Source organism: Pseudoalteromonas sp. XI10, assembly GCF_001469895.1.
In the GTDB taxonomy this organism is placed as follows: domain Bacteria; phylum Pseudomonadota; class Gammaproteobacteria; order Enterobacterales; family Alteromonadaceae; genus Pseudoalteromonas.
On the sequence record NZ_LOPY01000050.1, the window covers coordinates 1 to 115,343 of the forward strand.

General features: G+C 41.7%; 101 protein-coding genes and 6 tRNA genes (1 of these 107 running past the window's edge). 43 read left to right on the forward strand and 64 right to left on the reverse strand.

Translation table 11 applies throughout. The features are described from left to right. Positions 1-52: 52 nt before the first annotated feature. Together AUR67_RS13495 and AUR67_RS13500 are read right to left on the reverse strand one after the other, a co-directional pair. Positions 53-502: a low molecular weight protein-tyrosine-phosphatase gene (locus AUR67_RS13495; RefSeq protein ID WP_058585677.1), complete on the reverse strand. Its 450-nt coding sequence runs from the start codon at positions 500-502 to the stop codon at positions 53-55. Between the two features lie 9 nt (positions 503-511). Further along, positions 512-1,018 carry a DUF3087 domain-containing protein gene (locus tag AUR67_RS13500; protein WP_058585678.1) on the reverse strand — a complete coding sequence of 169 codons (507 nt, stop codon included), beginning with the start codon at positions 1,016-1,018 and terminating at the stop codon, positions 512-514. Between the two features lie 106 nt (positions 1,019-1,124). On the opposite strand from AUR67_RS13500, the gene AUR67_RS13505 reads away from it, so the two are divergent. The 3 genes from AUR67_RS13505 to AUR67_RS13515 are packed head-to-tail and all read left to right on the forward strand — an operon-like array spanning position 1,125 to position 2,919. After that, on the forward strand, positions 1,125-1,772 hold the full coding sequence (locus AUR67_RS13505; RefSeq protein WP_058585679.1) for an energy transducer TonB: 648 nt from the start codon (positions 1,125-1,127) through the stop codon (positions 1,770-1,772). A 6-nt stretch (positions 1,773-1,778) separates the two neighbouring features. Then, complete coding sequence (locus AUR67_RS13510) at positions 1,779-2,330, forward strand: RNA polymerase sigma factor (protein WP_058585680.1); 552 nt, start codon at positions 1,779-1,781, stop codon at positions 2,328-2,330. Then, on the forward strand, positions 2,320-2,919 hold the full coding sequence (locus tag AUR67_RS13515; protein ID WP_058585681.1) for a hypothetical protein: 600 nt from the start codon (positions 2,320-2,322) through the stop codon (positions 2,917-2,919). The genes AUR67_RS13510 and AUR67_RS13515 overlap by 11 nt, the downstream gene beginning before the upstream one ends. Before the next feature lie 367 nt (positions 2,920-3,286). Here AUR67_RS13515 and AUR67_RS13520 read toward each other — a convergent pair whose 3' ends face one another. Beyond that, entirely contained in the window at positions 3,287-4,033 is a 747-nt protein-coding gene (locus AUR67_RS13520) for a hypothetical protein (protein WP_058585682.1), read from the reverse strand. A 285-nt stretch (positions 4,034-4,318) separates the two neighbouring features. Between AUR67_RS13520 and AUR67_RS13525 the strand changes: the two genes are divergently transcribed. After that, entirely contained in the window at positions 4,319-5,455 is a 1,137-nt protein-coding gene (locus AUR67_RS13525; RefSeq protein ID WP_058585683.1) for a PQQ-dependent sugar dehydrogenase, read from the forward strand. A gap of 241 nt (positions 5,456-5,696) precedes the next feature. Here the strand turns inward: AUR67_RS13525 and AUR67_RS13530 are convergent, their stop codons facing one another. Together AUR67_RS13530 and pbp4b are read right to left on the reverse strand one after the other, a co-directional pair. Continuing rightward, the gene (locus AUR67_RS13530) at positions 5,697-7,073 is read right to left on the reverse strand and encodes a Na+/H+ antiporter NhaC family protein (RefSeq protein WP_058585684.1); all 1,377 of its coding nucleotides are present in this window, start codon (positions 7,071-7,073) and stop codon (positions 5,697-5,699) included. Between the two features lie 94 nt (positions 7,074-7,167). Next, the gene (gene pbp4b / locus AUR67_RS13535; RefSeq protein ID WP_082665641.1) at positions 7,168-9,615 is read right to left on the reverse strand and encodes a penicillin binding protein PBP4B; all 2,448 of its coding nucleotides are present in this window, start codon (positions 9,613-9,615) and stop codon (positions 7,168-7,170) included. Positions 9,616-9,952: 337 nt separating this feature from the next. Between pbp4b and AUR67_RS13540 the strand changes: the two genes are divergently transcribed. Continuing rightward, positions 9,953-10,798: a MurR/RpiR family transcriptional regulator gene (locus tag AUR67_RS13540; protein ID WP_054551264.1), complete on the forward strand. Its 846-nt coding sequence runs from the start codon at positions 9,953-9,955 to the stop codon at positions 10,796-10,798. Positions 10,799-11,175: 377 nt separating this feature from the next. Further along, a complete protein-coding gene (locus AUR67_RS13545; protein WP_058585685.1) occupies positions 11,176-14,196 on the forward strand; it encodes a carboxypeptidase regulatory-like domain-containing protein in 3,021 nt (1,006 codons plus the stop codon). Positions 14,197-14,260: 64 nt separating this feature from the next. On the opposite strand, the gene AUR67_RS13550 is transcribed toward AUR67_RS13545, so the two are convergent. From AUR67_RS13550 to xerD, 22 genes are all read right to left on the reverse strand, one after another. After that, a complete protein-coding gene (locus AUR67_RS13550; RefSeq protein ID WP_058585686.1) occupies positions 14,261-14,689 on the reverse strand; it encodes an energy transducer TonB in 429 nt (142 codons plus the stop codon). A 105-nt stretch (positions 14,690-14,794) separates the two neighbouring features. After that, positions 14,795-15,973 carry an exo-beta-N-acetylmuramidase NamZ domain-containing protein gene (locus tag AUR67_RS13555; protein ID WP_058585687.1) on the reverse strand — a complete coding sequence of 393 codons (1,179 nt, stop codon included), beginning with the start codon at positions 15,971-15,973 and terminating at the stop codon, positions 14,795-14,797. Beyond that, positions 15,973-16,908: an N-acetylmuramic acid 6-phosphate etherase gene (murQ, locus tag AUR67_RS13560; RefSeq protein ID WP_058585688.1), complete on the reverse strand. Its 936-nt coding sequence runs from the start codon at positions 16,906-16,908 to the stop codon at positions 15,973-15,975. The genes AUR67_RS13555 and murQ overlap by 1 nt, the downstream gene beginning before the upstream one ends. Beyond that, positions 16,898-17,809: a BadF/BadG/BcrA/BcrD ATPase family protein gene (locus tag AUR67_RS13565; protein WP_058585689.1), complete on the reverse strand. Its 912-nt coding sequence runs from the start codon at positions 17,807-17,809 to the stop codon at positions 16,898-16,900. Before AUR67_RS13565 ends, murQ begins: the two co-directional genes overlap by 11 nt. Then, positions 17,810-19,378 carry a sodium:solute symporter gene (locus AUR67_RS13570; RefSeq protein ID WP_058585690.1) on the reverse strand — a complete coding sequence of 523 codons (1,569 nt, stop codon included), beginning with the start codon at positions 19,376-19,378 and terminating at the stop codon, positions 17,810-17,812. Between the two features lie 80 nt (positions 19,379-19,458). Further along, positions 19,459-20,208 carry a L,D-transpeptidase family protein gene (locus AUR67_RS13575; protein ID WP_082665642.1) on the reverse strand — a complete coding sequence of 250 codons (750 nt, stop codon included), beginning with the start codon at positions 20,206-20,208 and terminating at the stop codon, positions 19,459-19,461. After that, on the reverse strand, positions 20,205-21,317 hold the full coding sequence (locus tag AUR67_RS13580; RefSeq protein ID WP_058585692.1) for a mandelate racemase/muconate lactonizing enzyme family protein: 1,113 nt from the start codon (positions 21,315-21,317) through the stop codon (positions 20,205-20,207). The genes AUR67_RS13575 and AUR67_RS13580 overlap by 4 nt, the downstream gene beginning before the upstream one ends. 8 nt (positions 21,318-21,325) lie before the next feature. Beyond that, positions 21,326-22,702: an SH3 domain-containing protein gene (locus tag AUR67_RS13585; RefSeq protein WP_058585693.1), complete on the reverse strand. Its 1,377-nt coding sequence runs from the start codon at positions 22,700-22,702 to the stop codon at positions 21,326-21,328. Between the two features lie 28 nt (positions 22,703-22,730). Next, positions 22,731-24,029 (reverse strand): hypothetical protein, encoded by a 1,299-nt coding sequence (locus tag AUR67_RS21390; protein WP_058585694.1) that lies wholly within the window; start codon positions 24,027-24,029, stop codon positions 22,731-22,733. 160 nt (positions 24,030-24,189) lie between these two features. Beyond that, positions 24,190-25,062, reverse strand: coding sequence for a hypothetical protein (locus AUR67_RS13595; protein WP_058585695.1), 873 nt, complete (start codon positions 25,060-25,062; stop codon positions 24,190-24,192). Continuing rightward, positions 25,046-26,482: an alpha/beta fold hydrolase gene (locus AUR67_RS13600; protein ID WP_058585696.1), complete on the reverse strand. Its 1,437-nt coding sequence runs from the start codon at positions 26,480-26,482 to the stop codon at positions 25,046-25,048. The genes AUR67_RS13595 and AUR67_RS13600 overlap by 17 nt, the downstream gene beginning before the upstream one ends. 309 nt (positions 26,483-26,791) lie before the next feature. Then, positions 26,792-26,868, reverse strand: a tRNA-Arg gene (locus AUR67_RS13605). Between the two features lie 98 nt (positions 26,869-26,966). Next, a tRNA-Arg gene (locus tag AUR67_RS13610) sits at positions 26,967-27,043 on the reverse strand. Positions 27,044-27,185: 142 nt separating this feature from the next. Then, a tRNA-Arg gene (locus AUR67_RS13615) sits at positions 27,186-27,262 on the reverse strand. An 81-nt stretch (positions 27,263-27,343) separates the two neighbouring features. Beyond that, a tRNA-Arg gene (locus tag AUR67_RS13620) sits at positions 27,344-27,420 on the reverse strand. A gap of 38 nt (positions 27,421-27,458) precedes the next feature. Further along, positions 27,459-27,551, reverse strand: a tRNA-Ser gene (locus AUR67_RS13625). Positions 27,552-27,663: 112 nt separating this feature from the next. Next, the gene (locus tag AUR67_RS13630; protein ID WP_058585697.1) at positions 27,664-27,861 is read right to left on the reverse strand and encodes a hypothetical protein; all 198 of its coding nucleotides are present in this window, start codon (positions 27,859-27,861) and stop codon (positions 27,664-27,666) included. A gap of 252 nt (positions 27,862-28,113) precedes the next feature. Then, a complete protein-coding gene (gene lysS / locus AUR67_RS13635; RefSeq protein WP_058585698.1) occupies positions 28,114-29,649 on the reverse strand; it encodes a lysine--tRNA ligase in 1,536 nt (511 codons plus the stop codon). Positions 29,650-29,675: 26 nt separating this feature from the next. Then, a protein-coding gene (gene prfB / locus AUR67_RS13640) for a peptide chain release factor 2 (RefSeq protein WP_105181232.1) occupies positions 29,676-30,774 on the reverse strand; the annotation gives its coding sequence in 2 pieces (ribosomal slippage) (positions 29,676-30,698 and positions 30,700-30,774; 1,098 coding nt in all). Between the two features lie 143 nt (positions 30,775-30,917). Then, positions 30,918-32,639, reverse strand: a complete 1,722-nt coding sequence (gene recJ, locus AUR67_RS13645) for a single-stranded-DNA-specific exonuclease RecJ (RefSeq protein ID WP_058585699.1) — start codon at positions 32,637-32,639, stop codon at positions 30,918-30,920. Positions 32,640-32,716: 77 nt separating this feature from the next. Continuing rightward, positions 32,717-33,451, reverse strand: coding sequence for a bifunctional protein-disulfide isomerase/oxidoreductase DsbC (gene dsbC, locus AUR67_RS13650; RefSeq protein ID WP_058585700.1), 735 nt, complete (start codon positions 33,449-33,451; stop codon positions 32,717-32,719). A gap of 59 nt (positions 33,452-33,510) precedes the next feature. Then, entirely contained in the window at positions 33,511-34,398 is an 888-nt protein-coding gene (gene xerD, locus AUR67_RS13655) for a site-specific tyrosine recombinase XerD (protein WP_414858340.1), read from the reverse strand. Positions 34,399-34,526: 128 nt separating this feature from the next. Here xerD and fldB point away from each other — a divergent pair, with 128 nt between their 5' ends. Further along, positions 34,527-35,048 (forward strand): flavodoxin FldB, encoded by a 522-nt coding sequence (gene fldB / locus AUR67_RS13660; RefSeq protein WP_054551247.1) that lies wholly within the window; start codon positions 34,527-34,529, stop codon positions 35,046-35,048. Between the two features lie 43 nt (positions 35,049-35,091). On the opposite strand, the gene AUR67_RS13665 is transcribed toward fldB, so the two are convergent. After that, positions 35,092-35,520, reverse strand: a complete 429-nt coding sequence (locus tag AUR67_RS13665; RefSeq protein ID WP_058585702.1) for a DUF2147 domain-containing protein — start codon at positions 35,518-35,520, stop codon at positions 35,092-35,094. A 104-nt stretch (positions 35,521-35,624) separates the two neighbouring features. On the opposite strand from AUR67_RS13665, the gene AUR67_RS13670 reads away from it, so the two are divergent. Then, positions 35,625-36,059, forward strand: a complete 435-nt coding sequence (locus tag AUR67_RS13670) for a hypothetical protein (protein WP_058585703.1) — start codon at positions 35,625-35,627, stop codon at positions 36,057-36,059. A 57-nt stretch (positions 36,060-36,116) separates the two neighbouring features. Continuing rightward, complete coding sequence (locus AUR67_RS13675; protein WP_058585704.1) at positions 36,117-36,800, forward strand: hypothetical protein; 684 nt, start codon at positions 36,117-36,119, stop codon at positions 36,798-36,800. 3 nt (positions 36,801-36,803) lie between these two features. On the opposite strand, the gene AUR67_RS13680 is transcribed toward AUR67_RS13675, so the two are convergent. After that, the gene (locus tag AUR67_RS13680) at positions 36,804-37,502 is read right to left on the reverse strand and encodes a tRNA1(Val) (adenine(37)-N6)-methyltransferase (protein WP_058585705.1); all 699 of its coding nucleotides are present in this window, start codon (positions 37,500-37,502) and stop codon (positions 36,804-36,806) included. A gap of 76 nt (positions 37,503-37,578) precedes the next feature. Here AUR67_RS13680 and srmB point away from each other — a divergent pair, with 76 nt between their 5' ends. Beyond that, the gene (srmB, locus tag AUR67_RS13685; RefSeq protein ID WP_055198154.1) at positions 37,579-38,811 is read left to right on the forward strand and encodes an ATP-dependent RNA helicase SrmB; all 1,233 of its coding nucleotides are present in this window, start codon (positions 37,579-37,581) and stop codon (positions 38,809-38,811) included. A 221-nt stretch (positions 38,812-39,032) separates the two neighbouring features. Continuing rightward, entirely contained in the window at positions 39,033-39,371 is a 339-nt protein-coding gene (locus AUR67_RS13690) for a BON domain-containing protein (RefSeq protein WP_058585706.1), read from the forward strand. Between the two features lie 27 nt (positions 39,372-39,398). Here the strand turns inward: AUR67_RS13690 and AUR67_RS13695 are convergent, their stop codons facing one another. Both AUR67_RS13695 and radA read right to left on the reverse strand, forming a co-directional pair. After that, positions 39,399-40,331: a hypothetical protein gene (locus tag AUR67_RS13695; protein WP_058585707.1), complete on the reverse strand. Its 933-nt coding sequence runs from the start codon at positions 40,329-40,331 to the stop codon at positions 39,399-39,401. A gap of 49 nt (positions 40,332-40,380) precedes the next feature. Then, a complete protein-coding gene (gene radA, locus AUR67_RS13700; RefSeq protein ID WP_058585708.1) occupies positions 40,381-41,766 on the reverse strand; it encodes a DNA repair protein RadA in 1,386 nt (461 codons plus the stop codon). A 353-nt stretch (positions 41,767-42,119) separates the two neighbouring features. Between radA and AUR67_RS13705 the strand changes: the two genes are divergently transcribed. Then, positions 42,120-44,600, forward strand: coding sequence for a PilZ domain-containing protein (locus tag AUR67_RS13705; RefSeq protein ID WP_058585709.1), 2,481 nt, complete (start codon positions 42,120-42,122; stop codon positions 44,598-44,600). On the opposite strand, the gene serB is transcribed toward AUR67_RS13705, so the two are convergent. Beyond that, on the reverse strand, positions 44,583-45,602 hold the full coding sequence (gene serB / locus AUR67_RS13710) for a phosphoserine phosphatase SerB (RefSeq protein WP_058585710.1): 1,020 nt from the start codon (positions 45,600-45,602) through the stop codon (positions 44,583-44,585). The genes AUR67_RS13705 and serB overlap by 18 nt on opposite strands. Before the next feature lie 125 nt (positions 45,603-45,727). On the opposite strand from serB, the gene AUR67_RS13715 reads away from it, so the two are divergent. Beyond that, positions 45,728-46,348: an AhpA/YtjB family protein gene (locus AUR67_RS13715; RefSeq protein WP_058585711.1), complete on the forward strand. Its 621-nt coding sequence runs from the start codon at positions 45,728-45,730 to the stop codon at positions 46,346-46,348. Here AUR67_RS13715 and AUR67_RS13720 read toward each other — a convergent pair. The 4 genes from AUR67_RS13720 to prfC all read right to left on the reverse strand — a co-directional run bounded on the left by AUR67_RS13720 (position 46,315) and on the right by prfC (position 51,527). Then, positions 46,315-47,088: a TatD family hydrolase gene (locus tag AUR67_RS13720; protein ID WP_058585712.1), complete on the reverse strand. Its 774-nt coding sequence runs from the start codon at positions 47,086-47,088 to the stop codon at positions 46,315-46,317. The genes AUR67_RS13715 and AUR67_RS13720 overlap by 34 nt on opposite strands. Further along, positions 47,089-47,727 (reverse strand): pyridoxamine 5'-phosphate oxidase, encoded by a 639-nt coding sequence (pdxH, locus tag AUR67_RS13725; protein WP_055020972.1) that lies wholly within the window; start codon positions 47,725-47,727, stop codon positions 47,089-47,091. 412 nt (positions 47,728-48,139) lie between these two features. Next, positions 48,140-49,882: an arginine--tRNA ligase gene (gene argS, locus AUR67_RS13730; RefSeq protein ID WP_058585713.1), complete on the reverse strand. Its 1,743-nt coding sequence runs from the start codon at positions 49,880-49,882 to the stop codon at positions 48,140-48,142. A 61-nt stretch (positions 49,883-49,943) separates the two neighbouring features. After that, positions 49,944-51,527, reverse strand: coding sequence for a peptide chain release factor 3 (gene prfC, locus AUR67_RS13735; protein WP_058585714.1), 1,584 nt, complete (start codon positions 51,525-51,527; stop codon positions 49,944-49,946). Between the two features lie 251 nt (positions 51,528-51,778). Between prfC and AUR67_RS13740 the strand changes: the two genes are divergently transcribed. Further along, complete coding sequence (locus AUR67_RS13740; RefSeq protein WP_055020975.1) at positions 51,779-54,433, forward strand: hybrid sensor histidine kinase/response regulator; 2,655 nt, start codon at positions 51,779-51,781, stop codon at positions 54,431-54,433. Here the strand turns inward: AUR67_RS13740 and rimI are convergent. From rimI to guaB, 5 genes are all read right to left on the reverse strand, one after another. Next, entirely contained in the window at positions 54,430-54,876 is a 447-nt protein-coding gene (gene rimI, locus AUR67_RS13745; RefSeq protein ID WP_054551230.1) for a ribosomal protein S18-alanine N-acetyltransferase, read from the reverse strand. The genes AUR67_RS13740 and rimI overlap by 4 nt on opposite strands. Beyond that, positions 54,863-55,165 (reverse strand): hypothetical protein, encoded by a 303-nt coding sequence (locus AUR67_RS13750; RefSeq protein WP_054551229.1) that lies wholly within the window; start codon positions 55,163-55,165, stop codon positions 54,863-54,865. Before AUR67_RS13750 ends, rimI begins: the two co-directional genes overlap by 14 nt. Positions 55,166-55,233: 68 nt before the next feature. Beyond that, positions 55,234-55,310 (reverse strand) — tRNA-Trp (locus AUR67_RS13755). Between the two features lie 146 nt (positions 55,311-55,456). Next, positions 55,457-57,034, reverse strand: coding sequence for a glutamine-hydrolyzing GMP synthase (gene guaA, locus AUR67_RS13760; RefSeq protein ID WP_058585715.1), 1,578 nt, complete (start codon positions 57,032-57,034; stop codon positions 55,457-55,459). Between the two features lie 100 nt (positions 57,035-57,134). Beyond that, positions 57,135-58,604, reverse strand: coding sequence for an IMP dehydrogenase (gene guaB / locus AUR67_RS13765; RefSeq protein WP_054551225.1), 1,470 nt, complete (start codon positions 58,602-58,604; stop codon positions 57,135-57,137). A 134-nt stretch (positions 58,605-58,738) separates the two neighbouring features. Between guaB and xseA the strand changes: the two genes are divergently transcribed. Then, positions 58,739-60,073, forward strand: a complete 1,335-nt coding sequence (gene xseA / locus AUR67_RS13770) for an exodeoxyribonuclease VII large subunit (protein WP_058585716.1) — start codon at positions 58,739-58,741, stop codon at positions 60,071-60,073. A gap of 2 nt (positions 60,074-60,075) precedes the next feature. Here the strand turns inward: xseA and AUR67_RS13775 are convergent, their stop codons facing one another. Continuing rightward, complete coding sequence (locus AUR67_RS13775) at positions 60,076-60,723, reverse strand: hypothetical protein (RefSeq protein ID WP_235591843.1); 648 nt, start codon at positions 60,721-60,723, stop codon at positions 60,076-60,078. 26 nt (positions 60,724-60,749) lie between these two features. Further along, complete coding sequence (gene cysE / locus AUR67_RS13780; RefSeq protein ID WP_058585718.1) at positions 60,750-61,574, reverse strand: serine O-acetyltransferase; 825 nt, start codon at positions 61,572-61,574, stop codon at positions 60,750-60,752. Between the two features lie 341 nt (positions 61,575-61,915). On the opposite strand from cysE, the gene AUR67_RS13785 reads away from it, so the two are divergent. From AUR67_RS13785 to AUR67_RS13795, 3 genes are all read left to right on the forward strand, one after another. Beyond that, positions 61,916-62,317, forward strand: a complete 402-nt coding sequence (locus AUR67_RS13785; RefSeq protein ID WP_201024594.1) for a hypothetical protein — start codon at positions 61,916-61,918, stop codon at positions 62,315-62,317. 3 nt (positions 62,318-62,320) lie between these two features. Continuing rightward, positions 62,321-62,638, forward strand: a complete 318-nt coding sequence (locus AUR67_RS13790; RefSeq protein ID WP_058585720.1) for a helix-turn-helix transcriptional regulator — start codon at positions 62,321-62,323, stop codon at positions 62,636-62,638. Between the two features lie 639 nt (positions 62,639-63,277). After that, positions 63,278-63,910: a GGDEF domain-containing protein gene (locus AUR67_RS13795; RefSeq protein WP_235591844.1), complete on the forward strand. Its 633-nt coding sequence runs from the start codon at positions 63,278-63,280 to the stop codon at positions 63,908-63,910. Positions 63,911-63,945: 35 nt separating this feature from the next. Here AUR67_RS13795 and AUR67_RS13800 read toward each other — a convergent pair whose 3' ends face one another. Continuing rightward, positions 63,946-66,831, reverse strand: a complete 2,886-nt coding sequence (locus AUR67_RS13800; RefSeq protein WP_058585721.1) for a M16 family metallopeptidase — start codon at positions 66,829-66,831, stop codon at positions 63,946-63,948. A 247-nt stretch (positions 66,832-67,078) separates the two neighbouring features. Here AUR67_RS13800 and AUR67_RS13805 point away from each other — a divergent pair, with 247 nt between their 5' ends. Then, positions 67,079-68,035: a methylenetetrahydrofolate reductase gene (locus AUR67_RS13805; RefSeq protein ID WP_055020983.1), complete on the forward strand. Its 957-nt coding sequence runs from the start codon at positions 67,079-67,081 to the stop codon at positions 68,033-68,035. Here the strand turns inward: AUR67_RS13805 and AUR67_RS13810 are convergent. From AUR67_RS13810 to AUR67_RS13820, 3 genes are all read right to left on the reverse strand, one after another. Then, the gene (locus AUR67_RS13810) at positions 68,032-69,000 is read right to left on the reverse strand and encodes a sensor domain-containing diguanylate cyclase (RefSeq protein WP_058585722.1); all 969 of its coding nucleotides are present in this window, start codon (positions 68,998-69,000) and stop codon (positions 68,032-68,034) included. The two genes, AUR67_RS13805 and AUR67_RS13810, sit on opposite strands and share 4 nt — an antisense overlap. Before the next feature lie 48 nt (positions 69,001-69,048). After that, positions 69,049-70,284, reverse strand: a complete 1,236-nt coding sequence (locus AUR67_RS13815; RefSeq protein ID WP_058585723.1) for a DEAD/DEAH box helicase — start codon at positions 70,282-70,284, stop codon at positions 69,049-69,051. Between the two features lie 95 nt (positions 70,285-70,379). Beyond that, complete coding sequence (locus AUR67_RS13820; RefSeq protein ID WP_058585724.1) at positions 70,380-71,081, reverse strand: DUF3581 domain-containing protein; 702 nt, start codon at positions 71,079-71,081, stop codon at positions 70,380-70,382. 538 nt (positions 71,082-71,619) lie between these two features. Between AUR67_RS13820 and AUR67_RS13825 the strand changes: the two genes are divergently transcribed. The 3 genes from AUR67_RS13825 to AUR67_RS13835 are packed head-to-tail and all read left to right on the forward strand — an operon-like array spanning position 71,620 to position 73,897. Next, on the forward strand, positions 71,620-72,021 hold the full coding sequence (locus AUR67_RS13825) for a DUF3019 domain-containing protein (protein WP_152996533.1): 402 nt from the start codon (positions 71,620-71,622) through the stop codon (positions 72,019-72,021). Continuing rightward, positions 72,021-72,710: a response regulator transcription factor gene (locus AUR67_RS13830; RefSeq protein ID WP_058585726.1), complete on the forward strand. Its 690-nt coding sequence runs from the start codon at positions 72,021-72,023 to the stop codon at positions 72,708-72,710. Before AUR67_RS13825 ends, AUR67_RS13830 begins: the two co-directional genes overlap by 1 nt. Continuing rightward, the gene (locus AUR67_RS13835) at positions 72,707-73,897 is read left to right on the forward strand and encodes an ATP-binding protein (protein ID WP_058585727.1); all 1,191 of its coding nucleotides are present in this window, start codon (positions 72,707-72,709) and stop codon (positions 73,895-73,897) included. The genes AUR67_RS13830 and AUR67_RS13835 overlap by 4 nt, the downstream gene beginning before the upstream one ends. Here AUR67_RS13835 and AUR67_RS13840 read toward each other — a convergent pair. The 7 genes from AUR67_RS13840 to proB form a co-directional block, all read right to left on the reverse strand. Further along, positions 73,881-74,723 (reverse strand): MipA/OmpV family protein, encoded by an 843-nt coding sequence (locus AUR67_RS13840; protein WP_058585728.1) that lies wholly within the window; start codon positions 74,721-74,723, stop codon positions 73,881-73,883. The two genes, AUR67_RS13835 and AUR67_RS13840, sit on opposite strands and share 17 nt — an antisense overlap. A gap of 320 nt (positions 74,724-75,043) precedes the next feature. After that, positions 75,044-80,365 carry a S8 family serine peptidase gene (locus tag AUR67_RS21490; protein ID WP_058585729.1) on the reverse strand — a complete coding sequence of 1,774 codons (5,322 nt, stop codon included), beginning with the start codon at positions 80,363-80,365 and terminating at the stop codon, positions 75,044-75,046. A gap of 431 nt (positions 80,366-80,796) precedes the next feature. After that, entirely contained in the window at positions 80,797-82,323 is a 1,527-nt protein-coding gene (locus AUR67_RS13850; RefSeq protein WP_058585730.1) for an arylsulfatase, read from the reverse strand. A gap of 223 nt (positions 82,324-82,546) precedes the next feature. Next, on the reverse strand, positions 82,547-84,031 hold the full coding sequence (gltX, locus tag AUR67_RS13855; RefSeq protein ID WP_054551203.1) for a glutamate--tRNA ligase: 1,485 nt from the start codon (positions 84,029-84,031) through the stop codon (positions 82,547-82,549). A gap of 80 nt (positions 84,032-84,111) precedes the next feature. Continuing rightward, entirely contained in the window at positions 84,112-84,471 is a 360-nt protein-coding gene (locus AUR67_RS13860; RefSeq protein ID WP_054560852.1) for a glutathione S-transferase N-terminal domain-containing protein, read from the reverse strand. A 66-nt stretch (positions 84,472-84,537) separates the two neighbouring features. Continuing rightward, positions 84,538-85,509 (reverse strand): GGDEF domain-containing protein, encoded by a 972-nt coding sequence (locus AUR67_RS13865; RefSeq protein WP_058585731.1) that lies wholly within the window; start codon positions 85,507-85,509, stop codon positions 84,538-84,540. A 64-nt stretch (positions 85,510-85,573) separates the two neighbouring features. Then, positions 85,574-86,677 (reverse strand): glutamate 5-kinase, encoded by a 1,104-nt coding sequence (gene proB / locus AUR67_RS13870; RefSeq protein ID WP_058585732.1) that lies wholly within the window; start codon positions 86,675-86,677, stop codon positions 85,574-85,576. 122 nt (positions 86,678-86,799) lie between these two features. Between proB and AUR67_RS13875 the strand changes: the two genes are divergently transcribed. Then, positions 86,800-87,747 carry a DMT family transporter gene (locus tag AUR67_RS13875; protein ID WP_058585733.1) on the forward strand — a complete coding sequence of 316 codons (948 nt, stop codon included), beginning with the start codon at positions 86,800-86,802 and terminating at the stop codon, positions 87,745-87,747. Here the strand turns inward: AUR67_RS13875 and AUR67_RS13880 are convergent. The 3 genes from AUR67_RS13880 to pdsO are packed head-to-tail and all read right to left on the reverse strand — an operon-like array spanning position 87,654 to position 90,978. Continuing rightward, complete coding sequence (locus AUR67_RS13880) at positions 87,654-88,241, reverse strand: class GN sortase (RefSeq protein WP_082665643.1); 588 nt, start codon at positions 88,239-88,241, stop codon at positions 87,654-87,656. The two genes, AUR67_RS13875 and AUR67_RS13880, sit on opposite strands and share 94 nt — an antisense overlap. Further along, positions 88,229-90,214 carry a marine proteobacterial sortase target protein gene (locus AUR67_RS13885; protein WP_058585734.1) on the reverse strand — a complete coding sequence of 662 codons (1,986 nt, stop codon included), beginning with the start codon at positions 90,212-90,214 and terminating at the stop codon, positions 88,229-88,231. The genes AUR67_RS13880 and AUR67_RS13885 overlap by 13 nt, the downstream gene beginning before the upstream one ends. Positions 90,215-90,240: 26 nt before the next feature. After that, positions 90,241-90,978, reverse strand: a complete 738-nt coding sequence (gene pdsO, locus AUR67_RS13890) for a sortase-associated OmpA-like protein PdsO (RefSeq protein ID WP_054560857.1) — start codon at positions 90,976-90,978, stop codon at positions 90,241-90,243. A 219-nt stretch (positions 90,979-91,197) separates the two neighbouring features. Here pdsO and pdsR point away from each other — a divergent pair, with 219 nt between their 5' ends. The 4 genes from pdsR (at position 91,198) to AUR67_RS13905 (ending at position 94,557) form a co-directional block, all read left to right on the forward strand. Next, the gene (gene pdsR, locus AUR67_RS13895) at positions 91,198-91,887 is read left to right on the forward strand and encodes a proteobacterial dedicated sortase system response regulator (RefSeq protein ID WP_058585735.1); all 690 of its coding nucleotides are present in this window, start codon (positions 91,198-91,200) and stop codon (positions 91,885-91,887) included. Further along, entirely contained in the window at positions 91,887-94,013 is a 2,127-nt protein-coding gene (pdsS, locus tag AUR67_RS13900) for a proteobacterial dedicated sortase system histidine kinase (RefSeq protein WP_058585736.1), read from the forward strand. Before pdsR ends, pdsS begins: the two co-directional genes overlap by 1 nt. Positions 94,014-94,126: 113 nt before the next feature. After that, a complete protein-coding gene (locus AUR67_RS21205; RefSeq protein ID WP_161936943.1) occupies positions 94,127-94,297 on the forward strand; it encodes a hypothetical protein in 171 nt (56 codons plus the stop codon). Between the two features lie 50 nt (positions 94,298-94,347). Continuing rightward, complete coding sequence (locus AUR67_RS13905; RefSeq protein WP_054551195.1) at positions 94,348-94,557, forward strand: hypothetical protein; 210 nt, start codon at positions 94,348-94,350, stop codon at positions 94,555-94,557. Between the two features lie 164 nt (positions 94,558-94,721). On the opposite strand, the gene AUR67_RS13910 is transcribed toward AUR67_RS13905, so the two are convergent. Genes AUR67_RS13910 through AUR67_RS13925 form a run of 4 tightly spaced genes read right to left on the reverse strand, consistent with a single transcriptional unit; the run spans position 94,722 to position 98,563 of the window. After that, positions 94,722-95,222: a DUF1543 domain-containing protein gene (locus tag AUR67_RS13910; protein WP_058585737.1), complete on the reverse strand. Its 501-nt coding sequence runs from the start codon at positions 95,220-95,222 to the stop codon at positions 94,722-94,724. Positions 95,223-95,230: 8 nt separating this feature from the next. Then, positions 95,231-96,574, reverse strand: coding sequence for a sigma 54-interacting transcriptional regulator (locus tag AUR67_RS13915; RefSeq protein WP_058585738.1), 1,344 nt, complete (start codon positions 96,572-96,574; stop codon positions 95,231-95,233). Positions 96,575-96,576: 2 nt separating this feature from the next. Further along, positions 96,577-97,104 carry a hypothetical protein gene (locus AUR67_RS13920; protein ID WP_058585739.1) on the reverse strand — a complete coding sequence of 176 codons (528 nt, stop codon included), beginning with the start codon at positions 97,102-97,104 and terminating at the stop codon, positions 96,577-96,579. Between the two features lies 1 nt (position 97,105). Further along, on the reverse strand, positions 97,106-98,563 hold the full coding sequence (locus AUR67_RS13925; RefSeq protein WP_058585740.1) for a sensor histidine kinase: 1,458 nt from the start codon (positions 98,561-98,563) through the stop codon (positions 97,106-97,108). A gap of 312 nt (positions 98,564-98,875) precedes the next feature. Here AUR67_RS13925 and AUR67_RS13930 point away from each other — a divergent pair, with 312 nt between their 5' ends. The 5 genes from AUR67_RS13930 (at position 98,876) to AUR67_RS13950 (ending at position 101,649) form a co-directional block, all read left to right on the forward strand. Next, positions 98,876-99,103: a cag pathogenicity island protein Cag25 gene (locus tag AUR67_RS13930; RefSeq protein ID WP_058585741.1), complete on the forward strand. Its 228-nt coding sequence runs from the start codon at positions 98,876-98,878 to the stop codon at positions 99,101-99,103. A gap of 9 nt (positions 99,104-99,112) precedes the next feature. Continuing rightward, positions 99,113-99,340, forward strand: a complete 228-nt coding sequence (locus tag AUR67_RS13935; RefSeq protein WP_058585742.1) for a hypothetical protein — start codon at positions 99,113-99,115, stop codon at positions 99,338-99,340. 103 nt (positions 99,341-99,443) lie between these two features. After that, positions 99,444-99,677, forward strand: coding sequence for an EF-hand domain-containing protein (locus AUR67_RS13940; RefSeq protein ID WP_058585743.1), 234 nt, complete (start codon positions 99,444-99,446; stop codon positions 99,675-99,677). 4 nt (positions 99,678-99,681) lie between these two features. Then, on the forward strand, positions 99,682-99,915 hold the full coding sequence (locus tag AUR67_RS13945; protein ID WP_054560867.1) for an EF-hand domain-containing protein: 234 nt from the start codon (positions 99,682-99,684) through the stop codon (positions 99,913-99,915). Positions 99,916-100,008: 93 nt separating this feature from the next. Further along, positions 100,009-101,649: an amidohydrolase gene (locus AUR67_RS13950; protein WP_058585744.1), complete on the forward strand. Its 1,641-nt coding sequence runs from the start codon at positions 100,009-100,011 to the stop codon at positions 101,647-101,649. Positions 101,650-101,651: 2 nt separating this feature from the next. Here the strand turns inward: AUR67_RS13950 and AUR67_RS13955 are convergent, their stop codons facing one another. Continuing rightward, positions 101,652-101,882, reverse strand: coding sequence for a YgjV family protein (locus AUR67_RS13955; protein WP_054560869.1), 231 nt, complete (start codon positions 101,880-101,882; stop codon positions 101,652-101,654). 269 nt (positions 101,883-102,151) lie between these two features. On the opposite strand from AUR67_RS13955, the gene AUR67_RS13960 reads away from it, so the two are divergent. Together AUR67_RS13960 and AUR67_RS13965 are read left to right on the forward strand one after the other, a co-directional pair. Further along, positions 102,152-102,808 (forward strand): Crp/Fnr family transcriptional regulator, encoded by a 657-nt coding sequence (locus tag AUR67_RS13960; protein WP_054560870.1) that lies wholly within the window; start codon positions 102,152-102,154, stop codon positions 102,806-102,808. A 361-nt stretch (positions 102,809-103,169) separates the two neighbouring features. Beyond that, complete coding sequence (locus AUR67_RS13965; protein WP_058585745.1) at positions 103,170-105,098, forward strand: hypothetical protein; 1,929 nt, start codon at positions 103,170-103,172, stop codon at positions 105,096-105,098. 214 nt (positions 105,099-105,312) lie between these two features. On the opposite strand, the gene AUR67_RS13970 is transcribed toward AUR67_RS13965, so the two are convergent. Then, the gene (locus AUR67_RS13970) at positions 105,313-105,879 is read right to left on the reverse strand and encodes a phosphoribosyltransferase (protein ID WP_054560872.1); all 567 of its coding nucleotides are present in this window, start codon (positions 105,877-105,879) and stop codon (positions 105,313-105,315) included. 209 nt (positions 105,880-106,088) lie between these two features. Beyond that, complete coding sequence (gene pepB / locus AUR67_RS13975) at positions 106,089-107,384, reverse strand: aminopeptidase PepB (RefSeq protein WP_054560873.1); 1,296 nt, start codon at positions 107,382-107,384, stop codon at positions 106,089-106,091. 149 nt (positions 107,385-107,533) lie between these two features. Between pepB and sfsA the strand changes: the two genes are divergently transcribed. The 9 genes from sfsA to AUR67_RS14020 all read left to right on the forward strand — a co-directional run. Next, positions 107,534-108,253 carry a DNA/RNA nuclease SfsA gene (gene sfsA, locus AUR67_RS13980; protein WP_058585781.1) on the forward strand — a complete coding sequence of 240 codons (720 nt, stop codon included), beginning with the start codon at positions 107,534-107,536 and terminating at the stop codon, positions 108,251-108,253. A gap of 252 nt (positions 108,254-108,505) precedes the next feature. Beyond that, positions 108,506-108,949 (forward strand): RNA polymerase-binding protein DksA, encoded by a 444-nt coding sequence (dksA, locus tag AUR67_RS13985; protein WP_058585746.1) that lies wholly within the window; start codon positions 108,506-108,508, stop codon positions 108,947-108,949. Between the two features lie 20 nt (positions 108,950-108,969). After that, positions 108,970-109,914 (forward strand): tRNA glutamyl-Q(34) synthetase GluQRS, encoded by a 945-nt coding sequence (gene gluQRS / locus AUR67_RS13990; RefSeq protein WP_058585747.1) that lies wholly within the window; start codon positions 108,970-108,972, stop codon positions 109,912-109,914. A 292-nt stretch (positions 109,915-110,206) separates the two neighbouring features. Beyond that, positions 110,207-111,493 carry a polynucleotide adenylyltransferase PcnB gene (gene pcnB / locus AUR67_RS13995; RefSeq protein WP_235591845.1) on the forward strand — a complete coding sequence of 429 codons (1,287 nt, stop codon included), beginning with the start codon at positions 110,207-110,209 and terminating at the stop codon, positions 111,491-111,493. A gap of 2 nt (positions 111,494-111,495) precedes the next feature. After that, a complete protein-coding gene (folK, locus tag AUR67_RS14000) occupies positions 111,496-111,984 on the forward strand; it encodes a 2-amino-4-hydroxy-6-hydroxymethyldihydropteridine diphosphokinase (RefSeq protein ID WP_058585748.1) in 489 nt (162 codons plus the stop codon). 29 nt (positions 111,985-112,013) lie between these two features. Further along, a complete protein-coding gene (gene panB / locus AUR67_RS14005; RefSeq protein ID WP_058585749.1) occupies positions 112,014-112,808 on the forward strand; it encodes a 3-methyl-2-oxobutanoate hydroxymethyltransferase in 795 nt (264 codons plus the stop codon). Then, entirely contained in the window at positions 112,809-113,660 is an 852-nt protein-coding gene (gene panC / locus AUR67_RS14010; RefSeq protein ID WP_058585750.1) for a pantoate--beta-alanine ligase, read from the forward strand. It begins immediately after the preceding gene. Between the two features lie 57 nt (positions 113,661-113,717). Further along, positions 113,718-113,957, forward strand: coding sequence for a hypothetical protein (locus tag AUR67_RS14015; RefSeq protein WP_058585751.1), 240 nt, complete (start codon positions 113,718-113,720; stop codon positions 113,955-113,957). A gap of 346 nt (positions 113,958-114,303) precedes the next feature. Further along, positions 114,304-115,343, forward strand: the 5' portion of a protein-coding gene (locus AUR67_RS14020; protein WP_058585752.1) for a glucan biosynthesis protein. 679 nt of this gene lie beyond the right edge of the window; only the first 1,040 of its 1,719 coding nucleotides appear in the window; the start codon lies at positions 114,304-114,306; its stop codon lies beyond the right edge, outside the window.

Here is a 115,343-nt window from a genome sequence, read left to right on the forward strand (position 1 = left end):
ATAGCGACAGGTTTAATCCCTCAAAATGATTAAGTATTATTGCGGGTTGGTATTAAAACTTTTTAAGCAGGTTATCGGCTGCGTCCTCAATTAAATCGAGTACTTTTTCGAAACCTTGATCGCCACCATAGTAGGGATCAGGGATCTCGCTTTCCCCTGCGTCACCATGACTTAAAAATAGCGACAACTTATATTGTAAGTGCTCTGGGCACTGGGCTTGTAAATCAGCAAGATTTTGCTTGTCGGCTGCGAGAATTAAGTCAAACTCATGAAAATCAGCTTGAGTCACAGGTCGTGAATAGATGCCATTAAAACTATAACCGCGCTTTTCAGCTGCTGCTTTTGAACGTGAATCTGGTGGATTACCTTGGTGGTAACCAATGGTGCCAGCAGAATCAACTTTGACATTGACACCAAGCGCCTTGGCACGACTACGAAGTACCGCTTCAGCGGTAGGTGAGCGGCAAATATTGCCTAAGCAAACAATCAAAACCTTTTTCATTATTCGTCCTTAAAATTGCTTTAAGATTGACTCATCATAACGTTCTGCATCAAGCGAGAGATTGTATTTATCTGCAACACTATCAAGCTCTGCCTGCTTAATTGCCAACTCATCCATGGTAATAGTGTTGTCATCAAGCTGCCATAACAATCGTGACCCCGCATAGCTGTAATGAATTGCTAATAAAGCATCTGCATTACCCTCACGCCCTGCTGCTTTTAACTTTGGCATTTTACGGGTGATTTTATTCAGCGCTTTTTTAAGCTCCCACACATAGACTATTTCAGTCATGTAATCATGATTGCGGTATTTATTAAGCACAAAGCCCACCAGCAAACTACACACAACAACACCTAATAGGTTCCAATGAAAATGGCTACCGCTTGGGTCAGGGAATAACGCAATTAATGTTTGTGAAATGGCTAAACTGCCAACGGCTAAAGCAATTACACAAGCAATAATTACTTGGTTTAAATGTTTACGGTAACGGGCTTTATCTATTTGAATAAGTTTCATAACAACCTAAAAAACTTGTGAAAAATAAAAAGTGAAAAAAATTTCACCCCTTTTTTATTTGCCAGCCGTTTTAGCTATGAAAGCAATTATCCAAAGAGGAACGGCTATGCATACTTTACCACTAAACTCAGCAAGCTTGAATAACAGCAATGCTGCTTTAAAGACAACCGCAGCAATTATTGGCGGCGGTGTCATGACCTTTGCAGCATTTGCATTTATGCAGTACTTAATTTCTGCTGAGCAAAGAGCCGATGTTAAAACAGGCCCAGATATCACGGTTGAAATTTATGAAGTACCCAAAGACTCAAAAGTGCAAGTAAAGCAAACACTGCCGCCACCGCCAGTTGCTAAAATGCCACCAAAAGTACCACCGCGCCCAACCATTGATTCGACCGATACAGTTGTAGTAGCGGATTTAACACCACCTATGACTTTCGATAACATTGGCGACACGCTTAGCAAAAGCATTAACCAACCAACGGGAGATGCAACACCAATTGTGCGTATAAACCCTAAGTACCCTCCGGTAGCAGCTCGTGATGGCATTGAAGGTTGGGTACAAATTAGCTTTAGCATTTCTCCGACTGGCGAAGTGATTGACCCTGTTATTATTGATGCCGAGCCCAAACGGGTATTTAACCGTGAAGCAATTCGCGCCATTAAACGTTGGAAATATCGCCCTAAAGTAGTTGAAGGTGTGGCACAATTACAAACAAACCAAAGCGTTCAACTTGATTTTAAAATAGATGGATAACTGCCTATGATAATGAGCATCAAGACATGGTTATTTGACAAGCCAAGCACAGATTGTTTGGCGCAGTATGCCAAAACGGGCGACAACCGTTACCTTAACCAACTCGTTGCTCAATACGGGAACGATCTTTATCACTATCTAGTTACACAAAGTGATAAAGATCTTGCCCTTGATATATGCCAACAAACCTGGTTAAAAGTCATTGATAAACGCGACTTTTACAATGATCAAAACAACCCAAAAGCGTGGCTTTTTCGGTTAGCACGTAATTTATTAATTGATGAGTTTCGTAAGCAGCAAAAGTTCGTTGAATTAGAAGACAACCAACTATTTACTGAATCTCAGGATGCAAGTTATCACTACGACTACGAAGCCTTTGATAAAGCACTCATGGGACTTAGCTTTGTACAACGTGAAGCGCTGACCTTACAACAAGAAGGCTTTAGTCTCGAAGATATTGTTGCTATCACACAAAGTAACCAAGAGACTATTAAAACTCGGCTGCGATATGCCCGTCAAAACCTGAAACAACAACTAGGAGGCCATCATGAAGCGTAACGACGAGCAACTCGATGCTGATTTAAAAGCACATTTTCAAAAACGTAAGGCAGAGCACAGCTTAAGCAGCGACGAGCTTTCACACATGCAAAAGCCACAGTCGGCAACGCCAAGACCACAGCGCTTTTTAGGCCTGCAAATGACCGGAGTATTTGCTGCTTTAGCGATTCTTGGTTTTGTCATGCTGCAATACAACAACCGTGAATTAACCCATGTTTATGCTGTGGATTTAGCGGATTATCAATGGCTTGAGGTACATGAACTCGACGCCAAAGGCAGCTATGTGAGCAGCCTTAAACAACAAAAACAAAACCTAGATGCGAACTACCAACAAGCATTAGCCAACCACCAAGCCCGCACCAGCTTCACAGGCCGTCTAGTCAGTGTTGATAACGACTGGTATATCGCCGACTGCGAGCAAAATGTCATAGTACAAATTAAACAATCACTCCTTGAAGAACTACAAAAACACGGCACCCTAGATACTCATATTCACCAAGGAGACTTACTCGCCCTAGACCAAAACAAACAAGGCCAAATCATCGCACTCAAACAACTGACCCATGAAGCGGAAAAGTGTACGAGTTAGCGAGCTCGTAGGTTGGGTAGAGCGTAGCGAAACCCAACACAATCAGAGCTGTCAGATTTAAAAAGTTAGCGAGCTACAAGGGGAAAGAGTAAAGGAGTTCGTAGGTTGGGTAGAGCGTAGCGAAACCCAACACACTCAGAGCTATCAGATTTAAAAAAGTTAGCGAGCTACAAGGGGAAAGAGTAAAGGAGTTCGTAGGTTGGCTAGAGCGTAGCGAAACCCAACACACTCAGAGCTGTCAGGTTTAAAAAAGTTAGCGAGCTACAAGAGTAAAGTCGCAAGTTTTTAAGTAGCAGCGGGTTTTCCCCGCGTAGTTAGTCTTCAGATGTCAGATCATTCTTCTGACATTTGATACCTAATATCAATTTCACTCCCCTACTTTCGGTAGCACGCTTTTACTAATCACTTCAAATGTATCTAGGTCTATCAGCATAGAGTAAACTTCATCGTTGTTGATAAATACAACGAATAAACTGCCCTCAGCGTTGAGGTTAGACTCTACAATTCGGTTGTAACCTGAAATAACTTCGCTGTAGTTTGAGCCATCAATCTTGCTTAGCGCGAAGGTGCGCTTATCTTTGCCATCGAGCAGTTTGTCGTTGTTGGTATCGTTTTTGATAACTTCATACGAAACTGCCTTAGGAGCATAGATTTTTTGCTCCTTGTAAGGACGAGTATCAAACTCTTTGTAATGGCTTAAAGCACCAAACTCTATGATCAATTGATCCGTTGTTTTAAATAGCCACTTGGCGTGATTGGTTTTGTCATTAAGAAACAAGATGTTCTTTGAGCGCGTAGGTCTGTATTTATAACCACCGCTAAAATTATTGTAAACTGTTACGTCAGCTTTAACCTCGATATCCAGTTTTTCTGATTCCAACGGGATAAAGTAAAAATCACTCCCCTCGACCTTACGGGGGTAACCCAGTTTCCACTTTTCTTGCTGCTTTTCATCTTCAGCTAAGTTTAGTGTTTGTTGCTGTTCATGGTTATCGGACTTTAGTAAGTTAGCAACAAAGTTATACCCTATTGCTGCTGTTCCAATGATTAAGCCCATAAGTAAAATTAGGCCGTTAACATTCCACACCCATTTAAAAAACTTTTCTGACTTCATACGACTTGTTAAATCCTTTTAAGAATAAGAACTTGCTAAGCTAGCAGATTTAAAACAAGTTAGCGAGTTACAAGGGGAAAGAGTAAAGGAGTACCCTGGGCGTGAAATTTATTTCGCGCGATGGTTCAACGAGCCATCAGCTTTCAAACTGACTGCTGACGGCTAATACTCCGCTCTTTACCTCGCTTTTCCTACCAATAATCGCACATTGCTCTAATGTTAATAACAATTTAATGCTGAACCAGCTAGGCTAGTAACATCGTGTTTAAATATTATGGAGTTACCATGAAAAGGTCTTTGTTTAACAGTTTAATCATTGCCTCAATTAGCTTGTCGAGCTTGCAAGCTTGTGCTCAGCCGGAGCAAAAGATTCCTCTGGATGCCAGCGCTAATAACTACAAACTAGAATTAGTAAGCGAAGGTATTCAAATTCCTTGGGGTATGGCTTGGCTTAACGAGCGTGACTTACTCGTTACCGACAGACGTGGCGAGCTTAGGTTAATTCGTGATGGCAAACTCGTTGAGCAAGCAGTTAAAGGCACACCTAAAGTACATGATGAAGGTCAAGGGGGCTTATTAGATATAGAACTTGATCCGAACTTTGCCGACAATGGTTGGATTTACTTTTCGTACTCGGGCTATGAAGGCGATGGTGAGGGTTACAATACCTCAATTATGCGTGCCCGCTTTAAAGATATGGCTCTTGTCGATCAGCAATTATTGTTTGATGGCGAGCCGAATATTGAAACAACAAAACACTATGGTTCGCGTATAGAGTTCGACAAACAAGGTTACTTGTACTTCTCTATTGGCGACCGTGGCAAAAGAGACGTTCACCCTCAAAGCCTAGACTATGATGCGGGCAAAATTCACCGTATCAATAGCGATGGCTCTATCCCTAAATCAAACCCGTTTTATAACCATAAAACAACTCACAAAAGTATTTATTCGTATGGACACCGAAACCCACAAGGTATGGCAATGCACCCTGAGACGGGAGTTATTTGGAGCCATGAACATGGCCCTCGTGGCGGCGATGAAATCAACATAGTTAAAGCAGGTGCAAACTATGGTTGGCCTGAGATCACTTATGGGATCAACTACATTGGTACAAAAATTACCGACGAAACCAGTCGCGAGGGAATGGAACAACCTGATTGGTATTGGGTGCCTTCAATTGCCCCTTCTGGAATGGAATTTATCACCAGCGATAAATACCCACAGTGGCAAGGCCAAATTGCCGTAGGTTCGATGAAGTTTGGCCACCTTGTTTTGGTGAAACTTGATGGTGACAAAGTAACAGGCCACAGCAAGGTATTTGAAGGTGTAGGTCGCGTTCGTAGCCTAGCCACCCACCCTAATGGTGATTTATATCTTGGTGTTGATGGTGTCGGTGTTTATAAAGTTGTACCTAAATCGTAGGTTGGGTAGAGCGGAGCGAAACCCAACGAGTTAGCGAGTTACAAGGGGAAAGAGTAAAGGAATACCGTAGGCGTGAAATTTATTTCGCGCGATGGTTCAACGAGCTATCAGCTTTCAAACTGACGGCTGACGGCTGACGGCTATCAGACTTGAATATGCGAGTTATCGAAATTCAAGCAATAAAAAACCACAGACTTCTCTGTGGTTTTTTTACTTATAACTAAAGGCTTAAAGCTATTACTTATAAAACAATAATACTCGTCACTAGGTAAGCAATGAAAGTTAATGCGCCACCGAATAAGGCGTATGGCATTTGGGTTTTTACGTGAGTTAATAAATCACACCCTGATGCAATGGCCGATACCGCGCTGGTATCTGAGATTGGCGAGCAGTGATCGCCAAACACACCACCACCTAAAATAGCGGCAATAACCAATGAAGGTGGTAAACCTAAAGCTTGAATGAGCGGTACACCAATTGGAATAAGTATTGCGAATGTGCCCCATGAGGTACCTGTGGTAAATGAAATAACCGCACCTGTAATAAATAGCACTGGCACAACTAAATAAATAGGTAAGAAATCACCTACTAGGCCTGCTACAAACACACCGGTACCAAGGTCTTTCAAGCTTGCGCCTAACGTGAGTGATAGCAATACAATAGATACTAATGGCAGTAACTCGCCCATTCCTTTAAAGCCAATATCTACCAGCTTATGGTGTGTAAATTCACGCGAGCTAATCATTAAAAAGTAAGCTACAACACAGGCTAAAATAGTTGCATACAGCACTGATTTAGAACCACTACCGCTGGCAATATCGCCATCGCCAGTCCAGAACATAAAGCCAACCATACTACCAATTAGCGTAATAAGAGGCACAAGCATGTAACGTGCTTTTGAACCTTTCACTTCTTCTGTAAGTTCGGTTTCTTGTTGCTCTATATTTTCTTCAGCTTGCTTTAATGGGCCATGTACCTTGTCAAAGGTAATGGTGTAAAACACAATAAGTAAGGTAATAATGGCGTAAAAGTTATAACCAATACTGCCCCACAACACCGATACCGCAGACTCTTCCATTTCATAGTTGCCAAGAAGGCCGAGCACATAGGCGCCCCATCCATTTAGCAAGATTAAAATACACACAGGTGCGCTGGTACTATCGATAATGTAGGCAAGGCGTGCTCGGCTCATTTTAAATTTATCGAATAAACCACGCGATAAAATTCCCGAGGTTAATACGCTTAAGTTCGATTCAATGAATACCGCAATACCTGAGAACATGGTTAAGTAGCCGACTTGGCGCTTACTTTTAGCCACCCCTTTGTTCATCAGCAAATTAACGGTAGCGGCTACACCGCCAGATTCACGAATATAGGCAAGTAAAGCACCTATTAAGATACTAAAAATAAGTATGCGGCTATTACCAGGGGAGCTGGCAACCTCAATGACTCGCTCGATAGTGTTGATAAAGGTGAAAAACAAGGTATTACCTTCACCATTCAGAGCAAGTAAAAACTCAGACGACGCAACCGCGACCAATAACGCCATGATCACTTCTTTGCGCCAAAACACAATTAAGATAGCAATCAAGGGTGGTAAAATTGAATACCAAGACATAAAAACCCTTTTAAATTAAGAACAACATTTTATTTTTATTATGCGAAAACTCGCTAAGCTTAATGGCTTTGCCACCAAACTCAACTTAATTCGACTAGTGATTTAATATACTCTCATAAATCAGTGAGATAATAGAGCCATACTTACCTGTTTCGAAACGCTTGCCGACAAACTGGTAATTTTCTTGCGAACCTTCAATCGGTGAATGACGGGCATTGGTTAATAGCACAATAGCAAGGTCATACTCTGGGTCAATAACGGTCACAGTCCCTGTCCAGCCGGTATGACCAAAAGCCCGCGGGCTAGCATAAGGGCCAAAATGCCATTTACGCGCTTGATGCCCTGCTCTACGCCATCCTAAACCATAAGTCTCATCACTTGCTTGCGAGTTTGTGAATTGCTCAAGTACTTGTGGCGTAAAAATTTGCTTATTGTCGTAGCCGCCACCATTGAGTAGTACCTGCATAAGCACAGACAAATCACCGGCGGTACTAAAAAGCCCTGCATGCCCCGCTACACCACCTAAAGCATAAAACGCTTTTTCATCATGTACTTCACCTTGCAGTACATCGGTTCGAATATTTTCAAACTCAATGCGACCACCTCTGGTGTTGCCGTTAATCTCAGTGGCGGCAATTTGCGAAGCTAAAAAACCCTTTTGCAATGGATTATAAACCGTATGTGTTAAACCAAGTGGCTGATAAATTTGGCTTTCTACATAGGTATCGAGCGCCATACCACTGATGCGTTCAACTAGTACACCAAGCAACATATAATCGATATCAGAATATAGGTGTTTTACGTTACGACCAGCCACAAAAGGCACGCCTGTTAACAGTAGGTTTTTAGTACGCAGGCTGTTTTGAGAAAAAAAGCGCTCACCAAATTTATTGTCTTTACGATGAAAATCAACCACCGCAGGATAACCCGCACTATGGGTGAGTAAATCTTTTACTAAACGCTGTTCACGGCCGCTGCCTCTAAATTCTGGTAGGTAATAAAATAGTGGCTTTTCTACGTCGAGCCTCCCTTCGCTGGCAAGCTTCATCAGCGCAAAGTTAGTGGCAAACATTTTTGAGTTTGAAGCTATATCAAACAAGGTATCGTTTTGCATAGCTTGTGGGCTTGCAAGCTCACTGCCATCAGCATGGTACTTTTTAGCCGCGCCATAATGGCTTAGTTTAATCAACTTGCCATCTTTAACAACAGCAAGTACCGCCCCCGGAAAGCCCTCTTTAATCTCTTGATTAATTAACTCATCAACGGCACTAAAACGCTTTTGAGTGCTGTTTTTATCAAGCGTTGGATAAGGAAAACGTAAGGTTAAGCTTGCTCCATCAGGCAATACATTTTCTACTTTATACGTGTTAATTCCATCATGGGTGCGTTTAGCCAAACTGTATTGATATATTTTTTCGGCTGTTAATGGTGAGGCAATATTAATTTTTTCACCATTTATGAAAATATCAGCACTGGTTGCATCTTGGTTTTCAATGATGATCTCACCGCGACCTTTATAGGCTGTAAATGTGCCTCGGTCGTTAACAAGCGCGCGACTGCTTGGATCAAGAGCCGGAATACGCGCTATAACTTGTGCATTGGCCAGTGTTTTTGGCGCAGGCTCAACCGCTTGCTGTTGCTGCTGATACTCTTTAAATAATCGCTCTAACTTTTTAGGAAAGTATTTATCTAATAATGCAAATAGCACTGCGGCACTTCTGGCATCACTATTACCGCTTACATGCCAAGGTAAAAAGTGCATTTGAAAAGCACTTAGGGCATCGAGCGTTTGCGAATCAAGCTGACCCGTTGCAATCACCTCATAGCCGTAACTGCGTAGTGCTTTTTGCATTAATTCAACAGAAGGTTTTGATGCACTAAATAACTGCCAATATTTATCAACGGTGTCGCTTTCATACCATGCACCAATACCTGCTTTATACAGTTGATACCAAGGAAAACGCGGGCCTGGGTCGTTCTTACGGCTTGGAGCAATATCAGAATGGCCAATAACTTGAGTTGGGCCGATATCTGGGTTACGAGCAAGAATATCTTTGCTTAGCTTGATTAGTAGCTCTATTTGCTTAGCGTCGTAGTCAGGAAAAATACATAACTTACTGGCGTCATTTTCCATCGCAAGGTTTGCTTGCTCAGGAATATGACAGGTTGGTACATTCACTATTTCAATACCAATTGAATGATCATTTAAATCTTCTCGGCCTTGCCAAAAACTGCGTCCGGCGTGCCATGCTCTATCTTTCTCATCAACCAGCTGAATAATTTCTAAATCGTCTTTTGGATAACTAGGATCGCCTGATTCTGGTAATAAATAATGTGAACTTAAGCCCCCTTCATCCACGAGCGCACGCATTGATTTTTCGTAATCAATGGCGGTGTAATGCATCACTAAGAACTTAACACGATGACTGTAATTAGCTGATTGTGTATAGGTATATGGATTACTGGCACAGCTTACTAATAATGCCGCACTACTTAGATAACACAGCTGTTTAAGTAATGTTTTCAAAGGGGTAAAACTCATAACAGATTCATACCTGATGATTTAAGCGTTGACGATTCTCAGCAATACAGTAGCAACACCCACTTAACATGTAAAATATTTTATTTCATAATTAAAGAATAAAAAGCATACATTATCGCTAAGTTACTAAAAATAAGGCTTTCTCGATAATTAGAGTTGTATCTATTATGGAATAAAACTATATTATTCCATCTAAATTAAGAAAAATATTCCAAACTTAGGTTTGCTAAAACAAAAATAAGTCGTCGTGTTAAGCAAACAATGCGCCCAAGCCCTGTGTTTATAATAGAACCATCGCTTTGCGTTTTAACTAAGTTAAGCAAACAAAGTGAGCCCTATGTCTACTTTTGTAAAAATTAAAGCCCTACGTCAATCTTTATCAAGCAGCGAAGCTAAGCTTGCTGACTTTACGTTAAATTCAGCGAATGCGATTCGTAATTTATCATCGGTTGAACTAGCAAAAGTGGTTGGTGTAAGCCAATCAAGTGTGGTGAAGTTTTCGCAAAAATTAGGTTATAAAGGCTTTCCTGCTTTTAAACTTGCAGTAATTGATGCACTTAACGATGAAACGAGCGAACCTAAGCTACATGGCAAGATCACTCTGAATGACTCGCTAGAGCAAATCGCCGAAAAACTATTAAGCAGTAAATTGGCAGTGTTAACCGAAACCAAAAACCTCAACGAAGCACCAGCAGTCGAAAAAGCGGTAGAGCTATTAAAATCTGCAAAGCGCATTTTAATTTGTGGTTTAGGTGGCTCAGCACTGGTCGCAAAAGATTTTTCTTATAAATTACAAAAACTCGGTATGCCAGCTATTGCAGAGCCAGATGGCCATGCACAACTTGCGTATGTTGCGACGTTTTCAAAAGGTGATTTGGTTATCGCGATAAGTGAGTCAGGTATGACTCGCGAAATTGCCGAAGTTGTTAAACAAGCTAAGAAAAACTCAAGCTCGGTGATCTCAGTGACTAAATTTGGTAGTAGCCTTGTTGCTGACTCAGCTGATGTAAAACTTTATTCGGTTGCTGAAGGCGAGTCTGTACGTTTATCGTCAATCTTAGCGCGTACGGCACAAGATTTTGTCATTGATATTTTGTTTATTGCTCTAACACAGTCAAGCCGCCAAGGTCGTAAGTTACTAGAACATTCTAATGAAGTTGTTGGCGAATTTAAGAATAACTAATTTCTTCAATAAGGTTATATAAATACTTTAAAGCAGCTCAGGCTGCTTTTTTTATGCCTAATTTAGGATGCAGTTTAACAATCCCCTTCCTCCTCTAAACTACCAAACAATTGCGATAAGCGACTGACTTTAAAATCATAATTTCTTACAAAATTGTACTAAGAATAAATTAGCACCCCGTTAAAGCAAGTCATTACTGATCTTTACCTAAAATCGGTTATATATTTTATTCCTAAAAACCAACCTTTAAATGAAAAAATATTCTTGACCAACTTAAATAACACCTGTTTAATATATGGGCAACATAATTTTAAAGTTCATAAGTCTCAATTGGGTAAGTAGTCCAGCAAAGCATATAAATATAAGGACGGGAAACAATGAAACAACATGCATCCACACTCGCAATGAGCTATATAGCAAAAGCGACTAGCAATGCACTTCGCGCAAAGAAAACAGCCTTTACAGGTGTTGTTATGGCCGCGGCACTCGCCAGCGCGCCAGCCTTTGCAAATCTAACCGGGGGGATCAAAGGTAAGGTATCATCACCAGAAGCACAGCAGTCACTGGCGGGGATCACAGTAACAGCAAAAAGTAATGTGATGCCAAAACCACGTACCGTTGTTACGCGAGAAGACGGCAGCTACGACTTACCACAATTAAAACCAGGTACTTATGAACTGACTTTCACCGATAAAAACGGTGTAACTCAAACCATGACTGTGGATGTTTTACTTGAACAAACTTCAAGCCTAAACGTCACTATGGGTGGTGCTAACGAAAACGTTGAAGTCATCACGGTTACCGGCAGTAAATTATTCCGCCAAGGTAAGTCTGCACTGACTAACTCACTTGGTGAAGAAGCAATCAATAGCGTACCAGTTGGTCAAGATTACCGTGACCTATTAAAACTTGTACCAGGTGTTGAGCTTTCAGAGAACTTAACGCTAGGCCCATCAGCCGGTGGTTCAGGTGTTGATAACTCGTATGGTTTTGATGGTGTTGATGTATCTCTACCTATGTTTGGTAACTTAGCATCAGAGCCATCAACCCATGACGTTGCTTACGTAACTATGGACCGTGGTGGTGCAAAAGCCGTTGGTTTTAATCGCTCAGGCGGTTTCTCAATCAATACCGTATCAAAATCTGGTACTGACGAATTCCACGGTAATGTTGAATACAAAGTTCAACCTAAGAGTTTAGTGGCAACACCAACAGGTCAAGAAAGCTATGAGCTAGATAAAAGCTGGTTAACAGCAAGTTTAGGCGGCCCGCTTATTGAAGATACCTTGTATTTTTATACTTCTTATTATCGCCCAGAAGAAGAGCGTACCAATAAAGATACTGCCTATGGTGCTGTAAAAGACTATAAGAGTGTTCGTGATGAGTACTTTGGTAAATTAACTTGGGCGCCTACTGACGATATTTTAATTAATATTTCACAACGTACTTCAGAGAAAACAGTTGAAGGCCGTTCTGTTGGTGCTTACGAGGCTGATAGTGTTTCTGTAGGTGATACAGCTGATCAAGATATCTTTACTTTAGATGGTTCGTGGCTCTTAGGTGATGCAACAACTCTTTCATTTCAATACAGTAAGTTAGAGCTAGAAACCGCAGGTAGGCCAGATACTGAATTATCAGTAATGCCTTCATTAACGAGCCAGCTTGACTTAAGTAACCTAACTGAAATGGGTTATTTCAGTGTACCTAGCTTATTAGATGCTGATGATAACTACACAGCAGAGCAGATTGCGGCATATAATGCAGGAGCAGCACCACTAATTGCACAATACGGTTATACCGAAGATGGTGAAATGCGAGGCGGCGGTGGTGTTGGCGCTTACTCTCGATACGATAATATCGACTTTTACCGTGATAGCTTTGAATTAAACCTAGAACATGAATTTAGCTGGGGCGATACTTACCACACGTTACATGTCGGCGGTGAGTGGAAAGAAGGTAAAGAAGTACTGTCTCGCCTTTCAAACGGTTGGGGAACTATCTCTTACATTGGCGGCCTCGATGAAAGCTTAGAAGAAGGCAGCTCTGCCCCGGTTATTTACCGTGCTCGCGTACAACAAATGAGCTTAGTAGCAGGTGGAGAGGCTGTTTCTGCTATTAATTCAGAAATGGAAACACTGAACTTTGAAATCAACGACACCATTGAAGTAGGTGATTGGACTTACAATGTGGGTGTACTTGTAAGCCGCGATACTTGGTATGGTCAAGGTCTTAAATCGGCTTCTGGCACGTTATCTGGTTATGAATTAGCACCAGGCGAAAAATACAAAATGTACCAAACAGATTGGTCAGATATGATCCAGCCTCGTTTAGGTGTGAATTGGAACTACGCTGATCAAGACGCCATATTCGCTAACTTCTCAATGTATAACCCAGAAGCAAGTTCATTAGCACGCGCAGCCTCTTGGGACCGTAATACTCGTGCCGAAATCGAAGTTGAATTTGATGAAGCTGGCAACGTAATTTACGCTGAACCGCGTCAAGGTTCATCAGGTAAAGTATTTGCTGATAACTTAAAGCCTCGCCAAATCAAAGAGTTTACACTTGGTACCACTAAATATGTGGGTTCTGATTTAGTGTTACGCGCTCACGTTCGTCACCGTAAGGCATCGCATTTCTGGGAAGATATGCCAAACAATGCGCGTTTAACTGACTACTCAGGCGTTGATGCTGATGGCGTACCACAACATATTGCAGATAAAGGTTTATATGTAGATAACCTAGATGAAATCCGTGATGAAATTGGTGGTTCTTCTTATGTTATTGCCGAAGTAGATGGCGGCGAAACCAAATACTGGGAAGCTAGCATCGAAGCTGAATACCTAGGTGAAAACAGCTATATCAATGCTTCTTATGTTTGGAGTCATTACTACGGTAACTTCGACCAAGATAACACCACAGCAACAACAGATGCTAATACCTTCATTGGTTCTTCAAACTATGGTGATGGCCGTGGTCGTTACCCTTGGGATTACAAATACGGTACATTATCAGGTGATAAGCCACATAAAGTAAAAGTCTATGGTTACTACACTGTGCCATGGGATGCGAACATCGGTGCATACTTTGTATTCCAGTCTGGTAAACCTTGGGAAGCATGGGATGGTTCAATCTACGGTTACTCAAGTGGTACCACACGTTACAGTGAGCCTGCAGGTAGTCGCCGTAGCCCAAGCCACTGGCAACTTGACTTAAACTACACCCAAGACTTTAAATTCTCAGGTGATATGGAACTACAATTCCGTGCTGATATCTTCAACGTATTTGACCGTCAAACAGGTTACAACAATAACCCTTATGTATCGTCAGAAAACTTTGGTGAATATCGTAACTACTACAGCCCACGTCGCGTGCAGCTGTCGTTTAACTTTAAGTTCTAAGTTAATCAATCCTGTTGGGGGCCGCTGTTGCGGCCCTTTTTTATGCCTTAAAAACAGTAAAAGCTTAAATTGTACAAAATGCTTTTGCGGCATCCATATTACTCGCTTCTTTCATAACGTAGTCGAGTTGCACAGTTCGAATAATCGCTCTCGATTCGCTGTTACTTTCCCTTGCCTGCCACTGCCAAGTTTTAAGCGACTCTCGCGACACATCGACAAATAGTCCTTCTGGGAAGCTCTCTACAAAACGGATATCGGTGGTATTACCTTGTTTATCAATAGTAATAATAAAGCGCGCACAGCCCGTCTGCTTAGATATTAAAGCTGCTTTAGGGTAACGGGGCTTTGTTGCATGTTTAAGTGTCCACAGCTGAGCTGCTGCGTTTTTATCATCACGAAGATCGAGCACATCGGTTGAGTTACTTGTTGTAGTGTTTGGGAGTTGTGAGCAGCCAGCGAGTAAAGCGAGTGCGGCAATTAAATGAACTTTCATGCTATATCCTTGTAAATCAAGTCCCTGAATATACCACAATTAATTTTTAGAAATATTAAAAAACGAGGCAAGTGCCTCGTTGTTATTTATCTAGTTAGCTAATTATTATTGATAAAGCAAATACGGGGTTCGCTTTCGTTTATAGGCGCTTAAGTCGGCTTGCCAGCTTTGCTTTATTTGCTGCTCAGTTTGGCCTGCTTCAATGGCTAAACGCAATTTATCAGTACCTGCAAGTTTATCCATAAAATCAGCGCGTTCAAAAAACGTTTGCTCATTCGCACTTAGCTTTTGATAAACCGAAATAAACAAGCTTAAATCTAGGCCATGAATATCAGCATCTCGTAAGTCTTGACCAAATACTTCAACCCCTTTGAATTTAGGGTGCATTGAAGCGCCTTTAATCGCCCTTGGCGTAAAGCTAAATTCGCCGAGTTTAACTGGCGAGTAACCAACAACTTGAAATGGAAAATCAGTACCCCGGCCAATAGTCACAGGCGTTGCTTCAAAGAAACACAATGATGGATAAAGCGCAATTGATTGGGCATTTGGTAAGTTAGGACTTGGCTTTATTGGTAGCTCATAAGCCATAGTGCGGTCATAATTCGTAACAGGCACTACACTCAGCTCAAGCTTATCAGCACCATTTATCCAACCTTCACCTTTGATCATCTGAGCAAGCTCAGCCACTGTCATACCGTGTAAAACAGGTATTTCGTGCATACCAACAAATGAGCGAAATTGTGGGTCAAGGATAGGCCCATCAACATAAGCAATATTAGGGTTTGGTCTATCGAGTACCACAACCTCTTTACCATTTTCAGCGGCGGCTTCCATCACGTAGTGCATTGAGCTGATATAAGTGTAAAAACGCACACCAACATCTTGAATATCAAAAATAATAACGTCTAAATCAGCAAGCATCTCAGGGCTTGGCTTTTTATTACTGCCATAAATCGACACAACATCGATACCTGTTTTAGCATCTACTGTGCTTTTAACGTGAGCACCAGCGTCATGGTCGCCGCGAAAGCCATGCTCTGGGGCAAATATTTTGCTAACCATAACGCCTTTATCAAGTAATGCATCAACCAAATGTTGACCATTCACCACTGATGTCTGATTAACGACCAAGCCAACACGTTTCCCTGTTAATGCAGGTACATAAGCTTGAAAATTGGCTGCGCCCACCTGTAAAGGCTGTGCATTTTTAGGCGCTTGTGCAGGTGTTTCTTGGCAACCTAAAAGTGCTAGACAACTAACAAATAAAACAGCTAAAAAACGCATTATTCTTCAACCGCCTTACGTAAAAAGCCACCCGCTTTTGACAATAACTGTTTTGCTTCAGGAGCTGGTTTTCCGGTTAACACAATTAAAATAGCCAGTTTTGCGCTTTGCTCTGCTTGCTTTAATGCATCCACGGCTTGCTGTTGTGTACAGTCTGTTGCTTGCATCACGATACGAATAGCACGAGCGTGCAGCTTTTCATTACTAGCATTTACATCAACCATCAAGTTTTTATACACCTTACCTGTGCGGATCATGCTAGCTGTACTTAGCATATTCAACACCAGCTTCTGTGCAGTGCCCGATTTCATACGTGTAGAGCCAGTCACAGCTTCAGCACCCACCACGGGGCAAATGCCGATTTGTGGTAAACGCATCACCGCTGAATCAGGGTTACAAGTGACACCTACAGTGACACAACCTAACGATTTAGCGTATTCGATTGCCGAGCAAACATACGGTGTACGGCCACTGGCAGCAATGCCAACCACGACATCTTTACTGGTTAAATTGGCATTTCTTAAGTCTTCAATAGCAAACGTGATGCTATCTTCAGCGCCTTCTACGGCTTTTTTAACCGCGGTGTCACCACCAGCAATAATACCGAGCACTTGCTGATCGCTTACGCTGTAAGTAGGTGCACATTCAACCGCATCCAAAATCCCTAAACGACCACTGGTGCCAGCACCAATGTAAATTAACCTGCCACCTTGTTGAAATGCTTCTACCACATGATCGACAGCTTCACTAATTTGTGGGATCACAAGTTTCACGGCACCCGCTACTTTGTGATCTTCATTATTGATTTTAGTGAGGATCTCAGTGGAGCTGAGCAGATCGATATCCAAAGTGTCAGGGTTTTGTCCTTCGGAGACAATACCGTTTAACTCTTCGAGTAACTCACGTTGTTGCTTAAAGACGTGCTCAGGGCTCATTGGGTTGTCCTTTTTCAATAATGTCATGGTAATGCTTTGCCGCTAAAATGGCGGCACCAGTTAATGAATCTCCCTTACAAGGAGATAATTCGTTTTGTAAGGCAAGTGGCAATAACGGTTGACTGACTTTCGCCAAACCACCAATTAAAATCACCGGTAACGGCGAGTTACCTCGGCTTTTATTTATTAACCGAACCACCGATTGGGTGTGTTCCGTTAATACCGCTTTTGCCGCCTCACAGTCGTTTTGTAAGCTAAACACCAACGGGCTAAATGCTGCATAATCCGCGGGTTTTGCTTGTTTAAGCCAACTACTAATTGTTTGACGAGTGCATCCTAGCTGCTCACTCAAGCGAATCGTTAATCGGCTTTTTGGTAAATCATAAATATCTATATCGTTTAATAATTGCTGCACAGCCATCAGGCCGATGCGGGCACCACCGCCAAAATCATCGATGGTAAAGCCCCAGCCACTCACCAGCTTGGTTTGCTTTTGGGCGTTTAATCGTGCCCCGACAGCACCGGTGCCAAGAGCAATAACCACACATGGTTCACCAAGATTAGCACCATATAATGACGTAATTGCATCGCTGGTAATTTGCAAACTGGCAAATTCTATTTCGTAAATCAGCTTGAGCATCACTGTTAATTGCTCGGCTAGGCTCTTCGATGAGCCACCAGCAACCCCCATAACTGTGACAATTTCACTAGGCTCTGCGCCACTTTGCTGGCATACATCGCGGGTCACTTTAACAATGTTTTCTAACGCTAAATCAAGATCATTCGAAATTGATGCTGAACCCGCTTGGGCACGAAAAGTCGCGCCACTCGCCTGCTCTTTTAGCTCAGCCAATACTTTAGTGCCACCACCATCGATGGCTAAAATATAGCGTAAGGCCATTTATGCACTCTTCTCGTCTGCCGCTTTACCAAGGCAACACACCAATGTTGCGAGCAATGTACCTATGCATAGCTGCCAAGTAAATCCTAAGTAAAAGCGCATTGATTCGGGTAGTAACCAGTCAATCATGTACGGCTGCATTAATAAGGTCACCACAAAGCCCGCTATTAGTGCTGCTAACACTGAACCTTCACTGCCTCGTTTGGTGAACAAGGTAGTAAAATACACACCTAACAAACCGCTGTACGAAAATACCATTACACTTAGCGCAAATTTTAATAATGGCATATCACTGTATTGCTGCCAGAAATAACAAAGAATAGCCATCAGCGCTAAGGCAAGGCTCACTAGTGCCATACCCACACGACCCGCTTTTACAAAGTGATGATCGCTTACTTGCTTGTTATGTTTTTCTAAATACGGGCGATAGATATCTTGTACGATGACTGAAGACATCGAACTAAGCCCAGAGTTCAAAGTAGAAATAGCAGCTGCAATAATACCCACGCTGACTAAACCTTTAACCCCGGCTGGTACTTCGTTTAATACGTAGTACATAAAGATAGTGATTTTTTCGCCGTTAAATTCTTGTACGACCGTTTGTCCAGCTTCGTTATTCATTAATGCAGGTTGCTGATAAACAATATAAAGCAGCAAACCAATAAAGATAAAAATAGCCATAACCGGGATCACCATCACTACCGATAGTAATAACGCTTTACTGCCTTCTTTTGGACTTTTACAGGTTAATAAGCGCTGCGTCATATCTTGGTCTAAACCAAATGCGGCGATGTTTAACAACACAAACCCCGTTAACACAGAGGCCATGTTAAAGACCCCTGACGGGCCAAAATCTAAATCAAATTTAAACAGCGCAAGTTTTGAGTCTGCACCAGGACTTGGCTCACTCAAAGTTGCAATTATGGTAGAAAAATCAGCTGGAATAACACTCAGCAAGCACCAGATAACCGCAATAGCTGCACTGACATAAACGATACTTTGCAGTACATCAGAATAAATAACGCTGCGAATGCCACCCAAAAAGGTATAAAGCAGACCCGCAAGCGCCAGCACTAAAGTCGCGATAACCACACTATCTGCATCGATATTGCCATATAGAATCATCGCCACAGCAATCGCTGCCATATACAAACGGGCGCCACTGGCAAACACACGGCCAAATAAATACATCAAGCCACTACGGCGCTTAGCTTTTGGTCCGATACGTTTTTCAAGCAGTTCGTAAACGGTATACACTTTTTGCTGGTAGAACTTTGGAATTAAAAACGCCGATACAATAAATGCCGCAATAAACGCGCCGATATTGGTCGCAATATATGAAAAATCACCTTGATAGCCTTGATCAGGCCCACCAATAAACGTTGCCGCAGATTGCGAAGTCGCTAAAACAGAAATAGCCACCATCCAAGTTGGCATGCTATTTCCGCCTAGAAAAAAATCTTGGCTTGAGTTAGCGCGTTTGCGATTAAACCACCAGCCACTTAGCAATAAAATTGCACCGTAACTTGCGAATACTAGCCAATCGAGAAAAGCGTAATTTGCACTCATTTATTATCCTAACCCAAACCTTGGTGGAATATATTATTCCACCATTATGACAAAATTAAAATACTTTTATTTTATTATTTTTATTTAGCTAAGTTAGGTAATTGCCACTGACTTTGCTTTTGTTGATATTGCGCTTTGGTTAAGCTGACTAATAACGGTTTTTTACGCTCATCTAACCAAGCAAGTAGAGCATCCATATCGCTTTCTGTCATCGCTGTACAACCTGCTGTTGGCTTACTTGGTGCCCGCCATAAATGCATAAAGATACAACTACCCGCACCATTGATATTGTTTGGATTATGCTTAACTACAATGCCTTTTTTATAAAGGTTATCTTGGCTGTAAATATCACGACGCATCCATTCTGAAGAGTCTTTTACGGCGTCTTCACCTACTTGTGCTTTATCAACCAACTGGTTGTAAAACGGTGAGCCTTTCACATCAATACAATAATCATTTGCTGTCATTGCTTGATAACTGAGGTTCGTTTGTAATGAATCTAAATAGCCAAAAGCAGTACCAAGCTCAAAGATACCTGCTGGCGCTTTACCATCACCTTCTTGTTTTTGCTGACCCGGCTGTGCAGGATGCAGCCCCACTCCCCACGCAAGGCCTGTACGCCCAAGTACCACCGCATGCTGCTGACCTTGTTGTTGCCAGCTACCAGCAGTTTTTTCAAAGCGATACAGGGTGGCATCAATGGCATCACTGTCATTAGCGACCACCACCACAAGTTGTTGATGACTGTTATCAATTACAGGCTTAGGTAACTCTTTGCTGGCACAAGCCGATAAACTCATAACTGCAATAAGACTGACTAATTTTTTCATGCTGGCCATACTCCGTTTGTGATTAGTTCAAGCCCCGTTATTGATTCAATGCCAAGACCTGGGGCATCCGATAAGCGTATTTGTGGGCCGCTAAATTCAACGCCCCCTTGCACTGGGTCATACTGACCAAGGGCTGGGCCATCTAAATCGATTTTACTGATTTGCTGCGCTTTGGCAGAGGCTAAATGTGCAGCACCAGCAACGGCAATACTGCCCTCTAGCATACAACCTATCATACACTCTGCTTGGTATTGGGCTGTGATATTAGCAATCTCAATTGCTCGGCTTAAACCGCCCGTTTTCATTAATTTAATATTGATAATATCAACTGCGCCAAGTTCTAAAAGTTGTATTACTTGCTCCGGTGAAAAGGCGCTTTCATCGGCCATAATCGGGGTGTTCACTCGCTCAGTAATATATTTGAGACCTTGAATATCGCTGCTTTTTACCGGTTGCTCAACCAACTCTAATACCACGCCTGCTTGCTCAAGTTGCTGCAGTGCAAACACAGTTTGTTTGGCACTCCAGCCTTGGTTTACATCTAAACGCAGCTGCGCCTTAGCGGCAAAGCCTGCATGGATTGCTTTTACTCGCTCAATATCTTGATTAAGGTTATTGCCGATTTTTATTTTTAATACATCAAAACCTTGCTCAACCGCTCGCTGACAATCACTGAGCATTTTATCTATGTTATCGACACTAATGGTGATATCGGTTTTCAGCGCTGACTTACCACCACCAAGTAGCTTATACAAAGGCGCTTGATAGAGCTTGCCCCACAAGTCGTAAACCGCTAACTCTAAAGCCGCTTTTGCACTACTGTTACCAACCACCGTAGATTGAATAATGTGGTTAAGCTGATTGATGTTTTCGATTTCTTGCCCCACTAATTTAGGGGCAATAAACTGCTGAATGACTGCTATCATTCCTTGATGAGTATCGCCTGTAATAACCGGAGTTGAGGCCGCAGAGCCATAGCCAATTTGGCCACATTCGGTATCGATTAAAACCACTAAATCCTCAATAAAACTGACTTCTCTTAGTGCTGTTTTAAATGGGGTAACTAATGGCACTTTGAGCTTTGCAAAGCGAACAGCTTTAATTTTCATATTGGCCTCTAGCGAATACGCTTAATGTTATAAATACGATCTAAGTAGCTGGTTTCTTGAGATAATCTAAGTGGCAATAATGGTGTGACCGACACCCCATTCAAGGCACTACTATAAAAACTACCATCGCCTTTGTTATAACCTAAGCCTTTAACGTCATGAATAACATAAGGCTCACCGTGATGCTCCCCTAGGTACATCATTACATGACCCGGAATATAAATTAGATCGCCAATCGCCATGTTTTTAACCTTTGGCAACTTAGCATCCGCCGCTGTATTTTTATCAAAGCGATTATTTTGCCCGTATTCACTACTGCCTTGCTGCCCTGAATTACGCGGCATTAGTAGGCCAAAGCTCTTATAAATTTCACCAACAAACCCTGTGCAGTCACGGCCATTATAATCATGACCCCAACCATAACGCTCACCTAAAAACTTAAAGCCTTGTTTAATCAGATTCTGTTCGTTGTAGTCTAGGTAGCCTAAATTTACATCGGCAGTTTTACTAATCATCGCTGGTTTAATAACAAGTTGGCCTTGCTCATCGCGGGTTGGTAGCTGTACAACATGGCTAGCATAGCTGTTTTGACCATTTAGCAAATACGGTACTTGCTCACTATCAACTAATGGTAAGCGTACTCCCATATCGAGCTGTACTTCTGAGAGGGTTTCATCGTTTGGTACATAGGCAGTATTGACTTTTGCACCGGTTACCACCAAGAAGTCATCTTGTTCGCGATAGGCTTTTATTTTATCTGCATCAGCAAAGGCAAGATCTTCTGCAGGCGTCCACGCTAGGTAGTTGTAAGCACGTACTAACAACCATTTTTTATCTGCGCTTTGATGCAATACAGCAACCGCTTCGCCCGGGAACATTCCGCTTTCTTGAAAGCGATCTAAGTCTTGATCAAGGCCGCTATTTAAAACCCGATCCCAAGTTGGAAAAGTACGTAATGCAGTGCGCTTAACGACTACAGCAAAACGTACCTCATTGTTATCTGCGACCTTGTTAAGGTTTAAGTTTTCCTGATATTTGGCAAAGTCTTTCGCGGTGAGTTGGCGGCCATCGGTAAAAAAGCGCGGGCTTTTTGGAATTGAACTTGCTGAATGAATGGCGCTTGTTAGCTCGTCTTTAGTGAGCGATTTTTGAAATGACAGAGGATCAACAATATATTTATTATCTTTTACTAGTTTTTTGTTGAAGGCCGCAATTTGCGCCTCTGTCATGATCACTTTTGCCGATGCACCTTGTGCTAGCCAGTAGCTGGGCGAAAGCTGTGACTGCGTGACCCCGATAACATCTGATTGCCAACCCTCAGCATGCATAGGTGCACTAAAAGCAACACCTAAAGTAATTGATAAAGCGATAATTGAACGACGCATAGCTATACCTTAATTCTTATTGAACGCGTTAATCTAATAATTTTGTAAAAGCATGCTGCAATTTTTGCTGCATTTGCTTACCGACTATTGGCAAATTGGCTTCGTCGGCCCCCGAAGTTGACTGCTGCACACTAAAAGTAAACTCACGGCCACCTTGGTAATTGCCTAAACACACGTGTGCCAACATTACGGTTTCTGTGGTGGAGCGCGTTTCACTTGGCCCCCAACCAATTTTTTGCCAAACACGCCATTGCCCATTCGTTGCGCTATCGAGCACTTCTTTTGCTGAGCGACTATTATTTGGCGCAATAACATTTGCCAATGCATTTGTAACGATATGACTGATACCCACCATCATGCCGCCTACAGGAGCATGCTCATCTGTATGACCTGTGCCGTTAAGTAGCACATCAACATCACTTGCTTGTAAATAAGGCATTTGCGTACTTGGTTCACGCTGATGACTAACCATACGTTTTAACCATTCCGCTTGAGCAAGTGTGGTCATTGCTTTGTTGCCCGTTAAACCACAACTCTCACAACGATACCCTAAATAGCCAGGATCATCACTGCTTGCTTTGTATCGAGCTATCTTTGCATCAAGCTCATTATTGGCAGGGTTATGCCAGTATTCGTCTGATGGCATAAACTGCTCTGAGCCATATGCGCCGTTAAATAACAAACGCTCATCCTGTAGTTTTAGCCAGCCATCATTAAAAAACCCACGTAAGTATTCGCGACCTGCCACATTGACAAAATAACTGGCTATCGCATTTGAATTACCATCGGCTTTGCCAAATGCTTCATAACTATTAATACTGCTGATCAAATCAGCCAGTGCAGTATCACCGGCAAAAGAAGCTGCGCCAAGCTCAGGGTGGGTTTGCCTTACTTTTGAGAGCGCACCGCTAAACGCTTGAATTTTTGATGAACTCCAAGGTTCATACAACTCATTGTGGCTGCCGTCACTTAAATACCGGTAAGCTAATTGCCCTGCTTGAACTTGATAATCAATTAGGAGTAGCTTGCCCGGTTGCTCTGGGGCTAAAAAATACTGCCAGTCGGCCGCAACTCTGTTTTGCCAACCTGCTTGCTGGTAATTAACCTCAGCCGCTGATTTATAACCTTGCAGGTTGCTTTCACTTTCGAGTGATAAACAGCCGCTATTAGCTAAGTCTTTTGGCAAAATAGCTGGCGCTAACATCACCTGCTCAAAGTATTGTTGGTCGGTTAATGGAGCTTTTTCTGTGTTCGCTTTACAGCCAGCCAAAAGCATCAAGCCGCAACTTATAGCCAGCCGTTTTTGATATGCACCTTTCGCATACATAAAATAAAATTCCCACTTGTTATAATTTTTGGAATATTTTATTAAATCTAACACAAATTGACGATGAAGCAAATTAACTCGGTTTTAATGCGTAAAGGATTTGAAACAGTGAGGATTTAGGTGAAGTTGAGTGTGAAACTACACTCAACTTATAAAGAGATTACAGAACTTGCTCAGTGTATTTTTGTAAGTCAGTGATCAAATCACGATATAGCGTTGAGCTTTTATCCTTAATGCGTTCGAGAAAGAAATCGTCAGCAATATGGGTGATTTTTTGACGCTTCTTTTTATCGCTTAATTTGCTTTGCACAACATCCATCAGTTCGGCTATTTTCTCACGTTCATAGCCGTTTAAAGAGGGATCTGAGCTGATATCTTTTAGCATGATTAATGAGTCTATTGTTGAGCCATTTAGGGTTACCGTTAACGCTTTTGCTAAGCTTGGTAACCAGGGTTTTTCAATCTGCTCACCAATCACATAAAACATGTTTTGTGCTGTCGCTAGGTCACCATCACGTACTGCAACACTGCCAATAATGAGATAAGAAATAAGCTGCTCTTTTGGATAGCTCTGGCTCACTGTCGCAAACAGAGGATCGGTGCGAATGAAGTTAGCTTTTTGTTTAGCCATTTTGCGCCAACCTTTGTTATAAAAAGCCAAAGACTGAGCACTGTATGCTAAATATTTACCCCGCATATCAGTCGCTTTAGCAAGCGCTAAGTCGCTTTCTGCAATTGCAAAATCTTTACTTACACCAAGGCTCAAAATGTAGCTCATCATGGCATGAGTCAGTGTTGGCTCAATTGCACCTATTTGCTCTAACTGTTCTTTTTGCAGTTTGTTATAACCATAAGCAATGGTATCGACACTGGTATTCGACACTCCCCTGTACGTTTCATAACTAAAACTATCTTGTAGATCAGCATATTGTTGTTGCTCCGTCTTTGTTGATTTGCAACCTCCTAGTAAAGCGACACAGAACAACGAGCACGCTGCTAATTTAACAAAAGGGATGCTATTTAAAGCGGTCATCAATAATTCCTTTTTCTACTTCTATGGCATCATGTGCCAAACCTTGGTATATCGGGCTATGGATTCTACTTAACGAGAATATAATATTACTGTCATCGACAACGCTTATTGCATGCTCTGATGCATTGATTTGTACACCTGCACCATCAAACCGGCTTTCATTTAGTTTTACACCTTGTTGTGCCGTAATAGTGACATTGGTTAGTTCAACCACAGAGCGCTTAATATTTAAAGCGAGTTTAGCCCCTGATAAGCTTACATCTTCTAATCTCACTAAAGAATCTTTAATACGGATAGATTCAGCAACCACATTTTTAAGTAACACATTATTACAGTCTTCAATGATCATATGACGGTAATGGCCTGAAAACTCGCGACTGTGCTGATCTTCACAATGAAATGTCTCGATTTGTTTATCAGAAACTTCTGCACTGGCTGCTTTTTTAACTTCCCCAGTTAATGCACGATTTAATAAAGCTAAAAACTGGCTGGGCTGTTGCTTCATTGGCACATGGCCCACATCAGGCAAAGTAGCTAAATCACTATTGATTAGCTGCCTGTTCAATACTTTTGCAGTTCGTAATGGAGCTACTGCATCTTCTTCACCCCAAATAATATGTGTTTCTATTTTCAGATTGCTGACAATCTCGCTAAAGTCTTCTTCAACTAAACTCAGCGCTGCATTGATATTTGGTGTTTCACCCATTACTAGCTTCCACGCACCATCACTACGCTGCAATAACTCTGTCAGGTATGAATCAATCGCCCCTTCTTCAATGAGTCCGGTTGTAAAATCATTGAGCTGAGCTAACTTAGTTGAGAGAAATTTAGGTAGCTTAGTATTAGGCTTAGGTACGTTGGAGATAGGCTTTATAAATGCCACTTTATGTAAGATACCCGCTGCGTCGACTAGCACCAATTTATTGAGTTTCTCGGGGTATTTGCCAGCAAAATACAGGCTGACCGCCCCCCCCATAGAGTGACCCACAACCGTGGTTGGTTCAGCAATATAGTGATCGACCACTTCCGCCAGTACAGCAGCATAATTGCGAGGGGAGTAACGCCCTTCGGGGCTTTCTGAGTGAGCAAAACCAGGTAAATCAATCGCAATAACATGATAATGTTTAGTGAGTTCAGGAATAACCCCAAACCAATCCTGCATAGCTAATACGCCTAAACCATGTACGAGTAACAAAGGCGGCGCCTTTTTATCACCGGCCTCTAAGATCAAAATTGATGAATCAAATACGGACTCTTGGTAAGTGCTAAACAACCAATCTGCTTTAATTGAAGATTCAAATTTGAGTGCTTGGATTTGTTGTTGGTTTAATCGTGTTGATTGCGATGCAACTGACTCGCTTTGCGCAGCAAACGAACCAAGCAAAATGCAATAAAAAAAGAATAAGTGAAATAGACGCAAGGGATATTGGTTTAATTATTATTGTATTAGCAAGATTGTACCCTTTGTCGGTTAAATGTAAATAATGCATGAGCATGAACCTAATATTGAGAAATGGTTATTCTGGGATAGATAGCAAGATGTGGTAGATGGAGGTCATCATTTATGGCAACAGCATCGTGATACGCGCGAAACAAGTTTCACGCCTACGGGGTGCGTTTTTTGCATTTTGAGTTGGGGTTTAATTTGGGGTTTGGAAGCGTGATGTTCGCGAATTGCAGGCACAAAAAAACCGACTTCCGTCGGTTTATGTCACTTTCAAAGAAAAAGTGGCGGACGCGGGAGGATTCGAACCTCCGACCGCCTGGTTCGTAGCCAGGTACTCTATCCAGCTGAGCTACGCGTCCGCAGTGTGATTATGCATGTTTAAGTCTTGCATTGACTGTATCTTAAAGACACAAAAAAACCGACAGCTTGTCGGCTTATGCCACTTTCTAATAGAAAGTGGCGGACGCGGGAGGATTCGAACCTCCGACCGCCTGGTTCGTAGCCAGGTACTCTATCCAGCTGAGCTACGCGTCCGCAAGTTGCATTTTATAATCTTGCAATGATTTTATCTTTATACTCGATGTGAGTTTCAAATATGGCGTATGCGGGACGTCTCTTGAAAGAGTGAACCTCCGACCAAATTTGTATCTTTATACTCGATGTGAGCTTTCAAATATGGCGGACGCGGGAGGATTCGAACCTCCGACCGCCTGGTTCGTAGCCAGGTACTCTATCCAGCTGAGCTACGCGTCCACACGCACATTTGAACATTACTAATTTATTCTCTTAGCAAGAGACTCAAGTTTATACTCGATGCAGAGTTAAAGTAAAAAGTGGCGGACGCGGGAGGATTCGAACCTCCGACCGCCTGGTTCGTAGCCAGGTACTCTATCCAGCTGAGCTACGCGTCCACACATATTACTTTCAAGACATGCCATTTTAGGAAAAATGGTGGAGAAGGAGGGATTCGAACCCTCGATAGAGCTACAAACCCTATACTCCCTTAGCAGGGGAGCGCCTTCGGCCACTCGGCCACCTCTCCGTCTTGTGGGGCGTATAATAAAGATTTCAGGAAATATGTCAAACACTTTTCAAGGAAAATCGCATAGATGGTTATAGATTGTCCATAACGAGCCAAAAGAGCTTGTTTTTGTTTATCCTTTCGCCGTTTTTTCTTTATCAGTCAACGGCTCAAGACCCGTCAATGGGATCAGTTCATCAGTTAACTCTGCGAGGTATTGATCTTGATAACCCAATTGTTGAAATTCGGCTATGCAAGCACGATAAAAATCTTCACGTTGATGCTCGCTTTTGTTCGTATCTGTAGGCAACGGCGAAGGCTTTTTAGTCATTATTATTAAGTCCATTTATACATTGAACGAGAATTGCGCAATGATGTCATATCTTGGCTAAAAATAATACTATTGGCCTTTGTATTTGTAGAAAAATTTTACAACTTAGTAACTTTGTTGGAAGACTAATTCAGCATTTCTTTTTAGATCAGCTAATTACAATTGAGTATTAAAATTGAGAGCAATAAAAATCAGAAATTTCTGATAACAAAAACGCCGCTAAAAAGCGGCGTTTTCAAGACTTTTAGCTGATTAATCAGCTTGAGGACGCATGTGTGGGAATAGGATCACATCTTTAATTGTTGGTGAGTCAGTAAATAACATCACTAGACGATCGATACCAATACCCTCACCCGCTGTTGGTGGTAAGCCGTATTCTAATGCACGGATATAGTCATCATCGTAGTGCATCGCTTCATCATCACCAGCGTCTTTCTCTTCAACTTGACGAGTAAAGCGCTCTGCTTGGTCTTGTGCATCGTTAAGCTCAGAGAAGCCATTTGCTAATTCACGGCCGCCAACGAAGAATTCGAAGCGGTCAGTTACAAACGGGTTTTCATCGTTACGACGTGCAAGTGGTGACACTTCCCACGGGTATGCGGTAATGAAAGTTGGTTGAATTAACTTATGCTCAGCTGTCTCTTCGAAGATTTCACATAAGAATTTACCCGGGCCCCATACACAGTTTTCTGGGATCTTAACGTGTACTTGCTTCGCGTACGCTTTAAGTTCTTCAAAATGGTTTTCAGGGTCATTAAATACCGCAGCATCAAAGTCTGGATTGTACTTAAGGATAGCCTCGCTCATTGTTAAACGAGTAAAAGGTTGTCCAAAGTCGTACTCTACTGAATCAACCACTTCACCGTTTTCATCTTTCGTTGTGTTTACAACAATTGGTGAACCAAGTACGTCTGTCGCAACAGTACGTAACATGTCTTCAGTGATGTTCATCAGGTCAATGTAATCAGCGTATGCTTGGTAGAATTCGATCATTGTGAATTCTGGGTTATGACGTGTTGATAAACCTTCGTTACGGAAGTTACGGTTGATTTCGAATACACGCTCAAAGCCACCCACAACTAAACGTTTTAAGTAAAGCTCAGGTGCAATACGTAAGTACATGTCGATATCAAGTGCATTGTGGTGTGTTACGAATGGACGTGCAGACGCACCACCCGGGATCACTTGTAACATCGGCGTTTCAACTTCCATGAAATCACGATCAGCTAAGAAACGACGGATACCTTCAACAACCTTAGAGCGAATACGGAAGGTTTCACGCGTCGCATCATTAGTAATTAAATCAACATAACGTTGACGGTATTTAGTTTCTTGGTCAGATAAACCATGGAATTTTTCTGGTAACGGGCGTAATGACTTTGTCAGTAACTCGTACTCTGTCATTTCTACGTAAAGGTCACCTTTACCTGACTTATTAAGTGCACCTTTAACACCGATGATGTCACCGATATCAAGTTGACCATATTTTGCTTTTAATTCTTTTTGTACGTCTTTTGATGCGTACGCTTGAATTTGGCCTTTCATGTCTTGTAACGCAAGGAAAGGACCACGTTTTGCAAGAATACGACCTGCAACTGATACAACGTGTTGCTCAGCAACTAATTCTTCTTTCGATTTATCACCAAACTCAGCTTGCAAATCAGCCGTGTAATGTTCACGACGGAATTGGTTTGGATGACCGTTGGCTGGGCAATTTTCGCGGATTGCGTCTAATTTGCCACGACGCTCAGCGATTAACTTATTTTCGTCTTGGATTTGATCAGTCATTTTTTAGCTCTTTTTTAGCTTGGTGGTTATAGGCCAGATTTAAGGCTGGCTTCAATAAATTTATCTAAGTCGCCGTCAAGAACCGCTTGTGTATTACGGTTTTCAACGCCTGTACGTAAGTCTTTAATGCGCGAGTCATCAAGTACGTATGAACGAATTTGACTACCCCAGCCAATATCAGATTTTGCATCTTCTTGGCTTTGTTTCTCAGCATTTTGCTTTTGAATTTCAAGTTCAAACAATTTCGCTTTTAACTGCTTCATTGCTTGGTCTTTATTCTTGTGCTGTGAACGCTCATTTTGGCACTGTACAACAGTGTTAGTTGGTATGTGAGTAATACGAACCGCTGACTCTGTTGTATTTACGTGCTGACCACCAGCGCCTGATGCGCGGTAAACGTCAATACGTAAATCTGCCGGATTAATATCAATTTCGATATTATCGTCGATTTCTGGGTAAACGAATGCCGATGCAAACGAGGTATGACGACGACCACTTGAGTCGAACGGGCTCTTACGCACTAAACGGTGAACACCTGTTTCTGTACGTAACCAACCGTATGCATATTCGCCAACAAAGCGCACTGTTGCGCCTTTAATACCAGCCACATCACCATCAGTTGCTTCAACCAGTTCAACTTTAAAGCCTTTTGCTTCACCCCAGCGTAAATACATACGCAGTAGCATGTTGCACCAGTCTTGGGCTTCAGTACCGCCAGAACCTGATTGTAAATCAAGATAAGCATCGTTTTGGTCATGGTCGCCTGAGAACATACGACGAAACTCTAGCTTTTCAAGCTGTGCGTTTAAATCGCCTAATTCAGCTTCGGCTTCAGCGAAGGTTTCTTCATCTTCGGCTTCAACAGCAAGCTCGACTAAACCTTCAACGTCTTCGGTACCTGACACTAGATTATCAATGGTCTCAACGATAGCTTCTAGTGCCGACTTTTCACGGCCAAGTGCTTGAGCTCGCTCAGGCTCATTCCACACTGCTGAATCTTCAAGTTCTGCGTTAACTTCTTCTAACCGCTCTTTCTTAAGAGGGTAGTCAAAGGTACCCCCGAAGCAGTTCAGTACGTTCGCGAATTTCCTTGATTTGGTTAATCACAGGATTCACTTCAAACATGTACATTACTCCAAAATGGCTGATTTACCGCGCACCGATATCGACAATAAATACGGTAAATTATCTACAAATATTAAAAACGCCCGATTTTAACAAAAAACCGAGCGTTTTATTAGCCTTTTATGCCGATTATAACGATATTTTTATGTCGCTTTTTGTAGCTCTCGAATAATCAACTGTAACGAGAATTTACCACGGAATTCATTTATATCGAGTTGATAAGCAGCTTTCACAAAACGCACTTCGGTATCTGGCCATGCACGCACATCAACACCAAATGCAATACCGTCAACTAGACGCCCAGACTGATGTTTTAAAACCAGTTTTAAGTGTTTTTCACCGACAATGCGCTGCTGTATTACCTCAAACATATGCTCAAACACTGGCTCTGGAAATTGCTGTCCCCAGGGGCCTGCATTTTTTAGTAAGTTGGCAAACTCCATCGAAAAGCACTCATTAGGTAATTCACCGTCGGTAAGTAAAATACTTTGCTTATGCTCTTCAGTGAGTGTGTCTGTTACCATTTGCTCAAACACGGTTTTAAATTCAGTAAAACATTGCTCATTGATACTCAGCCCGGCCGCCATTGCATGGCCACCAAATTTACTGATTAAATGCGGATAGAGTGTATTTACTCGCTCGAGTAAATCACGCATATGCAGCCCTTCAATAGAGCGGCAAGAGCCTTTTATTTCGCCATTATCGCCCGCTGCAAAAATAATCGTCGGGCGGTGATACTTTTCTTTTAAGCGACCAGCCAAAATACCAATCACCCCTTGGTGCCAATCAGCTTGGTATAAACAAATGGCATCAGGCACTGACTCAGTTTTAAATGCTAAACGGTCAAGCACCGCTTGTGCTTCAGTTTGCATGCCCTGCTCTATTTCACGGCGCTCGTGATTGAGGCTGTCTAGCTCACCGGCAATTCGGCGTGCTTGATTTATATCGCTTGATAACAAACAGGCTATACCTAAACTCATATCATCAAGACGCCCTGCTGCATTTAAGCGTGGTGCCAATGAAAAGCCAAAGTCACTGGCACTTAAACGGGCAGCATTGCGATTTGCCACTTCGATTAGGGCACTGATACCTGGGCGTGTTTTACCACTGCGAATACGTGCTAAACCTTGATGAACTAAGGTTCGGTTGTTGGCATCAAGAGCGACCACATCGGCAACGGTACCAAGGGCTACAATATCAAGTAACTCAGCCAAATTTGGCATTGGATTATGCTGAAAATACCCTTGTTCACGTAAGTGGCTACGTAAAGCAATGAGCAGATAAAAAGCTACTCCAACGCCCGCTATTGATTTCGATGGAAACTGACAATCATGGCGATTTGGGTTCACGATGGCATCAGCATCTGGCAAGGTTTCACCTTGTAAATGGTGATCAGTTACCAACACCTTAATACCTGCTTGCTTTACAATGGCAATGCCATCGATACATGAAATACCGTTATCAACAGTGATCACAAGCTCGGGTTGCATAGCCACTATTTGCTCAGCAAGCGCAGGACTTAAGCCATAACCTAGGCTGAACCTGTCAGGTACCAAGTAATCAAGGTTCTTTAGGCCAAACATAGCAAGGCCTTGCATTAAGGTTGCTGTGCTGGTTGCACCATCGGCATCAAAGTCACCGACGATTAACACGCGACTTTGAGCCGCGAGCGCTTGTTGCAATAGCACCACAGCTTTGTCGATATCTTTAAACAACTTAAAGTCATGTAATGTCGCAGCGCTATTATCGAGTTCAGTGGCACTTTGCACCTGTCGAGTCGCATATATTTGCTTAATTACAGGGTGTAAATGATGTGGTAGATGCGAATCATCAACATGAGGACGAGCTTGAATTATTTTTTCCATGTCGGAAATGGTACTTCTTTGCTTAAGACAAATAAAAAAGGCCTACGACAAATAGGCCTTTTCGTTTAAAAAATCAGTTATGAAGATGTTTTTGGTAAGGCATCAAGCGCTTGGCTGATCTGCGCAGCTGATTGATAACCTGGGATCATAGTGCCATCTTCTAAAATAATTGCTGGAGTACCCGACATACCAAAGCTTTGACCTAGTTGGTAATGCTCAGCAATTGGCGCGCTACAACCTGGCACATCTGCAACTTCTGCACCCGCTTTTGCTTCTGTTAACGCTTCAGCAGGGTCTTTAGCACACCATACATTCATTAGATCTTGGTAACCTTTACCATGTAAACCACCACGTGGGAAAGCAAGGTATTTAACCGTGATACCCGCATCTAAGAAATCATCAAGTTCACGGTGTAGTTTACGGCAGTAACCACAGGTAATATCGGTAAATACTGTGATTGAATGCTTTTCGTTTTTCGCTTTGTAAACGATCATTGAGTCTTCGTACTCAGCAATGCCTTCTTTACGTACATCGCTCAGTGCATGCTCTGTTAGATTAACTCGGTTATTAAGGTCAATCAGTGTTCCTTGCATTAGAAATTGACCGTCAGGGCTTGCGTACAGCACGCCTTTATCAGTAATTAGTTCTTTAAGGCCTGCCACTGGGCTTGGGTTGATTTGCTTAACGGTTACGCCTAATTCAGCAAACTTAGCAATAATAGGGGCATCAGCAGCGTCTGTTGTTGATACGCCATTGGCAAACACATTTAAGCTTGTGCCTAGTAGTGCTGTGGCTAAAACTAACTTTTTCATAAATATCCTATATCCTGATCATTTTTTATATAGACCGGTACATCTCTAAAAATCTTGCACTAAGCACGTGGATGATGTTGCTCGTGTACCGACTTCAATCTTTCATTCGCTACATGGGTATAAATTTGTGTTGTTGATAAGTCACTGTGACCTAACATCATTTGCACGACTCTAAGGTCCGCCCCATGATTAAGCAAATGCGTTGCAAACGCGTGTCTGAGCGTATGCGGTGATAACGGCGATTCAACTGATGCCAAAATAGCATAGTGTTTGATGCGATGCCAAAAAGTTTGTCGTGTCATGCCAATCCCGCGCTTAGATGGGAACACAAAGTCAGTGGCATGTTTAATCATTTGCGAACGACCCACTTTCAAAAACTGCTCAAGCCAGTACATTGCTTCTTCGCCTAGGGGAACTAAACGCTCTTTATTACCCTTACCTTTTACAAAGACCACCGCTTGGCGCAAATTAATTTGCTCCATTCTGAGTCCCACCAGCTCAGTAACACGAAGCCCTGTGGCATATAACAGCTCAAGCATTGCTTTATCGCGAAGCCCCATAGGATCTTCTATGTCTGGGGCTGCAAGCAGAGCTTCGACTTCGGCTTCTGACAGCGTTTTTGGTAATGACTGCCCAGCTTTTGGCTGAGCAATATTGGCCATCGGCGAATCGGCAATGGCTTTTTCGCGTACAAAATACTGATAAAAACGCTTAAGTGCACTGATGCTTCGCGCGGTGCTGCGCGACTTCAGCCCTAAATCAACACGATATGCTAGATACGCTTCAATATCATCAGAGCAAACGGCTAGTAGGTCTTTATCTTTTAAAAATTGGCAAAACTTTTCAAGGTCACTGCGATAAGCAGCGAGTGTATTTTCGCTGACTCCTTGCTCAAGATACAGCGTATCTAAAAATAACTCTAAATGTTCGGCGTTATTTGCTGTTATTACACCTTTTTGGGCTTGTGAATTATTATCAGCCACGCGTACTCTCATCCTTATCAAGGTATCAATTGATTATACCTTACGGTAAACTTACGCCTATCATATCAGGCAAATACACAGTGATAAATACGATGCAGATTGGTTTATTTTATGGTTCTACAACCTGCTACACAGAAATAGCGGCAGAGAAAATTCGCGATATTATTGGTCACGACATAGTGAGCCTTCACAATATCAAAGATGAGCCATTAAAAAATGCAGAGCAATTTGATTTCGTGATCTTCGGCATTTCAACTTGGGATTTTGGTGAGTTGCAAGAAGATTGGGAATCAATCTGGGACGACATTAAAGATGTTAACCTAAACGGCAAAACCGTGGCTCTATTTGGTATGGGCGATCAACAAGGTTATGGTCAGTGGTTCCAAGACGCGCTTGGCATGTTACACGATGAAATTTGTGATCAAAGCATTACCTTGTTAGGCAAATGGCCTAACGATGCAAGTTATGAATTTGAGGCTTCAAAAGCACTCACTGAAGATGGCAAACAATTTGTTGGCTTAGCCCTTGATGAAGACAGTCAATACGAGCTTAGCGATGAGCGTATCGCAAGCTGGGTTGAACAAGTCATGACTGAGTACAGCGAAAGCTTGTAAGTCATGAATAAAAAAGCCAAGCATCGCTTGGCTTTTTTAATGGTTATTCAACACGTTGCCAATATTGATTACGATAGAAAAATGCAATATATCCGCGTACTTCAAGCACCTTACCTTGTTCTTGTGGGGTCAGTTTAAGGGTATAGGTTTTACCATTGTTTGGGTCTAGAATTTCACCCTCTTGCCAGCTACCATCGCCAGCACCTGTAGCGCCTTCTATAATTTTTAACCCTAAAATAGGCTGATTTTTCTTATCACCTTTACACTCTTCGCAGATTGCGTCTTGCTTGGCTGGGTTAAGGATTTTTTCAACACTACCAACCAACACACCATCTTGCTCACTAATACGTACTAAAGATTTCGCTTCATTCGTTTCTTCGTCAATAGTTTTCCAAAGACCCACAGGCGTCAATGCAGCAAAACTCAACTGAGAAAATAATAAGGCAGATAAAACAATTGATAAACGGAACATAAAAAACTCGTATAAAACTTAAGACTTTGGCACTATATCAGGGCTTAACCAAACACACCATTTTGCTAAGCTCCGAAATCGACACAACATTGCGAGGGAACACAATGAGTCAATTCACATTAATTACCGGTGACATTGTCAGTTACGACAGTAATCAGGTAGCTACAATTAACGCCACGGGCGAAATAAAAATAAATCGCTTTGCTGAGCCATTATTTATTCCTGATAGCGCTAAAGCCGCCATTGAGCTGGGTCGGCTCGATGATAACTTGTTTAATTTAAAAAAGTTATTACGTTCAGGCTATGCCGATCCCTGCCCTACAACCCGCGTGCTAATTGAAACCACACATCCTTTACCTGACATCAACGGCCTGCTGATAAAACGCCGCTTTAGCATTATTGATTTTTGCAGCGCCGAAATAGAAAAGTCGCACAGTAAAGCCGTGTTAGACGCTCTATTAGAGCTTGAATATGTGCAACAAATTCAGCTTGATGAAGTCATGCAATTACAGCCACCGGTACAATTTAACAATCAATAAAGGTACAATAACTTATAAGTATGCTAATCAGCTCCTTCATTTGTAAAAGGAATAACAATGAAAAGTGCGCTACCTTTAATGATTGCCGCAAGTATTTTGCTAACTGGTTGTGATGAATTAGAAGTTGAAGAAACTCATAACTTTGGCGATGAAATGTATGAGAACAATTACACACTCGTAAATACCACTGATTTAGAAGTGGACTATTACATGGCAAACACTGACCTGTTTGGTGATGCTCAAGAATTTAAAGACTCTCAATACTATGTTGATACGCTTGCATCGCAATCACTTCCCGTTGATGTAACACATGCTCACAATGAACGTAGCCGTATTTCATTTTATGTAGTCGATCACAGCGACATAACTAACTCAGCCACACAGATGTATCAGGTAGAGCAAAATCAACCTTATCATTTTGTGGCTTGGCAAAATGAAGAAAAGCTTCGTTTAACTCTAGTAAAAAAAGCTAATGATGATAAAGATGACTTTTTTGCTATACGTATTCTCGCAACTGAAAACCTTCGCTTAAAAATCGAAAATCAAATCGTCAATTTATATCAAAATCAATTAAGTTACTGGTACCACATTGATGACTGCGCTGATGATTTAAAAGTATCAAAGCTCAATGATGAAGATAAGCGAGTTTATGAACCTGTCTCAATCTGCAACGCATCATATGGGCAGTCATACACTTTACTTTTAAGTGAAGATGGCCTTGAAGCGAGCATTGCTGAATAACGATTACATCTTTAGGTAAAATGCCTTACAGAGCTCTTTGTAATCTTGACTGTAGCTGCCATCAGCTGCATGTATGGTTAACGATGATGTATCACATTCGCCGTTGTTTTGGCTGAGTAGCATCAAGCTGCGACTTGGTTGTTTTTTCTCGGTTGTACGTACCAAGCAATGGCGATTTAAGTACCAGCCTGCCTGCTCAGCTACCGCAATGAATTGTTTTGCCTCTACGCAAGGCAAAATCACATTCAAAAGCGTTTTGCCGTGGCTAAGCCTAGTACACGCTTCTATCAATTCGCTGAAGCTAAGGCCGTCAGTATGGCGGGCAGTATTTCGAGCATCATTTTCACCTTTTAGGCTCGCATTAAAATACGGTGGATTGGTGATGATCGCATCAAAAGACTCTGCTGCGCTAAATGACTGCACAGCACCTTCGAAAAGGTTTATATTAGGCCATGGGCTAGCCGCAAAGTTTTCTCGAGCATCATTACAGGCACACGCGTCAATTTCTATGGCACTTACTTTTGCTTCAGGCGCTCTTTGTTTTGCCATTAGCGCCAACAGCCCTGTGCCAGTGCCAATATCTAAAATACGCTTAGCACCACTCACATCAGCCCAAGCACCTAACAAAATACCGTCGGTCGACACTTTCATCGCCGTGCGTGTTTGCGTTACCGTAAATTGTTTAAACACAAAGCCTGACATTTTTTCACCTTTTCATTCACCACAGCCGCGTTAACGCGTATAATTAGGCTCAATTGTCCTCTATTTATGTCACTCTATGCAATTTTCTGAATTTGATATCGATAACAAGCTGTTAAATGCCATTAATAAAATGGGTTTTGATACGCCAACCAGTATTCAACAACAAGCGATCCCTGAAGCTCTTCAAGGCCGTGATATTTTGGCATCTGCCCCTACTGGTACGGGTAAAACAGCCGCGTTTTTGATCCCTGCAATTCAATACTTGCTTGATTTCCCGCGTCGCGATCCTGGCTTTGCGCGCGTATTGATAATGACACCAACCCGTGAGCTTGCTTATCAAATTCATGAGCAATGTGAATTACTCGCAGCACAAACTCATCTTAAAATTGGGGTTGTAACAGGTGGTATAAACTACGGGACACACAGAGAAATTTTCGAAAGCAATAACGACATTCTGATAGCCACACCTGGGCGTTTAATGGAGTACCTTGAAACAGAGAACTTCCATGCTGAAAACGTTGAAATGCTTATTCTTGATGAAGCTGACCGCATGCTAGATATGGGATTTCGTAAAGAAATGCTACGTATTTGTGATGAAGCACGTAACCGCCGTCAATGTTTCTTATTCTCAGCGACCCTTGAAGGTGACAGCGTTGAGTTATTTGCAGAACGTATCTTAAACGACCCTGCACTGCTTGAAGCCGAATCTTCACGCAAAGAAAAAGGCAAAATCCATCAATGGGTTCACCTTGCGGACGACTACGATCACAAGCTAAAAATGTTGGTTGAAACATTAAATGGTGATGACATTCATAAAGCTATTGTGTTTGTAAAAACTCGTGAGCGCCTAGAAACATTAGTTGGTGAGCTAAACAACGAAGGCCTTCGTGTAGCTTGGTTACGCGGTGAAATGCCTCAAGACAAGCGCATGAAAGCGATGGAGAACTTTCACTCTGGTCGCAACAATATCTTAGTTGCAACGGATGTTGCTGCTCGTGGTATTGATGTTGCTGATATCAGCCATGTTATCAACTTTGATATGCCACGTACCGCAGACGTATACGTACACCGTATTGGACGTACTGGTCGTGCAGGTAAAAAAGGCATTGCGATTTCATTTATTGAAGCTCATGACGTGGCAATTGTTGGTAAGGTGGAGCGCTACATTGAGCAAAAGCTTAAACGCCGAGTAATTAAAGGGCTTGAGCCACAGCACAAAGAAGCGAAGATCCCATCTAAAAAGAAAAAAGATCCAGTAAAAATGAAGGCAAAGAAAAAAGCCAAAGCTAAAACGAAGAAGAAAAAGTAGTTTTAACTTTAACATCATAACTGTGAAAATGCCGAGCTTGTCTCGGCATTTTTGTGCCATACCCTTTTTACTTATTAACTGTGTAATTAGTTCACACTTTATTGCCCACACATCAAACCTATAAAAATAACCCAATCAAATTCAACAACTTAAATATTGGAATAATAATTGTAACAGGTTCAGCAATAGTTCACAGCAGACTAGATTAACGAGGGAATTGTATGAGCCGCTTCAAATTAACCGTAATACTTACATCATTAAGCTGTATTTTTTTACTTGCATGCGCAACGAACGTAAGCGCTAATACTAGTGTGCTAACAACAAGCACATCTGCGCAACCGCGCTTACAGCAAATGGCTTTGCAGAAGTTAACTCGTAACCCTAATTTTCACATTGAAAACCTGCAAGTGATTGTTGAGGGTGAAACTGTTGAACTAAAAGGCATTGCAGAAACAGGCTTTCAACGTGCTTTAGCACAGAAGTTTTTAGAGCATAGCCAAGGTGTGATGCAGATAAAAAACAACCTTAAAGTGAGTAAGTTAAATCACTCGTCACTTTAAGGCTAGGTTTACAAAAGAGGCTTGAGATTATTCGCCAGTTGCTTGTAGATTGATAAATTTTGCAAGCTCTTCTGGTTGACCCATCAGCATTTGAATTTGCTGATTAATCTCCATCATAGTCTTACCTTCTGGTAATTTAGCTGATACAGAGAAAGACGATAAACCATTCACAAAGTTGCTAATCGCTGTAGCAAGCTCTTCGCTCACTGGTACTTGCTGTAATTGCATCGCAACGACTTGCTTAAATTGATCATGAGTCATACCTTGTGCAGTTAAGAAGCTATCAACAACCGCTTTAAGCTCACCTTCATCAGCAATCGACATATTAATGCTACGTGGCTCTAACTGAGTGAGGGCTGCCATCATCTTCGATTGCTGTTGTAACTGCTGCTCTAAAGTAAGCTGACCATCAGCTGCTTCATTTTGCATCTGGCTCACAGCGAGTGATGCTTCCATCAGCGCTGTAGTTTTAGCTAAACCAAGATTAAAGTTAACGTCAGCCACCTCATTTGCAGTGACTTTAAGAGCAAAGTCGCTGTCGCCTGAAGCTTTATTATAATCAAGCGATGAGTCAACGTTATAGCTTGTTGATGCTAGCTTGTTATTAGAGTTTTCTGGCAGCTGCGCTAAAAATTCATCGCTAAAACGAAAGTTTTTCATAACAAAACCAGTGTGTGGCGGCACTGCATCTACTTCGTAACCCGACACATCAATACTATCGATTGTTGCAACAGGCTCATTGCTTAAACTATTTGAAACCGTGATCTCAGATAACTGCATGCTGCTATCAAAAATACTGGCTGAGATATCACTGTATTTAATTTCTACACCGCTTTGGATTGATAACGCACTGATTTGCTTATCAACCACCTTTTTCACTTCCTGTGTAGCTGCGTAATTTGCGTAAGCTACGCCACCGACAGCCGCAGCAACAACCGCTGCAATAATTAACTTCTTCATTTTATTTCCTTTAATTGGTGTAAATTTTTATCAGTGTATCAAATTGTATTTAGTTTATTAACGACAATAGCTCATGCACGGTTTTTATTGGGGTGATCTTAGCACCAAGGCCTTCCATTGATTTATGGTAATTACGATATGGAATAAAGATCTCAGTAAAACCGTGTTGCGCAGCTTCTTTAACTCGAGGTACGCCGCTGTCGATTGGTCTTACGTCACCATTTAAACTTAGCTCACCCATAATACAGGTGGTACGCGGTACAACAAATTCGTTCAAGCTGCTTAAAAGTGCTGCTACCAATGCTAAATCGATACAAGTCTCTGACTCATCGATTTTTAAACCACCAACAATGTTAAAAAAGGTATCGTGGAAGATTTTTGTTTTTGTGTGCTTACGTAAAATACCTGTTAGCATCTTGATACGATTCATATTCAAGCCAACACATACCCGCTGCGGGAATTCGGCTTCGGTTTCTGTGGTTAAACATTGTATTTCGAGTAGTAAGTTACGGTTACCTTTACGGATACAAGTGATAGCAGAGCCTGGAGACTCGGTACTAGAACCAGATAAAAAGATTTCGCTTGGGTTATCAACGCTCAACATTCCGCGCTCGCACATTCTGAAAATACCCACAGTGTCGATATCGCCAAAACGGTTTTTATTAGCACGCAGTGTTCTGACTTGGCCATCGTTAGTATCGATATGTAACAAGGCATCAACTATGTGCACGAGTGTTTGCGGCCCAGCAATTTCGTTATTTTTGTTTACATGAGCAATGATGAACATAGTGACATCATTTTGCTTACAATATTGTGTTAAAGCTTGCGCTGCACTTTTTACCTGTGAGGGTGAGCCAGGGCTACCATTTGCCGTTTCTGTTACCACGGCCTGAATTGAGTCAATAACCGCGAACTTAATTTTGTTTTTATCAAGCTCTTCAATGATGGCTTCAACACTGGTTTCAGACAGCAAGTAAAGCTCGTCTTCGTTGTAATCTAAACGTAAGCGATTCACACGGTTTTTAAACTGCGATAAAGATTCTTCAGCTGTGCAGTATAAAGAAGGCATTAGCTTTGACATACGTGCGACTAAATCTGACAGCAAGGTGGTTTTACCAGCACCAGGGTCGCCAGAAATAATATTAACAGAGCCTGTGGTTACGCCACCACTTAGTACTCTGTCTAGCTCACCTATTTCCGTGAGGCGTTTTTCGGCCTCTGTGGTCGCAACTTCATTGATTTTCTTTGAGCCACCGCTAGCGATACCGGCATAACCTGCCACTGCCGCACGGCTTGCCGCTTGCTTTGATTGCCCCGCTGAAGGCTTAAATTCTGCCAGCGTATTCCACGCTCCACACTTACACTGACCTTGCCAGCGTTGATAGTTCATGCCGCACTCAGTGCAGACAAATTCGATTTTTGCTGATTTTGCCATTCGGCCTTACCTATTTTGGTCGCTGTTTTGTGACTATTTCTGTATTTTCAAGCATATAATAGCTAAAGTAAAACATATGACTCAGGTAATTAATCTAGAGTCACTTTTGTAGTCACAAAAGATAATATGCTGTAACTTGCCCCATGAAAAACGCTTAATCATGCTAAGTGCTTAATTAAGAAATGGTTAAGGGCACAGTTTTTGCTTACAAATAAAACTTTACAGTGCTTGCCATTTAATTGGCGAATACATATAACAATAACTAATAAAATAAAAAACTAGTTACACTGCTTTGGCTTTCAATAGCCCGCTAGTATACCTACTTTTTTAGATAGACGGTGATGGTTTTATAAATGGCTGAAGACATACTGCTTAAATATGAAAGCCTAGTTGAAGAACTAAAGGCACATTTAGGCACTCCCCAGTTCGACAAACTGTTTAAATCAAAGACAGCTAGCTTAACTAAGCCAGAGCAGTTTCTGATCAAAATGGAAATGTCGCGCTTATCTCAGCCTGTAGCACGCTTTATTGATTTACGTGGCCAGGTAACCGGCCAAGTCAAACCCTACGAATATGATGGTAAGCAACACTTTATGGACGATACCGCCATTGAAGTGTTTGAAGATGCTATAAAGCGCCACGGTGGTTACACCCTTGCCGTTTACGAAGCGGTAATGAATACCGAAAACAATCACCGCGTAATGCAAAAAAAAGCCGCTGAACAAGCTTTAACTGACGATAGTAGCACGACAGAGCAGTCTGCTAAGGTCATTAAGTTTGCATCTTATGAAAGTCGCCGCGAAGAGCGGATGAACTACTCAATTAAAATTACCGTTGAACTAGATAAAGACAATAAGGTTGCCGCTTCTACCTCTGATATCTCTTTAAGTGGCGCAAAAATCAAGTTAGCACCACGGTATAAAGTTAAAAAAGGCCAATTAATTGGTCTGCGCTTAGTTGGCCTAGAGCAAGATTTTGAACTGGGCTTAAAAAACGGAATTCAATACGAAGTGGTTGCGGTAGAAAAAGTATCTCGTGAATACAACCATGTACGCTTAAAACGCACCTTTATTGAAAATAATGATAAGTTTGATGAGTTCTTAGAGAGCTTTATTCACGGTAATAAACGTCGCTATAAAGTGAACTTAGACAATACTTTAGATGCGGTTGTATCAAAAGGCTACGAGCAATACTACATTCCACGTGTTACCTCATTTTATACATTTTTAAGCTTACAAGGCGACAAGCTTTATCCTAGCCTTGCGTTAACCACAGAAAATAACATTTTTATTCAGCGCTATTTTTGTGATGAGCGAAAGTTGTCATGCTTATATAGCATTATCAATCAGCAACGTTTAGGTCACTTGCTCAGTTCACCTGATGCGGTAAAAGAAGAGTACCTGTATACCTTCACTCATACCGTTGCAGGCAAAATTTATTACTACTCAGCTACGCGAACTGAGCTTGATAGCCAACCACAACTGAGAGATTTATTCCTCGGCTTTGGTAGTCAAAAAGACAGTTGGCAGTGCTTTAAGCTTCAGTTGATGCCAAGCCACCCGGAAGATTCGTATATTCCGCTGTCGCTACCAAGCAGTGCTGGTAAAAACATCGAAAAACTAAATAAGCCACCGACACCACGGGTGCAGGGGTTGATTAAAGATGTTAAATATCTACTGATTTTGACCTCAGTGGGTACTAAGTTTGAACAACAAACATACCAACAGCTTGATTATAATAAAGATGCGGTAAACCAGCTTAAACAGTTTGGTCACAGTAAGCATAAAACGCCTCCTCATTTAGAGCCTGTGGCGCTTGAGTATGTGAACCTTCGTGCTCATAAACGCTATTTATACAAAACAGCTATCAGCATTGAACATCATGAGCAAACAATTACAGGCCATACTCGTGATTTGTCTGTGATGGGCTTGCAAATTGAATGCGACCAACCGGTTGAGTTCAAAAAAGGCGATATCATCAAACTAAACTTGCCTGATTTGCAAAAAATTACCAAAAAGCACGATTTAACAAATCTGGCTTATGAAGTAATGGCTATAAGTAAATCACTGACAACGGTAAATTTAAAAGTGCATAAAGTTGGTGACTTACCGCATATGGCGATTAAGTTTTTCACCGTATTAATCGATAACAACAAAGACAAATTACGTGTTTGTGAAGAAACCCCTAAAATTCCGGGGCTATCAACTGCACTCAGAAATATGGTGACCAAAAGCGTATGCCAATTCCCGTTTTATTTACATAAAGAAGCTGCCCACTTTAAAGCTGGCGCTATTGGCCAAGGCTTATATCCAAGCCCTCTTCATGTACTACTACAAAATTTTGCGTTATTGAACGAAACAACCAGCATCGACGGATTCTTATCAACGGATCAAATTACAGAAGTGATCACCCCGTTGATCAAAGACCGTAGTCGCCAAGATCCACCTCTGCCATTTACCCTATTTGTTCGCTTTGATCCGCGCCAAGCCGAAATAAGCGATGCAATTACCAGCCGCTGTATTAGTGAAGATGATTACAAACCACAAACTTTGTTTGTGAAAAAAGCGCTGAAAAACGATTTAGTCTTTGTATTTCGTTTATATGTATCACGAACTGGTCGCCCTGATATTGATTACTTAGCGAATGAGCTCAAATACATTAGTCAGTATGCATTACATAAAGCAAAAGACTTAGAAGAAGCACTATGGGCGGTAGCTGGTGTAGGTGATTTAATTGATATAACCGAAGAAGCGCTTACCCATTTTGATATTGACCAAAGGCTGATCAATGAAATGAGTAAACGCAAAGCGACCTGGCTAAAGCGAGTAATCTAACGGTAAAGAGAGTAAGTAAGCAACTTGCAGTAATGAGCCTTCATTAATTGCTGTTTGTGCTTGCTCAACTACTTTAGGTTTACCATGCACAGCAACACCAAGCCCTGCCGCAGCCATCATTTTCAAATCGTTCGCACCATCACCCATAGCAACAGTTTGGCGGTTGTTTAAGGTAAGCTTTTGTTCGATTCGTTTAAGTACACGGGCTTTTTCTTCAGCATCAACAATCGTGCCTATAACCTTGCCTGTTAAGCGGTTATCTTTAAATTCAAGGGTATTGGCATGCACTTCATCTAAATCAAGCAGTGACTGTACTTGCTCAGCAAATGGCACAAAACCACCTGATGCAATCGCTAAATGCCAGTTATGCGCTTTTAGGTATTGGCATAATTCACTCACGCCCGGCATTAGCGGTAAACGCGCTTTTAAGCCATCAATTAAGTCTACATCGATACCTTCTAGTTTAGCGACACGCTGCTTTAAGCTTTGTGCAAAGTCCAGTTGACCGGCCATTGCTTGCGCGGTTACAGCGGCAACTTCGTCATAAACATCGGCAAGACGCGCAATTTCGTCGATACACTCAATAGTAATGGCTGTTGAGTCCATATCCATCAGCAATAAGCCTGGCTCATTCACCGTGGGTGGATTAGTTAATTGCACCAACTGAATACCCAATTGCTTAGCAAACTCAACTAATACTAGTGGGCTAAGTACTGTTGTTGTATCGCTATGAAAGCTCCACGCTACTGGCATGTCTGCGATTGGCTGATAACAACAAAGCGATAAATTGCTAAACCCTTGCGCCGCTAAAAAATCACTAATCGCAAGTAATTGCTCAGCATTAAGCTCATTACCAAAGGCAACACTGAACACGCCTTGATTTGCTTTTGGCGTAAAGTCTGTTGTAATAAGGTGTTTGTTTTCAATTTTATACCAGCAATTTAGGCTGATTTGTTCTGCTAAATTTGCTGAAGGTGTAGCAGCTAAGCTAAGCTGTGACATAGTGGCTCCACATTAGACTTATGTCTGTCCTTGGTTGTGCATTTGGCACTCGCACTCAAGGGGCTGTTAAAGTTATCATGTTGTACCATCAAATTTAAAAGCTGTCAGTAACGTATACGGTGACTATGAAAAATAACCAACTTAAAATTCCCTTTTCAGCCACTTATCGCCAACGTGTTGTGCGCTTGAGCTTGGCTGCAGCCTGTTTTGTGCTGTTAAGTTGGGTTGCCATGAATAGTAGCTTTCAAAGCCACCAATTACTTTATGATAGTGCTGACAGCACCGCGATAAGCTTAACCAAGTTTATGGCACTAAATGCAAAAACCCCACTGCAAGAAAAAAACAAACCAGAGTTAAATGCTTTGTGTAATCATATTGCTGAAGATGAGTATGTGTTAGCGGCAACGATTTACGATCAACAAGGTATTCAAATTGCGGCCAGCGATAATTGGCAAAGCCACCACACTTTTGGTTTATTACCCGATTCAACGCCGGGTATCAGCAAGCTTAAAACTCCATTTGTAGAGCCGGTAATAAGTGATGGTGAAAGGCCTATTGGCTTTGTGTCGATTACCTATTTAACGCAGGCTTCTATTGCGACCAGTCACAGTAGTTTTCATGATTTAGGTCGCCAAGTGTTATTAATGTTAGTGATCACCTGTATTTTTACTTGGCAGTTAGGCCGCGGGTTAAAACACTGGCAAATCAACCGTTACATCAAAAAAAGCGCAGAACAAGAATCATAAAGTTCAGCAGCCAATTGCTGCTTGGCATCGCCTGTCGCGCCTTTAAGCTCACATAAATGAACAAATACATCACGCACCTTAAGTGGTGTATTAATCTGCCCTTGAAAACCAGCTAGCGGCATTGATGGCGAGTCGGTTTCAAGCACTAAATACTGCGGTTCAATTGTGCTTATAACTTTACGAGTTTTAGCAGCGCGCGGGTAACTTATCACGCCACCAACACCAAGCTTAAACCCTTGTTTAATATAACTATGAGCTTGTTGCTCTGAACCTGAAAAGGCATGAATAACACCTCCATACTTTGGCTTGCAGCGCTTAAATGAGCGAGCAATTAAGTCATGGCTTTGTCTGTGATGCACAATCAGTGGTAAAGCGAGTTGGTTGGCAAGCTCTATCTGCCCTTCAAAAAGCTGCGTTTGTTTATCGAGGTTGTCGATACTGCGATCAAGGCCGCACTCACCGATGGCAATAAACTGCCCTGAATTGGCTTTCGCTAACTGCTCTAGTTCAGCGAGATGATGAGTTTGGTGATCAGATAAAAAATAAGGATGTAAGCCTAAAGCCACTGAAATACTTGGCTCTGATTTAGCAAAAGAGAGTAGTTTTGTAGATTGTGCCAAGCTCACACCCGGCACAATAAAGTGCTCGATCCCTACTTGCTTGCATGCCTTGATGAGCTCTGTGCGAGTCTCATCAAATTCGCTAAAATCAAGGTGGCAGTGGGAATCGATAAAACGCATTTACGGATTTAAACGACCAAACTGCCAACTACCGTCGGCTTGGCGTTGATACATAAAGCGGTCGTGTAAGCGGTGTGCTCCGCCTTGCCAAAATTCGATTTTAGTAGGCTCAACACAATAGCCTCCCCAAAAATCAGGTAGTGGAATTTCACCCTCAGAAAACTTTTGCTTCATTTTCGCAAATGTTTCCATTAGTACCTTACGCGATGACACAGGACGACTTTGCTGAGATGCCCATGCAGCTAACTGGCTTTCTTTAGGGCGCGATAAAAAGTACTTAGCCACAGCCGTTGTTGGTAATGGTTTAGCTTCACCATAGACAATGACTTGTCGCTCCATGTGGTGCCACGGAAAGTGGAGAGAAATTTTGTTATTACCTTTAAGCTCCTGCGCTTTGCGCGAGCCGGTATTGGTAAAAAACACAAAGCCATTTTCATCAAGATGCTTTAACAGCACAATACGCTGCGAAGGCTGGCCATGTTCATCAACCGTTGCGACGACCATCGCCGTAGGATCAGGCAAATTAGTGGCAACAGCTTGCTCAAGCCATTTTTCAAACTGCTTGATTGGAGACGCATCAAGCATGTCTTCAGATAAACCGTCCTGTAAATATTCACGGCGAATATCTTCAAGTTTCATAAAATTCCCTCTATCGCTACTATCAGCTATCAGCTATCAGCTATCAGCTATCAGCTATCAGCTATCAGCTATCAGCTATCAGCTATCAGCTATCAGCTATCAGCTATCAGCTAAAGATTAATCAAGGTTATTGAGCTGTCAATTTTGTTGGGTTTCGCTACGCTCTACCCAACCTACGAAGCTAGGTTCTACAAGCTACTCCCCTAGCGCCTAGAGTCTAGGGCCTTCGATTTATGTTGGGTTTCGCTGCGCTCTACCCAACCTACGAAGCTATGAGTTCTTAAACTTTCTGCAAGTGTAGGAGTGCTAGCAAGGCAATGAGTTTATTTATGCCAAGGAGCATACGTGTTTTGTATGTGACTTAGGCTAAATAAACTCATTAACGCAGCTAAAGCGAACTACACGAAGCAGATTACATTTGTTCCATGACTTCGATACCTAAAAGATCCAATCCTGATTTCAACGTCTTCGCAACCAAATTACACAGTACTAAACGGCTATCACGAACACTTGGCTCTACGCCTTCTTTTAGAACTGGGCATGCTTCGTAGAACGTCATGTATAGGCTTGCTAGTTCGTATAGGTATCCACATAGTACGTGCGGTGTCGCTTCGCTGATCATTAGATCGAGTACTTCTTCTAACTGAAGAAGTTTAAGTGCCAGCGCTTTTTCTTGTGGCTCGTTGATTGCAACGTCGGCTGTTAATGACGCTGCATCGATACCTGATTTACGGAAAATACTGCGAACACGTGTGTATGCATATTGTAAGTAAGGCGCTGTCGCACCTTCGAAGCTCAGCATAGTGTCCCAGTTGAAGATATAGTCGCTAGTACGATGCTTAGAAAGATCCGCATATTTTACTGCGCCAATACCTACTTTACGGGCAATTTCGCTACGCTCTTCATCGCTTAAGTCTGACTCACGCTCAGCAAGTTTAGCGGCTGCACGAGTGATTGACTCTTCCAATAAATCAGCAAGCTTAACGGTACCGCCAGTACGTGTTTTGAATGGCTTACCGTCTTCACCCATCATGGTGCCGAATGGGCAGAACTCATAACTTGTTTCATCACGTAATAAACCTGCTTTACGTGCTGTTAGCTCAACTTGATTGAAGTGTAAGCTTTGACGTGCATCTACAAAGATTAAGATGCGATCAGCCCCCAATTTATTTGAACGGTAATCACAAGCAGCTAAGTCAGTTGTTGCATATAAGAAACCACCACCTGATTTCTGTACGATAAACACTGAAGGCTCGCCGTCTTTATTAGCAAGTTCATCTAAGAACACCACCTGTGCGCCATCAGACTCAACAGCAATATCTTTGTCTTTTAATAGTGCGATGATGTTTGCAAGTTCACTGTTGTAAGCACTTTCTGCCATGATGTCATCTTGCGTAAGTGTTACGTTTAGACGCTTATAAACTTCTTCAGAATGCTTTACAGAAGTGGCAATGAATAACTTCCAAAGTTTTTCACAGTGTGCATCGCCGCCTTGTAATTTAACAACGTAATCACGGGCTTTGTCGGCAAACCCTTCTTCATCATCGAAGCGTTTTTTCGCATCGCGATAGAAGGTTTCAAGATCGGCCAGCGCTACAGACTCTAAGTCTACGCCTTGGTTGATTTGATCTTCTAAGTGCGCGATTAACATACCGAACTGAGTACCCCAGTCACCCATATGATTTTGACGAACAACTTCATCACCACGGAACTCAAGAGCACGAACAACTGCATCACCAATGATGGTTGAACGTAAATGGCCTACGTGCATTTCTTTAGCAAGGTTAGGTGATGAGTAATCAACAACCACTTTTTGCGCTGTTGCATGAGGCGCAACTGCTAGCTTTTCGTCTTCGTTTGCTGCTTTTAAGCTAGCTGATAAAAACTCAGGCTTTAGGTGAATATTGATAAAACCAGGGCCCGCGATTTCAGTTTTTTCTGCGATATCAGCAAGGTCTAGGTTATCGATAATTTTTTGTGCAAGTTCACGCGGGTTTGATTTTAATTTTTTAGCCGCGCCCATTGCGCCATTGATTTGGTAATCACCAAACTGTGGGCGTGTGCTTTGTGTCACCGCTGGGTTAGTGTCTTCAGGTAACCCTGCTGCAACCATAGCAGCAATTGCTTTGTCGATTAAAAGAGTACGAATATTCATTGTAATTTTTACCTTTATGGCCCGCTGTACGGGCACTTAAATTTGAAGCAGACTTAGCGTATTAGTTTTCGCGTGTATGGTTAAACTTGATATCTGGATAGCGTTCCATCGACAAGTTTAGGTTTACACGGCTTGGGGCGATATAAGTAAGGTTATCGCCACCATCAAGCGCTAAGTTGCTTTCGCACTTACGCTTAAACTCTTCAAGCTTTTTGGTATCGTCTGAGCTTACCCAACGTGCAGTGTTAACACTCACACCTTCGTAAATCGCATCAACGTTGTATTCTGCTTTTAAGCGGGCAACAACTACGTCAAACTGTAGTACACCGACCGCACCAACGATAAGGTCGTTATTGATAAGCGGTCTAAATACTTGCACAGCACCTTCTTCAGATAACTGAACTAAGCCTTTTAACAATTGCTTTTGTTTTAATGGATCTTTTAAGCGAATACGACGGAATAATTCTGGCGCGAAGTTAGGAATACCACCAAACTTCATTTTTTCACCTTGCGTGAAGGTATCACCAATTTGAATTGTACCGTGGTTGTGTAAACCAATGATGTCACCTGCGTAAGCATCTTGCGCTCGTTCACGGTCACCGGCCATAAAGGTTACCGCATCAGAAATACTGACTTGCTTACCAATACGTACATGGTTCATTTTCATACCTTGGCTATATTTGCCAGATACAATACGCATAAAGGCGATACGGTCACGGTGTTTAGGGTCCATGTTCGCTTGGATTTTAAATACGAAACCAGAGAAGTTATCTTCAGTTGCTGCAACTTGGCGGTCTTCTGTTTCACGAGGTAATGGCGCAGGAGCCCACTCAGTTAAGCCATCAAGAACATGGTCAACACCAAAGTTACCAAGTGCTGTACCAAAGTAGACTGGTGATAATTCGCCAGCTAAGAACAGATCTAAATCAAACTCGTGCGATGCACCAATAACAAGCTCTAGCTCTTCACGAAGTTGCTCAGCAAGCTCACCGCCAATAGCATCATCAAGTTCTGGATTATCTAAACCTTTAATAACGCGAACTTCTTGAATTGTGTGGCCTTGACCTGTGCTATACAAAATCGTTTCTTCACGGTGAATGTGGTAAACACCTTTAAACTCTTTACCACAACCAATCGGCCAAGTTACCGGCGCACAGGCAATGTTTAGCTCAGTTTCAACTTCGTCTAATAACTCCATTGGATCACGAATATCACGGTCACACTTATTCATGAAAGTTACGATAGGTGTGGTACGTAAGCGTGTTACTTCCATTAATTTACGAGTACGATCCTCAACACCTTTCGCTGCGTCGATTACCATTAGGCATGAGTCAACTGCAGTCAGTGTACGATAAGTATCTTCAGAGAAGTCTTCGTGCCCTGGAGTATCAAGTAAGTTAACTAGACGCTCGTTGTAAGGAAATTGCATGACAGACGTAGTTACCGAGATACCACGTTCTTTTTCCATTTCCATCCAGTCTGATTTTGCGTGCTGGTTTGAGCCACGACCCTTTACGGTACCCGCTTTTTGAATCGCTTGTCCGAACAACAGAACTTTTTCTGTAATAGTGGTTTTACCCGCATCCGGGTGCGAGATGATCGCAAAGGTGCGTCGTTTATTAATTTCGGTAGTTAAATTAGACATGTAAGCTGCTTTTAGTCATAACAAAGCGCACTTAACTGCCTTATAAATTATAAAGCTCGGTGCGCACTGTAAAAATAAAATAGAATTGCCAAGTATTATACCTTGTTTGTCTTAGCCAAAAAAGCAGCGATTGTAAGTAATTATTCACCTTTCGTTGAGGATTTTCGTTGTTCACTTTTTTGCTAAGCTTGTGTAATCAAGTTGTAACGCATACTATTGATAAATTGCACGGAGGGATATCAATTTAGGTCATGAAAACCAGTAAGCTCAGTATTCGATTATTATGGTATATCACACCATTAGTGATCTTACCTTTGTTGTTTTTAGGTGGCTTTACGTTAACCAATGTGACCAATTCAACAAAAAAACAAGCTGAGCTAATTGTCAGTCGCTTTGTTGAGCAACAACAGCAAAAAATCTTCAATTACATTGACTCATTTCACTCGATTACCCGCTTGCTTTCGACCTCCCCTGTACTGGCAGACTTTTTAGCCCGCGAACCCGAATCAAAAAATCAATACATTGAACGCCTTGGCGAATTAATGAATGTATTTGCAAGTTATTCAGAAGCTTACCCTGACATTGTAAGTATTAACTATGTTGCCCCAGACGGTAAAAGCGATGCATTTTATTCAAGCCAATTAACCCCTGCGCCGAAAAGTTACCCGTTTTTTGATCAAGTACTGCAATCAAATTTGCGCCAACAGCAATTTATGATCTCCAAAGAAGATGGCTCGACTAGCCTGTACTTTGTGCACCCAATTTATAATATCGATTACTACTTAAAACAGCCGCAGCAACTTGGGTTTATTGTTGTCCATGTTGAACCATCGATACTAAACGCCAGTATTTTAGAAGCGCCTTTTAATAACACCCTAAATTTGTTTTTGACTACTAAAGGGCAAATTTTATTTAGCTCAGACTATGACCTACGTGGCAGTTACCTAAGTGAATACGAGCTTGAACAAATAAAGAGTTTGGCCGATTACGGCAAACTAGCCAGTATTGAGCTGTCTAGTATCGATAAAGAAGAGCGCATCATCTACGCGGTACAAATGACCGACGGTGATTATTTTATCTCTACCACTCCCAAAGATTTGCTATATCAGTCTGGTAAAGCCATCAGTTTAATTACTGCATTAATTGTTATTATTTCGGTGATTTCACTGCCTATTTTGATCTACATTGTGGTACGCAACTTACTACTTACCCCAGTCGAATTATTAGGGGCTGCAAGTCATCGAGTTGGGGATGGTGATTTATCGGTGTATTTGCCCGCCCACACAAATGATGAAGTAGGTGTGCTTTTTAATGACTTTAATCACATGGTGAACCAAATTCGTCATTACCAAGACGAGCTTGAAGAATATAAACATCACCTAGAAGAAAAAGTAGAGAGCCGTACTAAAGCCCTCGAAGCAATGAATAGCAAGCTAGAAGTGGCAATCGCGCAAGCTGAGCAAGCAAACCAACTGAAAAGCCGCTTTTTAGCGAATATGAGCCATGAAATTCGTACGCCACTTACCGCAATTATGGGCTTTACAGAGCAACTTCTGCACAACAAAGATGCGGTGAATGATGAGCAGCATTTAAGCACCATTTTACGTAACTCTAAACACTTGCTTGAGCTCATCAATAACATTCTTGATTTATCAAAAATTGAAGCTGAAAAACTCGCCGTTGAGCGCGGGCCATGTAATGTAGTGCAGCTTATTCATGATATTGATTCGATTATTCGCCCACTGGCTAATGAGAAGCAGCTGGCGTTTAATATCAACTACAAGCTACCAATACCCAAAACTATTAATAGCGATACCACACGTTTAAAACAAATCTTGATCAATATAGCCAGCAATGCGGTTAAATTCACTGAGAAAGGCAGTATCTCGATTGATATTAGCTACAACAGCGAAAAACAGCATTTACAATTTGCGATTCAAGATACCGGTATCGGTATGTCTGAGCGCGAAGTCGAGCGGGTATTTAAACCGTTCGAACAAGCCGATGCGACGACAACTCGCCGCTTTGGTGGTACGGGTCTTGGTTTGTGTATTTCAAAGAACTTAGCCCAACTGCTAGGCGGTGATGTACAACTGATTAGTGAACCTGGAAACGGCAGTTGTTTTACCGTACAAGTTGCTGCTCACTTAAATGCCGAACAGCTTAAGTACGAGGCCTTTATTCATAGCTACGAGCAACTATCACCGAGTAAAGACGTTCAGCTTTCATTCGCAGCAAACAGTTTTGATGCCAATATACTGGTGGCCGAAGATAACCCAGATAACCAGTTGCTGATCAAACTACTGTTACAAACTTGGGGGCTTGAGCCTGATATCGCGAAAAACGGTGCAGAAGCAGTAGAAATGGCATTAGTTAATGATTATCAGCTGATCATCATGGATATGCAGATGCCAGTAATGGGTGGCTTAGAAGCAACGCAAATGCTACGTCACGCAGCCTATGATGGCCCTATCATTGCGCTTACGGCCAATGTAATGAAGACTGATGTTGATACCTATATTGAAGCGGGCTGTGATGAAGCACTCGCCAAACCAATCGACAAAGATGCCCTAGAGCAAGTGCTTGTAAGCTACTTACATATCGAAAAAGACAGTCAAAACAAGTGGGAAAACTTACTAAAAAGTGAGAAGTTCCAACAAATTAACGACAACTATCGCTCAAAATTACCTGATTACTTAAGCCAAGTTGTGCAGTTGTATCGCGCTAAAGAATGGGAAGCGCTACGTTCATTAGCACACAGCTTAAAAGGCAGTGCGGGGTGTTTTAGTTTTGAAGCTATTCATAAGACAGCTGGTCAGCTTGAAAATGCGCTACGCAGTAATCAAACTGAACAGGTGGAGCAATGCTACGATGCGCTTATCAATGCCCTTGAAGAAGCATCTTAAAGGCTAAAGCTCATCCCCATTAAAATAGCGTCTTCGTTGCCTGTCGCGGTTGGATAGTAGTTCTTGCGCACCGACATATGTGAAAAGCCAGCGCTTTCATACAGGCCAATAGCAGGAGCATTCGACTCACGCACTTCTAAGAATAGGTTTTCAGCTTGGTGCTGCTCGCCGTGCTCAATAAATGCATTTAACAACTGCTTAGCAATGCCCTGCCCTTGGTACTTCGGCGCAACACAAATATCCATTAAAGTGTAATCTGGGCCCGCTTGTTCACCAATATAAAAACCTAGCATCTCATCACCTTGAAAAGCGGCCAGGTTAAAATAACGCCCAGCTAAACACGAAAGCATGGTTTTCTCTGTCCACGGGTGACTATGGCAGGCGTTTTCGATAGCCATTAACTGGCTAATATAGGTTGCATCTACAGGTTTAAAGCTTATCAAGTTGTTCACCGATTAAAGACCAAAGTTGTTTTTTCTGCTCGCCATTCAGCTTATCGCTTGGTAAGCCTAAGCAGCCCTCTTGCCAGCTAATACTCGTTGCTTTAACGATTTGGGTAATAACTAACGGCGCAAATGCTTTTTCGAGGTCTTGGTGAAACTGTAACGGAAGCGTCAGTGTTTCTTGTTGAGTGTTTGGTATCTGTTCGCCAGAAGTATCAGGCGCAGTTCGATAGTGTTGATTCAACTCTAAAGATTGTACAGAGAATATCGCAGCGTAACTTGGATTCATAACAACTCAATCATGATTAAGAGCAAGTAATATAGGGAGATTTGCGATTAAAGTAAAGAAGGAAGAAATGGCAGGGGCGGAGAGATTCGAACTCCCAACCGTCGGTTTTGGAGACCGCTGTTCTACCAATTGGAACTACGCCCCTGCAATGACGACGAATTATATAGAGCTTTTTTCAAAGGTAAAGTAAAAAAACACAGTTTTTAGTTTAACTGCTTCTTAAATAAACAAAACGGCGAATTAGCAAGCTAATTCGCCGTTTTTGTACCAATTCAGGTCAGAATAATAAAATTATTCCCACTCGATTGTTGCCGGTGGCTTACCTGAAATATCGTAAACAACACGTGAGATACCATCGATTTCGTTGATGATACGGTTAGAAACCACACCTAAGAACTCATAAGGTAAATGTGACCAACGTGCCGTCATGAAGTCGATTGTTTCTACACAACGTAGCGATACAACCCAGTCGTATTTACGCGCATCACCCATTACACCTACCGATTTAACTGGTAAGAATACAGTGAAGGCTTGACTTACTTTGTGGTAAAGCTCTGCTTTGTGTAGTTCTTCAATGAAGATAGCATCTGCGCGACGTAGTAAATCACAGTACTCTTTCTTGATTTCACCAAGTACACGAACACCTAAACCAGGACCTGGGAATGGGTGACGGTAAAGCATGTCGTATGGTAGACCAAGCTCAAGACCAATTTTACGTACTTCATCTTTGAATAGCTCACGTAACGGCTCAACAAGACCCATTTCCATATCGTCTGGTAAACCACCTACGTTGTGGTGAGACTTGATTACGTGTGCTTTACCTGTTGCTGATGCAGCAGATTCGATTACGTCTGGGTAGATAGTACCTTGACCTAACCATTTAGCGCTTTTCAGCTTTTTAGCTTGCTCGTCAAATACTTTAATGAAGGTATGGCCAATCGCTTTACGCTTATCTTCAGGGTCATGTTTACCAGCAAGATCTGCTAAGAATTGATCTTCAGCATCTACCTTCACAATGTTTAGGCCAAACTTGTTGCCGAACATATCCATAACTTGCTGACCTTCGTTTAAACGAAGAAGACCGTTATCAACGAATACACACGTTAGCTTGTCGCCGATTGCACGGTGAATAAGCATGGCAACAACAGATGAATCAACACCACCTGATAAACCTAAGATAACTTCGTCATCACCTACAGTTTCCTTAATACGCTCAATAGCATCGTCGATGATTTTAGCTGGTGTCCATAGCTTTTCACAGCCACAGATATCAATCGCGAAGCGCTCAAGTAAACGTAAACCTTGGTGAGTATGAGTTACTTCTGGGTGGAACTGTACGCCGTAAAAACGTTTTTCTTCCCAAGACATTGCAGCATGTGGACATGTTGAAGTTTTAGCAGTTGTTTTGAAAGTCTCTGGTACTTCCATCACTTTATCGCCGTGGCTCATCCAAACGTCTAATACGCCTGCACCGCCGTCAGTAATGTGGTCTTCGATAGCATCGAATAACGCACAGTTACCTACTTTTTCAACTTGCGCATAACCAAACTCTTTCTTATCAGAGCTGTGAACGCTACCACCTAGTTGCGTTGCCATTGTTTGCATGCCGTAACAGATACCAAGTACTGGCACGCCTGCGTTAAATACATACTCAGGAGCACGTGGGCTGTTTTCAAGTGTTGTAGACTCAGGGCCACCCGACAAAATAATACCTTGTGGATTAAATTCGCGGATTTGCTCTTCAGTTACATCCCATGCCCATAGCTCACAGTAAACACCAATCTCACGTATACGACGTGCGATTAACTGTGTGTATTGCGAACCAAAATCTAAAATGAGAATTCGTGAATCGTGAATGTCTTTGCTCATGGAGTATCTCGTTAGTCAGGAACTGCTCTCCCAAAGGGAGATGATCAATAAATTAGGGCTAGCAGATGCTAGCCCATGTAATTTCAATACCTTAAGGTAATTAACCTAAGCGGTAGTTTGGCGCTTCTTTAGTGATTTGCACGTCGTGAACGTGTGACTCACCCATACCGGCTGAAGTTACGCGAACAAATTGAGGTTTAGTATTTAACTCTTCAATTGTTGCACAGCCTGTTAAGCCCATTGCACTGCGAAGACCGCCCACCTGTTGGTGAATGATTGTCGCGATAGGACCTTTATAAGCAACACGGCCTTCGATACCTTCAGGAACAAGCTTGTCTGCTTCGTTCGATTTTTGGAAGTAACGGTCTGATGAACCTTCTTTTTGGTCCATAGCACCAAGGCTACCCATACCACGGTATGATTTGTAGTAACGACCTTGATATAGCTCAACTTCACCCGGTGCTTCTTCAGTACCGGCTAACATTGAACCCACCATTACACATGATGCACCAGCAACAAGTGCTTTTACGATGTCACCAGAGAAACGGATACCACCGTCAGCAATAACAGGAATATCACGGCCTTTTAAGCCTTCAACTGCGTCAGAAATAGCAGTAATTTGTGGAACACCACAACCTGTTACGATACGAGTAGTACAGATAGAACCAGGGCCGATACCAACTTTAACAGCATCAACACCCGCATCAGCAAGGGCAATCGCGCCTTCAGCTGTTGCAACGTTACCTGCTACGATTTGTAGATCTGGGTATGCTTGACGTGTTTGTGCAACACGGTCGATAACACCTTGTGAGTGGCCATGTGATGTATCGATAAGTAATACGTCAACACCTGCTTCAACAAGTGCTGCGATACGCTCATCAGTACCCGCGCCAACACCAACAGCTGCACCTACACGTAGACGACCTTGCTCGTCTTTACATGCATGCGGCTTGTCTTGTGCTTTTTGATAATCTTTTACAGTGATCATGCCTTTCAGTTTAAATGCATCATCAACTACGAGAATTTTTTCGATACGGTGCTCGTGCATTAGACCTAAGATTTCATCACGGTCTGCACCTTCTTTAACAGTCACTAACGATTCTTTTTTCGTCATTACTGTAGAAACAGGTTGCTCAAGTTTCGTTTCAAAACGCATATCACGGCTTGTCACAATACCAACAAGGTTATTGTCAGCGTCAGTTACAGGGAAACCTGAAAAACCTTTGTCTTCTGAAAGCGCGATAGCATCAGCAATTGTAAGATCCGCAGTCACAGTAACAGGGAAAGAAACAATGCCCGCTTCGTAAGTTTTAACTTTACGAACGTTTTTAGCTTGCTCTTCAATTGTCATGTTTTTGTGGATGAAACCTAAACCGCCCTCTTGCGCTAAAGCAATCGCCAAGCGTGCTTCTGTTACAGTATCCATAGATGCTGAAACTAGCGGCAAGTTAAGATTGATACCACGCGTTAAGCGAGTTGAAATATTTGCCGTGTGTGGCAAAACAGTAGAATGACCTGGTACTAAAAGTACGTCGTCAAAGGTAAGAGCTTCTTTAGCGATTCTTAGCATAGTGCAACTTCTCACATGTGGATCTGAGTATAAGGAATTGCGGCCAAATTTTATCAGCGTTGTGAGCACGAGTAAATAAAATTATTCATTTATTTGTGTTAAAGTACACAGAGAATTTTTTACTGGGGTTTTTAATGGCTTTTACGCAATCAACACAGCCTGTTTACACGGTCTCGCGCCTAAATAAGGAAATTCGCCATGTTTTAGAACAAGGCTTTTCATCGCTTATCTTAAATGGCGAAATTTCTAACTTTATAGCCCCTGCATCTGGACACTGGTATTTCACTTTAAAAGACGACCGAGCACAGGTAAAAGCGGCAATGTGGCGCGGCAATAATCGCGGCCAAACTTTTCGCCCGAGCAATGGCGCTCAAGTAACTGTGCGTGCCCGCGTATCTTTGTATGAACCTCGTGGTGATTATCAGCTGATTGTTGAGCATATGGCCCCTGCAGGTGAAGGCTTATTAAAGCAAGAATTCGATGCGCTAAAAATGCGCTTAGCTGCCGAAGGCCTATTTAGCTCAGCCCACAAAAAACCATTACCAACCAATATTAATCGCGTTGGGGTGATCACCTCAGCCACAGGTGCGGCTATACGCGATATTCTAACGGTACTTAAACGCCGTGCTCCGCAGCTTGAAGTCGTGATTTACCCAGCTATGGTGCAAGGTGCAGATGCACACAGCCAATTAATAGAAAAAATAAACATCGCCAATCAACGCAATGAAGTAGATGTGCTTATTTTAGGTCGCGGTGGTGGTTCACTCGAAGATTTGTGGTGTTTTAACCATGAGCAATTAGCTCGCGCTATTTTTGAAAGTAGCCTACCTATTGTTAGCGCCGTTGGTCACGAGGTCGATACTACAATTAGTGATTATGTTGCCGATATTCGCGCCGCAACACCTTCTGCAGCCGCGGAGCTAGTTAGTCCAAATACCGAAGAGCTACATAACAAAGTTACGCAGTTAGTTAGGCACTTAAATCATGCCTTTAAACACTCTTTAGCTGTAAAACGCAGTACTGCCACTCAATTTGAGCACCGCTTGCAGCTTTGCCACCCGCGTAATCAACTCAATCAACAAGCGCAAAAACTAGATGAACTTAGTTTGGCCTTACACAGCGCAATGAGTGGCAAAATCCAGCGATATGAGCGAGTACTTGCTAACCTAACACCACGTTTGATGCAACGCTCACCCGAAAAGCAGTTAGCGAAAAGCGAGCATCAGCTCACGCAATTACATGCCCGCCTTACACAAGCGATGCAACAACAGCTTTCAAGTTCTCGAAACCAGCTTTCCTTACAAGCGAGTCGTTTAGATTCTGTGAGTCCGCTCAGTGTGTTAGCACGTGGTTACAGCATTACTAAAAACCAGCACGGTAGTGTAGTGAAATCGGTTAACGATGTAAGCGTAGGTGAGCTTATAACCACCGAGCTTGCAGATGGGCAGCTACAATCAAAAGTTGTATAAAATTACTGCGTGCTTGCGATGATTGTTAGACTATCGTCACTTGAGGTGGTGGAGGTAAATTTAAATTGCTTCCACCAGCTTTGTTCCATCATCTTATCGGTCATGTTACGCCAATAATGACTTGGCAAATCATCAACATCCTCTGGTTGCAATAGCTTAAACTGACACACAGAGCTTTTGCATGTAGAGACACTAAGCTGTGGTTGCACTGGTAAATCGGCCATGATTAAAAAATCACTCATGGCTGTTTCAACTTGATAGGCCCAAGCCTCATCCCGAGATTGCTCTTCTAACAAGGTATAAAGTTCATCCAGGTGTGAGTCGATTTGCTGTGGAGGTATCGCACTTGAACGGTAACTGGCAATTACCGCTTGTTGATTTTCGACTTGTAACTTTAACTCTGCTATTTGTTGCTCAAGCTCGCTTTTGCTATCAGCTACTGAACTATCTGAATTAACTTCAACGACTTGTTTATTAATTACAGGCGCAACAGTTATAGCTTGCGGCTCTGGTGCTTGAGCTATTTGTTCTTCAACAAATTGTTGCTGATAAGTTTGCGGCTGTTGTGGAGTAGATTGAAAAAGTGACATAGCGACAGCGCCACAAATAAATGACGCTGCAACAGCTAATCCGAAGGATAATTTAGACAATTCCATTGCTCTTTTATCGTGTAAAACTACAACATAGCACTGGTGTGGGAGGCATTACTAGCGGAAGTCGTGCCATCATCTAAAAAGTTTTGATTCATGCTTTCAGCTGGACAGGGACAGCTCGGTTTGCCAACCACTTTAGCAGGCACACCAACCACAGTTGTGTGTGCTGGAACCGCACTTAACACAACAGAGTTTGCACCAATACGCGCCCCCTCTCCTACTTCGATATTACCTAGTACTTTGGCGCCTGCACCAATTAATACACCAGCGCGAATTTTCGGATGACGGTCACCTTGCTCGTTACCCGTACCACCTAAGGTTACAGATTGTAGAATAGATACGTTATCTTCAATAACCGCTGTTTCACCAATTACAATCCCAGTTGCATGGTCAAACATAATACCATGACCAACTTTACAAGCAGGATGGATGTCAACGCCAAATACTTCTGAGGTTCTGCTTTGAATGAAGCGAGCAAGCTCTTTTCGGTTTTGTTGCCATAAGCAATTTGCGAGTCGGTGTGCTTGTATTGCATGGAAGCCTTTAAGGTTCAAAATAACAGTTAAGTAACTATCGGCCGCAGGGTCGCGATCTTTAACTGCTTTTATATCATGAGCCACATGCGTCAGCATTAGGTCACATTTAACAAAGGCTTGGTCGAATAATTCACGAATAGTAAATGCTGATACCACCGCATCTGCAAGTTTATTTGCCACAATAAAGCTCAGCGCCGAACCTAAGCATTCATGATTTAACACACACGAATAAACGTGACTTGCTAAAAGCGGTTCGCGGGAAACGACTTCGTTTGCTTCATCTCGAAGCTTTTGCCAAATTTCATGACGCATAATATTGCCTTTCTGGTTGTACCTAACTGCTAAGCCTTAAGTTTAACGGATTTGTAGCAAGATGTACTAACCCGTTGTTTATTTGTTCTGGTTATATCTAATAACCAGAGTAACAATACTTATTTATACTCTTTTTGCTGTACTTTTTTGCCAATCGCATATGACAGTAGCAAATTCTAATACCAGCCGATAAATTTAATTAAAGTGCTTATTTTTCAACAACAAAACAGATATGACATCTTGCCTGTCATATGCCAAAATAGGAACTGGCATATCGCTGACGGCGTAAAAAACAAAAATAATCATTAAATTTACATCATCAACTTAACAAGGAAACGATGATGAAAAACGACGTACTAAACTCACACAAACTAGGTTATAAATTTTACTTTCAAGATGGTGACAACCAAATCGCATGCTTTGGTCATATCATGAGTGGTAAAGAACAAGTATATGTAAACGACGAATTAGTAAGTGAAAAGCGCAGCTTCGGCTTTAAAAGTCATCATGACTTTAACTACCAAGGTAATGCTTATGCAGTCAAATTCGAGATGAAAAATATACTCACAGGCAAGCTTGAATGTTCGTTTTATAAAGCTGACAAATTAGTTAAACAGAGCACACAAACCTCACTTACTGATAATCCAAAACAAGTGGCTTTGGTTACCTTAGGCTGTTTTATTGGTGGCGCAATATCGGGTTATGCAGTCGTTACTTTTATTGAACCATTTCTTGGGAAGTAAGTAATGCAACTGAACCCTAATACAATAAAAGCACTTAGACTTAAATTCGATTGGACGCAGCAGCAATTGGCCGATGCCTGTGATGTAAGCCTACGTACCATTCAACGAGTTGAAAAAGAAGGTGCGGCATCAAAAGAAACCACCATGAGCCTATGCGCAGTTTTTGAAGTGCGCCAAGGTGAACTTATTAAGCTCGATGACGAAGTATCTGAACAAAGCACAACACATGCAGTGAGTAAGCAAAATCTCGCTGCAATCGTAGCGGCTTCTTCGTTTGTAAGTTTTGCCCTTGGTATGGCAACGGTATTTGCTATTTTTTAGGAGTGATAGATGACCAAAGAACAACGCGGCTACGCCACACTTATCGGCTTTGTAATAGCAACCATGCTATTTGCGCTAGCAGTTAAAATTGGCGCAATGCTTTAGCATTTCTAAGCATATAAATAAAATATAACTGTCAGAACTGAGCGTTAAGCTAGGTGCTGGCAGTTTTTTCATATCAGCACCTACAAATACCTGTAGATATCTACTTTCAAATAGCCAAGCTATAAGTAAAAGACAACACCTTATTAATTGTTTTTTATATAAACCACGGTGAAAACCCAGCATTTATTGCTAATCTTAAAAAAGTGACAATGGCTAGGAACTAATGTGGTTGAATCAAAAGAGTTTCTAAAATCAATACTCGATACGATCTCTGAACATATTGTGGTGATTAATGACTCGGGTGATATCAAGTTTGTAAATCGTAGTTGACAGACATTTGGCGATGAGAATAATTGCCAGTGTAACACTCAATGGGAAGATCAAAACTACCTTGCTATTTGCAAGTCAGCTGCTGCCAATGGCGATGAATTTGGTGCAAAAGCCTACACCGGAATAAACCAAGTTATTAAGAAACAACTCTCCGAGTTTTACCTCGAGTACCCTTGCCACAGTGATACCAAAAACCGCTGGTTTATGATGCGCGCAGTGCCTTTAAAACTTGGCACAGCAGGTTATGTTGTGATCAGCCACTTGAATATTACCGAACGTAAAATCGCCGAGCAGCAAGTACGAGAACTTGCTCGTATCGATGGTCTCACACAAATAGCTAACCGACGTCATTTTGACGATTTTTATGAGCAAGAGTGGAGTCGCTGTGCACGTTTAAAGCACCCCTTGTCGTTAGCCATGATCGACCTTGATAACTTTAAGTCTCTTAATGACAACTTTGGTCATCTGGTGGGTGATATTTGCTTAAAAGAAGTGGCAAAACTATTACCAGATTATACTCGCAGACCTGGTGACTTGTGCGCTAGATACGGCGGTGAAGAATTTGTACTGGTACTAGGTAACACCCAAAACCATCAAGCACAAAAACTCGTGACGCGTTTTATGGCAGCGCTAAATACGCTTCAATTACCAGAGCTTGCCGGTCATCCCTTGACGGTTAGTATTGGTTTAGCAACTATTTACCCAAATAGCAGTGATGATGCCATGTTACTCATTGAAATGGCTGATAGTGCGCTTTATCAAGCAAAAGAAGCTGGCCGAAATCAGCTTGTGGTTGCTGATAACATCGAGCCATTAAACATAGAAAAATGCCCCTGATTAGGGGCATTGATTAGAGCCTGTTTATTCAGTTATTACTGAAATACTTTTTCGACATCAAGTACTGAAATGTTTTTCGCTGGTATTGCAAGCTTATAGTCTGCAATCACTTTATCTTCAGCAACAAGTGCTGCTGGTTTTTCAGCGTTATACACCATTGGTGATGTTTGCTCTGAAGCTAGGCGCTTTTGCATGTCTTTGCCATCACCTGTAATAAACACATAGTGAATATTCTCTGTTTGCAGGTTATCGCGAATAACACGGTTAACATCATCAAGGGTTAGCTTTTCAAGCTTGCCGCGCACATAGTCAACAAAGCTCTCAGTGTTATAGAACTCACTATCAAGTGCGTAACCTAACTGGCGATCTTGGCTTGCAACCATTTGTGGCACAAAGTTAATTAAGAAGTTACGAGTCGCTTCAAAATCTTCTTTGCTGATGCCATTTTTAATTAGCTTATCAAGCTCAAATAATGCCGTACGCGTTGCAAAGTGCGCATCGTTATTAGAACGAAGCGGACGTAACCACACTTGGAAAATTTGCTCTGAACGACCTAAGTTAGCATCAGGTTTAGTTTGGAACATACCGCGTGGGAAGTACTCAATGTATGCATAGTCACCATAGTTCATACCACGGGTTTGACGAATACGCTGATACAAGAAGCTGTTTGAGCTGCGGTGTTCGCCAAAGTAAGAACGCACTAACCAAAGCGCTGTCCAGTCATCGCTACTACGAATTGTATCGATTGGGAAACCAAATGACACAGCGGTAGATTGCGCTGATTTTTCAACAATCGTTGCATGATGACCTTTAAGTTCAGGCGCATCAGGGATCGTTAAGCGGCTTTCTTTACCTTGTGGAAGCGATGTTAAATCTTTTAGCATAGTCGATTTAACATCACTCGGAATCGCACCAATTAGACCCACTGTTAACTTAGATTGAGTAAACTGGTTAGCATAAAACGCTTTTACATCGTCAAGTGTCAGTGCTTCAAGGTCTGATAAATCACCATAGTTATAGCTTTCGTATGGATGACCTTTATAAAGCTGATGATAAAGCACTTCTTTACCTAGCTCTTCGTCATTTGACGCTTTCAGACCTGCTTTAATGCTATCAATAAGCTCTTTTTTCAGACGCTTGAAATCATCTTCTCTAAAGCCAGGGTTTAACAACTGGTCGCTAACAAGTGCATACCACTGCGCGGCATTGTCTTTATGTACACGGCCGCGTAGTGAAATCATCTCTTTATCGATTTGATAGCCAAAACTTCCCGCTAGTGGATATAACGCTTTTTGAATATCTTTGTAGCTCATAGTTTCTGAGCCACCTTGTGCTAGCATCGCTGCAGTGAGTGCTGCTAAACCTTTTTTACCATGTGGATCAGCCGCTGCGCCGGTATTAAATAACCAGTTAACATCAACCAGTGGTGAGCTATTGGTTTTATCAAGTACTTTAAAGTGACGCTCTGTTGGGGCTTGCTCAATACTGGCAACCAAAGCATTTAAATCAACTTCTTGCTCAAAACCAGCCACTTTATCAAGCGCCGACATTGTCACCGTAGTACGGCTCGGATCAACAAAGTACTTGTTTGCTACCGCTTTGATATCCTCAGGAGTGATGCTATCAGCAGTGGCATAAAGTTGGTTAATCACTTCAGGGTCACGCTCAAAGTGCATGTAGCGTGCAAGTGTTGAAGCGATTGACTGCGATGAATCAAGACCATTTATAAAGCTATACTTTAAGTTAGATTTTAAATCAGCTAACTTTTGTGCATCTACTAACTCAGTACGCGCTTGTGCATAGGTACGGTTAATCGCATCACGGGCTTTCGCAAGGTCCGCTTCGTTTTCGACTTTTACAAAAACATGCAGTAAACCCGGATCTTTAGTATCTGGGTTATAGGTAAACATTTGGCTGGCAATTTGTTTATCAACAACAAGCTCTTGATAAAGTGCCGAGTTGTTAGAGAAATACAGCTGTGAGATCAAATCAAGAGCGGCACGGTCTTTTTGAGTAGGATCCCATGCAGTGCCTTTGTATGACACAAGCAACCAGTGGCCTGGTAAACCATCATTTTTTTCATGTACATATTTTGCGGCTTGTTGCTTTGGTTCAACAGGAATATCTGCTTGGTAATCACCTTTTTTCCAATTACCCCAATGCTTTTTCACCATTGCCATGGTCTCTTGTGGATCAACATCACCAACAATGACTAAAGATACGTACTCGGGCTTATAAAATTTAGCGAAAAACTCTTTACCATAGGCCATCTGATCAGGCATAGCTTCAATGTCTTCGAAAAAGCCCATGGTGGTGTGCTTATAGGTATGCTTTTCGAATGCTTCGTTACGAACCGCAGAAAGTAACTTACGAATTGGGCTAGCATTATTCTTTAAATACTCACCTTTTACAGTCAGCGCTTCGGTGCGGAACTGCTCTTCGCTGTAAGTCAGGTTTTGGAAAATATCAGCTTCAATTTCGAGTACTTTATCTAAGTGCTCTTTTGAGAAGTTTAAGTGATAGTTAGTGTAATCGTTGGTCGTATACGCGCGATTATCAACACCCGAGTTTTTTAAAATATCTGAATACACATCTTGTGGGAATTTTTCAGAGCCTTTAAACATCATATGCTCAAAGAAGTGTGCAAAACCGGTTTTACCTGCTTCAACCTCATTACGTGAACCAACCGATACTGGAATTTGCAGTGACACAACATCTGGGTAATCTGTTTTAACTACCATCACGCGAAGGCCATTCTCAAGCTCTTCTAATAGGTAATCTTGGCTAAATACACGGTTATCATCTTGGCTTACTTGCTGCTCAATTTCGACTTCTTTAACCACAGTTGACTGTGAGTTACTTGCGCAGCCACTCAGCGCCAGTGTTACAGCAACACTGGTTGCTAATAATCTAAATTTCATAATGTTCCCTTGTTAGTTATTTTTCTCATAATCATTGCTGCTTGATTATGCATCAAAGCGCCAGAAAATATGAGGGTCAGAGCAATAATTTATGTAAACAGGTGTGTCAATTTTGCGAAACGCTCAGCTTTAAACTTGAGTAAAATTCATAGTCATTGAAAAACTTTCAAGAAAAAAATCTATCTAGACGTCTAAATGGCTGCTATATTGTTTGTCATAAACATTAGCACGAGCTGGAATGAGGATTATGGCTTTATCATTACAAGAGAAAATTGAAGACACCAATCAAGGCGTCTACCTAATTGGTACCACACCGCCAAAGTCAGGTACTGATAAAGCACAACTTGAAACCATTGCCCAAAAGCTACTTGGTCGTTTACACGAAATTGAATACGATGGTGTAATCATCTACGACATTCAAGATGAGAGTAGCCGTATTGCAAAGCCGCGTCCTTTTCCGTTTAAAGAAACTGTAGACCCTCGTGAATACAGTCAATTACTTCGTAGCTTGTCGCAACTTGATGTGATCACATATAAGAGCGTAGCTCAGCGTGGTGAAGCAGAATTTACCGAGTGGTTAAACGAAACACGTAACGACTTTGAACTAAAAAACTTAGTGTTGGTGGGTAGTCCATCATCTCATGGCGACATCAAATTAAGCCTACCTGATGCATATAAAACGCTGGCAAAGCAGAACAGTGATGTATTTTTAGGTGGTGTTACTATTGCCGAGCGTCATGCCAGCAAACGCAATGAACATGAGCGTTTAGTTGAAAAAACAGCACAAGGTTGTAAGTTTTTCATCTCACAAGCCGTTTACAATGCCCAAGCAACGATTGATTTGATCACCAGCTATGCGCGTAGCTGTAAAGCACAAGGCACAGCACCAAAACGCATTATTCTGACGTTTACCCCTTGTGGTGGTGAAAAAACCTTAGAATTTATGGAATGGTTAGGTATCTCAGTACCAGAAGCAACTAAGTACCGTATGTTAGATTCGGCAAATACATTGAGTGAATCAGTGCGTATTTGCCGTGAGAACCTCGACTTAATTTTACAAAGCTGCGCACATTTAGATGTACCGCTAGGTTTAAATATTGAGAGCTTAACCAACCGTAAAGAAGAAATTGATGCATCAATTAACCTTTACCGTTTACTTAAAGCAACCATGGAATTAAACCTAGCTGAGAAGCAAATAGCTTAACGTGCTGCCTTAGAGGCTTGCTTTTTCTCATACATGTCTTCATCTGCTCGTTTTAATAGCTCAGCAAAGTTTTCTTTTGGTTGAGCTATTCCCCCTGAACCAATACTTAAGCTCGTAACAGGAATGCCCCGCTTCTCTAAATTCACTTGGAAAGTGGTGTTTAGCTTATCAGCGATGCTGTCTATGCAATCACCGGGCTTAACTTGCAATAACGCAATAAACTCATCGCCCCCTAAGCGGCCGATAATATCGGTTTCTCGTAGGCATTCTTTCATGGTGTCAGCTAAACAAATCAGCGCGAGATCGCCCACTTCATGGCCATACGTATCATTGAGTGGCTTAAAGCTGTTTATATCGATAAATAGACAACTAATATCAAAACCAAGTCGTTTCGATATATTTAATTTATGTTGGCAAAGTAGGTCTATTGCACGGCGGTTATAAATATTGGTCAGTGAATCAAGCATGGCAATTTCACGCATCTGCGTAAAGTTATCTAACAGTGCAAGGTCATCTTCGACCATATCGCGAAGCTGCTCTATTAGTTCTAAAAAGCTCTGTTGATAATGGGTTTGTTTAAAGTCCATAACACAAAAGGTGCCAAACGGATCACCACTTGGCCAACTAATTGGCACCCCAAGATAAGACTCAAAACCATCTTTTACCAGAGGGCTATCATCCCATTGACTGTCTTGGCTGGCGTGATCAACATAAAGCGGTGCCATGTCACGCAGTACTTTTTTGCAGAAGATATTATCGTCGGCGCTTAATTCAGCCCCGGCATCATAGGGATTTTCTTGTTGCTCACTGGAGACGATAATACGATAGACATCATCTGTTTTATGAACGATGAAGCCTGCGGGAGCAGAAAACAACTCGGTCATGAGATCAATTGTTTTCTGCCACTTTTCTAAGGAGAACTGTTTATCAGCGCGGCGGAACGTCCATTTATTCTCTTCTAACATACTAAACTCTCAACTTTAGCCGGAGGATAGTATAAATATATGCCAGATTTAGGAACGTCTCCTACTTTTTTGCCCTAAAATACGTTTTTTATCACGAGAGCGGCGTGCCTTATTAGTATTTTTACGAACTTGCTTTGGCTCTTTGGTTAAATCAGGCTCATACCCTGGTAACCACTGCGGCGTGAGTCTCGTGTCGAGTAAGATATCTATTTCGTCCAATAGCCACTGCTCGTCGATGCTAACCAGCGACATCGCCATCCCTTTCTCACCAGCACGCCCTGTTCGACCAATACGGTGTACGTAGTCCTCAGCCACATAAGGCAACTCATAGTTAATCACATACTTGAGTGAGGCAATATCAAGACCACGCGCAGCAACATCTGTCGCAACCAGTACTCTTGTCGCGCCTGATTTAAAATTTTGCAGTGCTTTATCACGCGCACCTTGGCTTTTATCGCCATGAATAGATTCGGTTTTTAAGCCGTCTTTACACATTTCTTTAGCAAGCACATCGGCGGTTTGTTTAGTACGAGTGAATATAAGTACTTGCTGCCAATTTTTCATGCCAATCATGTGTGATACCAGCTCGCGTTTACGGTCTTCATCAACCGCATAAACTAGCTGCTCAACTTCAACCGCTGCTGAGTTGCGTTTATTCACTTCAACTAATTTAGGATCATTTAATAACTGCTTACTAAGTTTAAAGATGCTGTCGTCAAATGTGGCTGAAAAAAGTAAGGTTTGGCGTTCTTTTGGCACATGGCGCAAGATACGTTTAATTTCATCAATAAAGCCCATATCAAGCATGCGATCAGCTTCATCAAATACCAAGGCATTAATGCTGGAAAGTTTAATACTGCCTTTGATCACATGGTCAAGTAAACGCCCAGGTGTTGCCACTACAACCTGCGCCCCTTTTATGGCTTTAATTTGTGGGCCAATACTAGCACCGCCATAAGCCAGTGCTGCTTTTATCTCCGTGTGTGCAGCATAACGCTCTACACTTGCAAATACTTGCTGAGCGAGCTCTCGGGTCGGCGTTAAAATTAGGACTTTAACAGCATCAGGGAGTACTTCAGCTGATAACAAATTGTGCAGTAGTGGTAAAACAAACGCGGCGGTTTTGCCCGTTCCCGTTTGCGCACTGCCCATTACATCAGCACCCGCTAAAATAAGTGGGATTGTTTGCGCTTGAATTGCTGTGGGGGTGTGATAATTCTCTTCTCGCAAGGCTGTTAGCAATGCAGGGGCAAGATTTAACTCTGAAAAGGTCGCTACTGACATAGTCTGAAGTACATTTGGCTATAAAAGCGCTATTGTACGCGGAACGCCAGCAACAAAAAAGGCGCAATCAGCGCCCTTTGTAGCAAATGTAAAGATTACACTGGTTTAAGCGACTCTTTACGTTGATTATAAAAACTAATTAAGTCATCAACCGTTGCTTGGCAATAGTCACGAATTCCAGACACAAGCATGTGCTTTTCACCCGACCCTACTTTTTCGCCATTTTCTAACAGGTTGAAGCGAAGCGTGATTTTGCCGCGTTTGCCAGTAAACTCAAAATCAGGCTCAGCAAACTCTAACTCAGGTGCGCTGATATCAAGACGGTCAAGGTTAATCAGCATTGATTCATAAATCACCATTGGACGGGCTGGATTGATCATCACTTCCTGCTTCCCCATCAATGGAATAATAACATGCGGGAAGGTCGTGCCTGAGAACTCAACATAGTTTTTGATTAAGCTATTTGTTAACTCAGGACATTGGCTAACAGCCCCTTCGCGTTTCACTTTTAGCATGACTTTTTCGCCATCGGTGATCGCAAACTCATCAGCACCTTCAGGGAAAGTCAGCTTTGAATTTTCATCAACCATGCCTGCAAACGTGAATTCCATTTTTTCACTGATGCCATAGCGGTTTAAAACCAGCGAAAAAAGTAAATCGCCCGGCACACAAAACTTTTTGGCATCTTTATCATGTAACGGATTGAAATCATCAGCCACTAACTTGGCAAAACGACAGCCTTGCTCACGTGAGATAGAAACGTAATCAGCATGTTGCTGATAATAAGGACTTAACATAATTGTTCACTGCTTAAACTACTTATAACCTGACTATACTACCAGATAAAATGAAAATAGAGGTCGAATCTGTTAATTATTAATCACGCGCTCAGCATATGTTTAAATGCATGAGCTAAAATAGTGGTTTTGATAGGCTAAGTTTAAATTGTATCAATTTGTACGAAACAATTAACAAATAACGCAGAATAGTAAAGACTAAGGCCCAACTAAATTTAGTGAAAAACTATTAGCTAAAACTAAATATAAATTCAGTTTCCCTTTTAAAACAACAAGCTAACTTTAGAATATAAAGAAAATACGCCAATAGGTTGAAATTACTGGCTTTGCATAGCACCTATTTGTAGCTATAACGATAAATGAGGTATGATAGACACGCTTTTTTATCGTGTAATCGCCACTCATAGGCTGCATAAATAATAATTATAATAAACGGCAAAAAAATGAGTACTCAAAGTGAGTTGGGCAGGTTACATCAGCTTTCGATGGTTATTGTTACTTTGAAGAAAAGACTTTTAAAAAACAGAGACTTGGTTAAATGATAAACCGATTTAGTTGGCTATTACTGTTTTTTTGTCTTTGTTTTTCGTCGCTTTGTTTAAGCGATGACAGTCCCGAGCAACCTTTTTTTAAAGTCTCACCCACCGTGTGTGTGACAGATGCAAAACAAAAAGCCTGTGAATTTAATATACAGATTCATTTTCGTGTTGCTCCCTTTAAAGAACTTTGTTTAGAAATAACTCAGCGTCCTCAATATACGCAGTGTTACAAACAAGGTGGCTTAATTATCGAGAAATTAACGATTAAGACTGAGCATCCGCTTACAGTGAAGTTAATCAATCCATTGAGCAATCAAGTTGTTAAGCAACAACTACTGTCAATAGCAAGCTATGAAGCTAAAGATTACCGAATAAAACGGCGCTTTGGCTGGAGTTTATAATGCAGCATATTTTTTTAATTGAAGATGATGTGAAATTAGCAAGCTTAATACAAACGTTTTTGTTAAAGCATGGCTATACCATAGATGTATTTAATACTGCCGAAGCGTACCGTAGCAGTGAAATCACCTTCATGCCTTCGCTGATCATCTGTGATGTGATGCTTCCGGATGGCAATGGCTTTGAGCTAATTTCTCAATTGAAAGAAAAGTACAGTTGCCCTGTCATTTTTCTAACGGCATTGGATTCTGTGCAATCACAAATTAAGGGCTTAAACCTAGGTGCTTACGACTACCTTGTAAAACCCATTAAGCCTGAACTGTTACTCGCCAAAGTTAAGACGATTATCGCCCACACCGTTGGTCAAGATAACTTTTCGCACCAAATTGATATCTTGCGTATTGATAACAAAAAACGCGATATCTATTTTCATAACACAGCATTGAACCTCAATGAAAGTGAATTTGAGATCATTGCCTATCTTGCGAAAAACACCCCAGAGCCGGTTTCTCGCGAAGCCTTATTCAAGCATGTTATTGGCCGTGAGTATGACGGACTTGACCGAGCTATTGATTTAAAAATTAGCCGCTTGCGTAAAAAGCTAAAAGAAACCATTAGCGAGCAAAAAGAAACTCTAGATATCAAGTCTGTACGCGGTAAAGGATACAGCTTGGATATTTCAAAAATATGAAGCAGCAATTTTTTAAGCTTTACTTAATTATCACGGTAAGCTTAATTGCCTTAGTTTTAGCTTTTGGCCAGCTTTATAATCAGTTTTTTTCTGAGCACATACCGAGTGTGCAAATAAGTGTTGCTGAACTTGCTCAAATAGCTGAGCAAAAAGAATCTAGGATCAGCTCCTTTAACCAAAACGAGCTTGTTTTACCTGATTCATTACAAGCCAAATTCGATAAAGATGGCATTATCAGCGTCACCGAAAACAATCAGCAGTATATATACCTCAAAGGCAATAACGGCAGCGTCCAAAAAGTTGGCCCCATTTCTTTGATTTCGCAAGCAAAAACTGACTGGTTTGCATTTTTTGCCTTTTACTTTTTACTTGGTGCGATGATCTTATTATTCATTCGCCCAGTATTTCGCGATTTGAGCTTATTACAACGCGCAGCTCATCGCTTTAGTAAAAAACCGCAGCGCATAGAGCTTGATATAAAACCAAATTCATCTATTGCGCCATTAGCTAGCACCTTCACCCATATGTCTGAGCGCATCAATAAGTTTGTTCAGCTACATAATGACTTATCGCGTATTATTTCTCATGAAATTCGCACTCCCCTTACCCGTATGCGATTTGCTTTGTCGATTGCCGATTTAGAATCTCAAGAAAGTAGCCAAATTGAACGTGATATTGATGAGATTGAATTACGCTTGGAGCAATACCTATCGTTCGCTCGCTTAGAGCACCAACAAAGTGTGTTTAATCAGGAGAAAGTTAACTTAGCTAAACTGATCAACACAGAAATTGCTAAATTCGATTTATACAAAGAGCTCGAATTCATTCCAGCCCTTGAAGTAGACACAGCCTATTGCGAAGCAAGCTTTATGGCAATCGCGGTACAAAACTTACTGATCAACGCCACAAAATACGCAAAACACACTATCCATATAAGTAGCACAGAGCAAGCGGGCTATTACAGTATAAGCATTACAGACGATGGGCCTGGCTTACCAATTAATGCGGATGCGTTGATTGAGCCTTTTAAACAAGGTGAAGGAGATAAACTAGCGAGTGGTTATGGATTAGGACTTTATATCGTGCATCGTATTGCCAGCTGGCATGGCGGTAAGATTAGCTTGGCTAACAGTTCGCAAACAGGCGGTGCAGAGATCACCATTCGTTGGCCTAAAAGTGGTAAGTAATTCCCGTAAAACCTGAGAAATAACCGTTTTTATTGATCATATGTGAGTTAGCTAAGTTACTATCAAGCCATGTGTGCTTAAGTTTAAAATCAAGGCTGAAACTGTCGCTAATAGGATATTCGTAACTTACTTTTAAGTAGTAGTTAGTGGCACTTTCTAAGTTGTAGCTTAGTAAACGGGTTTTGCTTTCTGAAGGACTCACCGTATAGTAATAATCGATCAGCTCTTCATTTTTATAATTAATACCCGCCTCAATGCCAGCAGTACCAGAAAACAGTTCAAATACTTGATAGCCGTTGAACATTATTTCATAACCATTATGAACATTGGTTACATCATGGACATACGCTGCACTTAACCACATGCCATCGTAGACGTTTACCGCAGATGACAGCCCCGCCATGTAAGAAAGGTCACGCTCTATAGGCGTTAGGTTAATCGGTGATGCAGTGGGTAATGTCGGTCGCCCTGAACTCGAACGAACGACACCTGTGGCATAGAGTTTATCTACCCCATCCAGCTCAAAGAAAAAGCCATCATCATTAAAGCGCCCAAGTAAATCAACGTAGAAGTTCTCTGTTTCATAGAGGCTGTAGCCAACAGAGAAATCATCGAAATACCAGTTATCACCGTAATAAGCAAAGCTTGGCAGAATTGGCGAAGTGACATCATCAGCATCAAGTACCGGGTTTTCAATGCCCCCGTAACCAACAGTGATACTGGCATGTATTGTCGACTTTTTAATTAATTGTGGTTGTTTAACATCAGCCTGCGCAAACGCAGTTGATGCAGTTAAACAACATACTAAGCCAAACAATTTCTTCATTAACGCAATTCACCTTTATGTCATAAATAACAATTACTATGACAGCTTAATACTACTAAAAAGTCTTTAGTCTTTACTTAATCCGGGACGATCATATCGTTTGCGCGCTTTATTGTATAATTTTTTTGACCAACAAAGCGGCGTAGACTGCTAATTTACGCCCTATTTCCAAACTAACACACTGAAAAAAATATAAAATAGCCTGTACATTTTGCTACATAGGTTTTCAGTTGTTAGTTATTCTTTTTAGTTATTAAAATTTTATAGACCAAAAAAAAGGGCCCGAAGGCCCTTTGTCACATAACATACTTAGGGAGTACTTAGCCTCGTTTTACACGGCGACGAACACCTGCAAAACCAGCTAATAGAACTGTTAACCATGCAAGTGAACCACTTGATGATTTAGCTTTTTCTTCAGGAACAACGGTTGTTTCTTGTGCCGTTACCGTCACAGCTACACCTAGTTCCATCGGTTCAACACCATCACTTACCGTTACAGTAAACTGATGCTCACCAGCCGTTAAACCTGATACTTCAGTGATTGCTGATGTTGGGCTTGCGATTGTACCTGGGCCTTCCCATGAGAAAGTTAGCTCGTCATTATCTAAATCATGTGATGCAGATGCATCTAAAGTAATAACGCTGCCCTCAGTAACTTGTTGAGCACTCGCCTCAACGGCAACTACTGGTGCATCATTAACTGCTTCAACCGTTAACATAAAGGTTGTGCTTGCAGCATCTGATGGGTATTCAATATCAGATACCATTACAGTTACTTCGGTCTCACCAGAGAAGTTCTCATTTGGTGTAATCGTTACTGTATCGCCATCCACTTCATAGGTTACATCGTCAGAAATTACCGAAATTTCATTCTTCGAGTTCTTTTCATCAATGTGATGAACATCAAAGCTAATCGGTGTTTCTTCTGTTGTTACCATGTCATCAAGCGCTACCACAGTGATGTTGCCAGGAATGGCCAGTGTTGCTGTTGAAGTCATGTCATTCAGACCAGAGATTGCTGCTTTAGCTGCAACTTCAAGTGTTTGACCTGCTGCAGACGGCGTAACTTCAGCCCAAGCAGTCACTTCAAACTGTGATGATTCAGGGCCTACATAGTCCATACACACCACGTAACCATCGCTGATAACTTCATCTAGATTGTTATAAGCGATTTGGATACCACGGTAGTTTTCAAGTGGACCATATTGATACTGTGCACCACGGAAACCTTGCAGGCCAATACTACCGGCAGGACGTGTCGACCCATAGTCTAGGTTATCGTATGCATAGTAAATTTCATGCTCACCTTTACCAAAGCGTGTATTTGCATTAAATAACACTTGGAAGTCAAATGAGTTATCACGTTTAGTGTAAGTGTATTTACCTGTTGTGCGGTCATACACTGGATCATCGTAGTCTGATGCGTTATCCCACTCAATAATACCCCAGCCAGTTGTTGTACTTGCTAGTGAAATACCTTCGTTAGACGATAAGCCAACTGACATTACAGAGCGTAATAAGCCATTATCAGTGAACTCCCAACCACGCCATAATGGACCCATGTTCTCATATGGGAATGAGTTATAAGGGAATGGGTTATGTACTGGGTAGAAGTAACGGCTACCATTGGTATTGACTGTACCCATACCACGAATTTGAATAATCGAGTTTTGGATATTAGTATTTTCAGTATTGTTATAAAGGCTAAATGTGTCATATGCGCCATTATAGAAGCTTGCGATTGGTAATGAATAACCACTGCGAGAGTTATAAAGGTTGTTCTCATCGAAACCAGAAAGAATTGGCGTGATACCAAACTCTGATAAATCGACATAACCACCAGGGTTTGAGTTACCAAAATCAGGCGTACGACACATTTCATCAGTGATGTTATCTGTCACGATATAATCAGGTTCAACATCGCGAGTATCCGCTTGTGTGCCCGTTACAATCACTTTACCGTCAGCAATTTCAACGTTGATTTCTGATGCTGTTGAAACCATTACATTTTCAGCTTTAACATCAAGACCCGCAGGGATATCAAGCTCTAGTGAGAACTCACGGTCTACACCTGAGTTATTCGCTAACACTTCAAATGTGTATGGCACCATATCACCCACTTTTGCACCTGTGTATGGCGCATCAAGGTGTGCAACATCATTGCCACGGTTAAGCTTAAATGGAATTGAGCCTAAGTTGCCATGGTTCACAGCCGATGTACCTACATCTAATAGTGAGTAGTACACGCTGTCGGCATCGAGATCCATGTCCCAGTCGACTGTCATTTCAACTGTATTTTGACCATCACTTCCTGGCAGACTTGCAGTCATACCTGATGCAACTTGGTCTGACACAACCGCTGTAGCAAGCTCAAAGGTTTCTTCAACTGCATCAACAGACGATTGATTCGTATTATAAGCTACAACCCAATACTCACCTTCTTCAGGGTTGTTTATATTACAGAAGTTTTTATAAATCTTATGGTTAGATACACATAAAATTTCATCTTGTGGCTGAACAATACCATCACCGTTGTAGTCTTTACCTACGTATAAAATAGGGTTACCTACGTTCAAGGTGCCTTCAAGTTCTGACTCAACACCGACTGTTTCAGCAATAAAACGTTTAGAATTAGCTGGCACAGTAACAAACTTAGTAAATGTTGCTTCATCTAAAATATCTGCCGCATCTACATCATCAGTGCGATTCATAGCCCAAGGGAAAGTACGGTCATCGTCTTTTGGTAAAGTTACCGTAGTGATATCTGCTTTAACTGGCTCATATGCACGAGCTACAGGTGCTTCAACGCTAGGTAATACAATACCTTTAGCAACATAAGTACCTACATTTGAGTGAGCTGTCGTCTCTAATGATGATGGTAAGTTACCACGATCATATTTAAACGCCACAGGCCAATGCGCATCAGGGATATCTGCTTCTTCAGCTTGGAAAACAAGGTTTGTATGAAGTTCAACTTCAGAGTTACTGAACCAATCTTGAGTATCCATGATTGATGCTTTAACAATGATTGTTTGTGTTTCACCTTTTTTCAGTGTGAAAGTTTTCGGGAAGATATCAATGTTCACACCATTTTGTGCTGTTTGTGTGTTTACATCAAATGCCCAGTTTTCAACATCTTCGTGGCTTACAGTCCAAGTACCATCTTCTGTTGCTTTAATTGTACGAACCCACTGACATTCAGGTGCACAAGAGAAATTAACAAGGTTTGGTAAGTTAAGTTTATGTGGCGTACCACCATTGTATGGATCAGCAGCTAAGAAGTTATCAGCTGTTTCATCCATTATAAAGCCAGCTTTTGCAGCTAATCCCACATTAATGCGACCTGCACCCGAACGATAGATTTTCGCATCAGCAACAACATCACTTTCGCTGTTTAAACGGTGATATTTAACAACGTTTTCAGCTGTCATTGATAGCGCAGATTGAATTTCAGCTGCGGTCCACTCTGGGTGAATTTGACGTAGTAACGCCATTGAACCTGCAACATGTGGTGATGCCATCGACGTGCCGCTAATTGCAGCGTAATCTTGGCCATGTGGCGTTACAAATGGATGTTCATCAGAGTAAGCCGCGTAAATATCAACACCAGGAGCAGCGAGCGTAGGAGCAAGCACTTCAACATTAGAATAAGACGGGCCTCGTGATGAGAATGTCGCCAACCAATCCGCATCTTCTGCATCAACACGACGCTCAATCACTGTTGGTTTGATAGTGATCATATGACCAAGTTCTGAGTAACTATCTACCCAATCTTCTAGGCCATCTTCTGGATAAACACCATTCCATTGGTCATAAGTAAAGTGAACACCTGGTAATGAGTAACCTTCAGCCACAGTGCCTTGATCGCGGTCACGGTTAAACATGATGAAACCATCTGCACCACCAGCTTTTACATGATCAACTTTTGCAGTACGCGCATTGGCTGCTGAATCATTTGGATCGTGACGTTGACAGATAACAATAACATTCGTGCTACCATCAGCCGCGCCCGCGATTTCAGTACCATCTTTGTAGAAATTGAAGGTATTTTCTGGGTAATCTGCTGTACAGTAACCGTTGTAATCTTTAAAACCATTTACGTCTTCGTAATCTTTAGCCCAAACAACAACACCGGTAATTTCTTCGCTATTAATTGAACCACCAACAAGGCCAGTTTCTGACCAGCTAGGTACTTCTGAACCCAGAGTTTCGTCAGCAAAGCCAGCAAATTCAACGGCAGTTTCAACAGCCACAGTGCGACCATGTGTTGTTGCTGCAACTTGTGCAAGCCAAGGTGATGAATTATCTAAGTAACCAAAACACTCAGCCGCGCCACATGCTTGACCACTGTTACCTGCTGCCGCGGCAACGTTAATGCCCGCTTCACGCGCTGCTAAGAATGCAAGTTGTACTGGATCGGCCCACACATTAGAATCAGCACCACCAATTGAGAAGTTGATTACATCAACACCATCAGAAATTGCATCTTCAATACCCGCTACAAGTGCTTCGCCAGGACAGCCTGCGTATTCGTCACTTGATGGATAACATACTTGATAAGCAATGATATTTGCGTGCGGTGCAACACCTGATATTTCAGGGAATAAGCCTTCTTTTAAGATATTACCATCGGTGTTTTCACCAAAGCTCGGAAGCATAAACGGTACATCTTTAACCACGTTACCAGCTGCTGTTGAAGCTACGTGTGAGCCGTGACCTTGGTAGTCTTCACCAATTGCAGGCCAGCCTGGGATCATGGCATCAAATGCATCCGTGATCACATCATAAGAACGCACACCGATTAATTTATTATTACATTGGATTTCTTCAGGCTCTTCAACACAGTCACCGACATAAACACCTGGACCAAACGGGTTTTCATGCTCGTAACCATCGCCGCCAACAGCCGCAAATGAAGGGTGATCTGAGTTAATACCGGTATCGATGATACCAACGATTTGGCCTTCACCTTTACCCTTGATACCACTAGGAACGCTTGAGCCATCCCAAATTTGATCAGCACCGATATGCTTAGGGCCTTCATCAGAAAGAAGATCATAATTCTTCGAACGCATTACAGAAACAACTGCACCAAGCTCTGCAACGCGCATCGCTTCCTGCTCTGTCATTTTTACAGAGAAACCATTCAATGCTTTAGTGAATTGACGGCGCATGTCTGTGCGGCCCGTTACTGCTGTCACGCTTTGCATTACAGTACGTTGTTTTGAAAGTAGTTTGTTTTGATAATCAGTTACGGCAGAGACCGCCGCTTGACCTTTCTCAAATACTTTTGAAACGCCTTGCGCTTGAAGTGATTGTGATAATGACGAGGTTAAATCTCGTGCTTCTAGCGCTACTGAATTATCACGTAAACGAATGATATAAATATGCTCGCCATCTATGCCTTCTTCAGCGAATTTATTTGCTTTACTATTTAGCTGAACGTTAAGACCATCGTTTTGTAGCATGTTGCTAGAGTCACCTTGGTTAAACTCTTTGCTAAACGCTTTTACTTCTTCAAATGTGATATTAGGTGCTTTTAATTGGTGTTTAACTTGATTGTTATCTACACCCACTGCATGAGCAGCACTGGCACTATAGAGAGCTGCGGCAACAGCAATCGAAAGTGTTTTCACTTGCATAAGTATCCCCTGGATAGTTAGTTAGAGTAATTATTCAAGCTATGTGAACATCCATTTCACTGCTTGCGACTACAATATAACCACAAGAAGTTTTAAAAATGACGTACATTCGTGTAGCGTTTTGTACACACTGTTAACATTTAAATTACCAGGAAAGCATCAATATTTAGTTTTTCTTTACAATAAATAGAAAAGAGAGGCGGCGCATATTATTTAGGTGAAGTTGAAGGGCTTAGTTGTCTTGGTGAACGCTCAGTACAATCTGGTGGTTATAACCCTACAGAGGTAAATAATATTGCTATTGAGCAGCTAAAACTTGAAGTAGTAAATAGAGGTGGCAATGGTTACTTAGTTGAGAGTTGTAAAGACTTTACCAGTGACTACCAAGACTGTGATTTTGCAACCTTGTGTTCTGGTAAAGCCTATAGTTTTTAGCGGTTTAACGCTTGCTGTGAAATCATTTCAGCAACACTACCCACTTGTACTGACATACTCTCTTGGCTAGGTGGAAAAGCCTTAAAAGTTTTTACAAACTCTGCAATTTGATTACCTGCTGGGCCTAAAATCCAACTACGGTTTTCTGCCCACTCATCATACCCCCTAGCATCAATGAAACGCTCAAATGGATCCATTTTTAGGTTAATAATATAAGGTGTAGTAAGGGCTTGCTGTGTAGACCTAAACCAATGATTTTGTTCCGTAAAGATTAACTTCCAGTCACCGTAACGCATTCCATGAAAGGTCGTTTCGGTGAAATAATAGAACTCTTTACGCTTTGTTTTACCATTGTTTAGTAAGATATCACTTTGATCGAAACCATCTAAATGAACCTTATACTTTTGACCATTAATCTTAGTGCCTTTTAATAAATTAGTTTTTAAATCTTTATCACCAACCCACGACATAATCGTTGGCATCCAATCTTCCATTGTCATGAACTCACCGGTGCTCACACCTTTAGGAACATGGCCCGGCCATTTAACAACCATAGGTACTCTGAAGCCACCTTCCCAGCCACCAACACCTTTTTCACCATGAAATGGCTGATTGCCACCATCAGGCCATGAGTTTGATGCGGCGCCGTTGTCGGTAGAAAACATCACGATTGTGTTATCAGCTACTTTAAGTTCATCAAGTAAGTTAAGTAACTCACCTACATCATCATCCATTTCGGCCATACCATCAGCATATAAACCAAAGCCAGTTTTGCCGTCATAAGCTTTATTAAGGTTAGTTTGGTAATGCATACGAGTTGTGTTATGCCAAACAAAGAAAGGTTTATTTTGTTTTACTGCATCACGAATAAAGCGCTTTGATTCCACAAGTACTTCTTGGTCTAAGTTGCGCTGACGCTCTTTCCCAAATGGGCCAAGATCTTTAATCTCTTGTTTGCCGTTTCCAAGCGCTTTTGAATGAATAACCCCACGCATTTTTATACCAAACTTTTCTTGTGTTTTGGCGTCTTGAGGATAATCTTGTTGTTCTGGATATTCACCGGCATTGAGGTGATATAAAATACCAAAAAACTCATCAAAGCCATGATTTGTAGGTAAGTGTTCATCACGATCACCTAAATGGTTTTTACCAAACTGGCCTGTGACATAACCCTTTGATTTGAGCATAGTTGCTAAGGTGGGATCTTTCTTTTGCAAGCCTTGCTTCGCGCCAGGAAGCCCTACCGTACTGAGGCCAGTTCGCATTGGATACTGACCTGTGATAAATGCAGCGCGGCCAGCAGTACACGAGGCCTGTGCATAATGGTCCATAAATATCATGCCATCATTAGCAATTCTATCTATGTTTGGGGTACTGCCTCCCATCATGCCTCGATGATAGGCACTAATGTTCCACATGCCAACATCATCACCCCAAATAACAAGTACATTGGGTTTATCAGCCGCGAAACTTGGCAAACTAAAGCCTAAAATGGCCAAACAGACCAATACGTATTTAAACATCACTTTCTCCTTGAAAACTAACTAAAGCATTCGCCTCAGCTTCAATAATCCCTCGCTTGCAGTTACCTCATACTGCTTTATTAAGATATATCTACAAGTGATTAATTGTGCATGTTTAATACTATTAGAGCAGTCCCTATTTACAAGTTAAATCTGCATTAACTTTGATTTAAATATAAAAAAACCGAGCATATAAGCTCGGTTTTTAAAACTAACATTACGATTAAGCTTGTGGATAATCGCGATATGCACGCTCAATTTTTTTCGCTTGCTTTTTAGACACACCAAGGTGCGCTAGTGCAACACGTAAACGAGCACGTGATAAGTCAGAACCTAAAATTTCCATCGCATCAAGTACTGAAGTTGAAGATGTCTTACCTGTGATAGCCACAAAGATTGGCTCGAGGAAGTCTTTAATCTTCAATTCATGGAAAGTCGCCACTTCTTTTGCGATAGCAAAAATCGCCGGTTTTTCCCAACTGCGTAAACCTTCTAATTGCCAGATGAAGAACTGTAATGCTTGACGGATTACATCTTCATCAGCTTTACCTGCTGTTAATAGCGCAGGATCATAGCTTGGAATACCACCGACAAAGTGACCTGCAAGGTCAACCATGTCAGAAAGCGTATTAATACGCGTTTTTGCTTCTGGTAATACTTTGGCGAATAGCTCAGTATTAAATTTCCAATCAACAAAACGTTGCATTAGTTCTGCATCAGATAAGTTTTCACGGATCCACATACCGTTTAACCAACTAAGCTTATCGATGTCGAAAATAGGGCCACCAAGCGACACACGTTTCATATCAAAGTGTTCAATCATCTCTGCTAACGTGAACTTTTCACGCTCATCAGGCATTGACCAACCCATGCGGCCTAAATAGTTTAATAGTGCCTCAGGTAGGTAGCCCATCTCTTTATAGTAATTGATTGAAGTTGGGTTTTTACGCTTCGATAACTTTGACTTATCAGGGTTACGAAGTAATGGTAAGTGACCTAGTACAGGCGCTTCCCATCCAAAATCTTCGTATAATTTTAATAGCTTAGGCGCTGAATTGATCCACTCTTCACCACGGAAAATGTGGCTAATTTGCATGTGATGATCATCAACAACGTTGGCAAGGAAGTAAGTTGGGAAACCGTCAGCTTTAAGTAGCACTTGCATGTCTACATTTTCCCATGGGATCTCAATTTCGCCACGTAGGTAGTCGTTAAACTTGAACGTGCCTTCGCTTGGGATCTTCATACGGATTACGTAAGGCTTACCCGCTTCAAGGTTTGCTTTAATTTCATCTTCAGAAAGATTTAAACCACGACCATCGTATTTAGGGCGTAGGCCTTCGGCCATTTGCTCTTCACGCATTTGGTCTAGTTCTTCGCTCGTAGCAAAACAGTAAAAAGCTTTACCCTGTTCAACTAACTGATGCGCAAATTTCTTATATAAATCGCTACGCTCAGATTGACGGTATGGACCAAACTCACCGCCTACATCTGGACCGTGATCCCAGTTTAAGCCTAACCATTGTAAGCTATCCATAATAGCTTGCTCTGATTCTGGCGTACTACGAACTTGGTCTGTATCTTCAATACGTAACACAAACTCACCGCCTTGCTGCTTAGCAAAACAGTAGTTAAATAATGCGATGTATGCAGTACCTAGGTGCGGGTCACCTGTCGGTGACGGAGCAACACGGGTGCGAATTGTCATGGTTATATCTCTCAAAAGACAATTAAAAATTTGCCCAAATGCTAGCACAGCACGGGCTATAATCGAAGTGAAAAGCCGCTTTATGCCGCGACTTTATCTAAATAAGCAATGATATCGTTTGATTCATACAACCAAGTTACTTGGCCGTTTTCTTCAATACGTAAACAAGGCACTTTCACTTTGCCGCCCTGCTCTAATAGCTCTTGGCGAAATTGCTCGTTACCTTTAGCGTCACGGGTTTCAACTGATAGACCTTGGCGTTTTATAGCACGACGTACCTTCACGCAAAATGGACAGGCTTTAAATTGATAAAGCTTAAATTGTGACGTCACTGAATCAAGCGCTGCTTGCTCTGCTGCAGGACGCTTTTTACTGCGTGGTGTGAATACAAAATCAAAAAACAAAATGATGCGGCCTAACAACCAACGAACAAACTTCATCTTACCTTCTCATGTGGCTCTAAAAATAGTGGGCAATTTTAACACAGCTAAGCGCGCTGCAACACCTTAAAACAGCTCTATAGAATCATCTTGAGGTTTGATTTGCTGAATATCTAACTCTGAATAGGCAGTGACACAATTACGACCACTGTTTTTAGAATGGTACAAGGCCTGATCGGCTTTTTGGACTAGGCTGGCTACCATTTCAAACTCGTAAATTGGCATAAAACCACTACTCACAGTTAAGTTACCAACTTGAGGAAAGGGGTATTCTGCCACACAGCCTCGAAAACGATTTAGGGCATTACGTGCATCGAGCTCGTCACTTGCTTGAAATAACACAGTAAACTCTTCGCCGCCGTAGCGAAAAACGTAATCTTCAATTCGAAAATTATTTTTTAATAGCTGCGCTACTAACAAGATCACTTCGTCGCCAATAACGTGCCCATAGTTGTCATTTACGCTTTTAAAATGGTCAATATCGACCATCGCCAAATACCAATGACGTTGCTTTGACTCATGGCTTTCATGATCTACAGCGGCATCGGCTGCAATTTCAATCACCTTTTTATCAAAGGTTTGCCTGTTTAAAAGCTCAGTTAAAGGGTCAAGTTGCGACTTATAAAGTAACGAAAGTTGATTAGCGTAGATATTTAGCATGTAGATGGCGAGCATGCTACAGCGCTCTGAAAGCTCTTTTTCAGACTCAATGACCAGTACACCAACTACATTGCCCATGTAATAAATGGGCACATAAGTAGAAATAAAACCGTAGTTGCGACTGATGCGAATTTTATTGCGACTGACTTTTTCGATGAGCTCATTGACTTCGTGTTCACTGAGCTCTTCGATAACCGAATCTTTATTTAGCAGCCTTGCAGGCAGGCCAGGTTTAAAAAACTTGTTAATGTAAATAGCAAAACGAGAAAACTCATCTAGTTCACTCACGGCATTAATAAGCGCCTGATCGAGCTCAGGCTCTTCTTCTTGTTGGGTAATTTCTACAACCCAGTCATGTCCGCAAGCGTTAGCCGCCATCTAAAAAGCCCCCAAAACTGCTTATTACTTTAGTTTAGTTAACTTTATCAGAATTACTAAAAAACTATAACAAAATCATATCATCTCGGTGAATTACTTCACTGCTTGGTGCAAATGCAAGCAACTGGGTAATTTGTGACGAATGACAGCCTTTAATTTGATCAATTTCTTGATGGTTAAAATTAACCAGGCCTTTTGCTATACATTGCCCTTGGCTCGTCACTACTTCAATCACATCACCACGTTCAAATTGCCCTCGCACAGTTTTTACGCCTTTTGCCAGTAAGCTTGCGCCACGCTCTTTTAGCGCAAGGCTTGCGCCATCATCAATCACTAATTGCCCCGAGCTTTTAGGTCCTGCAAGTAACCATTTTTTGCGGCCATCTTTTGGTGCGGTGAGTTTTAAAAAACGTGTACCAGGGAGCTTGTCGGCCATGCAATTTAAAATCACATTTTTGCCTGCGCCTTTGGCAATAATTACCTCAACACCGGCGCGACGTGCAATATCGGCCGCTTGCAGTTTGGTAGCCATACCACCGGTACCTAGGGTGGTGCCACTGCCACCAGCGAGCTCTCTTAGCTCATCATTAATATGCTCAACTTCGTTGATAAGTGTTGCATTAGCATCAGAGCGAGGATCGCCTGTAAATAAGCCTTCTTGGTCAGTTAACAATAACAGTTTTTCTGCATTCGCTAATATCGCGACTAAAGCAGATAAGTTATCGTTATCACCCACTTTAATTTCGGCAGTTGCCACGGCGTCGTTCTCGTTAATAATTGGCACCACATTGTGCGCAAGTAGTGCATTTAAGGTATCGCGGGCATTTAAGTAACGTTCACGGTCTTCTACATCGGCGCGGGTCAGTAGCATTTGTCCAACATTCACACCATACAAAGCAAACAAGCTCTGCCAAATATGAATAAGCTGGCCTTGACCGATAGCTGCAAGCATTTGTTTTTCAATCAAAGAACGACCACAGGGGGTAATGAGTTGCTCGCGACCTGCAGCAACCGCGCCGCTTGATACTAAAACAACCTGATAACCCTGTTTTTTTAATTCACAACATTGGCGAACAAGTTCAACCATGTGCGCTTTATCTAATTTGTCGGTACCGCCTGTCAGCACGCTTGTGCCCAGCTTTACAACAACGACGTGTGGCCTTTGCATTTGATTTTTATATTCTGTAATTAAAATAGAGAATTTATATATACCAGCTAACGGTTTTTGAACAAGTTAAAAAAATTCATGCTAGGATCGCGCTCTCGTTTTTTTACTCAATAGCGACACCTATGCCAGCCAGTTTATGCTTAATTATCGCGACCTTTTTATGGGGTAGCTCTTACATTGCTTTAAAGCATGCAATCAATGTTTATGATCCTGTGTTAGTGATATTTTTAAGAATGCTAACCACGTTATTGATTAGCTTATGTTTATGGCGCTATATAATCCGCTTTGAGTTTAAAGCAGGTGACTGGAAGTACTTAATTGGTATGTCGCTGGCTGAGCCTTGCTTTTATTATTTATTTGAAGGGCATGCCCTTGAATATACTTCGGCATCGCAAGCAGGGGTAATTGTTTCTTGCTTACCTATTATCGTCGCTATTTTGGCGTTCTTAATATTAAAAGAGTACATCAGTAAAGCCATCGTCGTTGGTTTTACCTTGTGTATTGGTGGCAGTATTTTATTAACGCTATTATCACCAAGCACAGAGCAAGCCCCTAACCCACTGCTTGGTAACTTTTTAGAGTTGATGGCGATGGTTTGCGCCGCGTTTTATACCGTGAGCGTAAAACACTTAGTCGCTCGTTACTCACCGCTGACTTTAATAGCAATCCAAGGGTTTAGCGGTAGCTTATTCTTTGCGCCATTTTTATTTTTCATCGAACTACCCAGCGAAAATCAGCATGATTTAAGTGCCCTTCTGAGCATTTTATATTTAGGCTCATGTGTCACTTTAGGTGGCTATGGCATGTACAATTACGCCATCAGTAAAGTGTCGGTGTTAACCGCTGCTGCTTACTCAAACCTCATTCCAATTTTTGCGTTAATTTTGTCTGCCATTTTACTTGGCGAAGTACTGACACTTTGGCAATGGGTGAGTATTGCGGTGGTATTTGCCGGTGTTATTGTTAGCCAACGTCATCAAGAGCTCAAAGTTGAAGTCGACGACGATAATTTATCAGCCGACACCAATAGCCTAAACTCAGTCCCAGAAGCCAATGAGTCAAAAGGATAACAGGTTAATAAATAAAGGCCTGATTGTGCTAAAAACCCTTGTTCACTTTGATGAATAACATCAATGCTGCGAACTTGATAGTGTTCAATCTGGCCATTTTGCAACTGCACACTGAACTGCTCACCCACTTCGACATGTTTTAGAAATGCAAAGTGGGTGTCGTTATGACCAGCTATTAACACCCCTTTTGAGCTGCCAAGTTCACCGCTTGGCAAAAAATGCCCGGGGGCAAACGCGAGGTTTCGCCCCGATGCACCAGCAAGTACAGTCAACTCTTGCTGCTGACTTGGCCAATTTATGTGTGCAGTAACATAACCATCGGCGTAAAACCAAGGCCTTACTTGCTGATTAGGACTTTGCAAAGCTTGCTGCCAAGCAGAGTCAATCAATGCCTGTGCCAGCCAAGCTTTCGCCTGCATATAGCCACCATTAACAAACAATGCGGTGCCAAGTAAGGCGCTGCAAACTGGCAGCGCTTTTTTTAGCGTCGCCATTGCCATAACCATGAGAATGTAAGCAGCAACAACCCAAGTAGCATAAACACTCGGCTTTGTCCGTCGGTTTGCGGTAGCGTCATACCGTTAGGGAGTTTGTTTCGTACTTGCATTGAACGCTCTGCAATCTCATTACCCGCGTAGTTATCAACTGCAATAAAGGCCGTAAAAGGGCTAAGTAAATGGTGCTGAAGTGCCAATGCTTCTACTTCTGCTCGTACCGTTTGTTTTTCGTTGTAAAGCAGCAGCGATTTAATTTTTTGTCTGGCCCAGAGTCTAGCGATACCTTCGCCATTTGCGGCATTGGCTGTTGCTAAATTAATCGTCATTGGCCCTGTGTTTGTCTGCCCTTTTAAGGTTAAGTGCTGATTACCACCAAGCTTCACTGCAACCAAAACTGGCTCTGAAAAATACAAGTCAGGTAAAGGTGATGGCCAATACTCAAGTGCTGCTTTGTCGCCCTCAAGAGCAAGTTCTGTAACAGCGGGATGCGCCAGCTTATCAAAAAGTAGCTGCATTTTTGGCTGTACTTGGCTGGTGCTACTAATAAACGTGAATGTACCACGGCCAATATCAGCAGCTCTGGTCATAAAAAAGCTATTAGGCGCGCTACCAATACCGACGGTAAAGAGTCGGCTGTCACCTAAATCTGTTTGAATTTGTTTAAATAGCTGCGTTTCGTTACCCACACTGCCATCGGTTAAAAACACCACCTGGCGTACAAAACCATCATGCTGTTTACCATCAAGTACCTGAGTCAGTGCTTTTGCGATTTCGGTGCCGCCATCAGCTTGTAAGCCATAAATAAAACGCTCTGCACGGCGAATGTTAAAGTCATTGGCAATCATTGGCGTGTCACTTAATACCGACACTTCGTTATCAAAGCCTATGATGTTAAAGCTGTCGTTTTCATCCAATAACGAAAGGGCATAAAACAAGGCTTGTTTGGCCTGCTCCATTGATTGGCCATGCATTGAACCAGAGGTATCAACAACAAACACCATTTCGCGAGGAAGTCGAGCTTGCGAGGTAAAGTGATCGCTTGGCGGTACTAACATCAGTAAACCATATTCTTGCCCTGCTACTGTTTCGGTAAAAAATGCAGCCTGTGAGTGGGCTTTATCAAGGGGTTTAAATGTCAGCTCAAAGTCTCTATCCATTGGAACATCACGATTAAGTGATAATTGATAGCGACCAAAGCTTGGGTTATCGATTTGCATGCCCGCTAAATTAGCGCTGATATCACTGAGTTCAAGGCCAATATCCATCGCAATAGCAAGATTTAGGCTCGCATCAGACTCTTGGCTTTGCGCACGATGAAAAACAGGCTTTAGCCACGCTGATGCCATTTGCGCTGTGTTAGCTGTTGCTTCGTTCTGTTGTTCTATTTGCTCATTTTGCTGTAGTTCTGCCGTTAATGGTTCGTAGCGCGGCGTAATAGTGGTTGGAAAACGCAATGAAAACACACCATCTCGAAAACCGATTATCTCTTGGTATTGCAAGGTAATTTCAATCTCTTCCCCTGCTCCAATGTTTGCCACATCAGTAGAGAAAATATTCGCACGTTGCTGACGAACTAAAGCGGCGCGTTTTCCCTGTCTTTGAGCTTGCACAAATTGCTGTTCTGCCTGCTGCTTAAGGGCAATGTTACCGGTGATAATGCGCTCACCAATTTGCATTTGCATAGCATGAACTGCGCTTTCATCTGGTAACGGAAACACATAGCGGGCATTTACTGCAAACGGGTGCGGGTTTTGATAACGTTGTTTAACAACTACATGATTAATAAGCCCAGTGAGCGTCATAGTGACATCGTTTTTCACTAATAAGCCCGACGACACTTGGCTATTTGAATCATCATAAAATCGCAGTTCGGCACTGGCATTGGCCGCAAATGCAGGGTTAACTGCATAACCTAATAAGAGGATAAAAAGGCTCCCAAAAAGGAGCCTTTTGGTACGGTTACTCAACATAATATGTCACTCCATCGACCGATGAATTAGTGGTTACTTTGTGCTGTACGTAAGCTACTTTGTGACACAGGGCGTGTCGTTAAGGTTACGCGGCGGTCAAACACGTTGTCTTCGTAGTTATTTGAATCGGCAACACTTTGCTGCTCACCAAAGGCAGTTGCGGTTAAGCGCGTATGAGGCACACCTTGTTTAATTAAGTAGCTTTGCACTGCATTTACACGCTGCTTTGAAAGCATTAAATTAGCCAATTCATCACCACGCTGATCTGCAAAGCCATTTAAGTCGATAGCCAAATTTGGCTGGGCAATCAATAACTGCGCGACTTTGTCGAGTTGATTAGCAAAGTGTGGGGCAATTTCGCTAGAGCCGGTTTTAAACTGTACCGTCATCGCCAATAAGGTGTTCAATTGGGCTTGTAGTAACTGCTCTTTTTCGTCAGCTAATAATTCAAGCTGCTCACTTAGGGCGGCGTTATCGGCAATCACTTGTTGGTAATCAGCGGTTTGCTCCTTCATGACAACTAATGCGTGAGCTTGTTCATCAATGGTGTTGTCTGCCGCTTCTTTTTCGCCAATTAAGCCACCAGCAAACGCGCCAATAAATGCCCCCACTGGGCCGCCGACTATGCCGCCAACAACTGCGCCAGCACCTAAGCCAATGGCTGTTTCTTTTGGTGTTTCTTGTTTACTTTGACTCGCAGCATCTGCAAAAGGGGCTACAGATACAGCAGATGTAATAACAGCGGCAATAATTAATTTTTTCATGGTTTAATCCTTTTTCTACTTAATTGCTTGGCAACATTGGTTGGTGTTGCGAACTTGGTATGGAGCTATTAAAACAAGTCGAAATGGCAATAAAGGGGATCAAAAAAGGCAAACTGCTGAGCAATTGTGGCAGAAAAATGGCAATCGCGTTTTTGCCAGTACGCAAGGCAAAAAATTAGGTATAGTTCGCTATAGAAAGAATTTAAGTAAGTATTAACAATGAAGAAAATAGCAATCGTTGAAGATGAAACAGCAATCCGCGAAAACTACACAGAAATGCTCAGCGCTCAGGGCTATCAGGTTGTAGGCTTTGCTGACAGAGCCAGTGCTGAACTGGCATTTAGTCAATCTTTACCTGATTTAGCCATTGTTGATATTGGCCTTGGCCATGAAGTGGATGGTGGTTTTTTACTTTGCCAAACATTACGCAATCTTTCTAAAACCTTACCGATTATATTTTTAACCGCCCGCGATAGCGAAATTGATACTGTATGTGGCCTGCGCATGGGGGCTGACGATTACTTAACCAAAGACATCAGTATGGCGCACCTTGCTGCTCGAATTGGCGCACTGTTTAGACGCCTTGATGCCTTTGACCAACCTGCCGATCAAACCGCTCTTTTGCATCGCGGCCCGTTAAAGTTAGATACTCAGCGCATGCAGGTTTTTTGGCAAGAGCAACTGGTTGATTTAACTGTGACAGAATTTTGGATGGTACATTCGCTTGCACAGCGCCCAGGCCATGTAAAAAGCCGCAACGAATTAATGAGTGATGCCAAGATTTATGTTGATGACAGCACTATTACTTCACACGTAAAACGTATTCGTAAAAAATTTATTGCTTTAGATGGTGCATTTGACTGCATTGATACCGTTTACGGTATGGGTTATCGCTGGGAGCAAGCTTAATGCTGCGTTTGGGGCTTAGAACAAAGTTTATTTTCTTATCCTGCTTTTTATTTTTATTGCCTTGGCTTGGCTATGAATATGTTTGGGAAATGGAAAAGTTCTTAAGACAAGGGCAAGAAAAGACCTTAGTGGGCACCACCCGCGCACTCGCAACCGCATTACATGAGCGCCCTGCTTTGTTTGACTCACAAACCAACTTTTTAGATCAAGTTGTGAAGGGCCGAGATTTATATGCTTACAACCTAAATAACCCGATTCAGCTTGATGGTAAATTGTCGGAGTGGCAGCCTTATCAAAGCTTATTTTGGCATTATGACAAGCGCTACTTACAAGGGCTAAGCAATGAGCATCAAGAAAGTGATCTAAGTTTTGATCACATGGTAGGCAAGTACGAAAACTACCTTTATGCGGCATTTAAAGTCACTGACAGCTCACTGGTGTATCGTGCTAAAAATGTGCTTAGCTTTACCCGTAATGATCACTTACAGATCATGTTAAAAACACCTGAAGGTGAATTTAAAAGTTATGTGGTGGCCGCCCGCCAAGATGGTTGGGTTAATGCCTTTGACGCCACAACACAGGAGCCGGTCACTAAAATCCAAGGCTATTTTAAAAGCACCGACACGGGTTACAACATAGAACTGCGTTTTCCGCTTTCGATGCTAGGTAATAAGCTTGGTTTTGCGATTGAAGATTGGGATGAAGACAAGGTTGAGCCTCAGCTAATGTCGACCTCAAACCTACAAAACCCCAATGATATCGGCTCAGTTTTAGTGCCTTCACCAGAAATTAACCGTATTTTGAAAGGTATGGGCCATAGTGGTAGTCGAATTTGGGTCGTCGATAACCACCACCGTGTACTTGCGCAATCAGGCTCAATTCATCATGCCGATGGCGTTTGGGCAGACGGCCTAAAAGATGCGCCGGCAACAACATGGTGGCAACGCTTTGAGCAAGATTACTTACACCCTATTTACTATAAAATTTTAACTCGCCCAGAAAATGAGTTCATTGATACCTTACATGATGTCGCTGCGATGCAAGGTACTCATATTGCTAGTGCTTTAAATGGTAAACCCGCATCATCATGGCGCTTAACCCCAGATAACAAAGCCGTTATATTATCGGCGGCCTACCCTATTTGGATCCAAGATAAAGTCATTGGTGCAGTAATAGCAGAAGAGACCACCAACGGCGTGCGCACCCTACGTAATAAATCGTTAGAGAAGCTATTTAATGTCATTTTAGCGGTGATGCTTGTTGGTACTGTGACGCTATTCTTTTTTGCTTCAAGAATTTCCAGCCGTATTCGCCGCTTACGTGACAATGCCGAGCAAGCCATTGATGCCCAAGGACGGATCACCGGCAAAATTACTTATGCCGATTCGAATGACGAAATTGGTGACCTTTCTCGCAGCTTTGCCAACATTGTTAGCCGTTTAAGTGGTTATACTGATTACTTAGAAAATATGTCATCACGACTCTCCCATGAGCTGCGTACGCCTGTGGCTGTTGTACGCTCATCACTTGAAAATTTACAAATGCAGCCGCAATCTGAACTGAGTCAAAAATACCTCGACCGTGCTAGTGAAGGGGTTGAACGGTTGGGCAAAATAATAACCACCATGAGCGAAGCAACGCGCCTTGAACAAAGTATTCAAAGCGCCGAAGCTGAAGAGTTTGACCTGACCAAGGTGATCACCGGCTGCATGCAAGGCTATCAAATAACCTATGGTGAAAGCCTGTTTACCTTGTCACTTTGTAAAGAGCCGTTAAATGTTAGTGGCGCTCCTGAGTTTATTGCGCAATTACTCGATAAGCTCATCAACAATGCACTTGAGTTTAAAACCGCGCAAAGCACAATTTCAGTCAGCTTAACCAAGCAAGAGCAGCATGCATTATTAAAAATCAGCAACCAAGGGCCTTTGCTCCCTGACGGTTTAGTTGAACATATTTTCGACTCAATGGTCTCGGTGAGAAGTCAGCAACATCAACAGCAGCCCCACTTGGGTTTAGGTCTTTATATTGTAAGGCTTATTTGCGATTACCATCACGGTAAAGTATTGGCAGAAAATTTGGATGATGGCACAGGTGTTGTGTTCACTGTGGACCTGCCTATTAAATAAGCACATTTGCGTTACATATGATTACAGTTTAATGACTGGGTATTCACCGATAATTCAGATTACAGGACGTAATATTTGTAATACAAAAGGCAAATTATACTTTGGAGGGCATCATGCAATCTGGATTACAACGTGAAGAGATTGAGTTCATTATGGGGTTATTTAGCTATAATGAAGCAACCGATAAACCAGCGGCCCCAAAAAAGCAGCCTGTAAAAGCTGACACTAAAAAAATTGATACAGCGCAATATAAAGCAAACTACAAAGCAACTTATTTGACCTGAGTAAGGCGAGATCATTACAATGGCGCACCTTTGGAATATAACGCCTTGTAATGAAAAAACACTCACCTAAAAAAGAACTGATTTTACTGCCCGTTTTATTCGTGGCTATTTTACTTTGTGTTGCAGGTCACTTCCTACTCCAGCCTAACTATCAAGACAGCCATACCGTTGAGTATTTACTTGCTGCACTGCCATTTGCCTTATTTGGATTAGTGATTATCGCCTTTAAAGTTGCCAGTAAAAACGATAACCAAGAATAGCTTATACCAATTCGCTTAATTAAGTGGTCTATTTTGAGGCAAGAAAACCTCGTTGATAGCAAGGCAAACATTTCGTTATTTAGTTGTTCTAAATCAGAAATTTTTAACGCAGGTAGCGACAGGTTTAATCCCTCAAAATGATTAAGTATTATTGCGGATTGGTATTACAGAACGTGATAGCCAAACCAATCGGGCTTCATTGCTTGAGCTTGCCCGCTTGGCGTTAATTTTATTGATAAGTTGCTATCTAACAAATCAATCGCAAAACAATCGTCTACATCGTGTAAATCATCTTTATGAAGATGAGTCATTCCAGCCAATAAAGACTCTTTAGCGCGTTGCTTTGCTTCTTCACTGCTACGCGCAACGTACAATGCAAAATCATGTTGTTCAGCAAGGCTATCTGCTCTATAGGCACCTAAGTTCACAAAATATAATTTTTCGGCTTGGTGATGCGCAGTATCAACCACTTCGACCTGATAGCCATCGATGTGCTGAATTTGCATGTAGCTATCCATGTGCACATTGCTTTTATCACCCACCCATTGTGCTTTTAATTTTGAATAGGTTTGTTCAATGTTATCACCTACGACAAATCGAACGTCGTGCATTTCAATGTGACAACCTTGAATACGACCGCCCAGATAGACTAAAAAAAGCGCCATGTTTTTCCTTATATTAAGCTTTCAACATTAATGTTGTGCTTTTTGATTAATTTATAAAAATCTGAGCGATTACGTTTCGCAAGCTTTGCGGCTTCGGCAACATTACCCGCTGACATTTTCAGCGTATTAATTAAATAATCTCGCTCAAATTCTTTTTTTGCATCATTTAACGAAAGTGGCTCAGCAATACTAACATTACTATTTAATGCACTCTCAACTAACTGAGCAGCAATCACTTTACCAGGTGTAAGGGCTACTACCTGCTCTATCACATTTTGTAATTGACGGATATTACCCGGCCAGTCATAGCGCACCAGCGCATGCATTGCATCATTGGCAAACTGCTTTTGCTCTTGCCCCATACGTTTAGCAATTAGACCTGCAAAATGCTGTGCTAGCAAACTTATATCTTCTCGGCGTTCACAAAGCGGAGGGAGTTTTAAGTTCACCACATTTAATCGGTAGTATAAATCTTCACGGAACTGCTGGTTATTGATTGCCTCAGGGAGGTTCTTATGAGTCGCCGACACCACCCGCACATCAATTGGGATCTCTTCTTGAAAGCCCACAGGGCGAATGGTTTTCTCTTGTAAAACCCTCAGCAGTTTTACTTGTAAATTTAGCGGCATATCACCAATTTCGTCTAGAAAAAGGGTACCACCTTGTGCTTGTTGAAACAAACCTTGATGGTCTTTGACTGCACCTGTAAATGCGCCTTTTTTATGCCCAAACAATTCAGACTCTAAAAGCTCTCCCGGCACAGCGCCGCAGTTAATTGCCACAAATGGCCCATCACTAACATGGCTGTGTTGATGTATCGCTTGTGCAAGCAGCTCTTTACCTGTGCCGCTGGCACCGGAGATCAACACGTTCACTTGCGTTGGACCAAGCAATTTAACTTGCTCAAGTAAATGCAACATCGCGCCGCTACGGGTGACAATATTGGTTTGTGTTGGTGTTTCATCACCGTGTACACCATGGATCTCGATAGCTTTAGCAAGGCTGTCGAACAGCTCATCTTTATCAACCGGTTTGGTAATAAACGCAAATATACCTTGTTTAGTTGCTTCTACTGCATCAGGTATCGAACCATGTGCTGTCATCATAATCACCGGCATTGAAGGATAACGACTTTGTAACTGGCGATGTAGAGCCATGCCGTCCATTTCATCCATTCTTAAGTCAGTGATCACCGCATCATAGGTTTGGTTTTTTAGTGTTTGTAATGCCTCAATGCCACTTTCGACTGTGCTTACCAAATAGCCTTTAGACTCAATTCTAATCGCTAGTAACTTTAATAAACTCGCATCATCATCTACTAATAAAACCCGTGGTTTTGTTACATCATTCATGGTTACTGCTCCTTGGTTTCTTCACGTAGCAGAAGTTGTTGTTCGATAGTCGCAAGCGACGATAAGGTTTTTTCCATTTCATCACTTAACGCTTGCTTAGCTTGTTTTGCCGCTAAATTCTGTTGTAAATATTGCTTTTGTAACCAAAGATACTGCTTAATATCATCTGGCCAATAAAAAGCATGGTCACTTTTTTCAAGCTGATTAAGGGCTTTTTCTGGCTCAGAAGCACCGAGTAAACAAATCGACTCAAACAGACGCTTTAGCTCATTTTCGCCAACATAATTTGCTTTATCAGAGCTTGCTTTAAAGCCACCGCACTTGGCAGCATGCCAAGCAATAACTGTACTTGCAGGCGGGTATAACGGCTCACTTTTCGGCCGAGGTTTTGGATTAGGTTGCCCTTGAGATTTCACACCTGTTGTCGGCTCTATTTGCTCTGCCTCAACATGCTTTTGCGTGATCGTGCACCCTGTTATAAAAAGTGTGCCTATAACAAGCATAAAACTGGCTTTATTCGCTAAGCCCATATCAGTTAACTCCTTGGGTTAATTGAATTGGTAAAATGGCTGTAAATACACATCCTTGCGGGTCATTATCAGTAATAGAGAGCTTACCGTTTAATTGTTCAACAGTTTCTTTAACTATGGTTAAACCAAGTCCGCTGCCCATTTCAGTATGTTGTTTTGCATTCTTGCCTTGGTAAAAAGCCCCAAACACAGCGGCTTTTTCAGTATCCTCTATCCCCACTCCTAAGTCGCTGACACTCAAAATTAACTGCCCCTGTTTTAGGCTTGCTTTTATTGTCACTGACTCTTGTTCCGGCGAAAACTTCAGCGCATTTGAGGTAAGCTGAATAAGCACCATTTCAAGTAGCTCAATTGAGATAAACAAGGCTTTATTTGGTAACTCGTTAACCCAAATAATGGATAAATCACGCGCTGATAATCGGTGCTCAAAATGACGCTCAATTTTGTTCATCATCAAGTTAAAGTTAAGCTCACTTAGGCTTTGCTTACTCGTGCGAATAGCGTTGTAACTTAACAGGCTTTCAATCATGGCTCTGAGTCGCACCATACTTTGTGTGATTAACTCAAGGACAGCTTGTTGCTCGCTATTGATTGGGCCAACAATTTCATCTGCAAGTAAGTCTGTGCCTTCAACCATCGAAGCAAGGGGAGTTTTTAACTCATGTGTCACATGGCGTAAAAACGTATCTTTTTGCTGCTCAAGCATATGTAACTGCGCTTGAACCCACTCTAATTTATTACCTAATTCAACTAACTCTGACGAGCCACGAACTTGAATTTTTTGCTGCCAATGGCCTTGCCCTAGTTTATCAATCACATGTGTAAGCTCTCTCAGACGTCCGCTGATCCGCCAAAGAAACCCGCCTCCAACCAATAACGTGAGAGGAATTAACGCAACTAACCAATTAATGAATGAAGTTTGAAGTGATTTTAATTGCTGCTGATTTTTTGTGATGCGTAATTCATTTTGCTCTTTGAGCCAATTTGTTTGCTCACTGATAAGCTTGCTGGCAGGAGCAAATAACTCACCGTCTTGCTTTTGCTCTATCAACAAGTGCTGTTGTGCAAATTGTAATACCTCAGCCAGTTGCCGCCACTGTGAGACATAATCAGCGGTTGGGCTTAAAAATATAAGCTCATCAATACCTTGCAGTGAAGATTGCCACTTATTGGCAATCAAGCTATCGAGGGATTCACTTTTAAGCACCCAATTTTGTCGAGTTGCCCTTTCTAAGCTATTTAAGTCTTGTTTGAGGTTATTAAATGCTTTAGTGATTTCGTAATTGTCACCGACGATTTCTTGAGTCACCGCTAGCTGCTTATTAAGCGCATTTAAAAATAAAATCACCACCAAAGATAACGGTAGTAAAGACAGCAAAATGCTACAGACGAACTGGCCAATAAGACTAGGTCGCCAATTGAGTAACTGTTTTATTTTTATCGCTACTGTATTTTGCATATTCACTCTCGACATAATTTCAGATGCTGATTATTAGTGAACAAACTTAGACACTCGCTGAATCCGACCTTAAAAAGTACTGATTTTTACCCAAAAACCGATACAAAGTTGCTATTTGGAAACAGGCTAACTAATTGAAATAACAAGGATAAACTTTTAACACCTGAAAATCGTTGCAAAAAAGACACAACACCCTGTAACTATTTCGCATTCAAAACCACATAAAAACCATAAATTATTGATAATTAAAACCTTTTAATGTTGGCACTGATTTTGATTAGTACTAAGCAAATTAGTTATTTAGGACACAAAATGAAATTAACGGCCCAGGTAGCCACCCTGCTTATAAGTCTCATCTCGGTAAGTAGTTATGCACTAGATTTGCAAACAACGTTTAATGAGCTTGATAAAGACAGTAATGGTTTTTTGAGTGAAGCAGAAGCATCTGAAGATGCATTATTGCATGGCAACTTTACTCAAATTGATAGTAACCAAGATGGCCAAATTTCATTTTCTGAGTTTCAGTCGTTTATTCAATAGGAGATTGTAATGAAACAACTTTTAGCTGCATTCTCGCTGATGTTCTTAGTTATCAGCGCCACCGTTTTAGCATCACAAATGGATGTTCGATTTGCTAAATTTGATACAAACGCCGACGGCGAGATTTCATTAACTGAAGCAACTAAACACGATAACTTACTTAAGCAATTTGCCGATCTGGATGAAAACGGCGATCAGGTTCTGTCTGAACAAGAGTTTGAAAAATTCAAACTTTAACAGCTTAAAGTGCTTGCCATAATCCCAGAGGGAATGTGTAAACGGATTTAAATTTTGGGAGTTAAATTATGGCAAGCACTTTTATTTATAAAGGAGAGTAATTATGAGAATTTTCTGGCTTGCTTCATGTACCTTAATTACTATAAGCTTCAATAGCTTAGCATTGGATGTAAAACAACGATTTGATCATCTCGATAAAGATAAAAATGGTTTTTTATCTGTGCAGGAACTGTCTTCTCAACCGCACTTGCAAAAACGCATAGCACAGTGGGATACAGATAAAGATCATCAAATCTCGCTCCTTGAATTTAAACACTATTTAACAAACAAGAGTTAAAATAATGTCAAAATTAACCTTTGCCAGCCTAATTTTATGTGGTGTATTTAGCACAATAAGTTTTGCTGCAGATAGTATTGGTGAAAAATTTAAACAACTTGATCGTAATGACGATGGCTACCTGACTCGTTCAGAGTCAGCGAGAGACCCAGCTCTGTGGTCACGTTTCAAAAACTACGACAGCGATAAAGACAATAAATTATCGCTCAGTGAATTTAAGGTCTACGCAAGCAAATAAAGAGTTACAGTTAATTATTTACTTGCTGCTGAGTTGCAGTTTACTGCAACTCTGATACTGTTTTCATAAATCAATAAAAACTATTAGAAGATTATGAAACTTATCATCAGCCTACTTGCAACAGCTTCGCTTAGCTGTTTTGCCAACACCACAGTTATTTACAATGTAAATGGCTACACGCCTACCTACAAAGGTGAAACTCAACACTTTTCAGCACTGGTTTTTAAAGACGGTAAAGTCGTAAAAACAGGCAATGACTCAATTAAAAACAGCTTCCCTGACGCCACCTCTATTGATGGTAAGCAAGCCACGTTATTACCTGGTTTAGTCGATGCTCATGGCCATGTAATTGGTTTAGGGAATAACCTCTCACAACTTGATGTCAGGAACACGCGCTCGGCAGGTGAGGTTGGCAAAATGCTGGCTGAGTTTGCCAAAGATAAACAAGGTTGGATCATTGGTCGCGGTTGGAACCAAGAGCAGTGGCCTGGCGGTGAGTTTCCAACTGCAGCTGATTTAGACAAATATGTAAAAGACAAACCTGTGGTACTTTCTCGCGTTGATGGCCATGCTGTATGGGTCAACTCAAAAGCCATGGAACTTGCAGGTATTGCTAAACAAACTCCCTCTCCTGCCGGCGGTGAAATTTTAAAGTTAGATTCAGGCTTACCTTCAGGGGTATTCATCGATAAAGCAGAAACACTTATTACCCAGCATGTACCAAAAGCAAGCCATGCTAGCATTAATACCGCTTTAGATAATGCAGGCAAACACTTGCTGAGTTTGGGTATTACATCAACCCATGATGCTGGTATCGATTACGATACATGGCAAGTGTACAAGCAGCGCTCTGAGCAAAAGTCCCTTCCGGTTAGAATCGTTGCCATGCTAAGTGCAGCCGATCCTCAGCTAGAAACCATGCTCAAAGCGGGCAAATATAAAGACATGAATGACATGCTGTCGATTCGAAGTGTCAAAGTGTATGCGGATGGTGCTTTAGGAAGTCGAGGCGCAGCCCTTATAGAGGAGTACGCAGATCGTAGAAATCACCACGGCTTAATGCTTGAAACCCAAGAAAAACTTGAGCAACTATTTAACCTAAGTTTTGCTCATGGTTTTAGTGCGAACACCCATGCCATTGGTGATAAAGCCAATCATGTGGTGCTCGATGCCTATGAAAATGTGTTTAAAAAAACCGGTGGGATTTTACTGCGTAATCGAATTGAACACGCACAAATTGTGACTCCTGAAGATATCCCTCGTTTTAAAACGTTAAAAATTATTCCATCAATGCAGCCTGTTCATGCAACCTCTGATATGCATATGGCAGAGCAACGCCTAACTGAAAAACAACTTGAAGGGGCGTATGCTTGGAAAACCTTTTTAGCGCAAGGCTCAGTGATTGCCGCAGGTTCTGACTTTCCAGTAGAGCTTGCTGATCCGTTTGATGGATTATATTCAGCCATTACCCGAATGGATCATAACCAACTCCCTGAAGGCGGCTGGCGACCACAAGAGCTGCTATCGCGTGATGAAGCTTTGCGTGCGTTTACTTTAGGTGGTGCTTATGCTGCACATCAAGAGTTTAAGGTAGGTAGTTTAGAGCAAGGAAAGTGGGCTGACTTTATTTTGATTGATAAAGACTATTACAAAGCCCCTGTTTCTGAGATCCACGATATTAACGTGACACAAACTTGGATTGCGGGTGAGCTAAAATATAAAAAAGAGGAATAATATTACTCGGCGTCAGCTTTTTGCTGACGCTTTAATTTAATAATGTGGTAAATATTCACAAATGCCAGTAAACCATTGGTAAAGGCTACCGGAACGGCACCTATTGCCAGCCCGTAGAAGGTAAATGCAATACATCCTGCCAGGTTGAGCCAGCGTAGTTTTACTACATCGCTCATTGTCAAAGAAGCAACCAACAGTGCTGACGCTAAATAGCCTAAATATTCCCAACTCAATTGTTCTCTCCTAGGCTTTAGGTTAGCATTGGAGCTTGTCATTTTTTTTTGACGCACTCAGTGCTACTTTGACAATAAAATAAAAAAGCTAACTTACTAAAAACCTTGTAAAGCTTAAGAATAATCTTAGCTTTAAAATCATTACACGGGAAATGAAGGTATCAGTAACGTGAATCACCTTACTAGCAAGTTAGCGTAAATTCTTAGAATCTTAATGCTAGCGTCATTAAGATGTAATAAATAGGACAATTGTCCGAAGAGCGGCGTTAATGTTTCAATATCATTTTTCAAGCTATCTTGTTGACCAATTACTGACATTTGCTGGCAGTAGTTTTCAACAAGCTAAAAAAGAAGTGCTGATCCACCAAGATCAACCCTTGTCAAAACTCGTATTAGTTAGAAGCGGCACAGTGTCATTCAGCTATGACGTGGGTAATGGCCGACGCCTTCTTTTGGGCCAGCTTGATTGTAACAACACACTGATTGGTGAGATTGAAGCACTGAATAATTACCCGTGTATTTACACAGTTACGTGCTTTAGCGATGTAAGTTACAACCTAATTGAGCTTAAACATTGGCGCGCACTACTATTAGAAAAGCCAGAATTAAGCTTATACACAGCACAAACAATTGCCGCTAAGTTCCAAGAAAATCAAAAAATAAACTTAGATAAGCTGCTATTACCACTTAGCTACAATATAGCTAAAGATTGCTTATTAAGAGCTGAAAACAGTAATCCAACGTTACTGCGTGCTTACCCTACCGTAAATGCTGAAGCTGAGCGCTTTGCCACCACCGAAAGAGCTTATAGACGCGTAGTTACAGAACTAGTTGAAAAAGGCTTAGTGCAGAGAAGCAATCAAGGGTTACAAGTGGTAGATATCGACAAGCTTAGCGACTACGTAGAAAGTTTTGCGCAGTTATAAATGTGTTACAAATTTTTCTTAAATGCTTTAAAATAATATTACCAAACTGAAAAGCAAAGTCAGCACAAGTTCAGTTGGATAATCTATAAATATTCATAGAGTTAAGCTTCTTAACAGTAAGACTCTATATTACAATTTAGCAAAGCGGTTTGTTATCAGCTGTTGCACTTGAAAGATAAGACAGAACTTTCTTATTTTATTAATGAAAGTATATATAATGTTCACTTGACGTATATATAATGTACGCTTATCCTTCAATAACAGATAACCATGTGTGGCGTTTTTTCGGTGCACAAACCGGTACTATTTGCTCTAATAAAAGTCTGATTACTTTACGAGAAAGGAAAGAAAGGTAACGATTATGGGAAACAATGAATTTAAACTAACCAAGCTAGCGCTAGCGTTAGGTGTCACTTTAAGCTTAAGTGGTTGTTTGAGTGATGACGACAATAACGACACAGTGCCTGAGCCGCCAGCTCCAACACAAGATGTAGCAGTTCCACCTACGGCAGCTGAAGCTCAAGCAGGTGCTATAACTGTTAACCTTATCGATGCATTAGGTGAACCTCTTGCAGATACAGTTTCAGCATCTATCACTTTTACTTCTTCTGAAGATGGACTTTTATCTGTATCCGGCGAGTCTGTAGCCGATGAGGACAAAGTTACTACCGAAGGAACATTTAGCTTCACTATTGAATCAATTCCAGCTGATGGAGTAACTTACGACTATGTTGTTTCAGCAGAAGGTTACCTAAATAACTCTGGTTCTTTCACTGTAACAACTACTGACAATGTAGCAGCTGATGAAATTCGACTTACTCCACGTAATTTAGCTGACTCTGATGTTCCTATTGTTGCAGAAACTAAATCATTAGAATCTTTGGTCCCTGAAGGTGAAAATACAACAGTAGCTTATGACCCTACGACCGGTTTAAGCGTTTCTGGTGATAAAGACGAAATTGAATTGCCTCAATCTGTAAACAAAGCTGGCGTTGCTGTTGGTGGTACTACAGTTAAAATTAAAAACGGTACTCAATTTTTAACTGCTGACGGTACAGCTTTAGAAACAGTACCTGAGATCACTGTAGCTTACTTTGCTAACGAAGCAACTCGTAACGACTCAGAAGCTGATAACTCATCAGTAGAAAACTCATCTCTTGATGCTTTTCCTGGTGGTTTAGCTCTTTCTGTTGCAAACCCTGATGGCTCAGATTCAAATGTTTCTGGTTCATTTACATCAGGTGGTTTCGTTGCAATCGAGCTTACTGATGATGCTGGTAATAAAGTAAAAACATTCGGTGAAGGAAACTCTCTTACTGTTGCAATGCAGGTAGATCAGAATACTTCAAACCCATGTCCAGTTTCAGTTCCGGCTGGTACAACTGACCTTTCGGCATATGCAGAAGCTAATGGCTACAGCATGGGTGTTTGTACGTTAACTTCTCCAACAGCTCGTAAAATCGCTGTAGGTGATGTATTCCCAGTTTGGAGTTATGATGAAGACGCTGGTAAGTGGTCTTTTGAAAGCTATGGAGAAGTTACAGACAACGGTAGTGCAGACACATTTGACGTTTCTGTAGACGTTAATCACTTATCATATTGGAACTTAGATTACTTCAACAATAACCAATGTTCTAATGTGTCATTTGATATTGTTGATCGTAATGGTAACGCAAATGAAGCTCGCTACACTCTTTCACTTGAAAGTAGTGGTTTCCGTCGTAATTTTAGAAACCTAACAGCATACGGTGATTACTCTGAAGCGAATATTGCTAACCCGCCATCATTCCCTGTGACTGTAAAAGTTAGACAAAATGGTGCTAACGTTTTAGCTGGTCTTCAAGATGATGTTACTGACCCTAATGTTGTTACTAAGCTTAATGTTAATAGCTTATGTGATTTAGATGGTGAAACCTTACAGCTAACTACTGAGAATCCTATTGTTGTTACTAAGCAAGTGACTACACAACTTGTTTGTAGTAATACTGAAGATTTTGACGTAAATACCGATCCGGTTCCGACTCCAACAAGCTCTACACTATATGCTGATGGTAGATTCGTTAGCAATTACTACGGTGAGGCTACCTTCAATGTCGCTTTATCAGAAGGCAGTAACTATACAATTAGATACCGTGACTATGCTAACAATCAATGGCTTTCACAACAGTTAGAAGTTAACACTACAGCTGTAACCCTTGATATCCCAACAGTTTGTGAAGTTGTTGAGCAACCAATCACTGGTGGTACTGGTGGTACTGGTGGTACTGGTGGTTCTGGTAACGGTGGCTAGTCCACAGCGCTAATAAAGCTTTTAAAACCGCGCTTATGCGCGGTTTTTTATTGCCTATTTAAAACTATACATAAACACCAAGCTTCTCTTGTGCTAAGCATCAATGCATTTACGCTGCTTAAACTACCCTATTATCAATAGGGAGTTTTACGCTCTTAATTTCAGACAATAAAAAAGGCTCACTAAGAGCCTTTTATGAAACATCTGAACAAGGTTACTTTTCAAGTAAAATGTCGTGGATGTTAGCTAAATCAGACTTACCCTCGATGATTTCGTCTGGCGTTAGGCCTGAAAGCTCATGAGGGAATACTAACCACTCTTCAGACTCATGAATGAAGTAATCTGGCACCATGTCTACCTTTGAGTTCTTCGGCTTGTAGTATGGGCATGCAACGCGAATATCACGTGGTAGGTTTAAACGCATTAACTCCGAAAGCTTTTCCTTTAATGCAAAAATACTGCGGCCAGAATCAAAAACATCATCAACGATTAGTAATGAGTTATCTGCATTGGCATTTTCAATGATGTAATGCAAACCGTGAACTTTGATCTCTTTAGATTGCTGGTTAATACCGTAATACGAAGAAGTACGCACTGCGATATGGTCAGTTTCTATACCTTTGTAATCGTAATATTCTTGAACTGCGATACCAATTGGAGCACCACCACGCCAAATACCAATGATGAAATCAGGACGGAAACCATCTTCATAAACTTGTGCCGCAACACGAAATGAATCTTCAAGAAGCTGCTGCGCAGTGATATAGCACTTATCTGACATAAATAGAGACCCCAGTGTGAATTGATCATTCAAGTGTAGCTAATTTAATAAAAACTAACCACAGGATGAGAAAATGTGGGGCGTGATTTTATACTAATTTACTCAAAAAAGCTTGTATCAGTTTGTAAAATTCCCCTTTAGATCAAAAAAGCCCCTTAACTTAGATAAAGTTAAGGGGCTTTTAATTAGCTACAGAAAAAGTAAATTGCTTATGCTTTTTCTAGTAATGTTCTTGCAACAGTACGCATACCTTGAGTTGTTGCGCCCGCAGCCCACTCGCTTGTGCTACCCATGTTAAATGCAGCGGCAAGGTCAATATGGACCCAACCTTTGCCTTCATTTGGCACAAAGCGTGATAAGAAACCAGCCGCATTAGAAGCACCACCGTAGCCACCACCTTTTTGTGGACGACTGTTTGCCGTATCAGCATATGGTGACGGGCAATTTTGTTGGTGCCATTTTTCAAGTGGTAATGGCCAAGCAGCTTCCATTTCTTGCTCTGCAAAGTCTTGTACGTCACGTACAAGCTCTTTATCAAGACCAAACAATGCATTGTACTCTTGGCCTACAGCAACAAGCGCAGCGCCTGTTAAGGTTGCCGCATCAATGATTAATGGCGCGCCAGACTCACCTGCTGCCATTAAGCCATCAGCTAGTACTAAACGACCTTCAGCGTCTGTGTTAACGATTTCAACCGTTGTACCATTTTTATACGTTAAGATATCGCCAAGTTTGTAGGCGTGGCCTGAAATTAAGTTTTCAGCACAGCATAAGAACAACTTAATGCGTTTGTTGATACCACGGCTAATAGCAAGCGCTAAGCCTGCAGTCACAGTTGCTGCACCACCCATATCGCACTTCATGCCTAGCATGCCTTCACTTGCTTTGATTGAGTAACCACCTGAATCAAACGTAATGCCTTTACCAACTAAAGCAGCCGCAACAGGGGCATTTTCATCACCTGTAGGGTTGTAATCTAATGCTAATAATACTGGTGGACGTTCACTACCACGGCCTACCGCGTGAATACCAATCCACTGTTGCTCTAATAAAGCATCGCCTTTAATGATTTGGTAGCTTACGTGCTCAGGCGCTAAAGACTGAATAAACTCAGCTGCTTTACCAGCTAGGCTCTCTGGGAAAATATCATCAGCTGTGCCATTGATCATTTGACGAGCCCACGTCGCAGCTTGCTTTAAAGAAGCCAATTCTTTGCCGTCTGTTTTTGCATTTTCAACAAACTCAATAGCATCTAAATTCTTAGGTGAAACAAAGCCTTGGTAGAAAGCCCATTGTGTTTCTGTACACCAAACATCGCCCACTAAGGCAATATTTTTTAAGCCTTGATTAGCTAACGTACGTGCTGCTTTTTGTACGTTTTTAAGTGTATCTTGCTCAGTTAAATGAACAGTTGCGCCTTGTTCAGTAAAAGAAAGAGCGGCTTTTTCGCCCCAATGTGCGGCAGCGCCCTGCTCGCTAAGTTGAACTAGAAATTTTTCTGACATGTTAGAATACTCTTTGCGCTAAAAATGTTGCTCGAGTTTACTACAGCCAACGTCAGTTCCCAACAGCTTGCGATAAATAGCATTATGAGATGTGGTTCAATCCTCGTAATGAATCACTTACAATAAAGAAAAACGAATTTATAAAAGCCATGAAGTTTACTCCCGCATTACAAACAGCTACCTTAATTAAACGCTACAAACGTTTTTTAGCCGACTTAAAAACTGCTGATGGCGTAGAGTTTACAGCTCACTGCGCTAATACCGGCAAAATGACGGGCTGTGCAGAGCCTGGGTTTAAAGCGTTTTATTCAACCAGTGATAACGCCAAACGTAAGTTCCCTCAATCCTTGCAATTAACTCAGAACCAATTCGATCACTTAATATGTGTTAATACCGCGATTGCAAACAACGTTGTACAAGAAGCCTTAAATGCAGGCGCGATTACTGAACTTGTTGACTATCAAACAATTGCTGCAGAAGTAAAATACGGCCAAGAAAATAGCCGTATCGACTTTTTATTAACAGATAAACACAAACCCCATTGCTATGTAGAAGTAAAATCTGTGACATTACTTTCACAAACAGAACCACAATCTGGGCAAGGGTATTTTCCGGATGCAAAAACTGAGCGAGGCCAAAAACATCTGCGAGAGTTAATAGAGATGGTGCAACAAGGACATCGTGCAGTATTATTTTTTGCCGTTTTACATGAAGGTATCAATCAAGTAAGTGCGGCAGAACATATCGACCCGAAATACGCCAAACTTTTAACTGAAGCTATAGATAATGGTGTTGAAGTGATTGCTTATAAAGCAAAAATTTCGGCAGAAGAAATTAAGTTGCAAGAAAAATGTGATTTTCTGAACTAAGCTACTCTTTTACTAAAACGACAATAAAAGCACTATTTTAGTTGTATTATTTTTTTTTGCCCATATAACTTAGCAAATTTAAAAAATTTATGGATAGTTAAGGGCTTACAAAACCGCCCATAATTATTTGAGCAATCATTAGCGCAAGGTCAAGAGGATTAATTAAAAATAAATTTGCCTCAGTCTAATGATTCTGCTATTTATAGCCGCCGGCTAACGCTGGGCAAAATATTAAGGATTTAGGAGAAAGTTATGCCAGACCAAAAAAGACTAGGGTTATTGGCTCAGGCCGGGTTGGAACCATATCAAGAACAGCCAGGTGAAGAGTATATGAATGAAGCACAACGTGCTCATTTTAAAAAAATTTTAGAAGCTTGGCGTAACGATTTACGTAACGAAGTAGACCGTACTAAATCGCACATGCAAGACGAAGCAGCTAACTTTCCAGATCCAGTAGACCGTGCAGCACAAGAAGAAGAGTTCTCACTAGAACTTCGTACTCGTGACCGCGAGCGTAAACTGATCAAGAAAATTGAGAAAACGATTCTATTAATCAAAGAAGATGAGTTTGGTTTCTGTGAATCGTGTGGTATCGAAATTGGTATTCGCCGCTTAGAAGCACGTCCTACAGCTGATTTATGTGTAGACTGTAAAACGCTTGCAGAAATTAAAGAAAAGCAATCTGGACGCGGTTAATTACATCCTTTAATTAGCCCATGTCTACCACAGCCGTTAACACGCCATTGCGTGAGTATCGAGGCCGCTTTGCGCCATCCCCTTCAGGGCCATTACATTTTGGCTCACTTATAGCGGCTGTGGGTAGCTTCCTTGATGCAAAAGCCAATCAAGGAAAATGGTTAGTACGCATTGAAGATATCGATACAACACGTGTTGTATCCGGTGCTAGCGACGATATATTACATACCCTAGAGGCATACGGCCTACACTGGGACGAGCCTGTCATATACCAAACTCAGCGTCATGAGCAATACCAAGCCATTGTTGACGAGTTAATTTCGCAAAACCTTGTTTATGCATGTCATTGCACGCGCAAAGAAATTAAAGAAATCGGTGGCATTTACCAAGGACACTGCCAGTATAAAAACCACGCTTTAACTGATTCAGCGCTACGTTTAACTCAGCAATTTGCAACCAGTCACTACCATGATTTAATTCAAGGTAAAGTGTATGTTGATAGCCAACTTGCCAAAGAAGATTACTTAATAAAGCGCAGCGATGGTTTATTTGCTTACCAACTGGTCGTAGTCGCCGATGATATTGCGCAAGGTATTACAAGAGTCGTTCGCGGCGCTGATTTACTCGAGCCGACGGCTCGACAACTCAGTTTGTTTAAGCAGCTGAATAAAACAGCTCCTGAATATGCTCATTTACCATTAGCAGTTGCTAAGCCGGGTTTTAAGCTATCTAAACAAAATTACGCCCCCGCTATAGCAAAAACAGATCCAAAGCCTGCGTTGTTCGATGCCTTGCGCTTTTTAGGCTTAAAGCCAGAAAGCTCACTTTTATCGTTAAATATCGATCAGATGTTAGCTTGGGCTATTGAAACTTACCGCCTTGAACACATACCAAAGGTGCAAGAAATACAAGTTAGCGAGGATCCAAACTCTCCTTTTTGTAACTTTGTTACTATTGAAAAATAAATTGCCAATTTTAAAGGCCGAGTAACTTAATTTTTCAGCCCTGCTGGTATATGATAGCGACCCAAAGTGTGCGAATCATCAACACCTTAATTTAGCGCCATTTAAAACACACTGATTACACGTCAATCTCACATCGGCGAAGTATCAAACAAACGCTATACTTGATGAGTCGCAAAGTCCGCGTCGTAGGAGACAGATTATTATTTCTAAGCTTTTTCAATTTTGTCGGCAGATTATTGGCCCAAATGCCACGACATCAAGTGATGCTTTGCCAACGAGCGAGTTACCTTTGGTGATCGAGCGCAGTGAACATGGTATTTCGCGCAAACAATTTAGCCCAAATGCAATCAAAGTATTGTATCGCCTTAAAGAAGGTGGTTTTGATGCCTACCTTGTAGGTGGTTGTATTCGAGATATATTGTTAGGCCAACAACCAAAAGACTTCGACGTTGTAACAAACGCAACCCCTGAGCAAATCAAAAAGCTATTTCGTAACTGTCGCCTAATTGGTCGCCGTTTTCGTTTAGCCCATATCGTGTTTGGTCGAGAAATTATTGAAGTGGCGACCATGCGTGGCCATCACGAAGCCGAAGAAAGCAAAAATCAAATTAGCCAATCTAGTGAACACGGCCAACTCCTGCGTGACAATGTCTATGGCAGCATCGAAGAAGATGCTGAGCGCCGCGACTTTTCGATTAATGCACTTTACTACTCAATTAACGATTTTTGTATTTATGACTATGCCAACGGCATTAGCGCGATAAAAGCAAAACAAATTGAGCTGATTGGCGACCCAGAAACACGTTACCGTGAAGACCCTGTGCGCATGTTACGTGCAGTGCGTTTTGCCACTAAACTCGGAATGAGCATTGCGCCTGGCACCGAAAAGCCAATTAAAAGCCTTGCTAACTTACTTGATCATATTCCGCCAGCTCGTTTGTTTGAAGAATCACTCAAATTGTTCTTAAACGGCAAAGCAGAAGAAAACTACTTAATGCTCCGCCAGTATGGTTTATTCAAAGCATTATTTCCTGCGCTTGATAAAATCTTAGATGCCAACCCTGAAGGCTTTGAACATACGTTTATCCTGCAAATGTTTAAAAACACCGATAAACGTATTAATGCTGATAAAAAAGTCACTCCAGCCTTTATTTTTGCAGCCTTATTGTGGTTCCCATTACTGAGCATTACTAAAAAGTTACAACAACGCGATCAACTTTCAGAGTACGATGCATTTGCACAAGCAATGAACAAAGTACTGAGTGAAAACGCGCAACAGGTAGCAGTACCAAAACGCTTCACCTTGGGTGCACGCGATATTTGGCATATTCAGCAACGCCTTGATAAACGAGGTGGTCAGCGCGCTTATAGGCTCACTCAACAGCCTCGCTTCAAAGCCGCTTATGATTTCTTATTACTGCGTGTGCAAGCTGGCGAAGAGCAACAAAAAGAGCTTGCTGATTGGTGGACAACCTACCTAAGCCAAGACATCAATGGTCAAAAAGAGATGGTTAAAAATTTAGGACACCAAGGTGGCCCTAAGCGCCGTCGTCGCCCACGCAAGAAAAAAGTAGACTAAGTATGCATACCGTTTATTTAGGTTTAGGTGCCAATTTAAACGCGCCACGTAAACAAATTCATGCTGCTGTCACTGCCCTAAAAGCATTAAAAGATGTTGAGTTTGTTTGTGTATCCCATGATTACGCAAGCAAACCAATGGGGCCACAAGATCAACCCGATTATGTAAATGCAGTCGCGTGTGTTAAAACTGCACTTAAGCCAGAGCAGTTGCTTGATTTAACTCAAGCCATTGAGCTTGAGCATGGCCGTGTTAGAAAAGAAGAACGCTGGGGTCCGCGTACCCTTGATATAGATATTTTATTGTTCGGTAATGACGTGATAGACACTCCTCGCTTAACCGTGCCTCATTATGGCCTAACAGAGCGAGAGTTTGTTGTGTATCCCTTGCTGGAAATTGCACCAGCACTTGTACTACCGAATAATCAATCACTTGCTGATATAACAAAAACGTTGCCTTTAAACGATTTACAACAACTCCCTCAGCAGTAATCAACCAAGGCTAAGCCTTAGAGGAAATTATGTCTAAAATCACCGTTTCAACTCTTAATAAAATGAAACAAGAACAACAAAAAATCACCGCATTAACGGCCTACGATGCCAGTTTTGCAAAATTGTTTCATGATAATGGCGTCGAGGTGATTTTAGTCGGTGACTCACTAGGCATGGTACTGCAAGGTGCTGATGACACCCTTGCAGTAACCAACACAGATATTGCTTATCATACACGTTGTGTACGTGCCGGTAGCCGCGAATTATTTGTGATTGCTGACTTACCTTTTATGACCTATGCCAACCCAGCTGATGCCTGTAAAAATGCAGCAGAGCTGATGCGTGCTGGGGCAAACATGGTTAAGCTTGAAGGCGGCGAATGGCTGCACGACAGTATTCGTGCGATGACCCAACAAGGTATTCCAGTATGTGGTCACCTGGGCTTAACACCTCAGTCAGTACATGTTTTTGGCGGTTTCAAAATTCAAGGTCGTGAGCAATCTCAAGCCGATAAAATGGTGAGCGATGCGAAAGCTCTTGAGGCAGCAGGTGCACAGTTACTTGTTTTAGAATGTATTCCAAGCGAGCTTGCTAAACGCATTACTGATGAACTGAGCATTCCTACCATTGGTATTGGTGCAGGTAATCAAACTGATGGGCAAATCTTAGTAATGCACGACCTAGTTGGTATTTCGGCAGGCTATATTCCTAAGTTTTCAAAGAACTTTTTATTAGAAACCGGCAATATGCCAGCAGCAGTGCAAAAGTATTGTGAAGATGTAAAAAATGGTGCTTTCCCAAGTACCGAACACGAGTTTAAATAAATGCAATCAATCACTGAAATCAAATCGTTACGCAGCCAAATCAAAGCTTGGCGTCAAGCAGGCCTGAGCATAGCGCTTGTGCCTACCATGGGCAATTTACACCAAGGTCACTTTTCACTTGTTGAAAAAGCCAAAACATTGGCTGATAAAGTGGTTGTAAGTATCTTTGTAAACCCGATGCAATTCGGTGCCAATGAAGACCTAGATAGTTACCCGCGTACACTAAACGAAGATAAACAAGGTTTAGCAGATCTTGGTACTGATATTGTGTTTACCCCATCCGTTGAAACGATTTACCCAAATGGTTTAGGCGAGCAAAGCTTTGTCGATGTACCGGGTGTTTCTATGGGTTACTGTGGTGGCTCGCGTCCAGGTCACTTCAAAGGCGTTGCAACCGTTGTCACTAAGCTATTTAATTTAGTACAACCTGACTTTGCTTGTTTTGGTGAAAAAGACTTTCAGCAGCTACAGGTTATTAAAACCATGACGCGCGACCTATCTATTCCAGTTGAAATTATTGGCGTACCTACTTGCCGCGAAATCTCTGGTTTAGCAATGAGCTCTCGTAATGGCTATTTATCTGATGAGCAAAAAAACACCGCAAAAGTACTGTTTGCCACACTAAATAATACTGCAACTGCACTTAAACAAGGCAGCGCAGACATTGCAGCACTTGAGGCAGATGCAAAATTACAGCTTGAAAAGGCAGGACTAAAACCTGACTATTATTCGATTGCAGAGCGCTCAACACTAAAGCCAGCCACCGCGGCTGATAAACAACTTGTTATTTTAGCTGCAGCTTATTTAGGCTCAGTGCGTTTAATTGACAATTTACAAGTTGAGCTGGATTAAATAGCAACAATCTGGGTAAGATGGACTGCAAAGAAAAGACATAAACTAGGGATAAGCATGAAAAAACTACCAGCAATTGCAGCAACATTGTTTGCTATGACATTACTGTCTGCCTGCTCAAGCAAAATTGACAACCCAGAAATGCAGCAATGTGCTCAGCAAAACTACCAATGCGAAGCAAGCTGTGAACAACAAAGCACTGCTGATGGCTTAGTTCATAAAGTCTGTAGCAACAAGTGCATTGAAGCTTACAACCAATGTAAAGCTAATGCAGAAAAATTAGGTGAAGTTAAATAACAACGACTCGCTTTTTAAGGCACTGAAAACCTATTCGGTGCCTACACTCCCCCTCCCGATTACAATTTCGCTTTCACAATTAAGCCTCTGGTAATTTTGTTCATATTTTTGTTTATCCTTTAAGCTATTCATATTAGGGCAAGCTTTCGTTCATTAAACTTCTCCATATTGGTGACGAATAAACAACTGCAACCGTGTAATTGTTTCTCACTAATTTCAAAATTTTACTCTTCGCATTTAGCTGCACCAACTCAAAGCCATTGAGATTATTAGTTTTTATTTTGGGTCCAGCAATTGCTATGAGATATGAAAGAATTAACGTGATTTACGGCTAAAGGAAAATTGAATGAAACCAGAAACCCGAACTAAGCTCTTCAGCGCTATCAAAAAGAAGACCTTCTTGGGCGTATTATTAGCCATCAGCGCAGGTCATAGTTACGCAGTTGAAGACCCAGAGCAGCCAAAAGCAACTGAAACAGAACAAACAGCCGCAGAGGTTCAAGCATCCGAAAATGAAAAACAGCAAGTAAAGGATACTGCTGCTGTTGAGCTTAAGCCTGCAATGATCACGATTCCAGAAGAAAAGCTATTTGAAGTTATTACTGCACGTGCGAAAAAATTAGCCTCTGAGCCTTATGTAGCTCCAAAAGATCTTGAACTTGAGGCGCTCACAAGCATCAATTACCAAGACTATCGTGCAATCCGTTTTCGTACTGAGCAAGCAATTTGGAAAGATCAAAGCCTTTATGAAATGCAGCTATTCCACCCAGGCTTTTTATATCGCTCACCGGTTGCAATTAATACTCTTGAGCAAAATGCCGAAGTAAAAAGTTTACCTTTTAAAACGGATTACTACCGTTATGACGCGACCGCTGCGCCATTAGAGCAAGAGATTAGTACTGCTATTGCCAATACGCAACTTGGCCATGCTGGCTTTCGTTTGCATTTCCCACTAAATAACAATGAGTACAAAGACGAAGTGGCGGTGTTCCAAGGTGCTTCTTATTTTCGTTTAGTTGGCCCGCATCAAGTATATGGTCTGTCAGCTCGTGGTCTTGCAGTTGATACAGCATTGAGCTCAGGCGAAGAGTTTCCTGTTTTCAAAGAGTTCTGGTTAGTAAAACCTGCACCCGAAGATACTACCATCGTGCTCTATGCATTATTAGATAGCCCTTCAGTGTCGGGAGCCTATCGTTTTGAACTAACACCTTCTACTAACACTGAAGTAAAAACCGAGATGCAAATTTTTGCCCGTAAAGACATTAAAAAGCTTGGTATAGCCCCGCTAACAAGTATGTTTTACCACGGTGAAAATAGTACTAAGTTTTTTGATGATTACCGCCCTGAAGTACATGATTCTGATGGCCTATTAATGCAATCAGAACA

Excerpts from the sequence above, each read along its gene's own strand:
- AUR67_RS13495 (WP_058585677.1), bottom strand. The coding sequence starts at position 502 with ATGAAAAAGGTTTTGATTGTTTGCTTAGGCAATATTTGCCGCTCACCT.
- AUR67_RS13500 (WP_058585678.1), bottom strand. The coding sequence starts at position 1,018 with ATGAAACTTATTCAAATAGATAAAGCCCGTTACCGTAAACATTTAAAC.
- AUR67_RS13505 (WP_058585679.1), top strand. The coding sequence starts at position 1,125 with ATGCATACTTTACCACTAAACTCAGCAAGCTTGAATAACAGCAATGCT.
- AUR67_RS13510 (WP_058585680.1), top strand. The coding sequence starts at position 1,779 with ATGATAATGAGCATCAAGACATGGTTATTTGACAAGCCAAGCACAGAT.
- AUR67_RS13515 (WP_058585681.1), top strand. The coding sequence starts at position 2,320 with ATGAAGCGTAACGACGAGCAACTCGATGCTGATTTAAAAGCACATTTT.
- AUR67_RS13520 (WP_058585682.1), bottom strand. The coding sequence starts at position 4,033 with ATGAAGTCAGAAAAGTTTTTTAAATGGGTGTGGAATGTTAACGGCCTA.
- AUR67_RS13525 (WP_058585683.1), top strand. The coding sequence starts at position 4,319 with ATGAAAAGGTCTTTGTTTAACAGTTTAATCATTGCCTCAATTAGCTTG.
- AUR67_RS13530 (WP_058585684.1), bottom strand. The coding sequence starts at position 7,073 with ATGTCTTGGTATTCAATTTTACCACCCTTGATTGCTATCTTAATTGTG.
- pbp4b (WP_082665641.1), bottom strand. The coding sequence starts at position 9,615 with ATGAGTTTTACCCCTTTGAAAACATTACTTAAACAGCTGTGTTATCTA.
- AUR67_RS13540 (WP_054551264.1), top strand. The coding sequence starts at position 9,953 with ATGTCTACTTTTGTAAAAATTAAAGCCCTACGTCAATCTTTATCAAGC.
- AUR67_RS13545 (WP_058585685.1), top strand. The coding sequence starts at position 11,176 with ATGAAACAACATGCATCCACACTCGCAATGAGCTATATAGCAAAAGCG.
- AUR67_RS13550 (WP_058585686.1), bottom strand. The coding sequence starts at position 14,689 with ATGAAAGTTCATTTAATTGCCGCACTCGCTTTACTCGCTGGCTGCTCA.
- AUR67_RS13555 (WP_058585687.1), bottom strand. The coding sequence starts at position 15,973 with ATGCGTTTTTTAGCTGTTTTATTTGTTAGTTGTCTAGCACTTTTAGGT.
- murQ (WP_058585688.1), bottom strand. The coding sequence starts at position 16,908 with ATGAGCCCTGAGCACGTCTTTAAGCAACAACGTGAGTTACTCGAAGAG.
- AUR67_RS13565 (WP_058585689.1), bottom strand. The coding sequence starts at position 17,809 with ATGGCCTTACGCTATATTTTAGCCATCGATGGTGGTGGCACTAAAGTA.
- AUR67_RS13570 (WP_058585690.1), bottom strand. The coding sequence starts at position 19,378 with ATGAGTGCAAATTACGCTTTTCTCGATTGGCTAGTATTCGCAAGTTAC.
- AUR67_RS13575 (WP_082665642.1), bottom strand. The coding sequence starts at position 20,208 with ATGAAAAAATTAGTCAGTCTTATTGCAGTTATGAGTTTATCGGCTTGT.
- AUR67_RS13580 (WP_058585692.1), bottom strand. The coding sequence starts at position 21,317 with ATGAAAATTAAAGCTGTTCGCTTTGCAAAGCTCAAAGTGCCATTAGTT.
- AUR67_RS13585 (WP_058585693.1), bottom strand. The coding sequence starts at position 22,702 with ATGCGTCGTTCAATTATCGCTTTATCAATTACTTTAGGTGTTGCTTTT.
- AUR67_RS21390 (WP_058585694.1), bottom strand. The coding sequence starts at position 24,029 with ATGTATGCGAAAGGTGCATATCAAAAACGGCTGGCTATAAGTTGCGGC.
- AUR67_RS13595 (WP_058585695.1), bottom strand. The coding sequence starts at position 25,062 with ATGACCGCTTTAAATAGCATCCCTTTTGTTAAATTAGCAGCGTGCTCG.
- AUR67_RS13630 (WP_058585697.1), bottom strand. The coding sequence starts at position 27,861 with ATGACTAAAAAGCCTTCGCCGTTGCCTACAGATACGAACAAAAGCGAG.
- lysS (WP_058585698.1), bottom strand. The coding sequence starts at position 29,649 with ATGACTGATCAAATCCAAGACGAAAATAAGTTAATCGCTGAGCGTCGT.
- recJ (WP_058585699.1), bottom strand. The coding sequence starts at position 32,639 with ATGGAAAAAATAATTCAAGCTCGTCCTCATGTTGATGATTCGCATCTA.
- dsbC (WP_058585700.1), bottom strand. The coding sequence starts at position 33,451 with ATGAAAAAGTTAGTTTTAGCCACAGCACTACTAGGCACAAGCTTAAAT.
- fldB (WP_054551247.1), top strand. The coding sequence starts at position 34,527 with ATGCAGATTGGTTTATTTTATGGTTCTACAACCTGCTACACAGAAATA.
- AUR67_RS13665 (WP_058585702.1), bottom strand. The coding sequence starts at position 35,520 with ATGTTCCGTTTATCAATTGTTTTATCTGCCTTATTATTTTCTCAGTTG.
- AUR67_RS13670 (WP_058585703.1), top strand. The coding sequence starts at position 35,625 with ATGAGTCAATTCACATTAATTACCGGTGACATTGTCAGTTACGACAGT.
- AUR67_RS13675 (WP_058585704.1), top strand. The coding sequence starts at position 36,117 with ATGAAAAGTGCGCTACCTTTAATGATTGCCGCAAGTATTTTGCTAACT.
- AUR67_RS13680 (WP_058585705.1), bottom strand. The coding sequence starts at position 37,502 with ATGTCAGGCTTTGTGTTTAAACAATTTACGGTAACGCAAACACGCACG.
- srmB (WP_055198154.1), top strand. The coding sequence starts at position 37,579 with ATGCAATTTTCTGAATTTGATATCGATAACAAGCTGTTAAATGCCATT.
- AUR67_RS13690 (WP_058585706.1), top strand. The coding sequence starts at position 39,033 with ATGAGCCGCTTCAAATTAACCGTAATACTTACATCATTAAGCTGTATT.
- AUR67_RS13695 (WP_058585707.1), bottom strand. The coding sequence starts at position 40,331 with ATGAAGAAGTTAATTATTGCAGCGGTTGTTGCTGCGGCTGTCGGTGGC.
- radA (WP_058585708.1), bottom strand. The coding sequence starts at position 41,766 with ATGGCAAAATCAGCAAAAATCGAATTTGTCTGCACTGAGTGCGGCATG.
- AUR67_RS13705 (WP_058585709.1), top strand. The coding sequence starts at position 42,120 with ATGGCTGAAGACATACTGCTTAAATATGAAAGCCTAGTTGAAGAACTA.
- serB (WP_058585710.1), bottom strand. The coding sequence starts at position 45,602 with ATGTCACAGCTTAGCTTAGCTGCTACACCTTCAGCAAATTTAGCAGAA.
- AUR67_RS13715 (WP_058585711.1), top strand. The coding sequence starts at position 45,728 with ATGAAAAATAACCAACTTAAAATTCCCTTTTCAGCCACTTATCGCCAA.
- AUR67_RS13720 (WP_058585712.1), bottom strand. The coding sequence starts at position 47,088 with ATGCGTTTTATCGATTCCCACTGCCACCTTGATTTTAGCGAATTTGAT.
- pdxH (WP_055020972.1), bottom strand. The coding sequence starts at position 47,727 with ATGAAACTTGAAGATATTCGCCGTGAATATTTACAGGACGGTTTATCT.
- argS (WP_058585713.1), bottom strand. The coding sequence starts at position 49,882 with ATGAATATTCGTACTCTTTTAATCGACAAAGCAATTGCTGCTATGGTT.
- prfC (WP_058585714.1), bottom strand. The coding sequence starts at position 51,527 with ATGTCTAATTTAACTACCGAAATTAATAAACGACGCACCTTTGCGATC.
- AUR67_RS13740 (WP_055020975.1), top strand. The coding sequence starts at position 51,779 with ATGAAAACCAGTAAGCTCAGTATTCGATTATTATGGTATATCACACCA.
- AUR67_RS13750 (WP_054551229.1), bottom strand. The coding sequence starts at position 55,165 with ATGAATCCAAGTTACGCTGCGATATTCTCTGTACAATCTTTAGAGTTG.
- guaA (WP_058585715.1), bottom strand. The coding sequence starts at position 57,034 with ATGAGCAAAGACATTCACGATTCACGAATTCTCATTTTAGATTTTGGT.
- guaB (WP_054551225.1), bottom strand. The coding sequence starts at position 58,604 with ATGCTAAGAATCGCTAAAGAAGCTCTTACCTTTGACGACGTACTTTTA.
- xseA (WP_058585716.1), top strand. The coding sequence starts at position 58,739 with ATGGCTTTTACGCAATCAACACAGCCTGTTTACACGGTCTCGCGCCTA.
- cysE (WP_058585718.1), bottom strand. The coding sequence starts at position 61,574 with ATGCGTCATGAAATTTGGCAAAAGCTTCGAGATGAAGCAAACGAAGTC.
- AUR67_RS13785 (WP_201024594.1), top strand. The coding sequence starts at position 61,916 with ATGAAAAACGACGTACTAAACTCACACAAACTAGGTTATAAATTTTAC.
- AUR67_RS13790 (WP_058585720.1), top strand. The coding sequence starts at position 62,321 with ATGCAACTGAACCCTAATACAATAAAAGCACTTAGACTTAAATTCGAT.
- AUR67_RS13795 (WP_235591844.1), top strand. The coding sequence starts at position 63,278 with ATGATGCGCGCAGTGCCTTTAAAACTTGGCACAGCAGGTTATGTTGTG.
- AUR67_RS13800 (WP_058585721.1), bottom strand. The coding sequence starts at position 66,831 with ATGAAATTTAGATTATTAGCAACCAGTGTTGCTGTAACACTGGCGCTG.
- AUR67_RS13805 (WP_055020983.1), top strand. The coding sequence starts at position 67,079 with ATGGCTTTATCATTACAAGAGAAAATTGAAGACACCAATCAAGGCGTC.
- AUR67_RS13810 (WP_058585722.1), bottom strand. The coding sequence starts at position 69,000 with ATGTTAGAAGAGAATAAATGGACGTTCCGCCGCGCTGATAAACAGTTC.
- AUR67_RS13815 (WP_058585723.1), bottom strand. The coding sequence starts at position 70,284 with ATGTCAGTAGCGACCTTTTCAGAGTTAAATCTTGCCCCTGCATTGCTA.
- AUR67_RS13820 (WP_058585724.1), bottom strand. The coding sequence starts at position 71,081 with ATGTTAAGTCCTTATTATCAGCAACATGCTGATTACGTTTCTATCTCA.
- AUR67_RS13825 (WP_152996533.1), top strand. The coding sequence starts at position 71,620 with ATGATAAACCGATTTAGTTGGCTATTACTGTTTTTTTGTCTTTGTTTT.
- AUR67_RS13830 (WP_058585726.1), top strand. The coding sequence starts at position 72,021 with ATGCAGCATATTTTTTTAATTGAAGATGATGTGAAATTAGCAAGCTTA.
- AUR67_RS13835 (WP_058585727.1), top strand. The coding sequence starts at position 72,707 with ATGAAGCAGCAATTTTTTAAGCTTTACTTAATTATCACGGTAAGCTTA.
- AUR67_RS13840 (WP_058585728.1), bottom strand. The coding sequence starts at position 74,723 with ATGAAGAAATTGTTTGGCTTAGTATGTTGTTTAACTGCATCAACTGCG.
- AUR67_RS21490 (WP_058585729.1), bottom strand. The coding sequence starts at position 80,365 with ATGCAAGTGAAAACACTTTCGATTGCTGTTGCCGCAGCTCTCTATAGT.
- AUR67_RS13850 (WP_058585730.1), bottom strand. The coding sequence starts at position 82,323 with ATGTTTAAATACGTATTGGTCTGTTTGGCCATTTTAGGCTTTAGTTTG.
- gltX (WP_054551203.1), bottom strand. The coding sequence starts at position 84,031 with ATGACAATTCGCACCCGTGTTGCTCCGTCACCGACAGGTGACCCGCAC.
- AUR67_RS13860 (WP_054560852.1), bottom strand. The coding sequence starts at position 84,471 with ATGAAGTTTGTTCGTTGGTTGTTAGGCCGCATCATTTTGTTTTTTGAT.
- AUR67_RS13865 (WP_058585731.1), bottom strand. The coding sequence starts at position 85,509 with ATGGCGGCTAACGCTTGCGGACATGACTGGGTTGTAGAAATTACCCAA.
- proB (WP_058585732.1), bottom strand. The coding sequence starts at position 86,677 with ATGCAAAGGCCACACGTCGTTGTTGTAAAGCTGGGCACAAGCGTGCTG.
- AUR67_RS13875 (WP_058585733.1), top strand. The coding sequence starts at position 86,800 with ATGCCAGCCAGTTTATGCTTAATTATCGCGACCTTTTTATGGGGTAGC.
- AUR67_RS13880 (WP_082665643.1), bottom strand. The coding sequence starts at position 88,241 with ATGGCGACGCTAAAAAAAGCGCTGCCAGTTTGCAGCGCCTTACTTGGC.
- AUR67_RS13885 (WP_058585734.1), bottom strand. The coding sequence starts at position 90,214 with ATGTTGAGTAACCGTACCAAAAGGCTCCTTTTTGGGAGCCTTTTTATC.
- pdsO (WP_054560857.1), bottom strand. The coding sequence starts at position 90,978 with ATGAAAAAATTAATTATTGCCGCTGTTATTACATCTGCTGTATCTGTA.
- pdsR (WP_058585735.1), top strand. The coding sequence starts at position 91,198 with ATGAAGAAAATAGCAATCGTTGAAGATGAAACAGCAATCCGCGAAAAC.
- pdsS (WP_058585736.1), top strand. The coding sequence starts at position 91,887 with ATGCTGCGTTTGGGGCTTAGAACAAAGTTTATTTTCTTATCCTGCTTT.
- AUR67_RS21205 (WP_161936943.1), top strand. The coding sequence starts at position 94,127 with ATGCAATCTGGATTACAACGTGAAGAGATTGAGTTCATTATGGGGTTA.
- AUR67_RS13905 (WP_054551195.1), top strand. The coding sequence starts at position 94,348 with ATGAAAAAACACTCACCTAAAAAAGAACTGATTTTACTGCCCGTTTTA.
- AUR67_RS13910 (WP_058585737.1), bottom strand. The coding sequence starts at position 95,222 with ATGGCGCTTTTTTTAGTCTATCTGGGCGGTCGTATTCAAGGTTGTCAC.
- AUR67_RS13915 (WP_058585738.1), bottom strand. The coding sequence starts at position 96,574 with ATGAATGATGTAACAAAACCACGGGTTTTATTAGTAGATGATGATGCG.
- AUR67_RS13920 (WP_058585739.1), bottom strand. The coding sequence starts at position 97,104 with ATGGGCTTAGCGAATAAAGCCAGTTTTATGCTTGTTATAGGCACACTT.
- AUR67_RS13925 (WP_058585740.1), bottom strand. The coding sequence starts at position 98,563 with ATGCAAAATACAGTAGCGATAAAAATAAAACAGTTACTCAATTGGCGA.
- AUR67_RS13930 (WP_058585741.1), top strand. The coding sequence starts at position 98,876 with ATGAAATTAACGGCCCAGGTAGCCACCCTGCTTATAAGTCTCATCTCG.
- AUR67_RS13935 (WP_058585742.1), top strand. The coding sequence starts at position 99,113 with ATGAAACAACTTTTAGCTGCATTCTCGCTGATGTTCTTAGTTATCAGC.
- AUR67_RS13940 (WP_058585743.1), top strand. The coding sequence starts at position 99,444 with ATGAGAATTTTCTGGCTTGCTTCATGTACCTTAATTACTATAAGCTTC.
- AUR67_RS13945 (WP_054560867.1), top strand. The coding sequence starts at position 99,682 with ATGTCAAAATTAACCTTTGCCAGCCTAATTTTATGTGGTGTATTTAGC.
- AUR67_RS13950 (WP_058585744.1), top strand. The coding sequence starts at position 100,009 with ATGAAACTTATCATCAGCCTACTTGCAACAGCTTCGCTTAGCTGTTTT.
- AUR67_RS13960 (WP_054560870.1), top strand. The coding sequence starts at position 102,152 with ATGTTTCAATATCATTTTTCAAGCTATCTTGTTGACCAATTACTGACA.
- AUR67_RS13965 (WP_058585745.1), top strand. The coding sequence starts at position 103,170 with ATGGGAAACAATGAATTTAAACTAACCAAGCTAGCGCTAGCGTTAGGT.
- AUR67_RS13970 (WP_054560872.1), bottom strand. The coding sequence starts at position 105,879 with ATGTCAGATAAGTGCTATATCACTGCGCAGCAGCTTCTTGAAGATTCA.
- pepB (WP_054560873.1), bottom strand. The coding sequence starts at position 107,384 with ATGTCAGAAAAATTTCTAGTTCAACTTAGCGAGCAGGGCGCTGCCGCA.
- sfsA (WP_058585781.1), top strand. The coding sequence starts at position 107,534 with ATGAAGTTTACTCCCGCATTACAAACAGCTACCTTAATTAAACGCTAC.
- dksA (WP_058585746.1), top strand. The coding sequence starts at position 108,506 with ATGCCAGACCAAAAAAGACTAGGGTTATTGGCTCAGGCCGGGTTGGAA.
- gluQRS (WP_058585747.1), top strand. The coding sequence starts at position 108,970 with ATGTCTACCACAGCCGTTAACACGCCATTGCGTGAGTATCGAGGCCGC.
- folK (WP_058585748.1), top strand. The coding sequence starts at position 111,496 with ATGCATACCGTTTATTTAGGTTTAGGTGCCAATTTAAACGCGCCACGT.
- panB (WP_058585749.1), top strand. The coding sequence starts at position 112,014 with ATGTCTAAAATCACCGTTTCAACTCTTAATAAAATGAAACAAGAACAA.
- panC (WP_058585750.1), top strand. The coding sequence starts at position 112,809 with ATGCAATCAATCACTGAAATCAAATCGTTACGCAGCCAAATCAAAGCT.
- AUR67_RS14015 (WP_058585751.1), top strand. The coding sequence starts at position 113,718 with ATGAAAAAACTACCAGCAATTGCAGCAACATTGTTTGCTATGACATTA.